The 115,343-nt window shown below is 69.0% G+C and carries 77 protein-coding genes and 8 pseudogenes; 45 read left to right on the top strand and 40 right to left on the bottom strand.

The genetic code is table 11. From position 1 onward, the window contains the following. Positions 1-306 precede the first annotated feature (306 nt). From NQU54_RS22345 to NQU54_RS22330, 4 genes are all read right to left on the bottom strand, one after another. Positions 307-3,381 carry a pPIWI_RE module domain-containing protein gene (locus NQU54_RS22345; RefSeq protein ID WP_257632613.1) on the bottom strand — a complete coding sequence of 1,025 codons (3,075 nt, stop codon included), beginning with the start codon at positions 3,379-3,381 and terminating at the stop codon, positions 307-309. 111 nt (positions 3,382-3,492) lie between these two features. Continuing rightward, positions 3,493-7,314, bottom strand: coding sequence for a pPIWI_RE_Z domain-containing protein (locus NQU54_RS22340; protein ID WP_257632612.1), 3,822 nt, complete (start codon positions 7,312-7,314; stop codon positions 3,493-3,495). Beyond that, positions 7,307-8,494 carry a pPIWI_RE_Y domain-containing protein gene (locus NQU54_RS22335; protein WP_257632611.1) on the bottom strand — a complete coding sequence of 396 codons (1,188 nt, stop codon included), beginning with the start codon at positions 8,492-8,494 and terminating at the stop codon, positions 7,307-7,309. The genes NQU54_RS22340 and NQU54_RS22335 overlap by 8 nt, the downstream gene beginning before the upstream one ends. Next, positions 8,487-10,247: a PD-(D/E)XK nuclease family protein gene (locus NQU54_RS22330; protein ID WP_257632610.1), complete on the bottom strand. Its 1,761-nt coding sequence runs from the start codon at positions 10,245-10,247 to the stop codon at positions 8,487-8,489. Before NQU54_RS22330 ends, NQU54_RS22335 begins: the two co-directional genes overlap by 8 nt. A gap of 205 nt (positions 10,248-10,452) precedes the next feature. Here NQU54_RS22330 and NQU54_RS22325 point away from each other — a divergent pair, with 205 nt between their 5' ends. Continuing rightward, positions 10,453-11,916: a serine/threonine-protein kinase gene (locus NQU54_RS22325; RefSeq protein WP_257632609.1), complete on the top strand. Its 1,464-nt coding sequence runs from the start codon at positions 10,453-10,455 to the stop codon at positions 11,914-11,916. 94 nt (positions 11,917-12,010) lie between these two features. Here NQU54_RS22325 and NQU54_RS22320 read toward each other — a convergent pair whose 3' ends face one another. Continuing rightward, positions 12,011-14,104, bottom strand: a complete 2,094-nt coding sequence (locus NQU54_RS22320) for an N-6 DNA methylase (protein WP_257632608.1) — start codon at positions 14,102-14,104, stop codon at positions 12,011-12,013. Positions 14,105-14,304: 200 nt separating this feature from the next. On the opposite strand from NQU54_RS22320, the gene NQU54_RS22315 reads away from it, so the two are divergent. The 4 genes from NQU54_RS22315 to NQU54_RS22300 all read left to right on the top strand — a co-directional run bounded on the left by NQU54_RS22315 (position 14,305) and on the right by NQU54_RS22300 (position 24,527). After that, positions 14,305-15,249 (top strand): serine/threonine-protein kinase, encoded by a 945-nt coding sequence (locus NQU54_RS22315; RefSeq protein WP_257632607.1) that lies wholly within the window; start codon positions 14,305-14,307, stop codon positions 15,247-15,249. 86 nt (positions 15,250-15,335) lie between these two features. Next, positions 15,336-16,820 (top strand): serine/threonine-protein kinase, encoded by a 1,485-nt coding sequence (locus NQU54_RS22310; RefSeq protein ID WP_257632606.1) that lies wholly within the window; start codon positions 15,336-15,338, stop codon positions 16,818-16,820. A gap of 151 nt (positions 16,821-16,971) precedes the next feature. Next, positions 16,972-20,199 (top strand): DISARM system SNF2-like helicase DrmD, encoded by a 3,228-nt coding sequence (gene drmD, locus NQU54_RS22305; RefSeq protein WP_257632605.1) that lies wholly within the window; start codon positions 16,972-16,974, stop codon positions 20,197-20,199. After that, positions 20,196-24,527 (top strand): Eco57I restriction-modification methylase domain-containing protein, encoded by a 4,332-nt coding sequence (locus tag NQU54_RS22300; RefSeq protein ID WP_257632604.1) that lies wholly within the window; start codon positions 20,196-20,198, stop codon positions 24,525-24,527. The genes drmD and NQU54_RS22300 overlap by 4 nt, the downstream gene beginning before the upstream one ends. Before the next feature lie 446 nt (positions 24,528-24,973). Here the strand turns inward: NQU54_RS22300 and NQU54_RS22295 are convergent, their stop codons facing one another. Beyond that, a complete protein-coding gene (locus NQU54_RS22295; RefSeq protein WP_257632603.1) occupies positions 24,974-25,342 on the bottom strand; it encodes a hypothetical protein in 369 nt (122 codons plus the stop codon). Positions 25,343-25,873: 531 nt separating this feature from the next. Here NQU54_RS22295 and NQU54_RS22290 point away from each other — a divergent pair. From NQU54_RS22290 to drmC, 8 genes are all read left to right on the top strand, one after another. Beyond that, the gene (locus tag NQU54_RS22290; RefSeq protein WP_257632602.1) at positions 25,874-26,707 is read left to right on the top strand and encodes a helix-turn-helix domain-containing protein; all 834 of its coding nucleotides are present in this window, start codon (positions 25,874-25,876) and stop codon (positions 26,705-26,707) included. Continuing rightward, entirely contained in the window at positions 26,704-26,916 is a 213-nt protein-coding gene (locus tag NQU54_RS22285; RefSeq protein ID WP_257632601.1) for a DUF397 domain-containing protein, read from the top strand. Before NQU54_RS22290 ends, NQU54_RS22285 begins: the two co-directional genes overlap by 4 nt. 348 nt (positions 26,917-27,264) lie before the next feature. Next, on the top strand, positions 27,265-28,869 hold the full coding sequence (locus NQU54_RS22280) for a hypothetical protein (protein WP_257632600.1): 1,605 nt from the start codon (positions 27,265-27,267) through the stop codon (positions 28,867-28,869). A gap of 234 nt (positions 28,870-29,103) precedes the next feature. Next, positions 29,104-30,435: an AAA family ATPase gene (locus NQU54_RS22275; RefSeq protein WP_257632599.1), complete on the top strand. Its 1,332-nt coding sequence runs from the start codon at positions 29,104-29,106 to the stop codon at positions 30,433-30,435. 49 nt (positions 30,436-30,484) lie between these two features. Further along, positions 30,485-31,015, top strand: coding sequence for an RloB family protein (locus tag NQU54_RS22270; protein WP_257632620.1), 531 nt, complete (start codon positions 30,485-30,487; stop codon positions 31,013-31,015). 244 nt (positions 31,016-31,259) lie between these two features. Then, the gene (gene drmA / locus NQU54_RS22265; RefSeq protein ID WP_257632598.1) at positions 31,260-35,090 is read left to right on the top strand and encodes a DISARM system helicase DrmA; all 3,831 of its coding nucleotides are present in this window, start codon (positions 31,260-31,262) and stop codon (positions 35,088-35,090) included. Continuing rightward, on the top strand, positions 35,087-36,982 hold the full coding sequence (gene drmB / locus NQU54_RS22260; RefSeq protein WP_257632597.1) for an MrfA Zn-binding domain-containing protein: 1,896 nt from the start codon (positions 35,087-35,089) through the stop codon (positions 36,980-36,982). The genes drmA and drmB overlap by 4 nt, the downstream gene beginning before the upstream one ends. Further along, a complete protein-coding gene (gene drmC, locus NQU54_RS22255) occupies positions 36,979-37,740 on the top strand; it encodes a DISARM system phospholipase D-like protein DrmC (protein WP_257632596.1) in 762 nt (253 codons plus the stop codon). The genes drmB and drmC overlap by 4 nt, the downstream gene beginning before the upstream one ends. 53 nt (positions 37,741-37,793) lie before the next feature. Here the strand turns inward: drmC and NQU54_RS22250 are convergent, their stop codons facing one another. Next, positions 37,794-40,427: a GmrSD restriction endonuclease domain-containing protein gene (locus NQU54_RS22250; RefSeq protein WP_257632595.1), complete on the bottom strand. Its 2,634-nt coding sequence runs from the start codon at positions 40,425-40,427 to the stop codon at positions 37,794-37,796. Between the two features lie 49 nt (positions 40,428-40,476). On the opposite strand from NQU54_RS22250, the gene NQU54_RS22245 reads away from it, so the two are divergent. Continuing rightward, entirely contained in the window at positions 40,477-42,669 is a 2,193-nt protein-coding gene (locus NQU54_RS22245) for a UvrD-helicase domain-containing protein (RefSeq protein ID WP_257632594.1), read from the top strand. A gap of 111 nt (positions 42,670-42,780) precedes the next feature. On the opposite strand, the gene NQU54_RS22240 is transcribed toward NQU54_RS22245, so the two are convergent. The 3 genes from NQU54_RS22240 to NQU54_RS22230 all read right to left on the bottom strand — a co-directional run bounded on the left by NQU54_RS22240 (position 42,781) and on the right by NQU54_RS22230 (position 46,103). Next, positions 42,781-45,108, bottom strand: coding sequence for an ATP-binding protein (locus tag NQU54_RS22240; protein ID WP_257632593.1), 2,328 nt, complete (start codon positions 45,106-45,108; stop codon positions 42,781-42,783). A 94-nt stretch (positions 45,109-45,202) separates the two neighbouring features. Further along, positions 45,203-45,841: a DUF6879 family protein gene (locus tag NQU54_RS22235; RefSeq protein ID WP_257632592.1), complete on the bottom strand. Its 639-nt coding sequence runs from the start codon at positions 45,839-45,841 to the stop codon at positions 45,203-45,205. Then, on the bottom strand, positions 45,834-46,103 hold the full coding sequence (locus NQU54_RS22230; protein WP_257632591.1) for a hypothetical protein: 270 nt from the start codon (positions 46,101-46,103) through the stop codon (positions 45,834-45,836). Before NQU54_RS22230 ends, NQU54_RS22235 begins: the two co-directional genes overlap by 8 nt. A 274-nt stretch (positions 46,104-46,377) precedes the next feature. On the opposite strand from NQU54_RS22230, the pseudogene NQU54_RS22225 reads away from it, so the two are divergent. After that, positions 46,378-46,766 (top strand): annotated as a pseudogene (locus tag NQU54_RS22225) (hypothetical protein); the annotation flags it as partial. Between the two features lie 49 nt (positions 46,767-46,815). On the opposite strand, the gene NQU54_RS22220 reads toward NQU54_RS22225, so the two are convergent. The 7 genes and pseudogenes from NQU54_RS22220 to NQU54_RS22190 form a co-directional block, all read right to left on the bottom strand. Further along, complete coding sequence (locus tag NQU54_RS22220) at positions 46,816-47,064, bottom strand: hypothetical protein (protein WP_257632590.1); 249 nt, start codon at positions 47,062-47,064, stop codon at positions 46,816-46,818. Between the two features lie 103 nt (positions 47,065-47,167). Then, entirely contained in the window at positions 47,168-47,641 is a 474-nt protein-coding gene (locus NQU54_RS22215; RefSeq protein WP_257632589.1) for a hypothetical protein, read from the bottom strand. Between the two features lie 350 nt (positions 47,642-47,991). Beyond that, positions 47,992-50,658, bottom strand: a pseudogene (locus tag NQU54_RS22210) (RHS repeat-associated core domain-containing protein); the annotation flags it as partial. Further along, positions 50,559-51,167, bottom strand: coding sequence for an HsdM family class I SAM-dependent methyltransferase (locus NQU54_RS22205; protein WP_306278960.1), 609 nt, complete (start codon positions 51,165-51,167; stop codon positions 50,559-50,561). The pseudogene NQU54_RS22210 and the gene NQU54_RS22205, both read right to left, overlap by 100 nt. 320 nt (positions 51,168-51,487) lie before the next feature. Further along, positions 51,488-51,679, bottom strand: a complete 192-nt coding sequence (locus tag NQU54_RS22200; RefSeq protein ID WP_257632587.1) for a hypothetical protein — start codon at positions 51,677-51,679, stop codon at positions 51,488-51,490. 246 nt (positions 51,680-51,925) lie between these two features. Further along, positions 51,926-53,248, bottom strand: coding sequence for a 7-cyano-7-deazaguanine synthase (locus tag NQU54_RS22195; RefSeq protein ID WP_257632586.1), 1,323 nt, complete (start codon positions 53,246-53,248; stop codon positions 51,926-51,928). Next, positions 53,245-53,856 (bottom strand): hypothetical protein, encoded by a 612-nt coding sequence (locus tag NQU54_RS22190; RefSeq protein WP_257632585.1) that lies wholly within the window; start codon positions 53,854-53,856, stop codon positions 53,245-53,247. The genes NQU54_RS22195 and NQU54_RS22190 overlap by 4 nt, the downstream gene beginning before the upstream one ends. A gap of 705 nt (positions 53,857-54,561) precedes the next feature. On the opposite strand from NQU54_RS22190, the gene NQU54_RS22185 reads away from it, so the two are divergent. From NQU54_RS22185 to NQU54_RS22155, 7 genes are all read left to right on the top strand, one after another. Next, positions 54,562-55,314 (top strand): hypothetical protein, encoded by a 753-nt coding sequence (locus NQU54_RS22185; RefSeq protein ID WP_257632584.1) that lies wholly within the window; start codon positions 54,562-54,564, stop codon positions 55,312-55,314. A 615-nt stretch (positions 55,315-55,929) separates the two neighbouring features. Beyond that, positions 55,930-57,555, top strand: a complete 1,626-nt coding sequence (locus NQU54_RS22180; protein WP_257632583.1) for a TIGR02677 family protein — start codon at positions 55,930-55,932, stop codon at positions 57,553-57,555. Continuing rightward, the gene (locus NQU54_RS22175) at positions 57,552-58,877 is read left to right on the top strand and encodes a TIGR02678 family protein (protein ID WP_257632582.1); all 1,326 of its coding nucleotides are present in this window, start codon (positions 57,552-57,554) and stop codon (positions 58,875-58,877) included. Before NQU54_RS22180 ends, NQU54_RS22175 begins: the two co-directional genes overlap by 4 nt. Then, positions 58,874-59,446 carry a hypothetical protein gene (locus tag NQU54_RS22170; protein WP_257632581.1) on the top strand — a complete coding sequence of 191 codons (573 nt, stop codon included), beginning with the start codon at positions 58,874-58,876 and terminating at the stop codon, positions 59,444-59,446. The genes NQU54_RS22175 and NQU54_RS22170 overlap by 4 nt, the downstream gene beginning before the upstream one ends. 164 nt (positions 59,447-59,610) lie before the next feature. Continuing rightward, positions 59,611-60,114 carry a hypothetical protein gene (locus NQU54_RS22165; RefSeq protein ID WP_257632580.1) on the top strand — a complete coding sequence of 168 codons (504 nt, stop codon included), beginning with the start codon at positions 59,611-59,613 and terminating at the stop codon, positions 60,112-60,114. Further along, on the top strand, positions 60,078-63,137 hold the full coding sequence (locus NQU54_RS22160; RefSeq protein ID WP_257632579.1) for a TIGR02680 family protein: 3,060 nt from the start codon (positions 60,078-60,080) through the stop codon (positions 63,135-63,137). The genes NQU54_RS22165 and NQU54_RS22160 overlap by 37 nt, the downstream gene beginning before the upstream one ends. Next, a complete protein-coding gene (locus tag NQU54_RS22155; protein WP_257632578.1) occupies positions 63,070-64,407 on the top strand; it encodes a TIGR02679 family protein in 1,338 nt (445 codons plus the stop codon). Before NQU54_RS22160 ends, NQU54_RS22155 begins: the two co-directional genes overlap by 68 nt. 985 nt (positions 64,408-65,392) lie before the next feature. On the opposite strand, the gene NQU54_RS22150 is transcribed toward NQU54_RS22155, so the two are convergent. Further along, entirely contained in the window at positions 65,393-65,773 is a 381-nt protein-coding gene (locus tag NQU54_RS22150; RefSeq protein ID WP_257632577.1) for a winged helix-turn-helix transcriptional regulator, read from the bottom strand. A 274-nt stretch (positions 65,774-66,047) separates the two neighbouring features. On the opposite strand from NQU54_RS22150, the gene NQU54_RS49330 reads away from it, so the two are divergent. Continuing rightward, positions 66,048-66,257: a YybH family protein gene (locus tag NQU54_RS49330; RefSeq protein WP_306278954.1), complete on the top strand. Its 210-nt coding sequence runs from the start codon at positions 66,048-66,050 to the stop codon at positions 66,255-66,257. Between the two features lie 66 nt (positions 66,258-66,323). Here the strand turns inward: NQU54_RS49330 and NQU54_RS22140 are convergent. Further along, positions 66,324-66,611 (bottom strand): annotated as a pseudogene (locus tag NQU54_RS22140) (tyrosine-type recombinase/integrase); the annotation flags it as partial. A gap of 108 nt (positions 66,612-66,719) precedes the next feature. Here NQU54_RS22140 and NQU54_RS22135 point away from each other — a divergent pair. Next, positions 66,720-67,322 (top strand): hypothetical protein, encoded by a 603-nt coding sequence (locus tag NQU54_RS22135; RefSeq protein WP_257632576.1) that lies wholly within the window; start codon positions 66,720-66,722, stop codon positions 67,320-67,322. A gap of 236 nt (positions 67,323-67,558) precedes the next feature. After that, positions 67,559-67,798 (top strand): hypothetical protein, encoded by a 240-nt coding sequence (locus NQU54_RS22130; RefSeq protein WP_059147699.1) that lies wholly within the window; start codon positions 67,559-67,561, stop codon positions 67,796-67,798. A 51-nt stretch (positions 67,799-67,849) separates the two neighbouring features. On the opposite strand, the gene NQU54_RS22125 is transcribed toward NQU54_RS22130, so the two are convergent. From NQU54_RS22125 to NQU54_RS22105, 5 genes and pseudogenes are all read right to left on the bottom strand, one after another. Then, a complete protein-coding gene (locus NQU54_RS22125; RefSeq protein ID WP_257632575.1) occupies positions 67,850-70,402 on the bottom strand; it encodes a GmrSD restriction endonuclease domain-containing protein in 2,553 nt (850 codons plus the stop codon). A 684-nt stretch (positions 70,403-71,086) separates the two neighbouring features. Further along, positions 71,087-71,413: pseudogene (locus tag NQU54_RS22120) on the bottom strand (tyrosine-type recombinase/integrase); the annotation flags it as partial. Positions 71,414-71,605: 192 nt separating this feature from the next. Next, positions 71,606-71,872, bottom strand: a pseudogene (locus tag NQU54_RS22115) (hypothetical protein); the annotation flags it as partial. A gap of 386 nt (positions 71,873-72,258) precedes the next feature. Next, on the bottom strand, positions 72,259-73,935 hold the full coding sequence (locus tag NQU54_RS22110) for an SWIM zinc finger family protein (RefSeq protein WP_257632574.1): 1,677 nt from the start codon (positions 73,933-73,935) through the stop codon (positions 72,259-72,261). Positions 73,936-74,301: 366 nt separating this feature from the next. After that, positions 74,302-75,117: a hypothetical protein gene (locus tag NQU54_RS22105; protein WP_257632573.1), complete on the bottom strand. Its 816-nt coding sequence runs from the start codon at positions 75,115-75,117 to the stop codon at positions 74,302-74,304. 723 nt (positions 75,118-75,840) lie between these two features. Between NQU54_RS22105 and NQU54_RS22100 the strand changes: the two genes are divergently transcribed. From NQU54_RS22100 to NQU54_RS22060, 9 genes and pseudogenes are all read left to right on the top strand, one after another. After that, the gene (locus NQU54_RS22100) at positions 75,841-77,430 is read left to right on the top strand and encodes a TIGR02677 family protein (protein ID WP_257632572.1); all 1,590 of its coding nucleotides are present in this window, start codon (positions 75,841-75,843) and stop codon (positions 77,428-77,430) included. Between the two features lie 9 nt (positions 77,431-77,439). Then, positions 77,440-78,705 carry a TIGR02678 family protein gene (locus tag NQU54_RS22095; RefSeq protein ID WP_257632571.1) on the top strand — a complete coding sequence of 422 codons (1,266 nt, stop codon included), beginning with the start codon at positions 77,440-77,442 and terminating at the stop codon, positions 78,703-78,705. Next, positions 78,702-82,847 (top strand): TIGR02680 family protein, encoded by a 4,146-nt coding sequence (locus NQU54_RS22090; protein WP_257632570.1) that lies wholly within the window; start codon positions 78,702-78,704, stop codon positions 82,845-82,847. Before NQU54_RS22095 ends, NQU54_RS22090 begins: the two co-directional genes overlap by 4 nt. A gap of 67 nt (positions 82,848-82,914) precedes the next feature. Next, on the top strand, positions 82,915-84,162 hold the full coding sequence (locus tag NQU54_RS22085) for a TIGR02679 family protein (RefSeq protein WP_257632569.1): 1,248 nt from the start codon (positions 82,915-82,917) through the stop codon (positions 84,160-84,162). Positions 84,163-84,238: 76 nt separating this feature from the next. After that, positions 84,239-84,469: a CopG family transcriptional regulator gene (locus NQU54_RS22080; protein ID WP_257632568.1), complete on the top strand. Its 231-nt coding sequence runs from the start codon at positions 84,239-84,241 to the stop codon at positions 84,467-84,469. Beyond that, a pseudogene (locus NQU54_RS22075) lies at positions 84,466-84,933 on the top strand (DNA-binding protein). The gene NQU54_RS22080 and the pseudogene NQU54_RS22075 overlap by 4 nt, the downstream one beginning before the upstream one ends. Before the next feature lie 341 nt (positions 84,934-85,274). After that, the gene (locus NQU54_RS22070; protein WP_257632567.1) at positions 85,275-86,618 is read left to right on the top strand and encodes an ATP-binding SpoIIE family protein phosphatase; all 1,344 of its coding nucleotides are present in this window, start codon (positions 85,275-85,277) and stop codon (positions 86,616-86,618) included. Next, a pseudogene (locus tag NQU54_RS22065) lies at positions 86,593-87,039 on the top strand (SPW repeat protein). The gene NQU54_RS22070 and the pseudogene NQU54_RS22065 overlap by 26 nt, the downstream one beginning before the upstream one ends. A gap of 223 nt (positions 87,040-87,262) precedes the next feature. Beyond that, a complete protein-coding gene (locus NQU54_RS22060; protein WP_257632566.1) occupies positions 87,263-87,817 on the top strand; it encodes a hypothetical protein in 555 nt (184 codons plus the stop codon). Positions 87,818-88,833: 1,016 nt separating this feature from the next. Here NQU54_RS22060 and NQU54_RS22055 read toward each other — a convergent pair. Beyond that, a complete protein-coding gene (locus tag NQU54_RS22055) occupies positions 88,834-89,169 on the bottom strand; it encodes a hypothetical protein (RefSeq protein ID WP_257632565.1) in 336 nt (111 codons plus the stop codon). Positions 89,170-89,460: 291 nt separating this feature from the next. Here NQU54_RS22055 and NQU54_RS22050 point away from each other — a divergent pair, with 291 nt between their 5' ends. Beyond that, a complete protein-coding gene (locus NQU54_RS22050) occupies positions 89,461-89,952 on the top strand; it encodes a hypothetical protein (protein ID WP_257632564.1) in 492 nt (163 codons plus the stop codon). 227 nt (positions 89,953-90,179) lie between these two features. Next, positions 90,180-91,838: a S8 family serine peptidase gene (locus tag NQU54_RS22045; protein WP_257632563.1), complete on the top strand. Its 1,659-nt coding sequence runs from the start codon at positions 90,180-90,182 to the stop codon at positions 91,836-91,838. 140 nt (positions 91,839-91,978) lie between these two features. Here the strand turns inward: NQU54_RS22045 and NQU54_RS22040 are convergent, their stop codons facing one another. After that, entirely contained in the window at positions 91,979-92,173 is a 195-nt protein-coding gene (locus NQU54_RS22040) for a DUF397 domain-containing protein (protein ID WP_257632562.1), read from the bottom strand. Positions 92,174-92,175: 2 nt separating this feature from the next. Continuing rightward, a pseudogene (locus tag NQU54_RS22035) lies at positions 92,176-92,322 on the bottom strand (transcriptional regulator); the annotation flags it as partial. Positions 92,323-92,342: 20 nt separating this feature from the next. Between NQU54_RS22035 and NQU54_RS50135 the strand changes: the two are divergent. Then, positions 92,343-92,642 carry an HNH endonuclease gene (locus tag NQU54_RS50135; RefSeq protein WP_372505984.1) on the top strand — a complete coding sequence of 100 codons (300 nt, stop codon included), beginning with the start codon at positions 92,343-92,345 and terminating at the stop codon, positions 92,640-92,642. Between the two features lie 12 nt (positions 92,643-92,654). Here NQU54_RS50135 and NQU54_RS22030 read toward each other — a convergent pair whose 3' ends face one another. Both NQU54_RS22030 and NQU54_RS22025 read right to left on the bottom strand, forming a co-directional pair. Then, positions 92,655-96,320, bottom strand: a complete 3,666-nt coding sequence (locus tag NQU54_RS22030; RefSeq protein WP_257632561.1) for an AAA domain-containing protein — start codon at positions 96,318-96,320, stop codon at positions 92,655-92,657. 194 nt (positions 96,321-96,514) lie between these two features. Continuing rightward, positions 96,515-96,643 (bottom strand): hypothetical protein, encoded by a 129-nt coding sequence (locus tag NQU54_RS22025; RefSeq protein WP_257632560.1) that lies wholly within the window; start codon positions 96,641-96,643, stop codon positions 96,515-96,517. Between the two features lie 123 nt (positions 96,644-96,766). Here NQU54_RS22025 and NQU54_RS22020 point away from each other — a divergent pair, with 123 nt between their 5' ends. Further along, positions 96,767-97,231: a hypothetical protein gene (locus tag NQU54_RS22020; protein WP_257632559.1), complete on the top strand. Its 465-nt coding sequence runs from the start codon at positions 96,767-96,769 to the stop codon at positions 97,229-97,231. 9 nt (positions 97,232-97,240) lie between these two features. On the opposite strand, the gene NQU54_RS22015 is transcribed toward NQU54_RS22020, so the two are convergent. The 3 genes from NQU54_RS22015 to NQU54_RS22005 form a co-directional block, all read right to left on the bottom strand. Further along, a protein-coding gene (locus NQU54_RS22015; RefSeq protein ID WP_257632558.1) for an IS5 family transposase occupies positions 97,241-98,115 on the bottom strand; the annotation gives its coding sequence in 2 pieces (ribosomal slippage) (positions 97,241-97,722 and positions 97,722-98,115; 876 coding nt in all). Between the two features lie 635 nt (positions 98,116-98,750). After that, on the bottom strand, positions 98,751-99,140 hold the full coding sequence (locus NQU54_RS22010; protein ID WP_257632557.1) for a hypothetical protein: 390 nt from the start codon (positions 99,138-99,140) through the stop codon (positions 98,751-98,753). 389 nt (positions 99,141-99,529) lie between these two features. Then, positions 99,530-99,652 carry a hypothetical protein gene (locus tag NQU54_RS22005; protein ID WP_257632556.1) on the bottom strand — a complete coding sequence of 41 codons (123 nt, stop codon included), beginning with the start codon at positions 99,650-99,652 and terminating at the stop codon, positions 99,530-99,532. Between the two features lie 567 nt (positions 99,653-100,219). Here NQU54_RS22005 and NQU54_RS22000 point away from each other — a divergent pair. From NQU54_RS22000 to NQU54_RS21990, 3 genes are all read left to right on the top strand, one after another. Continuing rightward, complete coding sequence (locus NQU54_RS22000; RefSeq protein ID WP_257632555.1) at positions 100,220-100,867, top strand: DUF4232 domain-containing protein; 648 nt, start codon at positions 100,220-100,222, stop codon at positions 100,865-100,867. Positions 100,868-101,272: 405 nt separating this feature from the next. Beyond that, on the top strand, positions 101,273-102,373 hold the full coding sequence (locus NQU54_RS21995; protein ID WP_257632554.1) for a sulfite oxidase: 1,101 nt from the start codon (positions 101,273-101,275) through the stop codon (positions 102,371-102,373). Positions 102,374-102,625: 252 nt separating this feature from the next. Next, entirely contained in the window at positions 102,626-103,294 is a 669-nt protein-coding gene (locus tag NQU54_RS21990) for a lytic polysaccharide monooxygenase auxiliary activity family 9 protein (protein ID WP_257632553.1), read from the top strand. 64 nt (positions 103,295-103,358) lie between these two features. Here the strand turns inward: NQU54_RS21990 and NQU54_RS21985 are convergent, their stop codons facing one another. The 4 genes from NQU54_RS21985 to NQU54_RS21970 form a co-directional block, all read right to left on the bottom strand. Continuing rightward, a complete protein-coding gene (locus tag NQU54_RS21985; RefSeq protein WP_257632552.1) occupies positions 103,359-104,450 on the bottom strand; it encodes a beta family protein in 1,092 nt (363 codons plus the stop codon). Positions 104,451-104,614: 164 nt separating this feature from the next. Continuing rightward, positions 104,615-105,076 (bottom strand): hypothetical protein, encoded by a 462-nt coding sequence (locus NQU54_RS21980; protein WP_257632551.1) that lies wholly within the window; start codon positions 105,074-105,076, stop codon positions 104,615-104,617. An 84-nt stretch (positions 105,077-105,160) separates the two neighbouring features. After that, on the bottom strand, positions 105,161-105,556 hold the full coding sequence (locus tag NQU54_RS21975) for a DUF427 domain-containing protein (protein ID WP_257632550.1): 396 nt from the start codon (positions 105,554-105,556) through the stop codon (positions 105,161-105,163). Between the two features lie 154 nt (positions 105,557-105,710). After that, the gene (locus NQU54_RS21970; protein ID WP_257632618.1) at positions 105,711-106,085 is read right to left on the bottom strand and encodes a MarR family winged helix-turn-helix transcriptional regulator; all 375 of its coding nucleotides are present in this window, start codon (positions 106,083-106,085) and stop codon (positions 105,711-105,713) included. Positions 106,086-106,546: 461 nt separating this feature from the next. Here NQU54_RS21970 and NQU54_RS21965 point away from each other — a divergent pair, with 461 nt between their 5' ends. Next, entirely contained in the window at positions 106,547-108,910 is a 2,364-nt protein-coding gene (locus tag NQU54_RS21965) for an MFS transporter (protein WP_257632549.1), read from the top strand. Positions 108,911-108,999: 89 nt separating this feature from the next. Here the strand turns inward: NQU54_RS21965 and NQU54_RS21960 are convergent, their stop codons facing one another. From NQU54_RS21960 to NQU54_RS21945, 4 genes are all read right to left on the bottom strand, one after another. After that, on the bottom strand, positions 109,000-109,236 hold the full coding sequence (locus NQU54_RS21960) for a hypothetical protein (protein WP_069873253.1): 237 nt from the start codon (positions 109,234-109,236) through the stop codon (positions 109,000-109,002). A gap of 40 nt (positions 109,237-109,276) precedes the next feature. Next, positions 109,277-110,590, bottom strand: coding sequence for an MFS transporter (locus tag NQU54_RS21955; RefSeq protein ID WP_257632548.1), 1,314 nt, complete (start codon positions 110,588-110,590; stop codon positions 109,277-109,279). Positions 110,591-110,753: 163 nt separating this feature from the next. Beyond that, positions 110,754-111,266, bottom strand: a complete 513-nt coding sequence (locus NQU54_RS21950; RefSeq protein ID WP_069873249.1) for a GNAT family N-acetyltransferase — start codon at positions 111,264-111,266, stop codon at positions 110,754-110,756. A gap of 294 nt (positions 111,267-111,560) precedes the next feature. Next, positions 111,561-112,679, bottom strand: coding sequence for a ferritin-like domain-containing protein (locus NQU54_RS21945; RefSeq protein WP_069873247.1), 1,119 nt, complete (start codon positions 112,677-112,679; stop codon positions 111,561-111,563). Between the two features lie 190 nt (positions 112,680-112,869). Here NQU54_RS21945 and NQU54_RS21940 point away from each other — a divergent pair, with 190 nt between their 5' ends. The 3 genes from NQU54_RS21940 to NQU54_RS21930 all read left to right on the top strand — a co-directional run bounded on the left by NQU54_RS21940 (position 112,870) and on the right by NQU54_RS21930 (position 115,134). Beyond that, positions 112,870-113,799 carry an AurF N-oxygenase family protein gene (locus NQU54_RS21940; RefSeq protein ID WP_173963213.1) on the top strand — a complete coding sequence of 310 codons (930 nt, stop codon included), beginning with the start codon at positions 112,870-112,872 and terminating at the stop codon, positions 113,797-113,799. Positions 113,800-113,922: 123 nt separating this feature from the next. Next, complete coding sequence (locus tag NQU54_RS21935) at positions 113,923-114,768, top strand: TetR/AcrR family transcriptional regulator (RefSeq protein ID WP_257632547.1); 846 nt, start codon at positions 113,923-113,925, stop codon at positions 114,766-114,768. Positions 114,769-114,867: 99 nt separating this feature from the next. Beyond that, complete coding sequence (locus NQU54_RS21930) at positions 114,868-115,134, top strand: DUF8847 domain-containing protein (RefSeq protein ID WP_167503329.1); 267 nt, start codon at positions 114,868-114,870, stop codon at positions 115,132-115,134. The last annotated feature ends 209 nt before the right edge of the window (positions 115,135-115,343 follow it).

The following is a 115,343-nucleotide window of genomic DNA, read 5'->3' as shown; positions in this document are numbered from 1 at the left end:
GGCCTGCGGTGATGCCCGGCACGGGGGCGTCGCATCCAAGGACGGCCCCGGACACGACGATGGAAACGACGGGGGAACCGCCAGCGGGCCACCTCCGGTCAACCCACTCGCCGACACCTAGCCCCACCACCAACAGGCAGGAGAAATACGATCCAGGTTGCCTTCAGAGATTACTTTTCCGAATGTCGGCGACAGTGGCCGGACCTGCCCGCTCAAGCCTCTATTTGCAAAACCCAAGCCTGATTGGTCTGTGGAAGATGTAACCGGCCACCGATGGGCGCTCGGTACGAAGACCGTCCTTGAATCTCAGAAGAGCTGTAGCTGATCATGTGAGTCGGGTTCCTCAGACAAGGCTGCAGCCGCCAGATCCGGATCCAGGTCCCGCTCCAAATCCTTACCCTGGGCATCCTGGTCCAGGATTCCACAGACATCCAGCTCGTCGGCCACCTCCTCTTCCGCGAACATAGGAAGAACATAAGCCTGCGCGAGGCCGGCGAGATGGAGGGGCAGTGGGAGGGAGAGTGCGGCAGCGTAATCGGGGGCTTGACGCAACTGGTGCATCGCGAGAGCGAGCGCCTCGGGCTCGTCAGGCTTGTGAATCTGCTGATCCTCAACGCCGTTCTCCGGGTGGCATCCGAGCACGGCGATTTCCACAAGTGTCGGGTTCCAAGCGCCAGTCCCGGCTTGAGACGTCAGATTCCCCGAGGCATTGACGCGCATGGCAATCCTGTCAAGCGCGGGTGAGATCGCAAACGATCCGGGCCGCTCCGTGGTGCTGTAGAAGATCCGGTCGTCCGGCGACCGCCGCTCCCTGTCGTTGACGGTCTGGGCCCAGAAACCAGCCGGCTGGCCATGAGGCTTGCCGGGCTCAGCCAGTCCCCACCATTGTGCTGACTCCCGCCCAGTACGTCCGCGCACCCGAACGAGCCGCAGCTCGTCGTCGAGCCGACCGGCTGGTGCGTGCCCCGTCTTCACCAGGTCCCGAACCACTTGGTTGTCCTGCAGCCAGGGCCAGTGAAGCCTGCTGTTCTGCGCATGCATGACGAGCACCGTGGGGTCACCGCGCAGCGAGTGCAGCATGCGCTGGAGGAAACTTGCCGTTTCCTGACGCTGCTGAGCCAGGTTGGTACGCCATTGCTTGGAGGTGACCCTGGGAATGTCAGTGTCCGTGCCGTCGCGCTGGCCGGGAATAGGCAAGGCAGGTTCCGAATAGGCACTGGGATCGATCTCTGCCTTCTTCACCAGGCCGAGAAGGAAGTCAGGGTAGGGAATCCAGGCGCAGGCATCGTCGTCCCAGCCGCGTACAACAGCGAGGTTCTCCATCTCCGGATGCGGGGAGACCAGCACGGCGACCGGCAAATGCTTCGGAAGGCGGGTCGGACCGTCCTTGCGTCGCTTGACCATCCACAGGGCAGCGTATTGGAGCCGGTCAGGGAGATCGCCGCCAAGTGTGTGCCGGGGCAGGACGCGCACTCCGAGCTGGCGCAGACCGTCGCTCCAGGCACTATGGGCGCGGTGATCCAGGTTGTCGGCGTTTTTGATGTGCCGGTCCGTGGACGGGGTGACGACGAACTGGGTCAGCTGCCCGGCGTCGGCGCAGCCGAGCCGGATGGCGAACTTCGGGTCCGTCTCGTTCGGCCGAAAGGTGCGGCGGTGCGCGATCTCCACCAGTGTCAGCCCGGGCTGAGAACTATTGGCTCCGTCCTCACGCAGCCAGTTACGCAGCGCACGGCGGCGCTCCGTGACGGCGTCGGCGATCCTGGCGCCCTTGCTCTTGGCCTGCGCTTTGAAGATCAGGCGGTCGCCGAGCCCTTCCACCAGAGGCAGGCAGCGCAGCCGTAGCACGAGTTCCGGTGTGTGCCATTGCAGAATTACCGGCGCGCCCGGCCTGGCCTCGTCGAAGGTCTGGTCCGTGGTGGGCATGGTGCTCATACCTCCGTCGCCATCGAGACCGAGAGCCTTCGCGAACGCCTCGATGGAATGACGCAGTACCTCTTGGGTCTGCCAGAGCAGTCTGGCCTCCACCACAGGCAGCTCGGCCCCCCGCTCGACGCCCGGTTCCGGGACGCGAGACACGGTTGCGAGGGCGGTGCGCCTGGCCACGGCGGCTCGCAGCTCCTCCGCCTTCTTCGCCGCGTCGCCCCGCGGCTTCGGCCTCCGGTTCGCGGGAGCGCCGGTTCCCCGGCCCCGGCCGCGCACCAGGTCAGGAACGCGTGCTATGCCGTCGGGCAACGCCTGCTCCGCCCATTCGGTCAACTGCGCCCTCTGATCGGGCATGAGGCCGGGCCCTACTTCGTGGCCGCCCATCCGCGTGCTGTGCACCACTGCGGCTCGCACTCCGGGCCCCTCCCCCATCCAGGCAGTCGGCTCCGACAGCAGCTGCCCGGGATCTGGAAAATGGCCGACAACACTGAGCCGGTGCAGTATCCCCGCCGGGTCGTTCTCGACCCAGGTGAACGTATCGGCTGCGTGGTCGCGCCTCAGGCGGGCCAGGGCATGACGCTCGGTGGCCGGCGCTCCCGGCAGCCAGGGAATCTTCGGCCGGAGGTAGACAGTAGTGGCGTCTCGATAGGAGAGGTGCAAGCGCTTGCTGTCCGCCCTCGGGTGCGTCGCCCAACGTCGAACTCCCCAGTGCAGATGGAGCCGAGGCCGGGGGTCGAACGGTGTGGTGTGCAGGGAGATGTTGAGGATGATGGAGAACCACCACTCTTTTCGCTTGATGGTCCGGCACAGCGGCTGGGACATCAGCTCCGCCCCTTGGTCGCGAGGGCCCCGGGGCAGTGCCCGAAAGCACAGTTCGCCACCTTCATAGGGATAAGGGTCCAATGCCAGGATGCGACGCGCCAGCGCATCCGTGGCCAGCTGGAACTGCCTGGATTCCGGAGCGGCCGTTCCGCCATCAGTGGGTGCGGTGCCCAACAGGTCAACCCCGGTCACGTTCTGCCACGTGGGCAGATCCCGCTTCAACTCGGCGCTGCAGCCGAGCAACAAAGATCGAAAGCCGGGATCGTGTTCGGCTTTCTTGGGCCCGAGGGTGCGCAGCCAGGCGTCCAGCATCTGTCCCAGGGTGCTGCCGGGGAGTGGATCGGGCGACTCCGCCGGCACGTACATCCAGAAGTCCTCTGCGGGCATGGGCCCGTCACCGACGGGCGGACGCGGACGCGGCCTGACGATCACGTCGGGCGCAAGTGTCTGCAGAACTCCGTCCAGACGCCGGGTGGGAACAGTCTTGTGCCGTTCCTCCCCTTCACGTCCATGGTTGTGCAACTCCAGAAGTCCCTCATTCCAGTGTTCGGGGAACCGGAGCGCGCGGAAGTTCTCAGTCCATGGCTCCGCGCCCTCGGCCAGGTGGTAGGCGGCTCGGCGGATCTCTTTGTACATCCTGGTTCCTCAAGGAAGGTGGGCGGCATTGCGTGGGCTATTCAGGAGTGAGCTCGCATCTGCGGCTGCGTGAAGTCCGCACTTGACTCGCTCGGTTCGAGGCTCGTTCGATCAGTTCGGCCTGGGCCGATGCGGTTCGATTCCGCACAGCGCCTCGTACAGCGGGCGGTAGAGCAGTCTGACCAATGAAGGGTCGGCCGGGTCCGGGAAGACGCCGGTATCGCTGTCGGGGGCGAAGTAGGTGGCGAGCACATCACGCAGCCGGATCAGCAACCCCGGGTCGTCGAGCCAGCGTGGGCGCCGGTTCGCTGGAAGGGAGCGAGCCTGGGCGGCGGCGAGCCGGGGAGCGAAGGCAGCGTCCACGAACACGACCCGTGCGGGTACGCCCCCACGGACCAGACGCCCGATCACCTGCCAGATGGTGACCAGTTGGTCCCAGGCGAAGGATTCCTTCTCGGCATCGGAGAGCGCCGAGTAGATGTACGGGCGTGACAGCAGGTGCCGCCACACGCCGCGAGCCTTCGTACGAAAGGCACCACCCGCGTCGTTCAGACCGTCGGCCTGACTCACCAGCTCGCTGAAGGTGCCCTGTGGCAAGCCAGGCTGGTCGCGCACAAAACGTGCGGCCCAGTCGTTGATGGCGAAGACGGCGAGCGAGAGGTCGTCGGGGCGAGGATGTGGACGAACCAGGAAGAACACCGTCCCGAAGGCAGCCACCCGCTCCTCGCCGGGGCGCTGTGGAACCGTCAGGATGTTGTGTCCGCGCTCGACGGCGAGGAGCGGCGCTACCAGGAGTTCGGCGTCCGGGTCATCCGCGAAGGAAGCAAGGTCACCCCGGCGCACCGCTCCGGTCCGGTGCGCCGACCTGCCGACAGGCAGCTCACCCTCGACAGCGTTCTCGAGCTCGGCGTCATCTGCCACAAGTACGCGTACCCGGCCCCGCCAGCGTGGAATCTCATCGAGAAGATCGGCCGCCACCGACGCATCGCGATAACTTCCCACGAGCAACAGCGCCCGCCGACGGCGCTCATCCCGGACCTGCGCCAGTTCGCCTTGGAGAGGGCTCGCACTGCCATCCCGGCCCGGCCGGGCGAGTTTGTGCACCAGCAGGCGGAGGACGTCCTCCCGCTTCTCGGGATCCTGTCCCGACAGGCGGATCGGGAGCCCTGAGTCGTCGAACAGGAACTCGGTGCGGAACACGGTGTCGCGGATCGAGCGCAGCTCTTTCGGCTGAGGCTTGAGCACGGCTTGTACCGGAGCGAGCACATGGGCGCGAGTGGATGTGCCCGCCCAACTGGTGCCGGACATCAAGAGCACGTGTGGGCCGGGCCCATGCCGTCCGGGGTCGGCACCGAGCCGAGGAAGGGACAGAAGGAGTTCACGGCCAACGCCGGCACACCGGAAGAAACGCAGCGTACCCGTGCGACGTCCATCGCGGTCCCATGGGTTGCGAAGTTCGTCGAGCAGGTACTGGAAGCCGAGCACATTGCCCATCGGCGCCTCAGGCAGCAACGGAGCGTAGTCGAGCGGCGGGCGCCGGGTCAGCTCGTGTCCGCCCGGGTCGAGTCGCAGAGCCGCTTCCACTTGCGGCCACAAAAAGGTGACACGATCCAGGCGCTGGTGAAGAGCGGCGAGAATAAGAGTGAACTCCAAGCGCAGTGCGTTGAGTTCGAGCCATTCCTCGCTGAAGCGGCGAGGTGTCTTCAACCCATTTTTCTCACTTTTCGAGGCCGCAGTCTGCTCGTGCTTCCCCTCGGATGGGGTGGATGTCACAGATTTCCGTGGTCTCGGCGCTCCAACGAGCAATGTGTCCAGCAGGGCACGGACCCGCCTGCGCGTGTGTTTTTCGTTGAGAGTGTGCAAGAGGTCGTGAGTGAGCCGAACCAGTGTGTCCGTGGCCGTTCCATACGGTCCGCGGTCGCCGAGAGGATCGTCGCGGAAGGCGTCGAACAGGTTGTTCACTTCCTGGCGGCGAGCCGCCCAGGGGATGTCGGCGGCAGCAGTCGCCTCGGCGGCACCTTCCCCCAGCCTCTCGTCATCCTCGTAGAGATCGGCTTCGTCCTCGATATCCGGATCGATTTCGCCGCGCTGGTCGGTGATGTTTTCCTGATCGGGTGCGATGTCCTGGTCAGAGGGAGTCGGACGCGTCGGGTACCAGGTGTGGAGCAACTTCTCCTGAAGGGTCCAGGCACTGAAGTAGTCGATCTGTACCCAGTCCCGAAGCTCCTTGTCTCCAATGAGCATCGCGTACAGCCGGTCGGCCGCGGAGCCGACCACGTCGAGAGCCGCGGACCAGCGCTCGACGTCCTGGTCGGAGAGTTGCAGTCGGCCCTGCCGGGCCAGCTCGGCGATCTCATGCGTTTGGAGCTGGTCGAGCCAGGATTCGGGGCCTGTGGTGACCAACGTCGCCGAGGGCGCGAACATCTGGTCGAGCTGCATCTGGACCCGGTCGGCCTCGTCCACGATCACGATGTCGCTACGCAGGCAGGCGAGTTCCAGATAGCGAAGACGTTCCGCATTGAGCTGGCGCGGCACCGCCGTCTGTACCAGGCTCGCGGGGTTGGCCACCCAGATGAGCGCGTCCACGAGATCACGCGCGGCCGAGTGCCGTGGGCAGGCACCCCAGATCGGGCAGGCGTGGGGGTCCCGCAGTTCCTCGGTGTCCGACGTCTCGGCACCCGCGTCGTCCGATCGTGCGCCGCGAGCCTGCTGTAGTTCGCGGGTGGCCCGCGCGACGGAGGATTCGTCCGGTGCGGACTGCCGGTGGGCAGGATGCAGGCCGCCGCAGGGTGAGTCGGCGTAGCGGAGGGGCTCGGCCGCGTCCAGAGCGCGTTGCGCATCCAGGGGACATGCCGTGCTGAGATGGGTGAAGGTCCGGCTGGTGTGGGCCAGCAGGGAGTGGGCTCCGCGCGCTGCGAGCCGCCGATGGAGCCGCTGGGTGTGCTGCTGCCGTGTAGTACCACCCTGGACGAGCGAGGCGCGCAGCCCCAGGCCACGGAACAGGTCAGTGAGGGTGAGCTGCTCGGCGACGTCACCGACGACCAGAGTGATGCGCAGCTCCTTATGGTGAGCCCAGACGGCCAACAGGGTCATCAGGGTCGACTTTCCCGCGCCGACCATGCCCACCAGGTGGGTGAGCTGGTGAAGCGTCAGTGCTCGCGACTCCTCAAAGGCCGCCCCGTCCGCCGTACGCGTGTCGAGACCGAGCCTGGTCAACCGCTCATTCCAGTTACCGGGTTTGAGGCCGCGTCGGCCCTCTTCCGCATCCATCCAGCGGGCAGTAGCCGCAAGCTCGTCAAGAGGAACGCTGAGGGGGACGCCGCGCAGCCCGTCCGGTCCACTCGAAGGGCCTGGCTTCGTGCGGTTCGGGCGACCAGCATTGAGGTCATGGCCCGGCGCCGGTTCGAGGATCAGCTCGGCCGGTACCGTGACGGACGCGTGCCGACGTCGTTCCATGAACCGGTACGTACCCGCCGTGGCCTGTGGAAGGGGGTTCGTCGAGAATTCCGGGAGCCTGCCGAGTGCCGCGTCGTATACAGCGAATCGGTGCGCCGCCACGGGCGGGCTGACACTCCGGGCAGGCCCGCCGCCGGGCGGAACGCGGTAGGCACGCAGCCGTTCGGGCAGCTCCAGATACGCCTCCAGGCTCTGCTCCCACATGCGCCGTCGGCGCAGTGGCCACAGCAGATGGCGTGCGGCGGTGAGCGCCAGATGGTCGGCGGGCCCGGTGACGAGGCCGAGCGCCTGGGCGAAGGGGTACCCGCCGAGGAGCACCCACACCCCGTCGGCGGTCTGGCCGGGAGCGAGTCGTTCGAGGAGCCGCAGCCCGAGTTCGACCTGGCACAGCAGCGCGGGCTTTGTGGCCGCGTGTTCCTGTGGCCAGGGCTTGAGGTCGGCGGCGAGGTGCCGGTACCAGCTGCTGCGATCACGCATGGTCCGCTCCGTTCTCGGGCGTGGCGGGTGGTGCGATACGGGCGCCGGGCCCGCGTTCACCGCACAGCCGCGCACGTGCGGCTTCGATCAACTGGTCGTCCGTCAGCAGCCGCAGGCCGGCCGCGTGTGCGGGCCGTTTCTGGGCGAATACGTCCAGGTAGTCGCGACGGATCAGCACCCGGAAGCGCGGCACCACCCAGCAGGCCTCGTCGTAGGGCGGATCGGGTCGTACCGCTTCGGCCGCCCTGCCGAGGAATCCGGGGTGTGCCCAGTCCTTGACGTCGACCGCCCACACGTGGCTGTCGGGAAAGGTGATCCTGAGGTCATAGGCGTCGTAGCCGGGCCACATCTCGACCGTGAGCCCCAGCTTCCGCAGCTCTCGTTCGAGATCGACCTCTGCCCGTCCGGGCCCGGTGACGAACTGGCGCAGCGGTCGGCGGAGCTGGCGGAGCTCGCCCACCTCGGCGGCTTCGAGCAGACGGCCGTGAGGTGCGGCGCCTCGGTAGCGGCACTGGTCTCGCTCACACCACCAGCCGCCTTCCACCAGTGGCGTGAGCAGCGTCAGGCAGCGCCCGCAGCAGAGGTAGGCGCCATCCTTGCGGCAGCCGGCGGGGGCAGGCGCGTAGATCTCCTCGATCAGGAACCAGACCGGATCGAGGAAGAGATCGTTGCTCAGTTCGCTCCACTCCGCCTCGGTCAGCACGGGACGGGTGACGAGAAGCCTGCGGAAGGCGGTGTATGACTCGGGGGACGACGCGTCGCGGCAAGCACGCATGGCCTCATGGATCACCAGCCGGTCGTACTGCCGTCCGGTGCTGTCCCCCACTCCGTTGACGGCGAGTTCGTGGCAGAGTTGCGTGGGCTCCCCGGACTCCGCGTCGATCAACCGGTCCTCGGCCGCGAACAGCCTCTCCGGAATCCGGTCGAGTGGCCAGCTGCCCAGGGGGCGCGTACGGCACCAGCGGATCAACTCGGGCAGGCCGGACGGCGGCCGCGCCGCGGTGCGTAGGCATGCGAGGACCATGGCGTCCAGGGCCCGCTGGGCCTCGGCGGGGTAGGGCAGGGTGAACGAGTCGAGGTTTTCCACCCCGTCGAGCCGAATGACCGCCGTGGCCACATCGCGCACCAGCACCACGTCGGGATTGGCCAGCCAGTCCGGAACCAGTGGTCGGTCAGGCACGGCAGCTCCTGTCCTCCGCGTCACGATCGGTGTCCGTTCCGCGTGCGGAGGGGCCAGGGGCGGCCTGCGGTTGATCAGCAACGTAGGCGGTGCCCGGCTTGCACCACGTGCGCGCCTGACAGCTGTGGCAGTGTCGCCCGGTCCTGGGTTCGTACGACGTGTCGTCCAGAAGGGGCTGTGCGAGACCTGCGATGACCTCGCGGGCTTCGGCGACGTTCTCGGGCCGGTTGGGGTCGATGCGTTCGAGGCGGCAGGAGGCCCGATCCTCGCACAGGAGCTCGAACTCGACCCAGGAGCGACCCGGATCGGCGTCCAGCGCGCCGGCGGAGAACAGCAGGACGCCGAGTGCGAGCTGGGGATAGGCCCGCATCAGGGAGTGGCCCTCGAAAAGCGGCCTGGACGATGTCTTGGTCTCCCGCCAGATCAACCGTCCCCGATGCGAGTACACCAGGTCGGGCACGGCCAGGACGACGACGTCGAGCTCGGGCACGTACGCGGTCACCGGGTGCTGCACCAGCACTTTCTCATTCGGTCCGATCCCGTTCAGCGGGCACAGCGCGCGGTGTCCCTCCATCATGCGCACCGCGGCCCGGCCGAGCGTCGCGTCCAGGGCGAAGCCCGGCGGTATCGAAGAGGCGTCGGGCACCGGAAGGTCGCGGCACCCGCGGGCCGGGCGCACTCCGTGCCGCTCGTTGAGCCAGGCGTCCACGGCGCGGCCCCGGCGCGCTCCGTCGTTCTCCGTGGTCAGGTCGTCCAGATGCAGCTGCCGTACGAGGTGGTACTGAGCCGGGCACTCGCCGTGCAGCCGAAGGTCCCAGGCGGAGACCGAACGGCGGCGGCGCAGCGGCGCTCCGGGGATCCCACCCCACAGATCCGGGGTTCGGCGGAGTGCTCCGCACTGGCTGATGGCCTTGCACTCGACGCAGCTGGGCCCCGGCCGGGTACCGACCGCGGTGGCGGCCTCGTGGAAGGCGGGCGCCGCGTGGTTGGTGAACTGCTGCCGCATCTCGGCCTGCCCCCAGTCGAGCAGCGGGGTGACGGTGCCGTCCGCGCAGCCGAAGTCGAAGACGCGGACCCGATCCGGCAGCCTGCTGCTGTCGGTGGCGTCCACCGGCGGTTCGGTGCCACGTCGTCGGCGTGGCACCGGCGCGCCCAACGCCACGACGTACGCGACGGCCGCCTTCTCCGCAGCGGCCCGGTCCGGTTTGGCCCGCCCCAGAGAGGGGATCCACAGGTCCCGCACGGAGCCGTCCGCGGAGGCGTACTGACGGCCCCAGGTCGTGTGCTCGTACTGCCGCGCCCCGCGCGCGTCGGGGGCCTCCCGCTTCGCGGTGCGCACCGTCCAGCTCAGTCGGGCAGGAAGGGTCGGCGGGAGCCCGGCCGCACGCGCCGCACGCTGCTCCGCACTGCGGGCCGCGACGTACAGCTCGAGCGCCTCGACGGTCCACGCCAACAGGGCGGGATGGGCGGGTGCGCCGCGGCCGCGGAAGGGACCGTGGGTGCCGCGGAGTTCGTCGAGTACGCGCTCCAGTGGTCGGCCGTCGTGCTCCCACAGGTCAAGTGCCGCGAAGAGCGGCCCCGGCCCGAACTCCTCGCGCGGTGCGGGACGGAACGGTACGGGCGGGTCCGCGGTGAGCAGCGGCCGTACGGCGGTCCGCAGGTGAGTGGGGCATGCCGTCGGGTCAGGGCGAGCGATTCGGGAGCTCACCTTGACCAGCCAGCCGTGGCCGGTGGTCCCCGGCGGATTCTGCATCGTTCCCCCTGGTGAGGCCGTCATTGGGTAGAGACGTACGCGTCCGGCGATGAGTCACCGAACGCGTCACCCAGCATGACACCTAGTGTGAACTAAGTCCACACACATTACTCCGCGAAGATCTTTCACGGTACTCTGATGGGCTCCAGGCAGTGAAGGCGCGAAAAGGGGCGCAACGGTGGACACGGGCTCACAGGGGATACGCGTGGGAGAAGTCGTCGGCGGGCGCTATGAGCTGGCCGAGTCGATCGGCAAGGGCGGCATGGCCCAGGTCTGGCGCGCCAGGGACCTGGTGACCAGCCGAGATGTCGCCGTCAAGTTCCTGCGCCCAGACTTCGGGAATCTCCAGCAGCTCGACACCCGCGAGCAGATGGCCGAACACGACGTGCTCCGCGCCCGGTTCCGCCGGGAGGCGACGCTCCTGCGGCGGCTCGACCACCACGGCATCCCCGAGCTGTACGACCAGGGCTCGCACCAGGGAGCGCCGTATCTCGTGATGCGTTTCGTGACGGGTGTGACGCTGCACAAGTTCCTCGCCCAGCACGCCCCGGTGCCCCTCACCGTGGCGGTCGCCGTAGCCGTACAAGTGGCGGACGCCATGGCCTGCGCACACACGCTTCCGGTGGTGCACCGGGATCTGAAACCGCAGAACATCATGATCTCCGACGACGGAGTGATTGCCCTCCTCGACTTCGGCATCGCAAAGCCGCTGGGCATCGGCGTCACGCAGTACACGAGACACGGCTCGACTCTCGGTAGCCGTGGCTACCAGGCACCTGAACAAATCCTGGAGAAGGAGCCGACCACATGTACGGACATCTACTCCTTCGGTTGCGTCTGCTACGAGCTTTTCGCCGGTCGGCCGCCGTTCGTCATGGATGAGACCCGAGGCCTGGTCGAGCAGCATCTGAAGGTCGATCCGCTGCCGCCGGGCCTGTACGCGGCCGGGGTCCCCGAGGTCCTGGACGACCTGATGCTCCGTATGCTCGCCAAGGATCCGGAGCAGCGGCCCACCGTCGGCGAAGTCCTCGACGTTCTGCGCCCGCTGGGCCCCCGCCCGGGCGACCCCGAGCCGCAACCACGGCTACGCCCCGATCCGACGGCGCCCCTCCGGCAGCCTCGGGACAGCCCGGTGGAGCGTCAATCCCAGGCGCCCGCCCCGACGGCCTCCGACTCACACACGGACCCAGACGGGGAATGGCTCAACGCGCATGTCGTGGAGAGGCTCTGCGCGGCGGCCGAGCGCGAGATCCACGAGGGAGACCCGGATGACGCGGTTCGGCACCTGGCGGGTCTCGCCGACCGGGCGCGCGCGGAGTGGGGTTCGCGACGCCCCCTGGTCCGCCGCATCTGGGAGCTGGCGGCCGAGGGGCTCCGGCTGGCCGGTGACTGTGGCGGTGCGGCGCGCTTCTACCAGGGCATCGCCGACGATCTCGTGCGGGGCGACGGTCCGCAGGAGCGGGCGGATCGGGCGGTACTGCGGCTTCGTGTCGCCGAGTGCCGCCTCGCTTTCGGTGAGATCGAGGCGGCGATCGGCGTGGTGGAAGTGGCCGGGCACGTGGCTGCCGGGCTGCCCATGCCGCTGGCCTCGCACGTGGAGAAGGTACGCCGCGAGGTCGACACGGATATCACCGAACGGCTCGCCGATCCAGGTGCTGCTCAGGGGTGACGAACCGCGCGGCTGGTGCTCGGTGGAGTCCGCAAGCCCCCGACCGCGCCGGTACCGAGGGCCCGGGCGGCAGAGGCAGCAGGGGCCGAGGGCCTCATACAGTGCCTGCCAGCCGACCCGCGGCCAGCTCGTCGCTGAGGTCATGCACGAGCCCGCCGCCGAGGGCGTTCAGCCGGGTGATGAGTCTTTCGAATGCGGCCACCTGCTGGAAGGCCTCGCTGTACTGCCGCTGCTGAGCCAGCGGAACCTGGCGCACCTGAAGTTTCCGTACGTCCACCCGCGAGGAGCTGGATGCGTGCGTGCCGGCCTGCCGTGCGTTGGCGGGTGCTCTCAGGGAACCGGCGAGGAACCAGGCGTCGAGTTTGTCGGGGTGAACGCGCAGCGCGTACAACTGGGGCCCCAGTGCGAGAGGGCTGCCCTGGTGCACCCAGGCCGAAAACGCCCGAGCCACGCCCGCGACCACGACGTCGCCCGGTTCCGCGACGGCTGCGCCGGCCGCCTCGGCGTCCGCCATGGAGAGCCAGCTGTGGGGTTCACCGCCCAGGAGCAGGTCGGGGACCGTGAGCAGGGACACTCCGCCGTCGGCGGGCTGTCCCTCGCAGACGGTCCCGTTCGCGGGCTGCTGCCCTCCGCGAAGCGTCAGCGCGCCGGCTCGGGCGAGTTCACCCACGGTCGCCGTCGGCTGGGTGCCGGTCTCGGCATCCGAGAGGGCCAGCGCGGCAAGGCGTTCGCCGGTGTCCCCGATGTCTGCGACGAGCTTGCCGAACTCGCTCCAGGAATCGGACAGTCGAGGGCCGTCGCCGGAGGCTCTGGGGGTGATATGGCGTCCTGGTGTGAGATCCACCTCGTCATCGAGGAGATCGATGACGGGCACGGCGGCGACGCACTCCGACAGAGCGTGCTCCGACGAGACCGACTCCCTGTCTTCCGCCGGGCTTTCTTGGCCGACCGCGTCGACGGCTGATCGGACGAAGGCGCCGAGCGCTTCCCAGTCCGGTACGGAGTCCCGGGCCGAGACCCGTGGGAAGCGGGCGACGCCGTCGGCGAGCAGCAGCTCGCCCGCGCCCTGCGCCGTTTCCCCGGTCGCGGGCATCCGCAGGATCCACAGGTGCAGGGACACGCTGTGCGGCGCCGCGCACCCGGGAGGCAGCGCCACGACGGCCCGCAGCTGTCCGGTGCGCAGCAGTGACCCCCGGATACGCCGCCCGGCCCTGCGGGTCGCCACGGCGGGCGGGAGCAGGACGACGGCGGTCCCCCCGGGGCTCAGCCGGGCGAGGCAGTGCTGGACCCAGGCGAGTTCGGGCTCGGTGCGCGGCGGCATTCCATGGGCCCACCGCGCGTCCGTGGCGAGCTCTTCGTACCCCCAGTCGCGTTCGTTGAAGGGCGGGTTGCACAGCACCAGATCCGCGCGCGTGTCGGCGAATGGATCGGCGCGCAGGGAGTCGGCCGTTTCGACGTGAGAAGCCGGCTCGACATCGGTGGGTCTTGGCAGCAGCGCGAGGCGGGCGCCCGCGAGTTCGGCGAGTACCGGATCACGGTCGCATCCGATCAGCCTGGCCGGAGAGTTTCCCGAGGCCGCGGCCAGCAGATGCCCGGTGCCGCAGGCAGGGTCGAGGACCGTCAGGGAACCGCCGCTGGCGTCACTCACGGCCCGGCCCCGGGCCCGGAGACGGATCGCGAGTTCGGCCATCAGCTCGGCCAGCGGCGCAGGCGTGGTGCTGATCTGCCGCACATGGACGTCGAGCCAGCGCCGCAGCAGGAACTCGAAGGTTTCCGCCGGGCCTTCGCGCCGCCCGAGTTCCAGCGCCTTGCCGACCAGCTCCCGCGCGGGGTCCGACAGCTCGGCCAGGTCCGCCGGGCCAAGTGAGCCTGCTGCCTTCCGTTTTCCCCCGGGGCCGCACATCAGCCGCCCCGCGGCTGCGACCGCCAAACCTGTCTCGTCGCGGCTGCCGAGTGCCTCGAACCGGGGCCAGAGCCATTCGCGGCCCGCGGCGTTCTTGAGTTTGTTGTTGTCGCGCAGCCATGCCTCGATCTCGGCCAGCGAGAACTGCGGACTGAGGTCCGTGCCACCGATCCGGTCCGGAAAGGACTCGTGCCGGCGGCGCCAGTTGCTCACCGCGGCACGCCCGACACCCGCGAGCCGGGCGATTTCGGCCAAGGTCACCGGCACGGCGCGTGACGACGTCATGTGGACTCCCAGGCGATACGGATCAGAGTGGCCTGTCAGGCCCTGTAGGTGTACGCAAAACAAGCCATCGCATCCCCGCCCCTGGCCAGGCTACTACGACCATTGACTTTGTTCACAGCCCGATGGGCAGAAATGGCCGGTGGTTCGGCCGTACGATCGCTCCCCCACGCACGGACTGACCGCACTCGGGAAGGAAGGTCATGCGCGCCGACCGTGAAGGAGCGGTACTCGGAGACCGCTACCGGCTGGAACGTCCCCTGGGCCGGGGCAACATGGGGCGAGTCTGGAAGGGCACCGATCTGCGCCTGGGGCGGGCGGTCGCCGTCAAGACGGTCATCATGGACGCGTATACGCTCGCCGACGAGAGGGACCGCGAGCGCCTCCAGCTCCGATTCGAGCGCGAGGCCCGGGCGGCGGCGAGGCTCGACAGCGCGAACGTCGCGACCGTCTACGACGCGGACGTCTCCGGCGACCTGCGCTGGCTCGCGATGCAGCTGGTCGACGGAGCGACCCTCGGCGAGCTTCTGGACGAGTGGGAGCGCCTCGATACGACGGCGGCCGTCGCGGTGGCGGCTCAGATCTGCTCAGGCCTGGCGGCGGCGCACGCCGCGGGACTGGTGCACCGGGACATCAAGCCGGAGAACGTGATGGTCCGCCGCGACGGCGTGGTGAAGATCCTCGATTTCGGGCTGGTGAAGGTGGTAGCGGGGGACGGCTCCCGGCTGACCACGACCGGGCAGCTCATCGGCAATCTCCGGTACGCCTCTCCGGAGCTTCTCAGCGGGTTCCCGGCCCTGGATGCCCGCAGCGATCTCTACAGCGTCGGCTGTCTGCTGCATCATCTCCTCGCCGGCACCCCGCCCTTCCCTTCCAAGGTGGCAACGGCCGTGGCGAGCGGGCATCTGCACGAATCCCCGCCCACTCTCGCCGAACTCGGCGTGGACACGCCCGTACAGCTCCAGGCACTGGTGTCCGCGCTACTGGCCAAGGAGCGCGAGAACCGCCCGGCCTCCGCGACCGAGGTCTACGGCGCCCTGGGCCCCTGGCTCCCCGCCCCTTCCGTCGGCCCCGCCGCCTTGCGAAGCTTCGGCCCCGAGGATCCGCGACGCCCCTTCGTACTGCCGCAGGGCCCGTACCCGGTGTGATCGCCCCGTCACGGCACGGGGGAGAATGAAAGGACAGGCGAGTGTCCGCCCGTGCGGAAAAGGCCACCGAAACCCGGGAGTTGGGTGTGAGAGGCACGTTCGAGGAGCGCTACCGGCTGCGAAACCGCCTTGGCAAGGGTGGGATGGGCGAGGTGTGGGCCGCGGAGGACCTGCAGCTCAACCGACTGGTGGCCGTCAAGTTCCTCAGTTCTCACGGCGAGCCCGGAAATCTCCCGCGCCTGGAGCGGCGATTCGAGCGGGAGGCTCGGCTCACCGCCCGGATAGGCCATCCGAGCGTGCCGACGGTCCACGGGACCGGCCGCCGCGAGGACAACAGCCTGTACATCGCGATGGAGCTGGTGGACGGCAGCACTCTGTCCGAGCTGCTCAAGAAGAAGGGGCCCTTCCCCATTCAGCTCGCCGCGGCCGTCGCCTTCCAGACCGCGGACGTGCTGACGCACGCGCATCGCATCCGTGTGATCCACCGCGACCTGAAGCCCTCGAATCTCATGCTCACCCCGAACAACACGGTCAAGGTGCTCGACTTCGGTATCGCCACGGCGCTGGAACCCGACCCGGGCGAGACGCCGCTCACCAGGTCGGGCGAGACGCCCGGCACACCCGGCTTCATATCACCCGAGCAGGCCCGCGGCCAGAAGGTCACCGCGCGCAGCGACCTGTACGCGTTCGGCTGCGTCCTTTACGAGATCGTGGCCGGGAAGCCGCCCTTCGAACTCCCCAAGGGCGCTGCTCCCATCGTTCTGACCTTGAAACACATGAACGAGAAGCCTGTCCCGCTGACCGAGCGCCGCCCCGACACGCCCCCGGCGTTCGCGGACCTGATCATGCGGCTGCTCGCCAAGGAGCCCGAGGAGCGCCCCTCGCCACAGGAAGTCCAGGACGTGGCCCGGACATGCATGGACCAGCAGCCGACCGCCCTCCTCCGCCGGCTGTTCGCCCCCACCGGGCCTCGACCGGAACCCGTAGCCAAGGGCGAAGTCCCACAGGCCCCGCAGCCGTCGGCCACCGTCACCGAGCGCGTCCGGGCACTGGCGGACCGGGGCGAGCACGCGACAGGGGCTGCCCTCCTCGGCGAGCACCTGCGCGGACTGCGCCGCCCCCTCGACGACCCGGAGCTCGTACCCCTGCGGCTCACCCTCTGCGAACTGCTGCTCGCCTCCCAGGACTTCACGCGCGCATACGACGCCTACTTCACCCTGGGCGGCGCGCTGCGCAAGCGGCGCCCGAAGACTGACCGGGACATCCTCACCTGTCGCGCGGGGACCGCCCGGTGCCTGGGCGAGCTCGGCCGCACGCCGGAGGCGCTGCACGAGTTCGAAGCGCTGCTCCCGGTCCAGCAGCACGTCTTCGGGGCGGTGGACCCCACCGTCTTCGACACCCGGTACGAGATCGCCGCGCTCACCGCGCGCGGGGGCCTCATCCAGGCGGCCCGCGACCAGCTCGGCGGCCTGGTCGCGGATCAGCACCGGGTCCTTCCCGCCTCGGACGAGCGGCACGCCCGCGCCGACGCGCTCCTCGTGCGCCTCGACCGCCTGATCACATCCGCATAGCCAGATCACAGCAAGCGACTGTGAACTATGTTCACATCATCCTTTCTCGGTTACCCTTCCTGCACGGTCTGGCTCCACCGCGTGTCGTGAATTGCGTAGGGTCAATGCCGTACATGAGGGCGTATACCGGCCATGGAGGAGAGGCGGCACCATGACACAGGCGGCTCAGCGGAGGCGCACCACGGCCGCGGACGCATCGGACCGGCTCCCCGAGGAGGGCGACCTGGTCGAGGTGCGCGGGCAGAGCTGGGTGGTCGCCCGAGTCGAGCCGGCTCCGCCCGCGAGCGGACGTGCCGCGACCCTGGCCCATCTCCAGTCAGTCGCCGACGGCCGCTTCGGGGACACGCTCTCCGTCATATGGGAGATCGAGCCGGGGCGCAGAGTCCTGGACCGGGGATCGTTGCCCGACGCCTCCACCGGCCGCTTCGACCCGCCCTCGCGGCTGGCCGCCTTCCTCGACGCCGTCCGGTGGTCGGCGGTGGCCTCCGCCGACGTGCGCACCCTCCAGGCTCCTTTCCGTTCCGGCGTCGCCGTCGAGCCCTACCAGCTCGAACCCGTTTCCCGCGCCGTCGGCGCCCCCCGCGTCAACCTGCTCCTCGCCGACGACGTCGGCCTCGGCAAGACCATCGAGGCCGGTCTGGTCGTCCAGGAGTTGCTGCTGCGCAGCCGGGCACACCGCGTCATGATCGTCTGTCCCGCGGGCCTGACCTTGAAGTGGCGCGACGAGCTCCACGACAAGTTCGGCCTCGACTTCACCATCGTCGACTCCGAGCACTGCGCACGGCTGCGCCGCACGCACGGCACCGCCGCCAATCCGTTCCGCGTGCACCCCCTGACCATCGTCTCGCTGCCCTGGCTGCGCGGCAGCAAGGCCCAGCGCCTCCTGGACGAGGTGATCCCCACCCGTGACGAGGCCACGGACGACTCGGCCCGCCCGCGGCGCTTCTTCGATCTTCTCGTCCTCGACGAGGCCCACCATGTCGCGCCCGCCGCCCCCAAGCAGGTGTACGCGGTCGACTCCCAGCAGACCAAGCTGATCCGGCGCCTGGTGCCGCACTTCGAGCACCGCCTCTTCCTCTCCGCCACCCCGCACAACGGCTACCCCGAGTCGTACACCGCGCTGCTGGAGCTCATCGACAACCAGAAATTCGCCCGCGGTGTCGATCCCGACAAGGAAGCACGTGACGAGACGGTCGTCCGCCGCCTGAAGTCCAATGTCACCAACCCGGACGGCACGCCCCGCTTCCGCACCCGCCGGACCCGTGAGATCCCCGTCGAGTACACCGGCCTGGAGCGCGAGGTGCACGGCCTGCTGAGCAGCTTCGCCGATCTGCGCAGGAACCGCATGACCCCGAAGGCCCGGGGCGGGCGGCGCGCCGCTGACCTCGTCACCCTGCTGCTGAAGAAGCGGCTGTTCTCCTCCCCCGCCGCTTTCCTGCACACCGTCCAGATCTACCTCTCCCACCTCGACGACACCCAGGGCCGCCCGCGGTCGGCCGCCGCCGAAGTCCCCGACTGGCTGGAGGACTTCGCCGACCTCGCCGCCGAACTCGATGACCTGGGCCTCGCCGATGCCGAGGACGACGCCCTGACCCGCTCCACCAGCCTCACCCCGCACGAGGACGGCGAGGAACTCAACCTGCTGCGGCAGATGGAGCGCTGGGCGCTCACCCACCAGGCCGCCGCCGACTCCAAGGCCGACGCGCTGATCAGCGACCTCAAGGCCATCTGCCGCCCCGATCAGCACTGGACCAACGAACGGGTCGTGGTCTTCACCGAGTACCGCGACACCCAGAAGTGGCTGTTCGGCCTGCTCCAGCAGCACGAACTCACCGACGGCGGCCGGGTCTCGGTCCTGCACGGCGGGCTGAACGCCGAACAGCGCGAGCAGATCCGGCTCGGCTTCCAGGCGCACCCCGCCACCGAGGAGGGGAAGGTCCGTATCCTGCTGGCCACGGACGCGGCCAGCGAGGGCATCGACCTGCAGAACCACTGCCACCGGCTGTTCAACTACGACATCCCCTTCAACCCCAACAAGCTGGAGCAGCGGATCGGCCGCGTCGACCGGTGGGGCCAGAAACGCGACCCGGAGATCAGCCACTTCATCGGCGCCGGCTGGGAGCAGGCCAAGGCCGGCTCCTACGAGGCCGACCTGGAGTTCCTCTCCCGTGTCGCCCGCAAGGTCGCGCGCATGGAGGAGGACCTCGGCTCCGTCAACGCCGTCATCTCCGACGCCGTACAGCGCCGCATGACCGGTGACCAGACCCCGGTCGACATCGAGAACGCCAAACCGAAGCAGATCGCGGGGCGGAAGAACACCGGCGGCACCATCGCCGCCGAGCAGAACGTCACCGCCCAGGCCAAGCGGCTGGCCGACCAGTACCAGGAGACGGTCGACACCCTCGGCCTGACCCCGGCCAACATCAAGCGCGTCGTCGACACCGCCCTCGCACTCGACAACCAGCAACCCCTCACCCCGCACCACAGCGAGGACTTCGACGGCGGCCTGTACGAGGTCCCGCCCCTGTCGGGCACCTGGGAGCGCGCCACCCGGGGCCTGGCCCACAAGCTGCGCCCGGCCGAGCAGCGCCCCGTCACCTTCGACCCGCGGATCGCCGCCCAGGGCCGCGACGACCTCGTCCTCGCCCACCTCAAGCACCCGCTCGTCGCGCTCTCCACCCGGCTGCTCACCGCCGCCGTGTGGAACGCGGACAGCGTCGGTCTGCGCCGCGTCACGGCCGTCGTCAGCGACCATCCCGAGATCAGCACCACGCTGGTCTCCGCCTACGCGCGCTATGTCCTGGTCGGCGTCGACGGAACCCGCCTGCACGAGGAGATCCTGTACGCGGGCGGCTGGTTCGGCGACACCGGCCGCTTCCGCCGCTGGGACTCCGTACGCACCCAGGGCTCGGCCCTGGCCCACGCCCTCACCGAGGGCACCGAGGCAGCTCCCGCACTGCGCCAGGAACTGACCGACGCCTGGCCCCGGCTCAACGGCCCGCTGTACGAGTCACTCGCCGCCCGTGCCCGCGAACGCCGGGCCTCCCTGGAAGGCGCCCTCAGCACCCGGCGCAAGCAGGAAGAGGACCGGATCACCACCACCCTCGACCGCTTCGAGGCCACCCTGCGCGCCAAGCTCAAGGAGGAGGGCGACGACGACAACGAGCAGATCGCCCTCTTCGGCACCCGCGAGGTGACGACCGCGGAACAGCGCCAGTACCGCGAGGACCGCGAGCGCTGGCAGGCCCGTGTGGAGTCCCTCGCGGCCGAGCGGAAACGCGAGCTCGCCACCATCGCGGCCCGCTACCGCGAGCCGCGCTCGCACCTCTTCCCCGTAGCCGTCGTCTTCGTCGTCCCCACAAAGGAAGCCCGCCGATGAGCCCCCGTCCCGCAGCCTCCAAGGGCCTCGCCGCAGCCAAGGCCAAGGCACTCGACGGCCGCTCCCAGCACCAGGAGTGGCTGGACCTCACCGAGGTCTCCGGCCCCTTCCTCACCATGCCCGTCCTGCTCCGGGCCTGGCCCCAGCTCGACGCCGTCGACAAGGACCAGCGCGCCCGGCTGCGCGCCCACCACGCCGACTGGCAGACCGACACCACGGCCGGCCGTGACGCATGGGTGGCACATGTGCTGCGCTCGCTCCTCGAATGGGGCGACGCGCTGGTGCTGCGCCAGAGCGAGGCCGAGGACGTACCGGACCTGGCCCTGGACCGCTTCACCCTCGACGTGCCCGAACACGGCGTCCACCTGCGCGCCGACTTCGCCCTGGCCGAACCGGGCACCGACCTCGCCGCCGAACCGGACGTGAAGTCGGCCGCCAAACGCGTACGCGTCCTGGGCATGACCCTGCCCAGCGGCACCGTGCCCACGGCCCGCCCGAAATGGGGCGACGACTGGTCGGCGAGCCCCGCCGACCGCCTGGCCCGCTTGCTGCGCCACCACGACATCCCGCTCGGCCTGCTCACCGACGGCCGCTGGTGGTGCCTGGTGTGGGCACCGGCCGGCGGCGTCACGACGACTGCCGTCTTCGACGCCATCAACTGGAACGAGGCCGCCGAACGCAACGTCGTCCGGGCTTTTGTCTCCTTGCTGCGCCGCCGCCGCTTCTTCGAGTACGCCGAGCCCGAAACCCTCGTCGGCCTCATGAAGGAGAGCCTGGCCGCCGGCGACGAGGTCACCGACGCCCTCGGCGTCCAGGTCCGCCAGGCCGTGGAACTGCTGGTGGACGCGATCGGCCGCGCGGACGCGCGGTTGATGGAACACGGCGCGCCCGGCCTGCGCGCAAGCGGGGTCGGGGCGGGCGAGGTGTACCGCGGCGCGGTCGCGGTGATGATGCGCGTCGTCTTCCTGCTGTTCGCCGAGGAGCGCGGACTGCTCCCCGCGGACAACGAGGTGTACGCACAGTCGTACTCGGCCCGCTTCCTGCGCGCCGAACTCAAGGCGCGGGCGGACGCCGAGGGCGAGGCCTCCCTGGAACACACCACGGCGGCCTGGCACCGCCTGATCGCCCTGTTCCACGCGGTGCACGACGGCGTGCGGCACCCACAGCTCAAACTGCCCGCATACGACGGCTCAATCTTCGACCCCGACACCTACCCGTGGCTGGAGAAGGGCTTCCCCCTCCTCCCGATCGACGACCGCACCGTCCTGCACATGCTCCAGTCCGTCCAGGAGGTCCGCGTCGGCACGGGCAGGCAGCGCGAGACCCGCACCCTCAGCTTCCGCGCGCTCGACGTCGAGCAGATCGGCTACGTGTACGAGGGCCTGCTCTCGTACGACGGTGAGCGCGCCGTGGAGACGATGGTGGGCCTGATCGGCCCCGCGGGCATGGAACACGAGGTGCCGCTGCGGGAGCTGGAGTCGCTGGCGGCCTCGGTGAAGGACACCAAGGCCCTGGCGAAGAAGATCCACGACACATGGAAGGACCCCAAGCCGCCGGCGAGCGTGGCCAGGCTGGAGAAGCTGCTCGCCCCGGCGAAAGGCGAGGCCGCGGCGGAGGCGAAGCGGCTGCTCCAGGCCGCGAGCCGGGACGCGGCCCTGACGGAGCGCCTGCTGCCGTTCTTCGGCCTGCTGCGGCGGGACCTGCGGGGCCTGCCGGTGGTGATCGCGGCGGGCTCCCTGTTCGTGACGGAGTCGTCGCTGCGGAAGAACACGGGGACGCACTACACCCCGAGGACGCTGGCCGAGGAAGTCGTCAAGCACGCGCTGGAGCCCCTGGTGTATGAGCCGGGGCCGCTCCAGACGGCGGACGAGAAGAAGTGGGTGCCGAAGTCGGCTAAGCAGATCCTCGAGCTGAAGGTCGCGGACATCGCGATGGGGTCGGCGGCGTTCCTGGTCGCCGCGTGCCGGTATCTCGGTGACCGGCTGATCGAAGCGTGGGTGCGGGACGGCCGCGAGGACGCGGTCGCGTACCGCGCCGGGCGGCCCGTCGACGAGGTGACGGCCGCGGACTCGGAGTCCGACCCGGTGGTCATCGAGGCCCGGCGCCAGATCATCGAGCACTGCCTGTACGGGGTGGACATCAACCCCATGGCAGTGGAGATGGCCAAGCTGTCGCTGTGGCTGGTCTCGATGGACCCCAAGCGCCCGTTCACCTTCCTGGACGACCGGCTGGTGGCGGGGGACTCGCTGCTGGGGGTCACCTCGCCGGACCAGTTGAAGGCGGTGCACCTGGATCCGGGGAAGGGCGACCTGCTGGGGGCGGCGGCGAATGTTGAGGATCTGGTGGGCGAGGTGGTGGAAAAGCGGCACGACATCACCAAGATAAAGGGCAACGGGCCGGAGGCTTTGGCGAAGAAGCGGAAGCTGCTGCGGGAGGTGCGGCAGATGTCGGCGAAGCTCCGGTTGGTGGGGGACCTGGTCGTGGGGGCGGCACTGGCCACGTGTGCCTCGGGGCGAGTGCCCTGGTATGAGGCGGACGGTGGCGAGCGGCTGCGGGATCTGTTCCCGATGGCGGCTCGGGTGGCTCGGGGGGTGGTGGCCGTACCTGAGGCCGAGGTTGAGGACTCGGAGGTGGTGGCTGAGGCGCGGAGGCGGGCCCGGGAGTGGCTGGCCAGTGAGCTGCCGGAGGGGGGTATGCGGCGCGTGCCGGTGCATTGGCCGTTGGAGTTCGCGGAGGTGTTTGCCGAGCGGGGTGGATTTGATGCGGTGGTGGGGAATCCGCCGTTTTTGGGTGGGCATAAGCTGACAGGAGCACTGGGGGAGGCGTATCGCGAATACGCGATCGATTATCTCGCACAGGGTAAGCGCGGCAAGGCCGATCTAGTGGCATACTTCACATTGCGAATCCACGCATTGCTCAACTCCGCTGGACAAGCGGGATTGATTGCCACGAATACTCTCGCCCAAGGAGATACACGCGAGACCGGGTTGGACCAACTAGTGGCAGAAGGAGTGGAGATTCGACGGGCAGTCAAAAGTGCTCGATGGCCATCCCGATCTGCGATGCTGGAATACTGCGCAGTTTGGATAAGCAACAAGCGAGTGGCTGATGGCGTCGTACGCATTCTTGGCGACCTGGCACTCCCATCGAAAATCACCACTTCATTGAACCCAGCAAGCCGAGAGCACTCATGGGTCGAGCACCTAGCAGCCAGTAGCGGCATTTCATTCGGCGGCTACAAACCGGACAGCATCGGCTTTACAATGCCTGAAGCGATGGCACGCCGCTGGCTAGCCGAGGATGAGAGTTACAGGGACGTACTATTTCCATACGTCAACGGCCATGATGTGAACAACCACCCAACCCACGGCTCAGATCGCTGGATCGTTAACTTTCACGAATGGGAAGAGGAAAGCGCAAAAAAATACCCCCGCGCATTCGAGAAACTACTCGCCGACGTAAAGCCCGAGTGCGAGCAGCGAAACCAGAAGTCCTACGCTGGCTGGGTAGATCGCTGGTGGCAGTATTGGCGCCCTCGTGGCGAGATGACGCGCGGGTTGGCGGAGCTCGAACAGTGCATCGTCATCACCGCTGTCAGCAAAGTTGTGATGCCGGTTCTGGTCTCGACGAATCAAGTCTTCTCACATGCTTTGAATGTGTTTACTTCTGATGCTCCAGCACTCCTAGCTCTACTCAGCTCCGCTCCCCACTATTGGTGGGCCATCGATCGCGCCTCCACCATGAAGGGGGACCTTCGCTACACTCCTACAGACGTTTTCGAAACCCTCGTTCGCCCGAATCTTACTGATCTCCTCCATACCACTGGAATCCACCTCAACGAGTTCCGCCGCGAACTCATGATTCGCCGCAACATCGGCCTGACCGCCACCTACAATCTCGTCCACGACGAGTCCTGCCAAGACACTGACATCGTCGAACTCCGCCGTATCCACGAGGAGATTGACAAGGCCACCGTTGATGCCTACGGATGGCACGACCTCCTGGACAAGAGCGGAGCGACACCGCCCGCCGACCCCACCCACCAAACCGTTCCGCTCGACCACGGCTTCCACGAGACCGACCAGGGCACCCGATACACCATCGGCCTCCTCGCCCGCACCGAAATCATCGACCGGCTCCGCCAACTCAATCACCAGGCGTACGCCGACGAGGTGCTCCTCGGACTTCACAAGGAGCCAAAGGAGCACCCCGACATGCCGCGACCGTCAGCCGAAGCCTGGCGGAAGAAAGCGGAACAGGCCAGGAAGTCCGCTGTGGTCGACTTCGAAGATGGAACACTCTTCCGGCCCGAGGGCACCATCTTCTGAGCTGCCCCGGGATTTACGGAGTCCGCGATCGTATGATCAAGCGGTCTGTGGGGGTTCCTCGTGTTGCGCCCGGTACGCCTGCTCGTACTCGTCCGGCGGAACGGCCCCGGAAGGCAGACACGCATCACGCTTCCGGGGCCGCTGGGGGCCGCCCGCCCCCCGCTTGTCCCAGGGGGCGGTAACGCAGGGCGGGCGGCCGTCTTCAGTACCGCTGTCGACCTCCCGGGTAGTGGACCGGTTGACGGCATTCGGGCGTATCGGCGGGCGACTGTTGCCCGCCGGGCGCGTAGCACAAGGCCGCATGCAACTGTTCGGCCTCGACTGCGGTCAGCTCCAGTTCGGCAATGGCACGGTGCTGCCCGCCGCTGCTGATCTGGAGCGGCAGCGCGACCTCTCCACCACGTGTGCGGCACGGGCCCCGCCCGGGTACGGGACCGATCTGCCAGTCAGCCACGACGCCCCCCAGCCCTCCCAGAGGCCGGACCCCCGTCCGGGAAGTCTTCCGGCTCATCCTGGCCGTCGCCCTCCCCGTGCGCGGGTAGACGACCGCCCCGACTCTCGGCGACCCGCAGCACGTCACGCAACGACTCACACAGCCGCTCCGCCAGGAACCGTAGTTCCCTCACATCGGCCTTACGGTCCTCAAGCAGCACACGGGCATGACGGAGAAGTTCCCGCCCCATCGCCACCTGTAGCGCCTCGATTTCGTCCGCACGTCGGCTCAGAAGGCTGTTTCCGTCGTCCGACGCCAGATAACACGGCTTGCCGTCCGGGTTCGACCACGGCAGCAAGCGCAGACCGGTCATCGCACTCATCCGGACACGCCGCCCTCACCCTCACCCTCACACCACGGATCACCCGAAGCCCGACATCGACGCCATGGACCGCGAGCCACAACGCACGCCTCCGCCGCGCCCGCAACCGCTGTTCCTCCCTCTCGTGAACTACGAAGTACGGACGCACCGGGGCAGGCACCCCGCTATCGCGCGATGGGACGGCCGGATGGGTCACAGAGCCTGAGTCCCTCGCGGCGGGAGGCGAAACGACCGTACGCGGCTCGGGAGGTACCGCCCCGGGGGGAGGTACCTCCCCGGCCCGGTGACGGCCGGACGGCCGTAAGGCGAGAAGTGCACTCACCCATGCGAAGAACCACCCGATAGGGTTGGTCATCGTTCATCAGCTCCCTCATAGCTGTTGGGCCACGCCCCCGGGCCCGTTGCAGTCGGGTTGCGGGGGTCTCGTATGTGGCGTCTGGCTGCCCGGGGTAAGTACCGGACGTACGTCAACCATGGCCGAACGGCAGTAAGTTGACCCCTCATCCGCTGTTGCCACGGCGCCAGACAACAATGGGAATCGATGTGCTCGAACGCCCGAACGAAGGCCAACAGAACGCCCGAGACGCACTCAGCCACGCACTGAAAACATTTAGGGAAACATCGGGTAAATCCCTGAGTCAAGTGGCAGAAGATACTGGATATGATCGAACCTACCTAAATAGACTCGAAAACGGCGAACGTCTATCAAAGCAGATGCTGATGGAGGATCTTGATACTTACTACGGAACTGGAAATTTACTCGTAAGGCTTTGGAAGATGGCCCGTGACGAGGTGATCGCGGGCACGTACAAGCTATTCGTTCAGTACGAAGCAAACGCCGTGATCATGCACAAGTACATGGCGGCCATCCCGGGACTGCTTCAGACAGAGGATTACGCGCGCGTAGTGCTCTCATCTGCCGCGAACCAGTGGAGCGAGGTAGAACTGGAAGCGCAGGTGGATGCTCGTATCAGTCGTCAGGAGATCCTGCAACGTGTCCCGGCACCGAGCATGCGTGTCATCCTTGACGAGTCCGCGTTGAGGCGTCCTACGGCTGACCCCAAGATATGGGCGGGGCAGCTTTCCCACCTTGTGGAATCGGCTGCGCAACCGGCGATAGTGCTCCAGGTCCTTCCCTTCACTGCCGGGGTACATGACCTGATGGGAGGCTCTCTGTCGCTCCTATGGCAGGCAGACGGCACCGGCGTTGCCTACTTCGAGGGCAGCAAGTCGGGAGAACTGATCGAAGATCCGGAAGAAGTATCGCAGCACCGGCTGTCCTACGATCATCTCCGGGACTCGGCCCTATCGCCGTCAGCCTCGGTGGAATTCATCAGAGACCTCATGGAGGGCAGCACATCATGAATACTCCCGACCTTAGCGCCGCCGTGTGGCGCAAGAGCAGTTATAGCAACGGGGGAGACGCAAACTGCATAGAGGTGGCCGATGGCTACCCCGACATCATCCCCGTGCGGGACAGTAAGGACCCGAACGGTCCGGCACTGGTTTTCTCGGCGGACAAGTGGTCATCGTTCATCTCCGCCGTCCAGCGCGGGGAGTTCCCCGCCACCTGACCCATCCAGCAACCAGCCACCGAAGCGAGCGGCCCCCAGACCGGGGGCCGTCGCCGTATCGGGTCGCTGCCGCGCCTCATGTTCGGCACCGTCACCGAGCGCCTGCCGACCGTTCCTCGGCAGGAACGCCTCGGATGTGCCCCTTCGTAGTCGAGCGGACTGCACAGCACCAAGCGCCATAGCGAATCGCGTTTCAGCGCGCAGTGCCGGTTGACAGATCCGGTCGCGAGGAGTGCAGCGAGTTGAGCGTGCCGCACCACTACTCGGCCGGCCCGGCGGACAGGGTTCGACATCGGTGGAGCCTCGCCGACTTGTGTGAACTAAGTCAACGCACGTACAGTGACCGTCATGGCCGCCGCACACACCTCCGGCAGATTCCCGCACCTGCGTCGCAAGTGGTTCGAGAACACGACAGAATCCTTGGCGATCCTGCTCGAGCAGCTCTCGCCGGATATCGCCTCCGTCATCCCCGACGACCTCGGCCCGTACGACCTCGTCGCCGCCACCGCCCTCGCGCGGACCGCGCAGGCGGACATGGAGCGGCAGGAGATCGGCTTCGTCGCCGGTGATCTGGTTCGCCTGGCCGGGCATCGCGGCATACGCGCGCCCGAACGGATCGGCGAGGTCGAGGGGTTGTGGCTCGCCCTGCGCAGGCCGACCGTGCGGCTCCTCCACGCGTGGTGGCGTGAACCCCTCGGCGAAGGACTTCTCGCCTACTGGGCCGAGATCCGGGCCAGGGCCGTGGGCTGGCCGCGAGTCCACCAGGAGCTGCGCGAGCGCTGGTCCATCGACAGCGACGGCATCTGGCGGCGCGGGCTCGTCTCCTCGGACGGTCCGGGCGAGGACGACTGGCACGGGTACTTCGCCTACATGGAGGCGCACACCCACGGCCAGGAAGCCGAGTTCGCGCGCGTCCTCGTCACGCGGTGGGACGGGATCGCCGAGGAGATCGACGCGTACGCCTCCGAGTGTGCCGCCGAACTGGCGGCCGTACCCCACCTCATGCTTGTCCACCGGGAGCGGGCGCTGGCCGATGCGCTCACCACCGTGGTCGAAGGAAACCTGGCGTCCGGCGATGATTCCCTGCCTCCCGACCTGCGGACCAACCTCGAATCGCTCCGGGACACAGGGCTGGCGTATCTGCGCTGGCTCAAGGACGAGTTCATCCCGGGACTCACCCCTCTGGAGCGCGCACACCTCGCGCTCGACTCGCCGGAGGCGGCCCGCTGCGAGGCGTACCTGCGGAAGTACACGGAGATCTGGTGCGCCCCGGGTGACCCCGCCCTGCCGACCCCCGTCTTCACCGAAGAGGACTACACGCCGCTCAAGCGGGCCGAGCGCCCGCGTGAGGCCGTCCCGAAGTGGATGAGCATGGTGGCCAAGGTCTTCTCGGAGGAGACGCAGATCGGCTGGACCGGCACTGTCGGTTCCCAGCCGTGGTGGCTGTATACCGTGGAGGGTGGCCTCGAATCGGCGGCGGCCCGGCGGTTCAAACATGACGGGCAGGTGCGGATCGGTCACCGGACGTCGGATGACCCGCACGACGTGGTCGTCGGTTTCCCTCCGACGGACCCGGACGCGCACAACCTCATCATGCGCTTCCGCTACGACGAGGACGACCCGCACGAGATGTGCGAGCTGCTGATCCTCTCCCGCGCGGGCCGCGCTCAGCTCGGGTTCCTGGTGCGAGGCGCGGGCGGCGAGTACCGGATGCTCAGGATGGTCAGCGTGGCGCTGCCGCCGGCCCTGCGGGATTCCATGCGGATGAAGGCGTTGCGGCAGCTGGATGCCATGACCGGTGGCGACGCGTCCGGGCTCGCGGCCCTCATCGCTCCCGAGCCGGACGACCCCGCGCCGTCGGCAGCCGGTGCGTCGGAGCAGAGGCCGGAGGAAGCAGAAGATCTCGCCCCGTTCAGTGACGGACTCTTCCCGCGTGAGGGCACTCTCTTCTGACCGGCCAGACATCCTCGCCCCCACCGCCCGCTGGACCAGCACGTCCACAACAGCGGGACCGGCCGGTCTGGATCACCCCCACCGGGCCCAGTCGTGCGGTTTTTCCGCACAGAAGAGCCCCATAAGGGTCGCCTCCCGTTGCCAGAGGCCCCTTCACGCGTTTTACTAGCAGCACGGGGATGCATCACGGCCTTGGTGCAGCGGTGGGAGTGGGACGGCAGGAGGTGCGGTCTGATGCTGTTGAGTTTCCGGGTTGCGAACCATCGCTCGATCCGACACGAGCAGCAGCTCAATCTGCAGCCCGTCTACGACACGGATCGGCCCGAGGGCACGCAGTGGAGAGCCGTCCCGGTCGTCGGCATCTTCGGAGCCAACGCCTCCGGCAAGTCGAATCTGGCCGGTGCCTTGCAGTACATGGCTCGCATGGTGGTGTCGTCCCACCGTGACGCCGAGCCGGACGGAGGCGTCGATCGCAGCCCGTTCCTGCTGGACGACGAAGCCAAGGGCGAGCCGTCCTGGTACATCGTCGACCTCTTGCTGGACGGAGTGCGCTACACCTACGGATTCGGCGTCGATGACGACCGCGTGGTCGAGGAGTGGCTCGACAGCTACCCGAAGGGGAAGAAAAAGGAACTGTTCTCGCGCGATGGCGATGAGGTGAAGCCCGGGGCATCCCAGCAGTCGGGGCAACTCGCACTCGTGGAGAGCATCACCGAGCCCAACGTCCTCTTCCTCTCGCTGGCCGCACGCTCGAAGCAACAGGACTTCCGCCCCGTCTACGACTGGTTCGCACACCGCCTCCAGTTCCGGGGTACGCAACCCGGCCGCAACTTCGGGATCTCCGCTGTGCGGGCGCTTGAGGACGCCGATCGCCACCCGGAGATCATGGAACTACTCAAAGCCGCGGACCTGGGGATCGAGGGGTGCGGTATGGAGCGCCTCCTCATGGACGAGGCAGGTCTGCGACGTCAGTTCGGCCCCCGCATACCGCCTCGCCTCCTGCGGGAGCTGGAGGACGAAGGCCCGCGGGAGATCATGCGGCCATGGGTGGGACATCGCGGACGCAGCGGCGTCGTGCAGATGAACCTGCACGACGAGTCGGCGGGGACGCAATCCCTGCTGGAGCAGGCCCCTCGTTTCCTCGCGGTGCTGCGCAGAGGCGGCACCTTCGTGGTGGATGAGATCGACGCAAGCCTTCACCCGCTCCTCACAGCCCGGCTGATCGGTCTGTTCCAGGATTCGCGAACCAACCCCGAAGGCGCTCAGCTGATCTTCACCTCGCACGATGCCAGCCTGCTCGGACGGCGCGATGGGGAAGACATTCTCAAGCGCGACCAGGCATGGTTCGTGGAGAAGGATCAGTACGGCGAAACCACGCTCTACTCGCTGGCGGAATTCAAACCCCGGAAAGAAGAGAACCGGGAGCGCCGCTATCTGGGCGGGAGTTACGGTGGGGTCCCGTTCATCGACGAGAGCTTCGCCGAGGCGGTACTCAAGAGGGGTGGGGGTTCTGGCCAGGACACCGAAGCCGAGCGGCAGGCCCAAGTCGAGGCGGCCCAGCCGTGATACCGATCTGAACCGCGCAACGGATGTCAGGGACAGCGCCGACCAGATCATGGTCGTGTGCGGGGCCATGACTACGGAGCACGACTACCTCGTCGGTTTCAAAAAGCACTTCAAACGCTCGACGTTGTCGGTACGGGTCACCAAGAAACCGGGATCTCCTCTCCAGGTCGTCCAGTACGCCGTCGCCCGGTGGGGCGGCGCCAGCAGCGACTTCGACCAGGTCTGGTGCGTCGTGGACGTGGACGAATACCAGGACCTGGAGTCCGCCATGCGGTGTGCTTCCGAGAACAACGTCGAACTCGTCGTGTCCAACCCGTGCTTCGAGATCTGGTTATTGCTGCACCACACCCACCATCACACCTGGGTCGCTGACTACAAGGCCCTCAAGATCTTGTTGAAGAAGTATGTCGACGTCCCCGCGAACAAGGCCGTGGACTTCGAACGCCATTACCGCCATCTCTGGCGGGACGCGGTGAAGCATGCGCGCACGCTCGCGGAAGAGGGCACGGAACACAAAAGGAATCCGTCAACCCGCATGTGGCGTCTCGCTCTCGCCATCAACGGCGAGAACGGCGCATAGCGTTCATCACGCAACGCCCTACCCGCCGTGTGCGGTCACTTCCAGCCATGTCACTCCACCTGTCGGGCAGAGCGAGAGCCTGGAAGGACACCCCGCCCCCTCCGGCTCACTCCTGCTTTGGGGCATACATCAACCGGCTTGTGAACTGAGTCAACGAGTGACATCCTCTTCTGGGGCGCCACGCTCTGCCGTACCCGGTAGTCTCACCCCATTGGCTCATCTCGCAAGAAAGGGCCCGATCGCCATGCCGTCCCAGCCCGCCGCCGCTCCTGGCGTGCCCCACCCCCTCGACGAGGTGCCGCAGACGTTCCTTCCCGGCGACTCGTACGACGTGCGCGACGGGCTGGTGACATACATCCACCGGGATCTGCTCGGCCCCTGGGACGGTGACACCGAGGAGCTCCCGCCGCGGTCGGCCGGACCGCGCGACCGTTACCTCGTGGGCATGCTCGGCCCTCGCCCGGAGGCCGGTGAGACCGCGACCCAGATCGCCCGCAACGCCGCCCAGACCGCCAATGTCGAGCCCGGCAGCGACGACGGCACCGAGGAGGGCGGACCTGCGGAGCGGCTCACTCCGCAGGCCTCCGGGCGGATCTGGGCCTCCTCGATGGGGCTGTCGTTCGTGGTTCCCGCGTCGATCGGCACGCTCAGCGTCCAGTCATCCTGGGGGCGTTACTCCCCCACCAGCGCTCGCACCGATGACGGGCGTACGGCCCGGGTCTGGGGGCGCGAGCCCGTGAAGCGCCCCTGCGACATCGACGTGACCCGCGCCGGTGACCAGAGTCGCGTCCTGGAGGGTGACAAGTCTTCCGGGATCCACCTCGACGTCCAGGTGCGTGAGCGCGCCACGGGCGAGGGCGGCGAGGATCTCCGCGTCGTGGAGGTCGCACTGGTCAACCGGTTGCGGGAGAGCGAAGCCGACCGGCGCGACGTCCAGTGGCTGTTCCAGACCGAGCTGACCGTGACCGCGTTCCCCGACGACCGGGCGGCCGTCTTCCTGCCGATCGACGATCCGCTGGACCCCCGCTCCGCGGGCGGCTCCGAGGATGTGGAGGAGCGGCGGCTGCGGCTGCTGTACCGGAACAGTCTGCGGCACGCCGTCGGCCGCAATGTGGCGGTGCGGGTGGATGTGCGCAAGGGCGAGCGGCGGGCCCATCGGCTGGCGACCACGTGGCTCCCGGAGTACGACGTGCCGGCCACCTCGGCGCCCACCGCCGCCGAGCAGCCGCTCCTCGACGGTCTTGAGCTGGGCATGGACGAATTGGCCACCCTTGCCGTGCCCGCGCGCCGCAAGGAACTGGCCGACGCCCTGGCCCCGCTCGCGGACGGCTACAGCGCCTGGCTGGACGAACAGCGCCAGAAGGCCCAGTCCCTGCCCGAGGATCTGCGGATCGCCGCCGAGACCGCCATCGACCAGGCCGAGGAGGTCTGCCACCGCATCGCGTTCGGCATCGACGCGCTCTGCGCGGACAAGGACGCGCTCGAAGCCTTCCGTTTCGCCAACCGGGCGATGGCGCTCCAGCGGCGCAACACCGCGGTCGCCGGGCTGCGGGCCGGTCAGGAGGGTGTCTCCTACGAGCAAGCGCGCGACGCCGTAGCCGCGGAGGGCAAGAAGGCGGCCAGCTGGCGGCCCTTCCAGCTCGCCTTCGTGCTGCTGAACCTGGCCTCGCTGTCCCGGCCCGGCCACCCGCATCGCGGCACCGGCCGCGAAGCCCTCGTCGACCTGCTGTTCTTCCCGACCGGCGGCGGCAAGACCGAGGCGTATCTGGGGCTTGCCGCGTTCACCTTCGCCCTGCGGCGGCTGCACGGCACGGTGGGCAGCGGAACGGAGGCGCGTGATGGCGGCGCCGGGGTCGGTGTGCTCATGCGGTACACGCTGCGGCTGCTGACCGCCCAGCAGTTCCAGCGCGCGGCAGCGCTCGTCAGCGCGTGCGAGGTGCTGCGGCGCGAGGAGTTCGCGCGGGACGCCCGTTGGGGAGAGACGCCGTTCCGCATCGGCCTGTGGGTCGGGAACTCCGTGTCGCCGAACTGGTTCTCCGAGGCACAGGAGCAGATCGCGGGTGCCAAGGAGAGTTCGAGCGACAAGCACGCGCGCGTCATCCAGGTGCTGAGCTGCCCATGGTGCGGTGAGGGCCTGACCGCCCACTCGAACATGGACTACGACGCCGACCGGCGCCGGGTCCTGCTCTACTGCCCCCGGGGCGAGGGCGAGGGACGCTGCCCCTTCTCCCGGCTCGCCGCGCCCGGTGAGGGCATTCCGGTGATCACGGTGGACGAGGAGATCTACCGCCTCGCCCCCGCGATGGTGATCGCCACCGTGGACAAGCTCGCGCAGCTGCCCTGGAACGGGTACGCGGGGCTGCTGTTCGGACGGGTCACGGAGTGGTGCCCGCGGCATGGCTACCGCCACGACGACCTGGACGAGCGCACCGGCTGCGGCAGCCGGCACAACAAGAAGGGCCTGCTGCCCGCGGTGGCCTCACGGCCGGTCGCCCGGCTTCGGCCACCGGACCTGATCATTCAGGACGAGCTGCATCTGATCTCCGGTGCTCTCGGCACCACGGTGGGTCTCTTCGAGGCCGCCGTCGACCAGTTGTGCAGCTGGGAGTACACGGACGCGGAGGGACACCGCCACGAGGTCGGGCCGAAGATCGTCGCCTCCACGGCGACCACCAAGCGTGCCGCGGATCAGGTGCGGGGGGTCTTCGGCCGGCAGGTCGCGGTGTTCCCGCCGCAGGTTCTGGACGTCGGCGACACGTTCTTCTCACGGCAGACGGAGGTGAGCCGCGCCGAACCCGGCCGCCGCTACCTCGGCGTGTGCGCCCACGGCACCCGGCTGAAGGCCGCCGAGATCCGGGTCGCCGAGATCCTGCTGCTCGGTGCGCAGCAGCTCTTCGACAAGTACGGGCTGCCGGCCGATCCCTACATGACGCTGGTCGGCTATTTCAACGCCACGCGCGAACTCGCCGGTATGCGCCGCTACATGGACGACGACATCGCCACCCGGGTCCGGGTCAACGGCAGTCGCAAGGGGCACGAGACGATCGCCGACCGCATCGTCACGAAGTCGGGGATGCTGACCATCCAGGAATTGACGTCGCGTATCTCCTCCGCCGACATCGGCGCCACGCTCAAGCGCCTGGAGGCCCCCTTCGATCCGGAACGGGACACCTCACCGCGGCGCCGGGCGCTGTTCGCGGAGTACGCGGCGGCGCTGCGCGACAAACGCGAGCCGCGCGTCCAGCTGACCCCTCTCCAGAAGCAGGCCGTGGACGTCGTCCTCGCCACCTCGATGCTCCAGGTCGGCGTGGACGTCTCACGGTTCGGGCTGATGCTCGTCGTCGGCCAGCCGAAGAACACCGCCGAGTACATCCAGGCGTCCTCACGTGTGGGCCGTGACGCGCGCCGCCCCGGTCTGGTCGTCACTCTCTACAACTGGTCCCGCCCACGGGACCTGGCGCACTTCGAGGACTTCGCCCACTACCACGCCACCTTCTACCGCCAGGTCGAAGCACTGTCCGTGACACCGTTCACCCGGCGTGCGCTCGACCGGGGTACCGCGCCGGCCTACATCGCGGCGTTGCGGCAGGCGGCGTACGAGTACTCACGCAACACCGACGCCCAGGTCGTCGACCTCGACGGCCCGATCGCGACTCGTGTGGAGCGGCGGCTTCTGGAACGAGCGGACCGGGTCGGCGGCGAGCGTGCTCAGCGGTACCTGTCCGAGCGCATCACCGCGTTGAAGGACTCCTGGGCCGAGCAGCGCGAGAGGGGCGGCGTGCTCGGCTACCGCAAGGATAAGAAGAAGGACATCCTGGTCACGGCCCTGCTGCACCGGGCCGACGGCTCGCGGTGGGACGAACGCACCGTGCCCATGTCGATGCGGGAGACCGAGAACGAACTCAACCTGCTGCTGTCCGGCGGCGGAAACTTCGTGGATCAGGCCACCTACAGCGGTCCCGAGTGGCGGTTCACTCCCGTCGACGACGAAAGCGACGCCGCCGCGGCCGCTCCGGTCGACGCCGACGAGTACGGGGATGCCGCGCCCGGCGCGGCCGGAAGGGGACGACGATGAGCACCAACTACTACCGACGCGTCGGCGCGGCACGCCCCAGCCATCTGATGTACACAGCCGGAGTCGGTTCCCTGATCGACCTGCCCAACTTCTCCGTACTGGTCAAGGGCCTCGAATCCTGGAGCCACGCGAGCCTGACCGACTACGTCATCGACGAGCCCCGGCTGCGTACGGCCGTCAACCGCTCCCTCCAGTTCTACGGCGCGGCCCAGATCAACGAACTGCGGTCCGCGCCCTGGATGGAGGGCGCCGACAACTCGCCCAAGGAATGGGCCGCGCAGGGGGTGGGCGTGCCGGTGACGCCCTTCCCGCAGTGGCTGCGGTGCACGGCCTGCAATCTCCTCGCCCCCATCGACTCGCAGGCGTTCGCCTTCGTCAACAACAATCCGCGCACCCCGCACGAGGCCAAGTTCGTCCACGACTGCAGGCGCGGCAAGCCGCTCGCCGTCGCGGCCCGCTTCACCCTCGTGTGCACCGCGGGCCACCTCGACGAGTTCCCGTACGCGCCCTTCGTCCACCACGGGGCCGCATGCGCGAAGATGCCCCGCCCGCTGCTGCGCATGAAGGACCACGGCGGCAACCAGGCGGCCAACGTGACGCTGGAATGCGTGGCCTGTGGCGAGCAACGCAACATCCGCGACGCCATGGGCGACCGGGGGCGGCGCAACCTCCCTAGGTGCCGAGGCCGCCACCCGCACCTCGGCACATACCAGCCGGACTGCGACAAAGAGGCGACCTTGATGGTCGCGGGCGCGTCCAACCAGTGGTTCCCCATCACACTCAGCGCCCTCGCACTGCCGCCGAGCAGGAACGGAAACCTCGCCGAACTCGTCGAGGAGCGCTGGGTCGAGCTGCAGAACATCACCTCACGCGTCGTTTTCGACGCCTTCGCCGGCACCCCCGCGTACGCCTACCTCAAGGACTACGACGCCGAGGCGCTCATCGCCGCCGTACAGGCCCACCAGCAGCGGTTGGAAGGCGCGTCGGCGCCGACAGCGGAGTCGGCCCCGGTCGATCTGCTCAGCCCCGAGTGGGAGGTGCTCTCCTCCTCGCCCATGCCGGATGCCACCGACGACTTCGCGCTGGAGGGCGTCACGGTGCCCGACGCCCTCACCGGGCTCTTCTCGGACGTACGGCAGGTGCAGCGGCTGCGTGAGGCCCGCGCCCTGGTCGGCTTCACCCGGCTCGACGCGCCGGACAAGGAGACACCCGGCATCGCCACGCCTGTGCATCTGTCCCGTACGTCCCAGAACTGGGTGCCGGCGAGTGAGGTGCGCGGCGAGGGGATCTTCCTGCGGGTACGGGAGGACCTGATGGCCGAGTGGGAGGAGCGGATGCAGAAGTCGCCCGCGATGCAGGCACATCGTGATGCCTTCGCGCGCTTCCGCACCAACCGCAAGTCGGACCGGCTGCGCGGCGAGTTCGACCCGATGCGGGGCTGGCCCGGGGAGCGCTACATCGCCCTGCACTCGCTCTCTCATCTGCTGATCCGCACCATCTCCCTGGAGTGCGGGTACAGCTCGGCAAGCCTGGGCGAACGAATCTACGCCGGAGACGCCGAGCATCCGCGCACGGGGATCCTCATCTACACCGCCGTGCCGGACTCGGAGGGCACCCTGGGAGGTCTCGTCTCCCTCGCCGAGGATCCGCACTTCGAACGCATCGTGCGCCGGGCCCTGCACGACGCGGCCCGCTGCTCCTCCGATCCGCTCTGCGCCGAGCGGCTGCCGCGGGATCCGGCGGACTATCTGCACGGGGCCGCCTGCCATGTCTGCCTGTTTGTTTCGGAGACGACCTGCGAGCGCGGCAACCGCTTCCTCGACCGCCGCTTCCTGGTCCCGCTCGGGGACGAGAGCGACCAGGTGCTGACGCCTACGAGTCTGCGGCCGTGAGCCGCGCGGAGTTCGAGGCCGCGGCGGAGGCGGTCGCCTCGGTCCTCGGCTCCGCGCGCACCAAGGACCTGGCGGGTGTGCTGGCACGCGGGCGGGGCCTGGAGCACGCGCTTGTGACTGTGCAGGATCCGCGCGCCAGTGACGCGATACGGGAGGTGTACGCGTCGCTGCGGCGCCACGGCATCCCGTACGCCGAGGCCGCCGCCTACCTGCGCGGGTTCGTCGCGGGCCGGGACCGACAGCGGGTCGAGGTCGACGTCAGCACGGTCTGGACCGGGCCTGCCACTCCAGGGGTGCCGGCACGCCCCACCGCTCGGGTGCTCGCGGAGGTCGTCGCCGGGGCGCGGCGGGAGCTGCTGGCCATGACGTATGCGGCCCGCCCCTATGAACCGCTCTCCGCGGCTCTGCGGGCGGCCGTCGCGCGGGGTGTCGAGGTGCATGTCGTGGTGGAGACCAGGGCGGGAGCCGCCGGGCTGCTCGGCTCCGAACCGGCCGACGCCTTCGCGGCCGTGCCCGGCGTACGGCTGTGGCACTGGGCACCCGAGCGGCGCGACCACCCGCGTGCGCGGCAGCACGCCAAGCTGGCCGTCGCCGACCGGCGGGTGCTGTTGCTCGGCAGCGCGAACCTCACGGAGTCGGCGGTCCGCAGGAACCTGGAGGCCGGGGTGCTGGTTACCGGTGGCACCGCCCCGCTCAGGGCCGCCGAGCACATCCGGGAGCTGCAGCGGAGGGGTGTGCTGCGGCCGCTTCCTGGCTGACACACCGTAGGGCGTGGTCCTGGCGATCGGCGGCCGGGCAGTGCCCGACGGATTCAGGACGCGGCCGGACCGTCCTCCAGTGGCCGACGGGCTTCAGCGAGGGCGACCACGTGCACGAACCATTCCAGCACGGCGCAGAGTTCCTCGCCGTGCGCGGCGAAGACCTCCAAAGGGAAGGAAGGACGCAGGTCCAGCTTCGCTTCGGCCAGTTCGATTCCCTCGATCTCGTTGAACCGGCCCATCAGCTCCCGCCGCATCGGCTCGTCATCGAACGGCGGCCGCCGCTTCAGATGCTGAAGGACGACTTCCACCGTGCCGGTCACCGGGTAGACGGCGATCGGCCACAGGGTGCGCGCGTTACGGGCGGCGCTCGCCTCCAGGGTCGGAAAGCAGCTGGTCTCCTCGGCTTTGCCGTACGCGCGATAGCCGCCCTGCTGTTCCCAGAAACGCAGCGCGCTCAGCACGCCGTCGACGGTCTCCTGCGTCTGGTTGGCCCGGAGTTGCGTCGTGAAACGGTCGGCGGCCGTCTCCTGTCCGTCGTCCGGTTCCTGTGCCGGCGCCCATTCGTCGGAGTCGCTCTTGCCCAGGAGAGTCGCCAGGTCTCCTGCGGTCAGCCGATGCGAGCGGTGGGCCCGGCCCACCGCGTCGAAGCGAACTCCCTCGGCTTCCAGGAGGACTTTGGGGTCGCCGAGTTGCTCGTCGTCGGTCCAGCGGAAGCCCTCCGCGACACGGCCGTCGGCGGTCAGGACACGGTAGGCGCCATGCAGCCCGGGGGCGGATCGCATGTGACTGCCGACGCTGATGGCATGCGTGCCGATGAGCGCGGCGATGTCGCCGTACGTCGTCCAGGTTCCCGACGGCATCGCGCGGAGGGCCTTGCGCAGCTCCTTCCAGCCCGCCCACCCGTCGTCGGCATGGCGCGCGTTCTCGATCGGACCGGGCCACAGCCGGACCGCCCGCTCGGCCAGTTCATCGGCGCGGGCCAGGATCTGCGCTCTGCCCCAGCGTTCCTCGGCCGCGATGCGCTGGTTCATCCGCAGGGCACTGGAGTCGAGGATCTCCTGCTTGCGGCGGAAGGGGTGGTTCGACAGCCGCGCATTGTCCCCGGAGAGCGTCAGGTTGCCCAGCGTATGAACGAGAAGCGCATGGAGCTCTTCGGGGCTCTCCCCGTCTTCGGCCTCCTCGGCGAGCATGTCGAGCCACTGCTGCGCGGGGGTCTGCGGCAGGACGTGTTCCACGGTGAGCCGGGCTTTGGTGTAGTCGACGGGTTCGCTCGCGCTGTAGCTCTCCTCCAGTCGGCGCAGTACCTGGAAGCGCTGGTTGACACGGCCTGCTTTATAGAAGGGACGGGTTCGGACCGCCTCGCGCAGTGCGTCGTTGCCGGGCCACACCCGAGCTCCCGTCTTGGGCCGCGACAGGAAGTGGCGTACGGCCTGAGCGGGTGAGCCGTCCTTGTCCAGCTCCTTGGGGAGCTCCATGAAGACGCGGTTGCTGCCCGTCGTGGAGAGACCGGCCAGCAGACGGCGCACCATGTAGCTCTCGGCGTAACCCAGCGCCTCGGCGGCCTCCTGGGCGGTGCACCGACCGCAGTCCACCAGGTCGAGCAAGTAGAGGGCCAGTGGATAGTGGGTCTGGCCGCCCCATCGGGACAGTCGCTCCAGCACGTCCCGCAGCTCCGGTTCGGGCTCCCGCTCGGGTTCCAGGATGCGCATGAGCCGCTCGGCTCGCTCGGCGAGGGAGGCGATCTCCGCCTGAAGTGCCGCTTCGTCCTGGGACAGCGGCTCGAGCCGCTTCTGCTGATCCCGGTAGATCTCGCTTTGTTTGGCACGGCTGTTGCCGGCCACCACCAGATCGAGCCAGACCAGCAGTTCCAGATTGTCCGGCCCGAGCAGCTCCTGCATGGGCAGCCACAGGGTGCGGTAAACCTGCTCCCCACGGTTGGGAAGACACATGAAGAGGTAGTTGCGCAGCAGGTCGCTCTGGCTCAGACCGACGCCCGTGTTGTTGATGGACTCGAAGATCCGGTAGACGTTATCGCCCTCGGCCGCGGTGATGGCGACGATCGACAGCAGGTTGCCAAGGACCGTCTCCACGGCGTCGGTCCAGACCTCACCGCTGTTCTCCTCCCCCTCTGCGAGGGCATCGAGAAAGAACCGGTAGGCGGCGCCGACGTTTCCCGGGCCACCCGCTTTCGGGGAGGACTCCACGCATGCGATGAAGGCGTCCCGGTCGGCCTGGGTCGGCAGCAGCCGGTAGTGGTCGTCCCCCTCCTGGTACCCGTTGACCAGAAGGAGGTCGTGGATTCGGGCGGCCTTCTTGTCGGCCTTGCGCTCGCGGTGGCGGTCCCGCAGCGCGATGAAGGCGAGCATGAGGGTGGTGAGCCGCTGCTGGCCGTCCACGACGAGCCAACGCTGCATTCCGCCCGCGGCGACACGCTCCGGAGCCAGCACGACGGACCCCAGGAAGTGGGCCGCTGTCGGCCTGTCTTCCAGCCGGTCGTCGACCAACTCCATCACGTCGTCCCACAACTGCTGGAGCTGCTGCCGTTCCCAGCTGTATGTGCGCTGATAGAGAGGAACCTGGAACTGCATCTCGCCCTGGACCAGCTTGCTGAACGTGATCTCCCGAGCCTGCACGCGCGTCCTCTTCGTCGAGTTGTCCGGGGCCAGCCCTTCATTGTCCACCATCCCGGTACGGTGATCCGGAGAATCAGCCAACGCGGGACCGGGAGTTGTGATGGCGACGCTGGGGATCCACAAGGACTTCCTGATGGAGTTCGCCAGGCTGGAGAAGTCGGTTCAAAAGCGCGTCCACGAAGTCTTCGACAAGTTTCAGGAGCACCGGCACGCGGGGCTCCATTTCGAAAAACTCGAAAAGGCCCGGGATCCCCGCATCCGCACCATCCGCATCAACCAGTCCATGCGCGGAGTCGTCCTGGCTCCCGAGTCAGGAGACAGCTTCCTGCTCCTGAAGGTCATGCGCCACGACGACGCGATCGACTGGGCCATCAAACACCGGGCGACCGTCAACTCCGCAACGCAAGGCATCGAGCTGCGCAACGACGTCGCCCTTGAGCGGGCCACCGCCGGCATGCATGCCCTCGCCTCTGCCTCATCCGCGGACACCGCGCCGCTGTTTGCGCACGTCTCGGACAAGGACCTGACCAGGCTGGGGATCGATGCCGAACTACTCCCGCTGATACGTCACCTCAGCCACGAGGCCCATCTCGACGCCCTGCACAAGATCCTGCCGGAGCAGCAGTACGACGTGCTCGCCGGGCTCGCCGCCGGCATGGAGCCGGAAGACGTGTGGCGCGAGGTGGTGCTCATCCAGCTGGAGCAGATTTCTCCCGCTACGTACCCGCAGCTCACCATGGCGTCGAACAGCGGCGCGCCGACGCCCTCCGCCGGGCAGGACGGTCTCTCGGCCGCCATGGCCCGCTCGCAGGGCAGGATCGCCCTGGTCTCGGGGGCCGACGAGCTGACGGAAATTCTGTCGCGCCCCTTCGATGCCTGGAGGGTGTTTCTGCACCCGAGTCAGCGCAAGGTCGCCTACCGGCCGTCGTACAAGGGCCCGGCCCGCGTGATCGGCGGTCCGGGAACGGGCAAAACCGTGGTGGCCCTGCACCGCGCCTTTCATCTGGCACGGCAGCTGCCGGCCGACGCTCCCGACGAGTCGATCCTTCTCACCACATTCACCCGGGATCTCGCCACCGACCTCCGCGGCAATCTCGAGCTGCTGATCCCCGACTCTCAGGTGCGGGCGAAGATCCGCGTCGTCAACGTCGACGCACTCGCCAATCAGATCGTCCGAGAGCACCGCGGCGCCCCCCTGGCCATCGTCACCCGGCAGAAGGAGATCACAGCGCGCTGGGAGCGCATCGCCCGGCAACTCGGAATCGACTTCACCGATGTCTTCCTCGACCAGGAGTGGAGGCACGTCGTCCTCGCCCAGGACCTGCGCTCCCCCGAGGCGTATCTCAAGGCGTCCCGCAGCGGGCGCGGCACCGCTCTCGGCCCATTGAAGCGTGCCCAGGTGTGGCGTGCGATCGAGGCATTCACGAAGGAGCTGCGCCAGGCGGGCGAGTGGACCTTCCTGCAGGTATGCGCGGAGGCAGCTCGGATCCTGGATGAACAGGGTGGCGAACGGCCTTACCGCCATGTGGTGATCGATGAGGCACAGGATCTGCATCCGGCCCAGTGGCGGCTGCTGAGGGCTCTGGTCGCCCCTGGTCCGGACGGCCTGTTTCTCGCGGGCGACACCTACCAGCGTATCTACGGCAACAAGGTGTCCCTGCGCAGCCTCGGCATCTCGGTGGCCGGTCGGTCCACCCGTCTGCGCATCAACTACCGGACCACGCAGGAGATCCTTACCTGGTCCACCGCCCTGCTGACAGGCGAGCGCATCGACGACATGGACGGCGGTGACGAGTCGCTGACCGGCTATCGGTCGGCCTTCCACGGCGCGCCTCCACAGACGCAAGGCTCAAGCAGCAAAACCGAGGAACTCGCGGGCCTGGTGGCCCAGATCGAGGACTGGACCAGAGCCGAAGTCTCGCCGCACGAGATCGGAGTGGCGGTGCGGTACATCCAGCTGGGCAAGGACATCGCACACGCCCTGGAACGAGCCGGTGTGCCCGCTACCGTGCTGGGCGTCACATCGGGGACCGGCGACGGTGTCCGCGTCGGAACCATGCATCGTATGAAGGGGCTCGAATTCCGCTGCGTGGCCGTCGCCGGCGTGAGCGATGGTGTCGTACCGATGCGCGGCGCTATCACTGCGAAGGAAGTGGATCCCCAACAGCATCGGGAGGATCTTCTGGGCGAGTTGAGCCTGCTCTTCGTCGCCTGTACCCGTGCGCGAGATGCCCTCCGGGTCTCCTGGCACGGAGATCCCAGTCCGTTCCTCGGCATGGTTGCGGCATCCTAAAGGAGCCTCTGTCAGTTCTCACTATGTCTGTAATCGGCACAGCAGGGCGGCGGTAGCGCAAATCGGCCTGCCACCCTGCGGCCCTCATGCACACGTCATCATTCCACTGCCTCAGCTGACTCCTGCCAGCCGGCATTCGGCTGCCTCGCGCAGCGCCGCTGCGTGAGGATCGTCGAAGTCGGCGATTAGCCTCAGCACCTGTGCCCAGTGGCGACGGGCTTCCTCCGGGTTTTCGCCGAGTACGGCCGAGGCCAGGCCGTCCAGGGCCAGGGCCTGGTGCCACTCATCGCCGAGATCGCGGTGCGTCGAGGCAGCCTGGCGGTGAAAGTCGGCCGCCTCGGCATGACGTCCGAGGCGGCGGTACACCTCACCAACCCCCTGCCAGGCCAGTGCCTCTCGGCTGCGGTCGGCGAGGCGTCGGTGGAGTGTGGCGGAGCGCTGGTAGGAGGTCAGGGCCTCGGCGTACTGGCCCTTCGCCTGCTGGGCATCGCCGAGGGTCAGCAGCCAGAAGCCCTCCAGACGCAGGTTACGGAGGCTGAGGGCGATATCGAGGGCGGCCTGGGCCGAGACCAGGGATGCTTCGACATCGCCCTGCTCACGCTGGACGTCGCTCAGCACGCGCAGGATGTTGCCCTCGCTACGCTGATCGTTGAGGGTCCGGTGCGCTGCAAGGGCTTGGTCAGTGACGGTTGCCGCCTCCGGAAGCCGCCCGGCGCGGTAGTGGGTGGTGGCGAGGTTGGACAGCGCAGTGGCGGCCCAGTGGGCGGCGTCCTGCTCCTGGAAGGCGGAGATGGCCTGCTCGAAGTAGCGGGCAGCGGTGTCGAGCCGTCTGCCGCGGAGGTGGTTCAGCCCGATCAGATTGAGTGAGCGTGCTTCGCCCAGGCGGTCTCCCAGGTCACGCCGGATCGTCAGCGCGTTCTCGTGGGATTCGAGGCTCTCGGCCAGGCGGTTGAGGCGGGTGTAGGCCATGCCGAGGTAGGTGTGGAGTGCCCCTTGTGCGGCGCGTTCTCCCAGCCGTTCGGCCGCCTCTAGTCCGATGCGGCCCACGGCTGGCCAGCTTGTGCCCGAGGCGGAGGGGAACTGTGCGTTCCACAAGACTGTGGCCAGCTGCCACGCCAGTCGGTCCTGCCCGGCGTCGGCCGCCGTACGGACAGCCTGGAAGAGGTTGGCGTGCTCCCGCTCGGCCCAGTCCACAGCAGCGTCGTAGTCGGAGAACGTCAGCGGGCTGATGTCATCCGAGGCGGGCGTGAGGGGCACGCGATCCTCAGCGGGGTTGATCCAGCCCTGCGCGGCATCGGCGGTGTGCAGGTACCACTCCAGCACGCGGCGCAGAGCTGCCTCCCGCTCGACCGGCGGCTCCTCGTGCTGGGCCTGGTCGATGGCGTAGGCACGCAGAAGGTCATGGAACTGGTAGCGGTCCGGGGCGGTCTGTTCCAGGAGGTGTGCGCCGACCAGAGAGTCCAGCAGTTGCCGGGACCGACTGATGCTGGTCGACCCTGCCAGGGCCGCGGCGGCTTGCAGCCCGAACTCGGGTCCGGGGTGTAGGCCCAGCAGGCGGAACAGGCGGGCGGCTTGCTCGGACAGGGCGCGATAGGACCACGCGAAGACGGTGCGGACGGCTTCGGCCTCCTCGTCGTCGCCCGTGCTCAGAGCGTCCCAGAGGGCCGATTCGTCGCGTAGTTCGGCGATCAGGTCGTCCAGCCGCAGGTGGGGGTGGCTGGCGGCGCGTTCCGCGGCTATCCGCAGAGCGAGCGGAAGTCGTGCGCACAGCCGGGCCAATTCGGCGAGCTTCCGTTCGTCATCGACCGGCCGGTATCCCGCGGTGACGACGCGCAGCAGGGCAACCGCCTCCGGCTCCGGCAGCACACCGAGCGTGAGTCGGCGAGCTCCATCACGGACGGCGAGACCGGATAGGCGGCTGCGGCTGGTGACCAGCACCAGGCTGTGTGCGCTCCCGGGCAGCAACGGCCTGACCTGGCCGACTGTGGCCGCGTTGTCCAGGACGACCAGTACCCGACGGTCGGCCAGCAACGAGCGGTATAGCGCGGCGGCCGCGTCGAGATCCTGCGGTACGGCTTCGGGCTGGACACCGAGCGAGGTCAGCAAGCGGTGCAGGGCCTCGCGGGCCGCGACCGGCTCTCCGGGGTCGTAGCCGCGCAGATTGGCGTACAGTTGACCATCCGGGAAACGCTCCCGGACCTGGTGTGCCCAGCGCAGTGCCAGCGATGTCTTTCCGGCGCCGGCGGTGCCCGCGATCACGTATACCGAGACGACGAGCGGACCGCCGTCCTCGGTGGTGAGGACGGCATTCAACTGACCCAGCTCATCGGTCCGGTTGACGAATCCACCCACGTCGGCCGGTAACTGGCGTGGGACAGGGCTGGAGGAACTCCCCGCGTCCGGTGTGGCCTGCGCGTGGAAGTGGATGCCTCCGTGCACACTTCTCGCCTGGACGACGTCATGTGAGGATCCCGACAGCTCGGAGTGGGTGCTGCCGAAGTGCTCGTCCTGTCCGCCTGGCGATGTGATCGGCCTACTCCCTTCCCGCGTCGCTCAGCGTCGGCGGATCAAGGTGCGCCACCTCACGGTCGAAGTAGGACATCACCTCTTCACCCACCGCGTAGAGCACCTTGATGTAGTTCTCCCAGCGCGTCACAAGGTCACGGTCGGTGTAGCGGATCGCACCGTTCGCAACTCCTGCTTCGGTGTATACGACTTGGAAGACGGTACGGCCGCCCAACACAACCACTTCCGGAAGCGGGCCGGTGTCCTCCGAGGCGGCCACCTGCGCGGCGGGGACGACCCTGATCCGCTGCCCGTACTCCGCACGCTGCCGCTGGGAGCGGAGTTCCCACTGCACATACGGCGTCAGTGGCCTCTCGACCACCCGCACACGGTGAAAGGCATATCCCCTGCGCTCGTCCTCCTGAGCGGCCTTGGCCAAGGTGTCGCGCCGGTCGGCGAGGAGCCGAAGTGCCTCCTCCCAGTCACCCCGACGCAGGGCGTCCCGGCTCGGACTGCCCTGCTCCTCGAAGTGCTGCCGGCGCTCCAGCTTCCAGGAACTCCCGTCACGGACCGCGTCCTCCCGTTGCCGGAAGTCCTGCTTGTAGGCGGTGCGGGTGAGCCGATCGCCCTGCTCGGGAACGAGAACGGGGGCGAGGAGATCAAGCATCGGCGATGTCCTTCTTGGCCGCGCTGAGCATGTTCCCTGGGATGACGACCAGCCGCTCATCCGGAGCGAGGTGCACGCCCTGCGGCAGGCGGGCGCCGTAGACGCCTGTCAGATCCCGGCCGATCACAGCCACATCACCGTTGTCGAGCTGCCAGATGTCCGGACACTCGTCATTGCCGTCGGAGTTACCGAGCTCTTCGGCCGACTTCCCCAGCCGACGCTCGAATAACGGGGACGGGTCAGCCTCCCAGCCACGGGCCATGTCTGCCTCCGGTCGAGGTGGCCGAGCAAGGCTGTGACTACCCACTGTATCCAGGGACACACCCATAGGTGAGAGGGTCGCCCCACGGCCGAGCCGCCGGGTTGGTGGGACGGAAGCCGCCAGGGGCGGCGCCCCGTGCGAGCGGAGCGCCGGTCGGCTACGTACGCGCTCGGGTCACCGGCACCGGCACGGCCGTCTGAATCACCAGCTCACCGCCCAACAACGGCTCGGCTCGTCCTCATTTGCCGCGTCCCCCGCCCCTCCCTCCGTCACGGGGTTCGTCGCCGGTCACCCCAAGTGGTGGTCGCAGTCGTACTTCAGCGCGGTCGCCCGCCGGGTCGACCAGATCGCGGTGATGTCCTACGACACGGCAATGCCCATGGAGAGCCCGTACGGGGGCTATATGGCCCAGCAGACGCGGCTGGCCCTCGAGGCGACCCCACCCGGCACCGACCTGCTGATGGGCCTCCCGCCTTCCACACCGACGACATCGGGCACCACGAGTCGGCCGAGACGGTGACGGCGGCCATCGGGGGCGCTCGCCTCGGGCTGAACGGCGAGGACGCGCGCCGCGAGCGGTTCGGTGTCGCGCTGTACGTGGACTTCGCGGCGACGCCGGGTGACTTGGCCGCGTACCGGAGGGACTGGGGCGCGCCGAACTGACGATGCCGGGATGCGTTCACAAAGGTCGAGCACATTGGCAAAGCGCTGGTCACTCGGTAAGCCCAAGTCCTTCAGGGAGATCCTGGAGGGCTTGCCGACGATCCTTATCCCCGGCTTCTTCACCCATCTGGGTAATGATCGAGATCAGTTCCGCTCGTTCGGTATCTGATAGAGCCCCTAGCGACGTGGCGGCATCCTCAGCCAGAACTGCCGACGCCTCCACAGAGACAGACTCTTCGTCGGACAACTCAAGGGATACAAGCAGCTCGATCAGCGTGCGAGCAATGATGGCATTCATGGTCCTGCTGCCGTGCTCGCCGCGTCAGATTGTGTGAGTCAGGCAGCGCCACCGGAACCTCGTCGGTGCACCAGGAGTGCTCCAGAGCCGACAGACACCACCATCACTGAAACCCCTGACAACCACGAAGCCTGAGCAGCCTTTCCCGCTCAGAGTTGTAATAGTCTGCGACCTCAGGAAGGATTCCGGCCATACAGGCGAAGAACAGATCTCCGGACTCCAATAGCACACGGAAGAACTCACTCTCCTCGACTGCCGAGCTCCGCGACCGTTTACCTCTATCCACCCGAACAAGAACGTAACTCTTTCCTTGCCTTGACAGAGTCAGCTTGGTCGGCTGATCAGGGAGTCTGGTTGATGCGACGCCCGATTCCGAATACTCCTCCATGGCGTTGATGAGATATGACCAGAGTTGATCAATGTAGTCCCAATCATTCAGGGAGAGAATGGGGACGCCATTCACCTCCAACTCCAGGGCACCCTCGATATAGTCCGGGTCCGGAATCCGAAATTGCGCCTGCCCTACAGGCACGAAAGAACCGCCTGGCTCCTTCAGAAAAGAATGTACGGACAGCATGGCCCTCATTATTCGTTGAGCGGGTAGAACTGGCCAACTCGTCCCCGATTGATACCCAGGACGTAGGTTGTCCCGTCAACCTCGCCGGTCACTTGGTACATTTTATCAACGCCACGCCGGTCTATCGTGTCACGGTTCTGCTTGAGTACATCTTCGACAGCCGACCTGACGTCCGTAACGCTCATTTTCGGATCGAAGAAGGATTGTTGACCCTTCGTTGAGCCATCCCAGTACTCCGGGTGATGTCGCTCAAGGAAGTGCTTCATACCCTTCTTGTCCAGCTTTATCTGCTGGCTTCCGAGCTGGTAATCCTTGTTTCGCCAACCTCGGAGTGCTACATGGGCATCCTTACAACCTGCCAGCCCCAGGGGATCGACCCCAGTCCGAGGATCAGGAAGATACCCGTGGTGGTTGGGGGCAGGCTCGAGGCCCAGCGGGTCTGGGGTGACGTAGCGGGCCGTTTCCGGGTCGTAGTGGCGGAAGTAGTTGTAGTGCAGGCCCGTTTCGGGGTCGGCGTATTGGCCGGGGAAGCGGAGGGGGCAGTCGACCGTTGAAGGGCTTGCCCCGGTGGGGAAATCTGTGCCCCAGAGGGTGGTGCGGTGTTGCCAGGACAGGTCACCGGCCGCGGTGACCAACTCCGTTGGGGTGCCGACCAGGTCCGTGATGATGGCGTGGAGGCGCGGTGTGGTGTCGTCGTCGGCGCCGGTGAATTTCTCTATGAGGGATTCGCCGGGCTCGCGCACCAGTGACGTGTGGTCGGTTTGGGTCAGGGGGCGGTGGGTGTCCGGGGTGTAGTCCCAGGTGGTGTGGTTGCCCTCTGGTGTGGATTGTTCGGCCAGGCGGGTGTCTTCCCATGCGAAGGTCAGCGATTCCGCCACCGTGCCGTCCTCGGCCAGGCGTTGTTTGGATATGCGGCGGCCGAGGGGGTCGTATGTGTAGTGCCAGTGATCGCCGTCCGGGGTTGTCGCGTCCGTCAGGCGGTCTTCCGCGTTCCAGGTGTAGGTCCAGGTGCGGGTCCGGCCGTTCAGGAGTTTGCGGGTGCGGCGGGTGAGACGGCCCTGGGCGTCGTGCTCATAAGACGTGCGGGCCGCGCGGTGGATCACCGTGCCGGTGAACTCCCGGTCGCCGGACGCCTCATGGCCCGGGGACGTGGCGTGCGTCAGGTTGCCCGCCGTGTCGTAGGCGTAGGTCTCGGTCCAGCCGTGCGCGTGGACGGCGGTGACACGGCCGGCCGGGTCGAGGTCGAAGCGGCGCGTGCCCGACGTCAGTTCGCGGATCTCGGTGAGGTAGCCGTCCGGGCGGTAGGCGTAGGAGCGGTGTTGGAGGATCCGGTTCGCCTCGTCGCCACGGCCCTCGGCGATGGTCTGGGTCGTCAGGCGGCCTGCCCTGTCCCAGGTCTGGGTCAGTCGCACCGCCTCGCCGACGCGGCGTTCCGTCTCCCGGCCCGCCGCGTCGTACGTGAAGGTCAGGGTGTCTGCCGTCCCGGTGCGCAATGCGACAGGGCGGCCCGACTCGTCGTAGGTCCAGACACTCCTCAGGCCCGAGGGCATCGTGCGTTCGGTGCGGCGGCCCACGGCGTCATACGCGTACGTCGTCGTCCGGCCGTTGACCGTCTCCGACAGGACCCGTCCCAGCGCGTCCCGTTCCAGGGTCAGCTCGACGTCCGGATTCGCCGCTCGCGTCAGGGCGCCCTTCGCGTCGTAGGCATACGTCGTCCCGGTGCCCGTCTCGTCGCGCTGTTCCGTCGTGCGGCCCAGCGCGTCCCGGGTGAAGTGCAGCGTCTCGCCCGCCCCGTTCGTGCGGGTCAGCAGGTCACCCGCCGAGTCGTGGGTGTAGGCCACGGTACGGCCGTTGAAGTCCGTCTCGGAGGTGAGCCGACCCGCCGGGTCGTAGGCGTAGGTCCAGGTCAGGCCCTGCGGGTTGGTGACCTCGGTCAGGCGCAGTTCGGTGTCGTAGGCGAAGGCGTACGTCGCGCCGTCCGGCTCGGTGCGAGTGGCGGGTACGTCGAAGTGGGTGGACGTCTGGTGGGTGGTGTGGCCTGCCGGGTCCGTGTGGGTGAGGAGGTTGCCCTCGCCGTCCCAGGTCCAGCTCTCCCGGGCGCCGTCCGGCTCCTGGCGCCACGCCGGTCTGCCCTCGGTCGTCCAGCCCATACGGGTCGTACGGCCCAGCGGATCCGTCGCCTCCACCACCCGGCCGAAGGGGTCCCGGCGGACGCTCGTGGTGTGGCCCAGCGGGTCCGTCACGGCGATGGGGAGCCCGGCTGGGTCCGGGGTCAGGCGCGTGGTGTTGCCCAGCGCGTCCGTCACCTCGGCCAGGTGGCCCCGCTCGGTGTATGCGTAGGCCGTGGTCGCCCCCAGGGGGTCGGTCGTCGAGAGGAGGTTCCCCGTGTCGTCATACGTGTGGCACCACGTCCCGCCGCCCGGCTCGGTGACCTCCACCGGCAGGCACATCGCGTTGTACGTGGCCTCCGCCCGCGCCCCGTCCGGCAGGGTCACGCCGGTCAGATTGCCGTCCTCGTCATACCCGTAACGCGTCGTGCGCCCCAGAGGATCCGTCACCGCGACCTTACGGTCGCCGCGCGCGTCCCACTCCGTCAGCGTGGTGTGGCCCAGCGGATCGGTCTCCTCGACCAACTGACCGTCCGCGCTGTAGCGATACCGCGTCGCGTGACCGAGCGAGTCCGTGTAGACCGTCGTCCGCGCCTCGTCGTCGTACTCCAGGCAGCCATTGAAGACGCCGTCGCTGCCCTCGGTGCGCACCACCCTCCCTTCCGGCCCGTAGACGTACCGGAACGACGTGCCGTTACGGTCCGTCCAGGACGTCACCCGCCCCTGGCCGTCGTAGGTGAACCGCAGGGGCGTGCCGCTGGAGTTGATGACCTCGGTGAGGTTGCCCGCCTCGTCGTAGCCGTAGCGCATCACCACCGTGCCGCCCGCACGGCCCCGTTCGGGCTCGTAGACCGACGGCGGTTCGTCCAGCAGCCGGAGCGCGGTGACCCGCGGGCCCTCGGTGTCGATGGGGGGGGACCCGACCGGCGGGCGCCCTGCTCCATCTTGTCCTCCGGCGCCCAGTCGCGCTGGTTGAAGGGAAGGTTGGCCAGGATAATGTCGTGGGGCTCGCGCTCGGGCTCCGCGAGGCTGTCCCCGGGCGGGAAGACGTGAGCCGTGATCCCCCGCACCGCGAAGTTCATGCGGGCCACCTGCGAGGTGTGGGCGTGCTGTTCCTTTCCGTGCAAGGACATGGTCGGGTTCAGCTCGACGCGTTCGCGGATATAGCGGTGACTCTCGACGAGCAGTCCCCCTGAACCGCAAACCGGGTCCAGCACTCTGTGCCGGTCGCGGGGGACGACCGCACCGACCATGAGACGCGCCATGTCACCCGGCGTGAAGTAGTGGCTGCCGTCTGCCTGGTCCGCCGAGAGATCGCGGAGGCACTGGTCGAGCAGCGGCCCGACCCGCTGGGTGGAGCCGATGGCCTGGACGAGAGCGTGCAGCGGTCCTTCGGAACCAGGGGGCGGAACGGGCATCAGGCTCCTCGTGTCCACGTCTGCGCTCTGTTCGTCGGCTACGGGAAGCCAGTGGCTCAGACACTTGCTCACGGCAGCGCGGATTCCCGAACCGCGCCCTGCTGGCTGACCCTGCAACCATGACCATGTCGGTACGCCGGTGCCGGGAGCGGCGTGCGCGGTCCGGCTCAGGTACAGCAGCCCGAGGACGAGGCGAGTCGCGTCATGGGCGTTCATCAGCCGCGAGAGGTGCGTGCGGTGTCGGCGCACCTTCGCGAACACCTCGTCGAGCGAGGAGGCACCCTCGGCCTGCACGTGCCCTCCAAGGGCACCCATGTCGCTCACGAGCCCACCACACCCAGGGCGCCCATGACCACGATAAGGAGCGTCAGAGAGCCGGCGAAGGTCAATGCTCCGGTCTTGAAGGCCGCCGTGGGACGCCCTTCCTCGACGACGGTCACGACGCTGCCGACCAGAGCGGCGACAAGTGCCGCGAGGACCGCGATGATCACGTACATCAGCCTCAGCTGCACGGGTTTCCTTCCTGAGGTCGGGGGATCTCCCAGTGGACGAGTGAGCCGGTGATCCCTGGCTTCAAGAAGGACAGTAGAAGACGTAGGCCACGCGCTGCGGGGTGCACGCCGTTTGGGATTTCCTTAGGAATACGCCAGGAGTTCAAGCACTTTCGTCGAGTGCACGTCGTTTGGGATTCAAGACAGCGAGTCGGTGAGGCGGTGTGTCCGGGCCGCCTGGTGCGAGCCGGATCTCACCTGCGCCGCCTACGCCGCGTCAGCTGCTCCCGTCGCATCCGCGATCTGAAGCAGCCGGGCCAGCTCTTCCCGCCCGCGCCTGATCAAATCGAACGCCACCGCCGGGTCCGTGTCCGGCGGCAGCGGGGTATCGGTGAAGACATCCGTAAGGGTGTACGGGCCGAGCAGCCACCGCTGCAGGGCGCGCCAGTCGGCACCCCGGTCAAGCGTTAGGCCGTCCGCCCACGGCAATGCCTCGTACCGGGTGCCGTCGCTGCCATTGGCGTGGAGTAGCCCGGAGCGGCGCACGAGACACGGGAAGCAAACGCCGCAGTTGGCGATGGGAGGCCCGCTCCTTCGGCGGGTTGGCGGCTTACCGCAGCTCAGGGTGGATTCCAGGTCGGACGGAGTGAGGCCCGCATCACGTCCGACCTTGCACACCTCGCCTTTCGTCAGCTGTGCCAAGGGGTTGACCACCTGCACCGTGCTCTCCGTGTCGCTCACGGAAGTTACCAAGGCGTTCAGACTGCCCAGTGTCCGCGGGTGCACGGAACGCGTAGAGCAGGCGGCCGAACGCGCTGGTGTCAGAGGCGGATTGAGGGCGAGCTGGCCGTTCTCGGGGATGTGGACGGTGCCCACCCCGTGCGCGGTGGCGGCGCGGATCGCGCCCGCCGCGTACAGCAGACCACGTGTGCGGGAGGAGGTCTCCAGCCGTGCCCCCGAGCCGTCGCCCGCCGGGGTCTGGCTCATCGGCAACAGCAGCACCGGCCGTGCTCCGACCAGTCGTTCGACGGCCTTGTACACCCGCTGCTGGAGACGCAGCAGGCCGATCTCGCGGAACATCACGAGCAGCAGCGGGCGGGAGTCGTCGGCGCGCGAACGGGTGGCGGCCCAGCTGAGGGAATCCAGTCCGCCGGAGAACAACGCGACTTCCGAGGCACGCGGCTCGTCCGGGGAGACGAGCGCGTCCTCGACGTAGTGACCGGTGAGGGGCCGGAAGTCCACATTCCATAGGTCCCCGGTGAGGACTTGGAGGAGTGCGGTGAGGTGGGTACGGACAGCTGCGCTTCCCCACCGCTCGTGTTCCGTGACGGGTACGGCGAGGCTGATGCGGCGGGTCCACCGGTCCCCTTCTCCGGTCCGGCGTACGTACTTGTCGGCGATGAACGCGGCCCTGGCGACGCGGAACAGGTCCTCGGCCCAGTCGGGGACCGGACCGGGCAGGTGGTGTCGGCCGGTGATGCGGCGCTCCTTTTCTTGGAAGGCTTCCTTGCCGATCTCCGTCCAGCGGTCATCGCGAGGCCGATCCCCGCGATGACCGCGCCACCACAGGAAATGGTCGGAACCGGTCATGCCGCCGCTCCCTCTTCTCCAGTGGTCTCCTCAGTGATCAGGCCGAGTATCTTGCCGACCGCCTGCGGTACCAGCGACTCGGCGATCTTGCGCAGCGCGGTCGAGGGATCCTGCGCAGCGCCCACCACCGATTGCGCGGTGTCCACGGCTTGTGCGAGGTCCGTCGCTTCGGCGGACTCCTCGCAGGGGTTCGGCGCCAGGTCCACCACCTTCTCCGCGACCCAGTCGGCGATCCTGCCTTCCGGATCGGTAGCGATGAGCACCGGCACTGCCAGGTTGACGTGCTCGGCGACAACGGCCTTGAGGAACTCCCCCACCATGTCGGCGAAGAACACCTGGTAGAGATCGCACAGGATGTCCCAGGCAAATCCGCCGCCCGCGCCACCCCCGTTCATGGCGTCGTCCATCTCGGGATGCATGGCCCGGACATCGCGGACCGCCACCGCCATCCCCCTGCGCACTGCGGCGTCGGCGAGTGTGCCGCCGTCCCCACCGACCTCCGAGACGAGACGTGCGACGAGCGCGTCCTCCGACTCCGCGCCCTCGGCGGCCAGCGACCCCAGGGCCCCGGCGAGCCGTTCACCGGCCGCACAGGCCGTGTCGTACAACCCGAAAGCCGATCGATCGGCACGGAGCGTCTCATGCAGGGCGCTCAGGTGGTCCGCAGCGATCTCCTCCAGCCGCTGATCCGCGTTCCGTGAGTCCTCCCGCCAGCGCGCCAGCCGCCTCCTGGCAGAACTCCACCGATCGCCGTTCGGTCCCTTCCATCGCGTGGATGTCCCCACACCGCCCCCAACGATGGTGTCCCAACCTGCGCTTCCTCCATGGCATCAGACCGGGCGATCCCCAGGTAGGGCAGGACTCGGCCAGGGCCCCGCGGACCAGTCAGGTGCTGAAACAACCAAGGGTATCACTCCCCGTGACGCCTACACCTAGTTGCGCGACCAGTCGTAGCGCTGAGTCACAGACGCCCCGCAAGTCCCGGTTCGGGGCAGGTCACGGGCTGGCAGGATTGGCCCTTGCGTCGTGTGTCCTGTTGCCCATGCGCTCTGCGGAGCACCGGGCCGACTCGGCGAGGCCCAGCGGAGGGGCAGTCTTGCCGACGGCCCGATAGGGACTCACTGACGGCGCCTCAAAGCAGGAACATCTGACCGCCTGCACCAGACGGCATCAGTCGCCTGAAGGCCGCTTGCGATCCAACTCCGGTCAAAAGTCATCATCCGGCACACGGGCCGCCGACACGCGGGTCGGCCACGCCAGCATGGATTCTGCGGTCGTACACGAGAAACCCGGTGCAGCGGAGGGTGAAGCCCATGGCCAAGCTCACGGAGGAGCAGAAGCGCCAACGAGCGGCCAAGCGTGCTCTGCGCTCAGCCCTCGATGCCGAAGCGGATGACCGGCGGCATCGTGAGCAGGATGAGCGGTGGAAGCGAGAAGGTACACGTCTCAGCTGGGCGGACTACGTGGCCGGTGAGCCCTGTCGGGGCTGCGGAGAGCCCATGCAAGACGGGCTGGGGGACTGGTATCCCCTCATGAAGTTGTCCGAGTCGGAGAAGCGTGAGTACGAGGAAGCCGACCGGAGGTTCCGCGAGCGGCACGCCGACTGCCGGGGTGGTCGGTGGGGCATCAGCGGTTCTCGGGTGACGCATTGCGGCTTCTGTTGCCCACCACCGCCGATGGGTCCGAAGCGGCTGGAGAAGCTCGCCAGGCTGTTCGCTTCCTGGCCCACACGGGAGGAACGCAAGAAGGACCTCGATACTTGGGACCTCACTCTCCGTTGCGACCATGTGGTGCCCCACATTCAGCATCGCGAGCACAGCCACGTTTCCGCCCGCGTCGTCGACTGCCCGGAATGCGGAGAGCGTCGTGGGGTAGTGAGCAGTGAGCGGGTAGGGCCCGCGTATCGCGATGACGGGACCATCCGTGAGCGGGCGGCAGCTGATCGAGACTGGCTCACCCGGGAACTGGCAGCCGCCGAAGCGAAGCTGACCCGTCAGCGGAAGAGCGCGGAGGCGACCCAACGGCGTATCGCCGAGCTCCAGGAAGAGCTCGGCAGTGAGGCCTGATGAGACGAAGCGCAGTCAGCGGCACCGGGCCGTGTCGCGGCCTCGCTTGCCATGGGTTGCCGGCCGGGAGCCCTCGTGTATCGAGGTGTCAGGGCCTGGCGGCCGAATCACGCCCCGGCCAGTGCTTCGGCGGGGCGGCGTCCGGGTCCGTGATCTGAAGGCGCTTCTGCCGCGTCGGGTCGATCGATGTCAGGGAGACGAGGCGTTGGCCGTCGGCTGCTTCGAGTTCGGACAGGGCGTGGGGAAGAGCCGCGCAGACGGTGGCAATCGCCGTGCCCAGGCCCACCAGGCAGACGTGCTGACGCGCACGATCTCAGCCATGGGGCGGGGCACGTTCTCATCGAGCAGCAGTTTCAAGCGGCGCCCTGCCGGGGCTCGCTGCTGCCATAGCTGTCCACGGCTTCGCAGCGCGGTCGGGCTCGGCCAGATAGATGGTGTCCGGGCCCGCGACGAGTTTGTACGAGGAGAGGTGCTCCCACTTCGCCGAGGTCTTCCCGGCGGGTGTTCAACGCGCTCGCAGGAGTCACTACGGGAATCGCTACGGGCCGGCACACGTCCGTGGCATTTTCGGCCACCCACCGGCGGCGCCCGTATGCGCCGCGTAACCTCACGGGCATGGGAGCATCAGCATCCGGTGCAGGTCAGGACGCCGACGAGGAGTCGCGGCGGCTGGACGCGTATACGTACCTCAGCGCGCCCGAGCGGCTGGAGCATGTCGCGATCATGCGGGTCTTCTGCGGAACGCTGCTGGCGGATCTGGCCGTCCCGGACATCATGGCGAAGCTACGCCAGAGCGGTGGTTCCGCCGCGGGGCTCGACGCCGACACTCTCACGGTCCGGCTGGAACAGCTGGTGACCTGGGGAAACCTGCTGCGCAGCAGCCACACCGTGAAGGCGTCCAGCATCAGCGAGTACCAGCGTTCCCGCTCGCGCTACCAGCTGTCGAAACTAGGCGAACGCATCCAGCGGGACGCCGACGGGGTCCTGGCCGAGGCCGACGCCGCCCGCGAGGTGAGCAGCGAACTGCTGGCCCTGGTCGAACGCGGCCTGCGGGAGCTGGCCGACCTCGTGACCGCGCCGGGCGGCATCGAGCCGCAGGACGGGCTGGAGCGGATCAGCACGCTGTTCGTGCAGTTCAGCGAGTTCGCGGACTCCATACGCGACTTCTACGCCTACCTCGGCCAGGTGCTGTCCCGCTACGACCTGGACAGCGCCGAGTACCAGGGCTTCAAGGAACTGCTCCTGGACTACGTTGAGGCGATCACCGAGGACGTGGCGTTCCGCGCGCCCCGGATCTCGGCGGCGCTGGACACCTTGTGGCCGCACATCCCGGCTCTGCTGGACCGGCTGGACGCCCACGCCCAGGGGCTCACCGGGCTGTCGGCGCAGGGCGAAGGCCGCCTGGAGGTCCGGGTGCAGCGCAGCCGGGGACGCGAGCTCGCGGACTGGGAGGGCCTGCGCGGCTGGTTCAGAGACACCGACGGTCAGGGCAGTCAGGTCGAGCAGTTGCGGGACGCCACCCTGCGAGCGTTGCAGTCGCTGCTCGCCAACGCCAAGCGGATGCTGCGGTCGGCCACCGGGGAAATGTCCCGGCGCAAGGATCTGCTGCGGCTGGCCCGCTGGTTCGACGAAGCGGCACCGCAGGACGCACACGACATCGCCGTCGCTGCCTTCGGACTGTACGGCGCCCGCCATCTGGGCATACCCCCGGCCACCGACGAGGTGGTACCCGCCTACACGAGCTGGTGGACCGGTCCGGTGGTCGAGGTGCCGGTGGCCCTGCGGGAGAGGGGCAGCCGTGCCCAGCGGGGCCGGGCCTCCGCGGTGGAGGACCACTCCGCGCAGAAGGAGCGGCTGCGGGAGGCCGCCCGGCAGCGGGCGACGTCCAGGGCAGCGGCGGCGGACGAACTGCGGAGCGCATCGGGTCGTTTCGCCGACGTACGACTCACCTCGGCTGCGCTCGGGCTGCTCCTGGAGCTGCTGGCGACGGCACTAGGAAACGCATCGCTCAGGAGGCGCGCCGGCGCGGACGGGGAGGGGACAGCGGGGTTCGACCTGGACTCGGCGAGCAGCGAGGACGCTGAACTGGGTATCCGGCTCACCGTGCGCCGGACGGAGGGCACTCGGACGGTGCTGGACTCGGCAGACGGCGACCTGCTGCTGGACGACTTGGAGTTGAAAATCGGTCGTATCTCGGCGGCGGCCGATGGTAAAGCGGAGGCGGAGGTGAGCGTGTCATGACCCTTCCCTCCACTCACGACGTAGCCCTGGCAGCCGAGCGTCGAACCGCCGCCCGGCTGCTGCTCGCCCATCCCCTAGTCGCGGCCGACGGCCCGCATGCCGACCTCTTCCCTCTGGTCCGCAGGCACGCCGACTGGCTGGGCAAACGGTTCCAGCAGGTGCTCGGCTACCGCCTGCTGGTCGACAGCTCCTTCGCCCGGCTGTTCAAGGCGGGGCTGGGGGCGGGATCGGGACACCGGCTGGAGCGCTCCACCGGCACGCCCTTCACCCCGCACACGTACGCCTGCCTCGCGCTGGCCCTCTCCGTGCTGGTGACCGCGCCCGAGCAGATGCTGCTGTCGCACCTGGTCACCGACATCAGGGCGGCTGCCGCCGACGCGGGGATCGAGCTGGAGGAGACGGGCCGGGCGGCCGGGAAGCGAACCCTGGTAGCGGCTCTGCGCCAGCTCGTCGAGTGGGGCGTCCTCATCGAGACCGAGGGCCAGGTGGCCGCGATCGCGCAGGAGGCGGGCGGGGAGGCCCTGATCACGGTGGACCGGGAGCTGGCGCGCGTGATCGTCGCCGGCCCGCTCGCACAGGCCCGGGACGGCGCCGACCTGTTCCGACGGGCAGCGGACCCGGGGTTCAGCGGGCCGCGTACCTATGTGCGCCGAATGCTTGTCGAGACACCTGTCGTCCACCTCGACGAGCTGACCGACGCCGAGCGCGACTGGCTGCGCACCCGGCAGCGCCGGGAAGGCCAGGCTTTCTCCGAACTCCTGGGCCTGGAGATGGAGATCCGCGCCGAAGGCGTAGCGCTGGTGGACCCCGAGGAGGAGCTGACGGATCTGCACCTGCCGGGCACCGGGACCGTCGCACAGGCCGCGCTGCTGCTGGTGGAACGGCTCGTGGAGCGGCTTCGGCCCCAGGAGCCGGGGCATCCGGCGACCGGCGGAACGCTCGTCATCGGGGTGGCTGTCCCGGACGGTCTGGTGGACGAGGTGCTCGCCGGGCTCATCGCCGAGTACGGGCAGCGCAGCAACTGGCAGCGCGGCTACCTGGAGGACCTCCCCGCCCTGCGGGAGGCCGTGCTGGACATGCTGGTCCGCATGCGGCTGATGGCCCGCGCCGGGCGGCTGCGCGCCGAGTGCGAAGGGTTGCCGGAGGGGTACGTCGAAGATGTGTCGGAAGGACGCACGGTGACCGATGTCCATGGCGCACGGCCCGGCGGCGACGGCTGGGTGCTGCTGGCCGCGGCGGCGCGCTACGCCACCCTCGTGACCGTGCGCCCCGCTGCGAGAGCGCGCCAAGGAACCGACGTGCAAGAGGAGTTGCCGCTATGACCACCGACGCGCGTGGCCTCGTTCCGCTGCCGCGTTCCGGCCCCGCGACAACCGCCGCCCCCGCGACGACCACCGGCACCCGTTTCCGGCTGCACCGGGCGGGCATCCAGAACGTCTGGCAGTACGACACTCAGGAGTTCTCCTTCGGCGACGGACGGCTGCTTCTGCGCGGCAAGAACGGCGCGGGCAAGTCCAAGGCCCTGGAGATGCTGCTCCCGTATCTTCTGGACGGCGACTCCCGGGCACTGGACGCGACCGGCACCGGCCGCACCACTCTCGCCTGGCTGATGCTGGACGGGTTCGAGCAGACCAACCGTCTCGGGTACCTGTGGGTGGAGTTCCGGGGCACGACCGACGATGGCAGCCACCGTTTTCTGACCCTCGGTGTCGCCATCCGTGCCTCGAAGTCGACGCAGAAGGCGCTGCCGACGTTCTTCGTCACCTCCCTGCGGGTCGGTGAGGACCTGCACCTGGTCGAGGGCGGAAGCCGCTGCCGGTCGACCGGCTCAAGGAGATTGTCGGCTCCGACAACACGACCGAGCGGGCGGTCAGGCACCGCTCCCGAGTAGCGCGGGACCTGTTCGGCATCACCGACGCGACGCGCTACCGCAACCTCACCCAGCTCCTCCACCGGCTGCGGCGCCCCACGGTCGGGGACCGCATCGAGCACGGGGGCCTGGCCTCCCTGCTCAGCGAGACCCTGCCGGGGCTCGACGAGGACGTGGTCGAACAGGTGGCACGCAACCTCCACGACCTCGACGCCGTACGAGACGAACTCGGCCGCCTGGAACGCACCGATACAGCACTGCGCACGTTCCTCACCAGTTACCGCGGCTACCTGGCCGGCGTCCTGCGCGCCTCCGCGCAGCGAGTGAGCCACGAGCTGGGCGTCCTCGCACAGCGGCGCCGGGCGGCCGGAGACGCCGCACAGCGGACGAGCGACCTGCGGACACAGGAGCACGAGTCAAAGGGCCGGTTGGAGACCCTGCGCGACGAGGAACAGGCTGCCCGGACCGACCTGGCCGCCCTGCACGCCAGTCACGCCTACCGCAGCCTGCGCGAACTGTCGGAGCGCCGCGGCACGGTGGAGGCGCTGCACACCGCGGCCGTGGCCGCGTTCACCACCCTGCGCAACGCCCACGACACGGAGGAGAGCACGGCGGAACGGCTGGCCGAAGGGTCGACCACCTCGGGAGTCGGTTGGCCGAACTTGGCACAGAACACAGGGAGATGCTGACGCACGCGGAGAAGGCTGGGCTTCCCACCGGCCATCTCGGCGAGACGGTGGCCCTGTCACGCACGGTCCTCGCCCCGGCCACCGAGACGGAGCTGACGACTCCGGACGGGGAGACGCGCACCGTACGGCACCGGTCGGCGGCCCGGGCGGACACGGCCACCACACAGGAAGGACTGCGGTCCTGGCAGAACCAGCTGGAGGATGCCGAGACGGTCGCGAAAAACCGGGCCCGGATGGTCCAGGAAGTGACCCGCCTCATCTCACGGGCCGACGCGGCCCGCGCCGGAGCGGCTCAGGCCGATGCCGAGCGGGAACGGCTGGAGGGCGAGGCGGAAGAGGCCGCCGGCCGTCTCGACGTCAGCCGCCAGAAGGTCGCCGAGGAGAGCGGCACCTATGCCCGCCGCGTCGCTGAGTGGGCGGCGCACACGCGGGCCGCGTTGGGGCCCGACTGCCCGCCGCTGGACGCCGTCCATTCCACGGTCGGCCAGGAGACCTCCGCCGACGCGCCGTTCGCGGACCGCACGCTGCCACCCGACATCGACGGCCAGGCGTGGCGAACCGCTCAGGCCGCACTCGAACCGTACGGCGAGGAACTCACCGGACGCCGGGACGCACTGGCGCTCAGCGTCGGCCGACTCGATGAGGAACTCGACCGCCTGACGGAGCAGAAGCGGGACTGGGCGCAACGTACCGACCCTGAGCCGTCGGCCCCGCACCATCGCGTCGCCGAGAGGACGCCGGGCAGCGGAGCCCCCTTCTACCGCCTCGTGGACTTCGCGGACGACCTGGCACCGGCCGACCGGGCCGGTCTCGAAGGGGCGCTGGAAGCGAGCGGAATCCTGGACGCGTGGGTAAGCGCTGACGGCGTCCTTCTCGACCCCCGCACCCGGGACACTCTCCTCCAACCCGGTCCCGCCCTGTCGGACGGACCGACTCTCGCCTCGGCCCTGCGCCCAGCCCCTGAACCGGGGTGCGGCGTGACGTCCGCGTGCGTGGAGCGTCTGCTGGCCTCGATCGCGCTCACACCGGCAGCGCAGAACCCCGCACACAACGCGGTGTACCGCGACGGCAGTTGGCGCCTGGGCGTGCTCAGCGGCCGTCACGACAAGGGCGACACCGAGTACGTGGGGGCCGCCGTACGCGCCGAGACCCGGCGGCGCATCCTCGCCGAGCTGGAGGAGCGGATCACGCAGACGGAACAGCGGCTGGCCGACGTCCGCGAGGAACTCGCCGTAACCGATGCCATGCGCCGGGCTCTCACACTCGCGGAACGGGACTTCCCCTGGGCGCAAAATCTCGCGAACGCATGGAGCAGGACCGAATCAGCCGAGAGGACCCTACGTGACCTGACCACAAAGGCGACCCGGGCGGCACGGCGGGCCGAGGAAGCCCGTGCTCTCGCGGTATCGGCGCGTGCCGAGGCGGACGCCACCGCGACCGCTTACGACCTGCCCAGCGACCCCGATGCCTTGGACCGCGTTCGCACCGCACTGGCTGCCCTGCTCAGCGGTGTCGGGCATCTACGCAGGGCGGTCGGCGGCACGGGCGAGCGGCTCGGCGCGAATCAGACGGACGCCGAACGGTACGAACGTGCCCGAGAGGAGCGCCTGGCCGCGGAGGAGAGCTACCGGGTCCACCTCACCGGACTGCGCACCGCTGAGCAGGACCTGCGGACCCGCGAGGAGGCCATCGGGTCGTCCGAGGAGGAAATCCTGACCCGCGAGCAGGAAACCAAGCAGCGCATCGCGAACGCCGTCCGCGCCCTGCCTGGGGCGCAACGAGCCCTCGATGACCTCCACGACCTGCGCGTGCGCGCGGAAGAGGACGAGAAGCGTCTGCGCGGGACGCTGGCGGACCAGGAGACGGCGGTCATCGACACCGGCAGCGCTCTTCGCGGTGCTCTCGGCCGACCGGAGGTGGTGCTCGGCGCCGGCCTTGACCGGTCCTCGCTGTCCGAGTACGTGTCGGACGATCCCAGCGTGGACGTCCGCAGCCGTCTGCGCGCGCTGCGGGCCCTCGCCGGGGCCGTGGAGCAGGCACTCGGCCGCCCGAAGGGCGAGGTATCGGACAGCACCCTGCTCAACCGGCACACCGATCTGCGCGACCAACTGGCCGGCGGGTTCGACGCGCAGCTGGAGGAACGCGACGGGATCAAGGTCTGCCGACTGGTCGACGACCACGGGTCCCATGACGTCGCGGCCGTCGGCGAGCGGATCGCGGTCCAGGCCGCGGAGGCCCGGGGACGGCTCACCGAACGCGAGCGTGAGGTATTCCAGCGGTTCCTGACCGGCGAACTCGGCGACCACCTCTCGGCACAGGTCATCACCGCGGCGAACCTGGTCGCGGCTCTCAACGACACCCTGCGGACCGTGCGCACCTCCCACGGTCTCGGTGTCGAGCTGCTGTGGAAGCTCAACGAGTCCGCCGTGGAAGCGGACGCGGACGTTCGGGCAGCCGTGGACCTGCTGCGCAGTCCGTCGAGCCTCCGCACGCGCGAGGAGACCGAGCAGCTCCGCGAAGTACTGCAACGCCGGATCGAGGACGCCCGACGCGCCGACCCGTCAGCCGGTTACGCCGCCCATCTGCGGACCGCCCTGGACTACCGCGACTGGTTCCGTTTCCACACCTTCGTGGTTGAGGACGCGGCCCCTGGCCGCCGTAGGAAGCTGACCGGCAGGACCGGGCTCAGCCAGGGCGAACAGCGTGTCCTCTCCTACCTCGTGCTCTTCGCCGCGGCCGCCGCCCATTTCACGAGCCTCGCCGAGTCGGCACCGCACGCGCCACGCCTGATCCTCCTGGACGACGCCTTCGCCAAGGTCGACGAGCCGACCCATGGCCGACTGGGCCGTATCCTCGTCGACCTCGATCTCGACTTCGTCCTCACCAGCGAACGGCTCATGGGCAACTGGCCCGAGGTGCCGTCCCTGCACATCTACGAGTGCCTCCGCGACCCCCATGTGCGCGGGGTGGCCACCCTGCACTACACCTGGAACGGTCGGCACCGGCGTCTGGTGTCCGTATGAGCGGGCTGCCCCCGCGACGCGCGACTGGCTGACGGGACCGGGACTCACCCGGCTCTGGGAGGGCATACGCAAACGCCTGGAGAGCAACGGTGTACAGGCCACCGGTTCGCTCCGGCTGGCCGCGCTGAACACCCAGGAACGCAACGACCTGTCCCTTCTCCTGGGCAAGCCTCTCACCGGTGCCGCCGCGACCGTACGGCTCGACGTGCTCGACGCACGGCTGCGCGCCTCGGCCGCCAGACTCGGCCTCAGGGACACCCTGGAGGAACTCGGCCCGCCCCTCACCGACCGCCGTGCCGCTCGCGCGGACGCGACGGCACGGCGGGAGCAGGTGTGGTCATCCCTCGCGTCGTCCCTGGACGCCTCCGCGCTCGCCGGCCAGGAATGGCCCAGGCGGTGGTACGACCTGTTGCGCCGGGCCGGGATTCCGAGGGGAGTGACGCCCGATGCGGCGATCCGGACACTCCAGCAGGCGGTCCAAGTCCTCACTGTTCTCCTCGGTCCTGAACGTAGCGGCAACGCCCTCGGCCGAGGAGAACTCGCCGCCATGACGACCGGCTCCGCGCACGGCCTGGACGACGGCACTTGGCTCGCACGCCTCGTCCAACGCGGTGTCGCCCTCGCCCATGGCACCGAGTTCCCCGACGACGCGGCCGGCCGACGCGCTCTGTGGCGGCTGGTGTCCGTAACGCCGGACGAGGTCTCCAGCACAGTGCTGACCTACGGGCTGCGCCCCGCCGGCGAGGGATGGCGGGAGTGTGCCCTGCGGGAGCGGGCCAAGCATCACGCCGAAACGCACCTGACGCCGCGCGACCTGCACGCCCTGCGGCTGCGTCTCCCCGCCGGAACGCTCATCCACATCTGTGAGAATCCGCGCGTGGTGGAAGCCGCGGCAGACGCGGCCTGCGTCCGCCCCCTCGTGTGCACGTCCGGCAGCGCCGCCACAGTGGTCGTCACGCTTCTCGACGCCCTCGCCACCACAGGCTGTCGCTTCGCCTACCACGGCGACTTCGACTGGCCAGGGATCGTTCTGGCCAACCGGGTCATCCGCCGCTACGACGCCGTGCCGTGGCGCATGGGCACCGCGGATTACGAGCACCTGGCCGCTCGCAGTCAGGCTGAGGGCATCCCTCAACTGGCGCTCGACGGCCAGTCGGTCAGCGCGGACTGGGACCCGGATCTCGCCCCTGCCATGACGGCCCTCGGCGTCGCACTCCACGAGGAGGCCACTCTCGACCTTCTGGTGGACGACCTGTCACGTCAGACGTAGGGGCGTCGGCACCATGCTGGGCACTGGGAGCCATCTGGGAGCCGACCCCCTCCCCAAGCCCCTTCGACACCAGCCGAAACCACCCCACACCAACGCCCTGACCAGGCAAAGCAGCAAACCATCCGGTGTCGATCCCGCCCGAACCTCATTCGAGACGAAGGGTCGTGAGTTCACATCCCGCCCCAGCTGAAGGAACAAGTCAGATCGGGGAAATACGTCCGATGCGCCGCCACCGGGTCAGCAGTGAACAGCCGTAGTTGTTGGTGCCTGCGACGCGGTCAAGCTCAGCAGCGTTCGGGATGCGACCGGATGCCTGCTCTCGTTGGAAGTGGGCCCACATGATCTGTTCCGCCGGGGGCCTGTTCGGCGGACTGGAGCCCGCCTTGTCCGCGACGAGAGTGACCGCTGGGTCGGGCTCTCGTTCGGTCTCGGTGTCCTGGGCCGTCTCGGACTTCGCACTTCGGAGAGTCGCCCCACGGCTGCCACGCGGATGGTCGCTACCGGTAGCGGCGGCCCTGTCGATGGCAGATCGCCGGTACTGGTGCCACACCTGGCCGTTAGGAGGTCCCAGCGAACCACGTAAGTGGCAAAGCCGCCTGGTTCTTTCACCGCTCGGCGGCTCCGCCGGGGCGCGGCGGGGAGCCTCGAAAGGCGGCTCCGTGCGCAGCGGCCGAAGCGCCGGTCGGCTACGTGCGGGCTCGAGTCACCGGCACCGGGAAGCTGGTCTGGATGACTAGCTCACCGCTCACCAATAGCTCGGTATGTCCCCATTTGCCGAGTCCCCCGCCGGGGCGCCCCTTATGAGGTGCCTGAGACCCCGTGAACAGCGGAAACGCTGAGTGCGGGGTCTCTTTGTCCGTGCAGCCATGTGCCGTCCGGAGCAGTCGCATGTCGGGGTCTGTGGACGAGGCGTGGGCAGGATCTTGGAGCATCACCGCAGGTGGGATGACTGGGTCCGGCGAGAGGGCTTGGCGCACGGCTGCTCTCAGCCCGCTGTCTTGTGCTCAGGCTTCCGCCCCCAGTCCCACAGAGCCTGGAGGACAGGGCCGAGGCGGTGTCCACTCGGGGTGAGCGCGTAGCGCACTCGCGGCGGCCAGCCCGGTCGGCGGTCGCGCTCGACGACGCCGGCCTCGCCGAGCTGTGTCAACCGGTCGGACAGCACCTTGTCCGACAACATGGGCAGGGCCGTGCGCAGCTCGCTGTAGGAGCGGTCGCCGCGCAGCAGCTCTCGAACCACCAGGGTCGTCCAGCGGCCGTGCAGGGCGGACAGCGTGATCTCCACGGGGCACTCGGGGGTGGGCTCAGTGACATTCGCGAGCGGGTCGTCGGGGAGCCCTGCCGGGTAGCCAACCGTTCGGTGAGTCACGCGATCGTCTCCTAACGTGTCGGGCACTTGGATTCTCCCAGCCCGGAAGGACGTCTGTCGATCATGCGAGAACTGGCCGATCGGCCCGAAGAGGTGCCCGCGGTGTTCGCCGAGCGGTTCAACAGCGGCGACGCCACCGCGCTGGCGCAGGTCTACGAGGACGCGGCGGTGCTGGTCCCGCAGCCGGGAACACCGGCAACCGTCCCGGACCTGCACGCCGCCAACGGCCGCCTGGCAGAAGCTCGGAGTTCCCATCTCGGTCCGTCCGCGGCACGTGTACCGCAACGGAGACCTGGCGCTGCTGATCGTGGACTGGGGCATCGACGGGACCGACCGGGAAGGACAGGCTGTGCACGTCGAGGGCACTGCCACCGACGTCGCCCGGCAGGGTCCGGACGGCCGTTGGCGGTATGTCATCGACAACCCCTTCGGCACCCGCGCACAGCAACTCCTCACCGAGGACACTGTGGAACCAGCGTTCTGAGCAAGGCACCTGGAAAACACTGAGGCCCCTGGTGGACGCCAGGGGCCTCGGACACGGCAGGCGGGGTCACTCGTACTCGCAGAGCAGGTCCTCGATGCGACGGTTGGCGACGTCCTGCCGCCCATCAAGGCACTTCGCGTACCGGGTCAGCAGGACCTCAACCCTGTTGCCGGCGCGCCCGGCAACCTCCGTGAGACCCACTCCCGCATTGAGCCATGTCGACAGCGCCGAGTACCGAAGGCCGTATGGCCTACGCGCAAGCCGCGAGGACGCAACGGCCGACGGAAGTGCCAGCACCCGCGCCTCCTGCCACACCCGGTAATACGTCGAGGACGGGACAACCGAGCCCTTCTCGCCTGCACAACAGTTCACCAGCGCACATATCAGATATACGGTTTGTGATCCACAGCATGGGTCCGCCGCGGCACTGCGGACCGACCGGAAGAAGAAGGCGACCTCCTCATGGGCACCAACTGGGCCCGGACGCGGCGCATAGTTCTGCGCAAGCGGTTCTGCGAAGAGGAAGTCGAGCGCTTCGCGCAGGAGCTGGGCTGGCCGAGGCGCGAAACGGACCAGGCAGACCCCGAGGAAGGCATCGCCTACCACGTCTTCTGGGCACCGCCCGGAGCCGCGCTTGCGCTCCACTACACGGAGGACGACCTTGCCAGGGACAGCTACGTGACAGTGATCGGTAAGAATGCAGAAGCGGTCCACGGAGCCCAGGAGCTGGTCGAACCACGCTTGAACACCTGGCCGTTGGCGGAACTGCTCGCGGAAGTGGACGGCGCCTCCACGCCAGTCTCACTGGCTCGGGCCGTGCTCCGCGCCGGACTCGGCGCTCCCCACGAGTTCGATGAGACGTTCTTCGCAAGGATCAACGCCGCATTGCACCACTCTGATCGGCGGGTACGGGAGACCGCGGTGTGGGCGGTCACCTTCTCGCCGTACGGCGAATACCGCCCCGCGCTCACCACGATCCGGGAGAGCGATGAAGATCCCGGGCTGCGCGACCACGCCGAGATCCTCCTCGAAGGCTTCGACGAGATCGGGAGCCAGGAACAGTGACCCGCGGCGCGGACTCCCCGAACCCATCCGCTCCGGCATAGTCGTCGCTGCTGGCTGCACCGTGCAGCCAGGGCTGTACGCAAAGGTGAGAGCCTTGTGCGGGGCCACAGCCCACAGGGGCTGGCAGACTGCATACCCGGTCGAAGGACGCATGCCGAATTGCCCCGGAATCCACGCTCTCCACGGACGGATGGGGATTTGATGAGCCGAGGACGCGGTTCAAGGGGACATACGCCATGACTGCCCGTCCCGCAGACGACCTGTTCCTGGTCGGCGACACCCACCAGCGCATCTACACGAACCAGGTGATGCTGGGCAGTCTGGGCATAAACATCCGTGGCCGGTCCTCGAAGCAGCGGGCGCGGTCCCTGCTGTTTGTGGCGGCCGCCCGGGCACGCGACACGGTGGATCTCTTTGGGCAGGGGACCCCCAGCCCATTTCTGAGTTCCTCGCTGACAGACGCAGGGGAACGCTGACGTTCTCAAGGTGGCGATCCGGCCACCGACGTCCCGAGTGCTCGCCGTGCGTCACAGGCTCTGTTGACGGAACCATTCCAGCGTCTCGGCAAACCGAACCAGCCCACCGCCGCGCAGGACACCCAGTGGAAAGCTCGGCCGTCGCCTGGGCAATTCCTCATCGGGGACGGTCAGCGTCACTCCAGGAATCGCCCGGATCCGGTCACGGAGTTCCGCGAGTAGCCCTGGCCTGGTGAAAGGCTCCCGCCTCGCCAAGTGTGCGAAGACCACTTCGACGACCCCCGATCGCGGATAGATGCTCACGGGCCATATCGAACCCTGCGAGCCGTTTCCTTCGCGGAGCATCGGCGCACAGCTCGTCTCCTCGGCGAGGCCGTATCCGAGCCACCCGCCATCCGCCTCCCACTTACGCAGCAGGGTCAGCAGCCCATCGGCGAGGTCGGGGTGGTGAGTCCTGAGCAGCTTGCCGAAGTTCTCCGCACGGTCGGTGATAATGCCCTCGGCCTCGGATGCTGCCGCGGCCTCCTCTTCCACCTCACGGGGCCTGTCGAGACCGGCTAGATCGGCCAGCTCTTCCGTGGTCAGCTTCTGTTCAGGGTCGGCCACCGCGCCGTTGAAGCGGACACCCTCACGCTCGAGCGCCTCCCGCTGGGTCTCCTTACGGCCGTCGAGCCAGGCGAAGTCGGGCGAAGACGTGCCGTTGGCCCGCAGCACCCGATGGGCGTTGGGGATACCGGTGCGGGTGGCCAGATAATTTCCGACAGTCTGGGGAGAGCCGGCTCCGGTCACCGCGGCGAGGTCCTTGTATGTGGTCCACTTGCCGGAGGGCAGGGCCGCCAGCACCTTCCTCAGCCTCAGCCACTCCGAGCGCTCACCGGACTGATCGTCGTCGCCCGTGACGGGCCCGGGCCACATGCGCACCGCGCGATCGGCGAGCCGATCGGCGCGGCTGAGAATCTCCTTCCTCCCCCAGCGTTCGGTGGCGGCGATCTCCCGGTTCATCCGCAGGGCGCTCTGATCGAAGATCTGCTGCTTGCGCTCGTAGGGGTGGTTGGATAGGCGCGTGTTCTCACCAGTGAGGGTCAGATTGCCCAGAGTGTGAACCAGCGTCTCGTGCAGTTCCTCTGCCCGCTCCCCCTCCTCGGTGTCTTCGGCGAGCATGGCGAGCCATTCCTGTCCGGGCCGCTGCGGAAGTACGTGCTCGATGGTCGCCCAGGCCCGCGAGAAGTCGACCGGCTCCGGAGCCATGTAGTCCTCCTCGAACCGCCTGAGCACATAGGCGCGATGGCGGCTGCTGCCCTGCCAGTAGAAGGGCTGGGTACGGATCGCCTCGCGCAGATCCTCGTCCCGTGGCCACCCTCGCCGCAGGCCGGACAGGTAGCGGTGTACCGCCTCCGGCAGCGAACGGTCCCGCTCGATACCCGAAGGCAGCGTGGCCAGAATCTGCCGAACGCTTTGCGACGGTTCCCGACAGATCATGCGCCGGACCAGGAAGCTCTCCACAAAGCTGAGCGCTTCGACGGCCTCCCTGGGCTCGACCGTCCCACGATCCACTCGGTCCAGAACATGGAGTGCCGGAGGGTAATGGGCTTCCCCGCCCCACTGGACAAGACGTTGCAGCACCGCGCGCAACTCGACGTCGGGCTCGCGCTCGGGCTCGAAGACCCGCATGAGCAGGTGGCCAAGGCGCCGGAGACGGGCCAGATCGTCCCGTAGTCCTTCCTCATCGGAAGCAGCGACAATCCGGCCCATCCGCCGTTGTTGCCCCTGGTAGACCTCGCTGATGGTGACCCGCGACTGTCCCTGCAGAACGAGGTCCAGCCACGCCAGAGTAGTCAGTCGCTCCGGCCCGAGTTCCGTCTGCAGGGGAAGCCATATCTTGTCGTACACGTGCTCGCCCAGACGCGGGAGCTGCATGAACACATAGTTGCGCAGGAGGTCGGCCTGGCTCAGCGGCTTGCCTGTGTTGTTCAGGGACTCGAAGATTCGAAAAGCATTGTCCTGTGGCCCGGCGGTGATCGTCACCAGCGTAAGCCGGTGCCGCAACGCCTGGTCGATGTGACGAACGGTGTCCCACTCACCGGCAGGGTCATACTCGGCGAGCGCCGCCAGGAAGAACCGGTAGGCGACGCCGATACTGTCGTCCCCACCCGCCTGGGGATCGTTGTCCACACACGCGAGATACGAAGGCCGGTCGGCCTGTGTCGGGAGCAGACGGTAGGCGTCGAGGCCACCGTAGTCCTCTTCGTTGATCAGGTACCGACGGTGAATGAGATCGGCCTTGACCTTGTCGAACGTCCGCACGTGATCACGAAGGGCGCAGGCAAGCAGCATCAGCGTTGTCAACCGCTGCTGACCATCGATGACGACCCAGCGTTGCACGGTGTCGGGCATCGGCGGGCGGGGATCAAGCACCAACGAGCCAAGGAAATGGCCGCTGGGCGCCTGTGATGCGTCCGAGCCGACCGTCGCCTGCTCCACCAGGTCGTCCCACAGCCGTCGATGGTCGTCGACATCCCAGCTGTAGGTGCGCTGATACAGCGGAACCTGAAACTGATTGTCCCCCTGGATCAGCCGCTCGAAGGTTGTCTCCCGCGCTTCCAATGATCCTCCGCCTCCCCCTGCGCCAGGACCTTCCGCCCGGCGTCCCCAAGGCTGACAACCTAACGAGAATGCGTCGCGGGAGCAGAGCTGCCTGTGCATTTTCGGGGTCCCTCCGCCATCTTGGCCGAAAACGTGATACGCCCGGCAGGTGGGCGCCTACGGTCCGCGGTTGATTCCAGTAGGGGCGGCCCCCTATCTCTGCCCCGACTCTCACGCCATCTGATGGGGATGGGAGGGCGGGCTGGCGGCCCCGTCATGTGCCGCAGGTTCCGCAGAGCCGCCAGCCGGACGGAAGCGTATCGGCCAAGACCGTGGCCTCACTTGCGTCGGTCGGATCGCCAACCACGCCGGACATTCAGCCACGCCGGTGGAACTACCAGGCCAGCCGGAAAACAGTCTGGATCACCAGTTCACCGCCCACCAACGGCTCGGTTCGTCCCCATGTACTGGGTCCCCCGCCGGGGGCACCTTGGATGAGGTGCCCAAAGACCCCGCCACCAGCGGTTTCGTTAGGTGCGGGGTCTTCTTGTATGCGCAGCCGGATGCAGCGCTGAGCCGCTGTTTGTCGGTGGTCGTGGCGTATTCGTGGCGGAGATCTTGGGTCGTTTCCGCAGGTCAGCACCCGGAAATGGCGAAGGCCCCCGGACTGGTCCAGGGGCCTTGCGATGGTGCGTGGTGCGCCGATCACTCGTACTCGCGCAGCAGATCTCCGATGCGACCGTTGGCGATCTCCTGCCTGCCGTACAGGCACTTCGCGTACCGGGAGAACAGCACTTCCACGCTGTTCCCGGCCCGCTCGGCAACCTCGGTGGGGTCCACTCCAGCGTTGAGCCACGTGGACAACGCCGAGGGCCGCAGGTCGTACGGGCGACCGACCAGCGGCGAAGCGACCTGATCGGGCGGAAGCGCCAGGCCCCGCGCCTCGTGCCAGACCCGGTAGTAGGTGCACGAAGCGACGAGCCCACCCCGCTCGTTGAAGAACAGCCGACCGTCGTCCGCCGTCCCGTACGTCTCGATCCGCCCACGTCGGCCGGTAACTGGCGTGGGACAGGGTTGGAGGAGCTCCCCGCGTCCGGTGTGGCCTGCGCGTGGAAGTGGATGCCTCCGTGCACACTTCTCGCCTGGACGACGTCACGTGAGGATCCCGACAGCTCGGAGTGGGTGCTGCCGAAGTGCTCGTCCTGTCCGCCTGGCGATGTGATCGGCATCGGGGATGTCCTTCTTCGCCGCGCGGAGCATGTTCCCCGGGATGACGACCAGCCGCTCATCAGGAGCGAGGTTCACGCCCTGCGGCAGGCGGGGGCCGTAGACGGCTGTCAGATCCCTGCCGATCACAGCCACATCACCGTTGTCGAGCTGCCAGATGTCCGGACACTCGTCGTTGCCGTCGGAGTTCCCTAGCTCTTCGGCCGACTTCCCCAGCCGACGCTCGAATAACGCGGACGGGTCAGCCTCCCAGGCACGGGCCATGTCTGCCTCCGGTCGAGGTGGCCGAGCAACGCTGTGACTACCCACTGTATCCAGGACCACACCCATAGGTGAGGGGGTTGCCCCACGGCCGAGCCGCCGGGTGGCGGCACGGAAGCCGTCAGGGGCGGCTCCCGTGCGGTCGGAGCACCGGTCGGTTACGTGCGAGCTCGGGGCACCGTCACCGGGAAGGTGGTCTGGATGACCAGCTCACCGGGCACCGATGATCCCGTTCGTCCCCATTTTCCGTGTCCCCCGCCGGGCACTCGAGCCTGCGAGAAGCGCTTCACTACAGCAGTCGGCCCATGCCATACGACGATTCCCAACCGGCCGTCGGACGCCCCAGGCTCCGGTCGTACAGGCTCGGCTTTCAGGGGCCGGTCGTGGGTTCACAGGCCGTGCTGATCGAGGAGCCGCATCAGGTTTCGTTTGCGCTTCTGGTCGGCGCGCAGGGCGGTGAGGTACGTGGTGAACTCGTCCTGGGTACCCAGGCGGCGGTGGCAGTCGCGGATGCTCAGCAGCAGGCTGGTGAGCTGCTCGTAGATCGCGTTGCCCGTCTGCTTCGTGAGGGGTTCGGCCAGGCGCCGGTAGACGCCGAGCGCGTCGGCGGGGCGGGCGGCACGGGACTGGTCGGCGAGCGTGAGCCACTGTTGGTCGTGGGCGCCGGTCTCGGTGGCGGCTTGCCAGGCCGCGTCGGTGTCCTTGTCGTCGAGCAGGGCGTCGATCAGGACCGGGCCGCCGTACCGGGAGTGCTGTTGCTGCTCTGCGTCGGCACGCAGCAGAGCCAGCGCTCCCTCACGCTCGGCCGGCCAGCAGTCCGCGGCCCCGGCGGCGGCTCGCAGTTGCTGGTACGCGAGCAGGGTGCGGCGGGCGCCGAAGTGGTCGCGGCGCAGGGCGACGGCATCGGGGAGCCGATCCGCCTGCGCGTAGCGGTCACAGAGGTAGTCGACGAGGGCGGTGTCGACGTCGGCGAGGTCGCGGGCGTCCTGGATGCCGCGTTCCGCCCAGCGCAGGGCCTCGTCGGGGCGCTGGGCGGTGTCCAGCTCGTGGGCGATGACCAGGTGCGTGTGGCCGTTCGGTGAGAGGTCGGCCGCATGCACGGCGATCACCGCGTCGACATCCCCTCCCGCTTTGGCCAGACGCTCCATCAGGTACTTCTCCGCCCAGCCGCGGCGGTTCCCCCGCCACGCCTCGACCGCCGACTTCCGCAGGACGGCCATCCCCTCTTCGCCGAGGATTTCCTCGTAGTCGAGCGGGTCGATGTCCGTGAGGCCGTCGTCCACGTCGCCGAGCGCATGGCCAACCAGCCAGCGCGCGAGCTCCACGGGATCGGGGCGTGCCGCACCGCACGCTTCGAGGTGGGCGGCGGCGAGGTCCGCACCGACCTGCCCGAGCCATCCGTCCGAGTCGTCGACGCTCTCCACCGCGTCGACGAGCAGCTTCATCGCCTCCCGCGCCAGGGTGATCGCGTCGTCGGCCCGGCCCGAACCGGTGAGCGCGCCGATCGCGGACACCGCCTGCCCGGCCTGGTCGGCGTAGGCGCGGGCATCGGCGTACTCGACGTACCCGTACTGCGCGAACGGTGAGATATCCAGCAGATCACGGATACGGGCCCGGACCGCGGCGAGGTCGCCGCGAGCGCTCGCGGCCCGAAGCTCCAGGCGGCGGCGCAACTGCCGGTCCTCGGCGATCTGTTCCCGGACGAGGGCGAGTAATGCGTCCTTGGACAGGGCGGACAGCCACCCGTCAAGGTCCTGCGCACGGCCCCGGGCCGCCTTCCGCTGCCGCGGCAGGCTCTCCCGCTGGGCGAGCACCGTCAGGCCGAGGGCGACCAGATGCTTGCAGAAGTTGCCCTCCATGCCGTACGGGCAGTCACACTCGCCGGAAAGCCCGCCGGGCCCGTCCAGCACCAACTCCACCTCGTACCGCTCCGTGCCGTGGACACTCGCGGTGACCCAGCCGTCACCGACCTCGACCCCGGACACCGCGTCCAAGTAGCCGAGCCCGCGCTCGTAGGAACGGGTGCCGGCCAGCATTTTGAGGTTCGCCTCGGTGAGGCCGCGCATGGTTCTTCCGCTCTGCCGTGGTTGTGCTCTGATGCTCCGCCAGCCTAGGGGAGGCCAGGGGCGCGAGCTGACGACTTCGGCAGGCTTGGCCTCCAACCCCGGCGCCTCATTCGCCGGATGCGTTCGGCGGCCCTGTGCGGAGCGGGGCCGCCGGTGGCGAGCACCCCGGCTTCCGGGTTCCTTCTTGCCCCGGATTCAGCGAGATTCGCGCTGCCCACCAGCAGGACCCGTGAGCGCGCTCCCAGGGCGTGGTGCCGCCGGGTTCCCTCAGCGCGGCTACCGCGACAATCTGATATCCCCCTCCTGAAGCTCAGCCTCGGGTCGCAGGTGTTCCCCGGCCTGCCTCGCATCGGCACGGTGGCGGGCCTACTCCATGGCCCGGCCCGCGGTGCGCAGCAGTTCACGGATTTTGTACCCGTAGATCTCGGCGAGGTTCTCCCCCGCGTAGCACAGCACCTCGTCGCCGTCGTAGTCGCCTTCGCAGGCGTCCAGACCGTCGAGTACGCCGAGGGCCACGGCCTCGGCCGCGTCGGGCATGCCCAGCGCCAGCCGGCGGCGGACATCGGCCTCGTGCTGTTCGATGACCGGCTCGATCAGGTGGCTCGCCGCCTCGTATACGTCGGTGTACCCGAAGCCGGGGCGGTAGCCGGTGGTCAGGCTCTCGGTGTCCAGGGCGCGCAGGGCCTGCTCGACATCGGCCGCCGTCCCCTCCTGAAGGGCGTTCAGTTCGGTGCGTTCACGCGGAGCGAGCAGTCCTACGGCCATCTTGTCGGCCTCCGTGCGCAGTTCGGGCCGAGCGTCCAGCAGCCGGTCCAGAACGGTGGCCTTCTCCACGGCGGTGAGCGCGTGCAGGGCTTCGCCGGGCGTGCGGCGGGTGGTGGGCGGGGTGTGCCAGGGCAAGCGCCGTTCGACGGCATGCAGGGCGAGTGCGACGGCATGTCGACACAAGCGTCCTGAGGCCAGGGCGCACGGACCGTCGCATTCCGCCGTCAGTTCCCGCCCTACGACCTGCACCCATACGTCGCAGGCGGCGCCCGAGCCGTCCCGCACCAAGCCGCTGACGCCGCGCTGCTCACTCTCCGCCTCGATCACCGCGCCGTCGGCGAGCAGCGTCCGCCCCTCGGTGACCTCGGTGTCGTCGGCGAACGCGTGCACTGTCTCCTCGTCCATGACCACAGCCATGCAGTCATTCAAGCGCACCCCCGGGTGGGCGTACGGGCGGCTCCGTGCGCAGCGGCCGAAGCGCCGATCGTCTACGTGCCCACTCGATTCACCGGGACGGCCGTCTGGATCACCAGCTCACCGCCCATCAATGGCCCGGTCCGTCCCTATTTGCCGCGTCCCCCGCCGGGCACTCGAACGTGCGGCAGCGCCTCACCGGAGCAAGCGGTCCACGCTGTTGCGGCGGCTGCCCACGACGCGGCGAGGGCCATGGCGAACGTCGACGACAACCCGATGATCCGCCGGCAGCCCGCGTGTGCCGCCAGACGGCTACCGCGCCCCCGGCCACCAGCCCGTCACACAGATGCCCGGGAACCGTGGAGTGGCGGTGCTGGTGATCACCTCGTCGGGCTGCGCGGCAGCCGGGTCGCCGTTATCAGGATCTGACCGCACGCGAGCCGCGCCCTCACCGCCCGCACGCGGCGGCGGTTGTGCCGCGCCCACCGAGTTTGTCAGTGGTGCGCCGTACGGTTTTCTTCGTGGTCGGCGATGTTCCTGGCGGCGGAGCCGGCCGCCGAAGAGGTACGTCGTGTCACCGTGCTCTCGGTGGGAGGTCAGTGTGGTCTGCGAGCGACCGGTCGCTCTGCGCATGCGGGGTGTGACGCGTAAGCGGCAGGGCATCCTGTCAACCCCCGCGGGGGGGATTTCCGCCCTGGCTCGGGCGTCGGGAAGAATGCCGGGACGATGACGTCACCAGCTTCCGGTCCGCGCGGCAGCGAGCACGCGCCCTTCATCCATCTGACCGTGCCGAACGCGGCTTTGTACCGTCAGGTGATGTGTGCGTTCCTCGCGGCGAAGGAGCGGTTCGCGGTGCATCTGCGGCCCGAGGACGTGCAGGCCGCGCTGGAGCCGGAGCACCGGCCGCCCGATCTGGACGCGGTGGTGAAGGCGCTGGACAGCCTCGTGGAGTGGGGCAATCTGCGGGCGGATCCGGACACCTCCCGGGTCACCGCGGTCGAGGACTTCTACCGCAAGCGGTTCATCTACCAGCTCACGCAGGCCGGGGAGGCCGCCGAGCAGGCGTTGTCGGTGTACGACGAGGTGCTGGGGCGGCGCGGTGCGTTGCAGGCGGTGGCGCTGCACGACATCGTCACGCAGCTGCGGGCCCTTCTGGTGATCGCGGCTGAGCGGGAGGAGGGCGGGCCGGACGCGGCGAAGGCGCATCTGGCGCTGTCGGCGCTGACGGGCCGGTTCGAGGCGCTGGCGGAGAACGCGCGGGCGTTCATGGGGTCGCTCCAGCGCACCATGGATCTGCACGGTGTGGAGGTCGAGGTGTTCCTCGCCTACAAGGACCGGCTGATCCAGTACCTGGAGCGGTTCATCCAGGACCTGATCACGCTGGGCGGGCGGATCGCGGTGCTCATCGGCGAGCTGGAGCAGGACGGGCGGGCCGGTGTGCTGCTGCGGCTGGCGGCGGCCCGTGAGGCGGCCGACGCCGCGCCCGAGGACGCCGAAAGCGCCGAGGAGCAGGCGTATGAGCGGTGGGCGGCGAAGTGGTCGGGGCTCACCGCCTGGTTCGTCTCCGCGGACGGCCGTGAGTCGCAGGCCCGGCTGCTGCGCGGGCGGGCCCTCGGGGCGATCCCGCAACTCCTCGCGGTTGTCAGGCAGTTGAACGAGCGGCGGGCCGGGCGTTCGGACCGGTCCGCGGACTTCCGTACCCTGGCCCGCTGGTTCGCCGAGGCCCCGGACGACGAGGCGCGGCACCGGCTGTGGCGCGCCGCCTTCGGTCTGTACTCCGCGCGTCATCTGACCGTGGACGCCGATACCCTGGCCGAGCGCACGGCCCGCCCGGTGCCCGCGTCCACGTCGTGGGCCGAGGCCGAGCCGCTGCGGATCAGCCCGCAACTGCGCCGTACCGGCAGCTACGAACGCCGCGGGCGGGCCCGCCGGGTGCAGGACCGCTCCGAGCAGCGACACCGGCTCGCCGAGATCGCCGCCAGGCAGGCGGAGGAGATCGCCGCCGCCCGCGCCCGGCTCGCGACGGACGACACCATACGGTTGTCCGCGCTGGGAGAACTCGACCCGGTGGCCTTCGGACTGTTCTTGCAGCTGCTCGGCGATGCCCTGGCCACGTGGCGACCCGGTATGACGAACACGGTGGCGACCAGCAACGACGGCTCGATGGAGATCCGGCTGACGGCCCTCGCCGACGGGACGACGGCCGAAATCCGTACGCCGGGCGGGACCTTCCGCGGGCCCGACCACCTGATCGAGATCACCGACCTCGCCAGGCCCGGCCGCGCGGGACAGCCACACACCGGCCGAGACGATTGAGGGGGAGCGATGACCACGCCCCTGGGCGAGGTGCTGGACGGCCGGCGAACGGCCGAGGTGCACAAGGCGGCCCGTACGCTGTTGAAGGAGCCGCTGTTGCTGGCGCAGGGCCCGCACGCGGACGAGTTCCGGCTGGTGCGGCAGCACGCCTCGGAGCTGCGCGACTGGTTCGACCGCAACACCGGCTGGTCGCTGCGGGTGGACGCAGAGGCCGCCCGGCTGGCCCGGACGCCCGGCACCCTGGCCGATCCCACCCACCCGGCGCGCGAGGCGTCCCGTGGCCGCGCCGCGTTCACGCGCCGCCGGTATGTGCTGCTGTGTCTGGCGCTGGCCGCGCTGGAGCGGGGTGAGGCGCAGATCGCCCTGGGCCGCCTGGCCGAGCAGGTGGTGCTGGACGCCGCCGATCCCCACCTGGCCGCCGCCGGGGTGGAGTTCACCATGGAGCGCCGCGACGAACGCCTGGATCTGGCGGCGGTGGTGCGGCTGCTGCTGCGCCATGGGGTGCTGCGGCGGGTGGCCGGCGAGGAGGAGGCATACGTCAGCGGTAGCGGCGACGTGCTCTACGACGTGCAGCGGCGCGTCCTGGCCGGGCTGCTGGCCGCCCGCCGGGGCCCGTCGACGATCACCACCGAGGACTTCGAGGACCGGCTGGCCGAGCTGACCGCCGAGAGCGCGCTGGACAGCGAAGAGCTCCGCTTCCGCGCGATCCGCCAGCGGCTGACCCGCAGGCTGCTGGACGACCCGGTGCTGTACTACGAGGAGCTGACCGACGAGGAACTCGGCTACCTGACCCGCCAGCGCGCCTTCCTCACCGCCCGCATCACGGAACTGACCGGCCTGGTTCCCGAGGTGCGGGCCGAGGGCATCGCCATGGTCGACCCGCACGACGATCTGACCGACGTACGGATGCCGGAGCAGGGCACGCACGGGCACGTCACCCTGCTGCTCGCCGAACACCTGACGGCCATGGACGGCGGGGTGAGCCGCGCCGACCTCGAACGCAAGGTTCAGGAGCTGGCCGCCGAACACGGTGCGTTCTGGTCGAAGAGCGCCAAGCAGCCCGGCGCGGAGGCGGAGCTGGTCGGCCAGGCGCTGGAGAGGCTCACCGCGCTCGGCCTGGTCGCCACCACCCCGAAGGGCATCGTCCCCCTGCCCGCGCTCGCGCGGTACGCGGTCGGCGAGACCGTCGTGACGGAACCGGGACAGGCTTCCTCCCGCACACCCCGTGCTCCTCGCACGCCCCGCACACCCAAGCGAAAGGCACCGCAGTCGTGACCGCCCTGCCCGACCCGACACCCGGCCGGTGGCAGCCGCTGCGCATCGGCCTGGTCGACCTCTTCCACTACGACACGGAGGAGTTCTGGTTCCGTGACGGCCGCCTGCTGCTGCGCGGCAACAACGGCACCGGCAAGTCCAAGGTGCTCGCCCTGACCCTGCCCTTCCTCCTGGACGGCGACCTGTCCGCCCGCCGGGTGGAACCCGACGCCGACCCGGGCAAGCGCATGGAGTGGAACCTGCTGCTCGGCGGCCGGCACCCGCACCCGGAGCGGCTCGGCTACACCTGGATCGAATTCGGCCGCCGCGACCAGGACTCGGGCCGGGCGCACTTCCGCACGCTGCTGTGCGGGCTGAAAGCGGTAACGGGCCGCGGCATCGCCCGCCACTGGTACGCGGTCACCGACCAGCGCGTCGGCGAGGAGCTGACCCTGCTCGACGCCACCGGCACCGCGCTGTCGCGGGATCGCCTGGCCGAGGCCGTCGCCGGCCGCGGCATGGTCCACGACCAGGCGAAGGCGTACCGCAGGGCGGTCGACGAGGCGCTGTTCGGGCTCGGCGAGCGGCGCTACGCCGCCCTGGTCGACCTGCTCATCCAGCTGCGCCAGCCCCAGTTGTCCAAGCGCCCGAATGAGACGGCGCTGTCCCGCGCGCTGACCGAGGCGCTGCCGCCCATGGACCAGGCGGTGATCGCCGATGTGGCCGAGGCGTTCCGCTCCCTGGACGAGGAAAAGGAGGAACTGCGAGCGGCCGGTGAGGCCGAACGGGCCGCCTCCGCCTTCCTCGACCACTACCGCCGCTACGCCCGCGTGGCCACCCGCCGACGGGCCCGGCTGCCGCGCAGCGAACACGCCCGCTACGAACAGCTGCACCGTGACCTGTCCCAGGCGCGGACCGAGCGGGAGGAGGCCGAGCGGCAACGGTCGGAGGCCGCGGAGCGGATCGCCCGGCTGGAGGAGACGGCCGTGCGGCTGACGGCCCAGGACGCCGCGCTGCGCGCGGGTCCGGAGATGCGCAGCGCCCGGGAGCTGGAGCAGGCGGCGGCCGATGCGCGGCGCACCGCCGCCGAGCGGGCCCGAGCGGAGGCGGACCGGGATCAGGCCGCCCAGGCGAACTCCCGCGCCCTCGGCCGCCTGACGAGCGCCGAAGGGCGGCTGTCAGCGGCCGAGCAGCGGGTCGAGAGCACGCTGCGCCAAGCGCGGGAGACGGCCCGAGCGGCCCGGCTCGACGACGTGCTGGGGCCCCACGACACGGTCCCGGAGGCGGAACTGCGCCACGCGGCCGAGGAGTCGGTGGCACGCCGGAGGCGCACCCTCGACCACGTGGAGGAGCTGGCCGCGGGGGCCGAGCGGGCCGCCGGCGAACGGCGGGCCGCCGCCCGCCGCCTGGACGAGGCCCAGACCGAGGCCGCCCACACCGCCGAACGCCAGGCTCAGGCGGAGGCGTCCGCCACACAGGCAGGCCAAGACCTGGTGGGTGCCGTACGCGAACACCTCGACCGGTGCACGGAACTGGACCTTCCCGACCGGACGGGGCTCCTGGACGCTCTGCACGACTGGGGCACGCATCTGCACGGCCCCAGCCCCGCCCGGGAGCAGACCGCGGCAGCCCACCGCGGGCAGGCCGCGGACCTGGCCGACCGGGCCGCCGCACTCGGCCAGCGGCTGGCCGAGCTGGCCGAGCGGCGCACCGCGGCGAGAAGGGAGCTGGCGGAGCTGGAGGCCGGTGGCCAGCACGGACCGGAGGCACCCCGCACCCGTACCCCGGGCCTGCGCGACCGGACTCCCGGAGCGCCTCTGTGGCGGCTGGTCGACTTTCACGACCACGTCACGCCGGACGAACGGGCGGGGCTGGAGGCCGCGTTGGAGGCGTCCGGGCTCCTGGACGCGTGGGTGTGCCCGGACGGCACCATGCTGGAGGCGGGCGGGCACGACGTGCTGCTGTCCCCGCTGCCTTCGCATGCGTCGCGGGCCGGCTCCGTGCTCGCCGACGCGCTGCGGCCCGCCGTCGACCACGGCGATCCCCGGGCCACGCAGGTCGGTGAACCGGCCGTGTCCGCTCTCCTGGCGGCCATCGGTCTCGGGGATACCGGTGCACCCGGCACGTGGGTGGCGGCGGACGGTCACTTCCGCATCGGCGCGCTGACCGGCAGCTGGTCGAAGGAAGCGGCCGTGTACGTGGGTGAAGGCGCTCGCGAGGAAGCACGCCGCGCCCGGATCGCCACCCTGCGCGGCGAACTGGACGCCCTGGCCGACAGCACGGCACGCCATGAAGCCGAACGCGCCACGGTGGCCGCGCGCCGCCGCACCCTGGACGCCGAACTGGCCGCCGTCCCCGACGACGCCCCCCTGCGCCACGCCCACGCGGTGGCCGCCGCGGCGGCGGACGCCGCCCACCGGGCCCGCACCCGCCAGGAAGAACGCGCGGCCGAACTCACCGAGGCGGCCCGCCGCGAGGCCGAAGCGGCCACCGCACTGACCGAGACGGCCGACGCCGTGAACCTGCCCGCCGACCGACCGGCCCTCACCGCCGTCCGCCAGGCCCTGGCCGACCACACGGCCGCCCTCGCCGCCCTGTGGCCGACCCTGCGCGACCGGGCCGAGGCGCGCCGCACTGTCGCCGACGAGCAGGCGGAAACCGGCCGGACCGGGGAACGGGTGGCCGAACTGGACCAGCGTATGGCCGAGGCGGCCCGGCTCGCCGCCGCCGCGGACGAACACCACACCACTCTCCGCTCGACCGTCGGCGCGGCCGTCGCCGAGCTGGAGCGCCGTCTGGCCGAAACCGCGGGTGCCCTCGCCACGTGCGAGCGGGACCAGAAGCAGGCCCGTCACGAGTACTCCGCCGCGGACCGCCGCGCCGGCCGCGCCGAGGGCCGTATCGAGCAGCTGGACAAGGACGTCCATGAAGCGGCGGCCACACGCGCCGAGGCCATCGCCGCGCTCCAGCGGTTCGCGGCCACCGGCCTGCTGACCGTCGCCCTGCCCGAGACTCCCGTACCGCCGCTGGACGGCGGCGCCTGGGCCGCCACCCCGGCGATCGCGCTCGCCCGTGCGATCGAGGCGGCGCTATCCGGTACGGACGACTCCGAGGGCGCCTGGGAACGCGTACAGAAGCGGCTCAGCGAGGAGTACAAGAAGCTCCAGGACGTCCTCTCCCGGGGCGGCCACAGCGCCACGGCGCGCATGACCGAGGACGGGATGATCGTCGACCTCGTCTACCAGGGCCACGGGCGGGCCGTGCCCGAACTGGCCGGGGCCCTGGCCACCGAGGTCCACGAGCTGACCCGCATCCTGTCGGCACACGAACGCGAAATCCTGGAAACCCACCTGCTGACCGAGGTCGCCGGCACCCTTCAGGAGCTGATCGACACCGCCGAGCGCCAGGTACACGCCATGAACACCGAACTCGAGCAGCGGCCCACCTCCACCGGCATGAAGCTGCGCCTGATCTGGCGGCCCTCCCGCAAGGCACCGGCCGGACTGGCACAGGCGCGAGCGCGGCTGCGCCAGTCCGCCGACGCCTGGGCGGCCGAGGACCGGGCGGCGGTCGGCGAGTTCCTGCAAGCCCAGATCGCCCGCGCGCAGGCCGAAAACGCCACCGGCAGCTGGCTGGAAGTGCTCACCACCGCGCTCGACTACCGCGCCTGGCACGAATTCGGCATCGAACGCCACCAGCACGGCGCCTGGGTGCCCGCCACCGGGCCCGCCTCCGGCGGCGAACGCGTCCTGGCCGTCTCCGTACCCCTGTTCGCCGCCGCCTCCGCCCACTACGCCACCGCCGCTCCACACGCCCCGCGCCTGGTCACCCTGGACGAAGCCTTCGCCGGCGTCGACGACGACTCCCGCGCCAAGTGCCTGGGCCTGCTCCACGCCTTCGACCTGGACGTGGTGATGACCAGCGAGCGTGAATGGGCCTGCTACCCGCAAGTGCCCGGCATCGCCATCGCGCAGCTCTCCCGGGTCGACGACATCGACGCGGTCCTGGTGACCCGCTGGCAGTGGGACGGCGCCGAGCGGGCACGGGCCCCCGAACCCGACCGCCGCATGGCGACGGTCCCCGCACCGGGCCGCTCCCCCGGGGATCCCGAACCCACCCCCACCGAGAACCCCGCACCCGGCCAGGACGCCCTGTGGGCCTGAGAAGTGACGCGGGGCCGCCCGTGACGAGGAAGGACCGCCCGTGGCGAGAAAGGGGGAAGACCCTCACATGAGCGCATCCGACACCCCCGCCGGGCGCGTCGACCACGGCCGCCTCACCCGCCTCCTCGGCGACCCGGGCTGTGCCTGGCTGCTGGACCGGATACGCCGCCGCATGGCACGCGCCGAGCCGCTCACCGGCCCGGTCACCCTGGCCGCGCCCACCGACGGCCAGCGGGCCGCCGCCGAGCGCCTGCTGGGCCGAGCCCCCGGCGGCGGGCGCTCGCTGAGCGTCCGGCTCGACGCCGTCGACGCCGTCCTGCGCCGCTCCGGCGTCAGCCCCGACGGCCTCGCCGCCGCCGTCATCGCCCTCACCGGACCCGTCACCCTCCTCAGCGACGTACGACGGCGGGAGGCGGACGCCTGGCACGACGCGTACACCCCGCTCACCGGTCTGTGCTCCGAGCGGCCCGAACTGACCGACTGGGGCGAGCACATACGCGTGAGCGGTCTCGTCCGCCGCCTCGCACGCGGCCCGGAGACCGCCCGGACCCTGCTCGCCTCCACCGCGACGGCGCTGCGGAGCCTGCCCACGGATCCGGCCGTCTCCCTCCCGGCCTTCGCCGCCCGCGCCCTCGGCGACGCCCACGCCCTCGACGACGGCACCCCGCTCGCCACCCTCGTCCACTCCGGCATCCGCGCCCTGACCGGCTTCCCCGACGGCACCGGAGCCGAGTGGCGCCGCGAAGCATGGGCCTGCGCGGGACTCCTCAAGGACGCCCTGTCCTCCACCGTCCTGACCCTGGGCCTACGCGGCACCCCCGCGCTCGACTGGGCCACCGACACCGGGGAACCCGCCGTGCTCACCCTGCGCCAGCTCACCCGCACCCCTCCCCGCACAACGCCCCCGGTGGTACGCATCTGCGAGAACCCGACCGTGCTCGCCACCGCGGCCGACACCTACGGCCCTGCCTGCCCGCCCCTGATCTGTCTCCAGGGCCAGCCCTCGGCCGCCGCCCTCACCCTCCTGCGCCACCTGCACTCCCACCGGGCACAGCTGCTCTACCACGGCGACTTCGACTGGGGCGGCATACGCATCGCCGCCGCCTTGCTCCGGCGCGTCCCCTGGCACCCCTGGCGCTACACCACCGCCGACTACCGCGCCGCCGCCGGCAGAAGCCCCATGGCACCATCCCTGACGGGCACACCCGCCACCGCTCCCTGGGACCCGGACCTGCGGACCGCCCTCAGCGAACTCGGCGTACGTGTCGAGGAGGAAACCGTCCTCGACGATCTCCTGACCGACCTCGCACCCTGACAACTCACGGGATCGCGTGGAGTATGCGTAGCAGCATAAGGAGCATGTCCGACCCACCCAGAAGTACTCGATCACGATGCCACGGGACATCGCCGAAGCCGCTCGCGCTCGCAGCGGGCCGTCCGGCCTGTCCGCATACGTCGCCGCGTCCGTGGCCCGCCAGATCGAGCGCGACAACCTCAACGATCTCATCACGGTCGCCGAGGCCGAACACGGACCGATCACCGACGAGGAGGTCCAAGCGCTCCGGGACCAACTCCAGCAGGCCCGCGCGCAGCAGACACCCGACGGAGCGAACACGGCATGACGCGATCACCCGCCGCCGTACCCGGCGGCACCCTGGTCCTCGACAGCGAGGGACTCGCCAAGGCCGCGCTGCGGGACCGCATGGTCACCGGCTGGCTCGCTCTGGCCCGCGCCCCGGATGGCTCGCTCTGGCCCGCGCCCCGGATGGCTCGCTCTGGCCCGCGCCGACGACCTCCGGTGATCACCAGCGCCGCCACTCTCGTGGAGGTGGTCCACCCCCGGATCAACCGTCCGGCACTGGAGTAGACCCCTCTCCCGTATCGTCGCCGAGCCGGTCACCGACGCCGTCGCCCGCCATGCCGCCGCCTTCTGGCCGACACCGGCCTGCACGCCCACAAGTACGCCACCGACGCCATGCTCAGCGCCACCGCCCTCGCCGCCCCTGGGCCCACAACAGTGCTCACCTCCGACCCCGAAGACCTCACGGCGCTGTGCGGCGGACGCGTCACCGTCATCAAGATCTGACGGCCCGCTCCCCGCACCTGCCGGACGTGCACCGCACGCATGGGGCCCGTGAGGCGCCCCCCGTAGGCCGAAGCGCCGATCGTCTACTTGCCCGCCCGATGCACCGGGACGACCGTCTGGATCACTAGCTCACCCGCACCGGCCCATGATTCCGCTCGTCCCCATGTACTGGGCCCTTCGCCGGGGGCACAGAAGCCGCAGTGACCTGCGGAAACGTGCCTCAAGAAGCCCTTTGGCAGACCTAGCCGAAGAGCTGGACAAACTGTCAAGCGGCTTTCTTCTTGCCTAGAGACTGCCGATAGATCGCAGATTGCCTAGCCCAGACTCCACCTGGAGCCAGGATGCCGAGCACTGCCACGACAACCCGCAAGAGCCCGCTTCGAGCCGTCGCCACTCCCCCTGTCGCTGCCCCCGCGCTGCTCACCCAGCTCGACGACCTCATCCTCGAAGAGATCGAAGAGGGCATCGAGTCGGTCGGCGAGGTCGGCGCCACCTGCCTCTACGCCGTCTACGACCCCATCTCCGGCCACTGCACCATGGCGAGCGCCGGCCACCTCGCCCCGGTCCTCGTCACACCCGACGGCAGAGCGTGCTTCCTCAGCGTGGTGCGCGGGCCACCGCTGGGCGTGGGCGGCCTGCCGTTCGAGGCCACCGACATCCGGCTCCCGGAAAACAGCCTGCTCGTCCTCTACACCGATGGACTGGTGCAAAACCGCTACCGCGACATCGACTCCGGACAGCGCACCCTGCTGGAGACCCTGACCCGAGCCGCTCCCTCGCCGGGGGCGACGTGCGACCGTATCGTCGAGGTGCTCCTGCCCACCCGGCCGGACGACGACGCGGCCTTGCTCGTCGCGCGCACCCACATCATGGCCGCCTCCCACGTGGCCTCCTGGAACCTGCCCGCCGATCCGGCCGTCGTCGCCACCGTACGCCGACGGGCCGCACGCCAGCTCTCGATCTGGGGCCTCCGGGACGCCACGGCCACCGCCGAACTGATCGTCAGCGAACTGGTCACCAACGCCATCCGCCACGCCCGCCCCCCGATCCGGCTGCGGCTCATCCACGACTCCGCCCTGATCTGCGACGTCTCCGACGCCAGCGATACCAGCCCGCACCTGCGCCGGGCCCGCGCCCTGGACGAGGGCGGTCGCGGCCTCTTCCTGGTGGGCCAGCTCGCCGAACGCTGGGGCACCCGGCACACGCCCACCGGCAAGACCGTCTGGGCCGAGCAGCCCCCGCCCCCGCACCCCCGGTTCCAACCGCGGCGCCCTCTCGCACCGCGAACCCTTCTCACCGGCAACCGCACTTGCGGCAGTCCAAGCCAACCGGCGCGCAGACCACAGCACGTCGGCCGCCAGGCGCGCGGATCCCGGGGTCCCTGCCTGAGGTGCCGCCAACGCCCGTTGTCAGGACCGCGGGCAACCCACCGGCAGGGCGGTCACGTGCACGCGAGTGAAAAAGCGATACGCAGAGAGCGCCGACATCCCGCCAGCTCAATTCGCATAGCGACCGCGCGATCACACTCCGATACTCCAAGCCACGCTTTCAACGTGACGCAAGTCATGCTTGCACCTGACTCGACATTGCTTCTGTTACCCAATTCAGGTAATCCAGATAAAGAGCGCATAAATCGAAGATGGAGAGGAGACGGCGACAATGTCGTATCCGCAGCACTCCAGTGACATGACCGGGCATCCCGAGATAGCGGAGATGCGGGAACGGCTCGAACGTACCGCCTCCACCGGCAGGGCGATCGCACTCGAAGGACTGATCCTGCTGGCGGGCGTCTACGGCGCGACCTCACCGTGGGTCGTCCACTTCTCGGGTCAGCCGAATATCGCCGTCAACAACCTGATCGTCGGCATCACTGTCGGCCTGATCGGTTTCGGTCTCACCCTTGTCCCGGAGCGGATGTTCCGCCTGGCGTGGACGCTTGCGCCGCTCGGCGTCTGACTTCCGATCTCCCCATGGGTGGTCACCGCCACGCACGGCGCACGGGCCGGCATCGTCTGGAACAACTGTTGGCTCGGTGCCGTCACCATGGTGCTGGGTCTGGCAGCAATGGGTCTCACCATCGGCGTCACCCGCCCGGCTCAGCGGTGAAGCGTCACCCGCCCGGTTCAGCGGCCGCGCGAACCGCGCGCTTCGATCACGGCCGCACGAGTACGCCACCCGGTTCAGCCGTTGGCACTCCAGGCCCAAGAGTGCTCATTCCTCACATAACACACTGGAAGCCCCACGACAAGGGGTATCTCCTGGGTCCCGTCGGGATCAGCGGATCCCGACGGGAGTGAGGACGGAGGAGAGGCAGTTGACGATGGCAGGGATGCTCACCCAGGACGATCAAGTGGTCATGCGCCTGGCGTGGTGGGAAAAGGCGGCCACCCGTCATCGTGACGTGCGGGTGCCGCTGGAGGCCGTGCGCCGGGTGACGGTCGAACCCGAATGGTGGCGGGCTCTGCGCGGTGTTCACGAGAGGGGCCTCTGCATCCCTGGCGCCCTGTCCCTCGGCATCCGCTGCCATCAGGCAGGGAAAGACTTCGCAGCCGTGCGGCGAGACAGGCAGGTGGTATGCGTCGAACTCCGGCCCTCCGCCCCGTTCCGCCTTCTCGCCGTCTCCGCACGGGACGGAAACGAAGCCGAGGAAACGGCCGAGCACATCGCACGGGCCGCGCCGAAGACCGACACGTCAGTGTCGTGGCGGCAGCCCGTGCCCGTGCCCGATGAATCGGAATATGCGGCGGCACTGGAATATGACCACAGACGGTCCCATGCGTGGCATCGGATGCGGAGCACGCTTGATCGTTTGAGAGTGCGAGCTTGGTCGGGCCTGCGTCAGGCTGCGCAACGCCCCCACCTGGCAAAAAACAGTCCCCGGTAGTACTGCGCGTGTCCTGAAGCTCCAGTCGTCACTGTCGCCTCGGTATCGCGCCGGCTTGCCGGGGGCCTGAACCACATCCTGTCCAAGCCACTCCGCCGACTAGACGTCCTCACCGGCTTTGTGACTCTTTCGGTGTTGTGGTCTATTAACCAGCCTCCATGAGAATCCCCTCAAGTCAAGGCATTTTGAGTAAATTTTTCGACGTCCGAACGCATGGAGGCGCGGGCCTCGCATGGCGAAGGTTCAGAGCCGAAGGCCATCCACAATCGGTGGAAAGCCGGTTGAACAGGTCGTCGAACTCGGCCAGCGGGTCCCTCAGCCACCTGGGGAACGGCGGCTCGGCGAGCCTGCCAGGCGTACGTCGTACAGGCAGAGTCATGGCAGTCCGCCTCCTGTCCATGTCTCCCGAGCGGCGCCGAACGAGTACCCGCGCGGATGCTGCTCACGCCGCTCCAGGGGTAAAGGCGGTGCAGGGGGTAAAGGCGGTGCAGGGGGTAAAGGCGGTGCGGCGGGCGGGCGGGGCACGTGTCGGCTTGCCGCCTCCCGGTGGAGCGCGGAGCCTGGGCATTGTGACGCTTGCGCACGGCACGCCGGCCCACCGGGTCATCGCCGGTCATCTCGTCGACGGCGTGATGGAGCCGGGCGGGAGATCGGTCTGCGGATCGACCAGACGCTCACCCAGGACGCCACCGCCACCCTGGTGATGCAGGAGCTGGAGGCCCTGGGCCTGGACCGGGTCCGCAGCGCGCCGCCGACCTGGCCACCGACGGCCATCCCGACACCGGCGACCGGCTACGGCTGGGGACCTCCACACCGCCCTGGCCCCGGAAACCGAGCCCCGCCTGCGGCTGCACAACACCACCAAGGACGAGACCCACCAGGTCCGGCGCCGACATCACGGCCACGCCAGAGGACCCGGGCGATCTCAGTCACGACGGCGGCTGCCCGGGCTACCGCCCGCAAGCACGCTTCGCAGCAGGCTCGGTACGCGACGGGTGCATCCGCGGTGCATCCGCTCACTCCTCGGGGGCTCCCTCGTCCACCCGGTACGTCCTGCTCCATGTGGCACCGCAGTGACAGTGCGACAGCTCGATCACATCGCCGCCGTCGCTCACCGCCAGGCCATCCCAAATGCGGACGTGCACGTGCTCACCCATCGCAACTCCTCTAATAGGCGGGATGCTATTAAACGAGATGTCGAAATAGGTAGAAGATGTCCACATAGCGAGATTTGCGGGCAGGGTAATCTCACCCTGCATATCGGTAACCCCGCCCATCAGAAGGGCGACCCCGTCCGGGTCGCCACCGGCCCGAACATCGCGCAGTGGCCGGCGGCCGGTTTCCTGCTCCATCGCCTCCTCCGAATGGGCGTCAGCGGGCCATACGGCCCGGCGGGCCTCGTCCACTTCGCTACGGGTCCGATCAGGTGAGCGATCGCCCTCCGGCTCCATCAGCGGCGGCCGATCCGGCCGCTCCACCAACGGTTTCACCACTCGCCGGGTCCGATCGGGGGCCTTACCTGAAGTGGCCCGTCCGATTGCGGTCGCGACCTCGTCAACTTAGCTTCAACGCGTCGGGTTTATTCCGATAAGGCCAGCATCATTCCTTATGTTGACCTTCCCATGGCATCGAAAGGAGCATTCATGTCGGTGATGACCGGTATCCAGCCCCAGCAGCAGTTCGGCCAGCAGATCGGCGCCCCGCAGGGCCAGCTCGCGCAGGTGGTCCAGCAGGCGATCCAGCAGGCATGCCAGCAGGCGAGCCAGCAGATCGCGCAGCGCATGCAGCAGACGCTGCAGCAGATCCAGCAGGTCCAGCAGCAGCTGCAGCAGCAGGGCCTGGCCCATCAGGCGCACCCCTACCTCGCGGTCGCGCTGCACCACACGCTGCAGCAGGGCGTCCGCGGCGCGGTGGAGCAGTCCGTGCAGCAGGCGCTGCCGACGGCGATCGTGACGCTGCTCCAGCAAAGCCAGCAGGGGATGCAAAGCCAGCAGGGCCAGCAGGGGATGCAGGGCCAGGGAATGCAGGGCCAGCAGCCGTGGGGCGGCGGGTACGGCCCGCAGTCGTTCGGCCAGCAGTCCCAGCAGCCCGGCTTCGGCTTCGGCCCGATGGGTCAGCCCTTCGGCATCGGCTGACGTACGGCAGCGCGCGATGCGGTGTGCCCGGAACTGGTTCCCGGGCACACGGCATCACTGTGGAAGCGCGAGCCGCCCCACACCGGATCAGAAGCGCAGGACGACATAGGCATGCGGACGTGGTGAAGGTGGACGTAATGGTCAAGGACAGACCCGGGAGCAAACCCCGAAACAACGGCGAGACCGGATCAGAAGGCTCGGGGGCCGGCGGGCCGGGACCCAAAGGCATGGGCGCACGACCACGCAAGGCGGGCGCGCCATCACCCATCACGGTGCAGCCGCGCCGGGCGCGGTACATGGTCACGCCGCTACCGCAGCATCTTCTGCCACCGGGAGTTGCCGAACCGGGCATGGACGCGGTGTGCGACCAGTTGGAGCAGATGCCCGAGGTCACGGTGGTCCGCAGACTCCGGCCGTCGGAGAAGCTGAAAGCGTCCGGCGCGCCCCTCGCCTGCCCGGACATCGCGGTCGTCGAGGCAGCCGAGGCCCAGCTCCCGGCGATGCAGACGCTGCACGTCCACATCGAGCCGGACCTGCCGCTGTCCGCGTCCGGACCCGCCGCCGCGCCGTCCGCAGGGGGCCTGCCGCTGCGCGATCCGGGGCTGGTCCTGCCGCTGGAAGAACCCCTGGAGATCTCCCTACGCGTGTGCGGCCCGGACGGCGAACCGCTGGCCGGCGCGGGCGTGTTCCTGATCGGTTGGTCCTGGCCCGGCCAAGGCATCACCGGGGCCGACGGGACGGTCACCGTCACCATGTCCACGGAGACCGTGGAGTCCGTCCAGTCCCTGTACGTACGTCCCGTGGGCGGGTACGCCGACCGCTGGATCAGCCGTCCAGACCTGTCGGTGACCGCGGAGAACCTGGTCACTCTCACGCCGCTGGCCAAGGTGTACCCGGGACTCGAGGAGAGACAGCAGTACGCCTGGGGCCAGCAGGCCATGCGGCTGGACAGGTTGCCTCCCACGTTCCGCGCCTTCGGCATCAAGATCGCGGTCATCGGTTCGGGTGTCGCCGCCGAGCATCCCGACCTGAAGCGGCGCGTGCACAACGGTGTCGATCTCGTCCGCGGCACGAAGGAGGGCTGGGCCCGCGACACGGTGGGCACCGGGACGCACACGGTCGGCGTCATCGCCGGGGCGGACACCGGCAAGGGCATCATCGGCACCGCGGTCGACGCGGAGATCGAGGTCTGCCAGGTGCTGCCCGGGGGCTTCTTCAGCGACCTGATCGCCGCCCTTGACCACTGCATCGAACGGGAGGTCGACGTCGCGCACATCGCCGTGGCGGCGCCGTACCCGTCGGCGCTGGTCTCCCGGAAACTGGCCGACGCAGGCGCGGCGGGCATCGCCTGCGTCGCCCCTGCGGGCGACTCGGGCGGACCGGTCTGCTTCCCCGGCTCGCTGCCCACCGTGTTCACCGTGGGTGCGCTCGGCGTCTTCGGGTCCTTCCCGCCGGACACCTCCCAAGCCACCCATGTGGGCCCGCAGCTGACACCTGAGGGGTTGTTCGCCGCGCCGTTCAGCGCTTACGGCCCCGGCGTCGACGCGGCCGCTCCCGGCATCGCGGTGTTGTCGTGCTCGCCGCAGGGCGGATACGCGGCGCTCGACGGCACCGGCACGGCCTCGGCCCACGTCGCCGGTCTCGCGGCCCTGGTTCTCGCGCACCACGAGGACTTCCATGGCCAGCTGCTGCCCCGCGGACCGGGTCGGGTTCAGCACCTGTTCGAGATCATCGCAGCCAGCTGCCGCCCTCTGGCCGCCCCGGGCACTATGGACGCGGCCCGCGTCGGCCGCGGTCTGCCCGACGCCCTCGTCGCCCTCGGCCTGGCACCCGGAGTGCAACTCGCTCCGGCTCTGTCCCCTTACGCCCCCACGATGGCCGGTTAGGCCACCCAACACGAAGCGGCACCCCATACCCGCGCGGCTGTGCACGCCGACAACGAGCGATCGCCATCGCGACGGTACTGGGCTGACCGCTGGGTGTACGCGGGGATACAGACCACTTGGCCGTATCCCCGCCTCGTCTGTCAGTGCCGCGTCGCGAAGTCCACGAACGCCGCCCAGCTCTGCGCCGCGAAAACGAGTTGAGCCCCCATCGGCTCCTTGGAGTCCCGCACGTGAACGGCGCCGGGAGTCATGGCGACCTCCACGCATTCGCCCCCCTCATTGCCGCTGTAGCTGCTCTTGAACCAAGCGAGTCGCGCGGAATCCTCAGTGCTCATCGTTATGTCTGCGTCCTCTCGATCAGTTCCAGGGACTCACGTGGCGTGAGCGCCTGGGCCCTGATGGTGCCGTAACGTGCGGCCAGGATACGGACCTCCTCGACATCCGTCGCCAGTCGCGCATGATTCTGGACCTCGGTGTACCCGACCACGCAAGGGCAGGAAACCGCTGATCGCACGGTTCGGTGGTATTCCCCTGATCCGGCAGCGGAAGGCCGTAATCGACGACCTTCCGCCCACCCAGTTCACCCCCCGCATCCGCCCGCGCGGAAGCCAGCTCATCGACCGGCGCCGCAAGGCACGGTGCGAACTCTGCGACAAACGAACCGACGTGCAAGTTCACCAAGTTCGCCACCTCGCAGAGCTCCAAGCGTGGAGGGAACAGCCCACATGGGTGCAGTTGATGCTCAAGAAGCGGCGCAGAACCCTCGTGGTCTGCCCGCCCTGTCATGAAGACATCCACGCATAGCCGGAACCAGGATCACGCCGTAGTCACTGGAGAGCCCGCTGCACCGAAAGGGTGCACGGCGGGTTCGGGCCGGCGGCCACTGGAAAAGGATCCGCGCAGCGGAAACCTCGCCAGTGGCCTACCGGTACTGAAGCACGGGCACGTACCCGGGCGGGACTTCTTGCTGGCTCTCCTTCTGACGAGGCCGGAAGCCGGGCCCGCCACCTTGCGCATCGAGGTCGCCGACTGCCAGGGCGAGCGGCTTCCCCATCCGGCCTCCGCCACGCCGCCGGAAGCCTGGAAGAGCACGGACGAGGTTTGGTCATCGTCGAGTCCCTCGCGGAGCGATGGGGCTTCCAGCCCAGGCGCCTGGTCGGCAAGACCGTGTGGGCCGAGATCCAGCTCAGCCCCGGCTCCCCGTCCTGAACCGCACGGCCGTCTCCACGCCCGGTTGCCCCGTCGCCCCGGGCACGTCCGGTTGAAGCACCGCCAGTACCAGGATCCGTTCACCCGGCGGCGCAGATCCACCTCGTCACCCTTGCACGCACCGCATCGCGGTGGCCTCGCGAAGTCCTCGGCGTGCTCGTGGGCGAGGATCTTGCGGGCGAAATGGTGCCCCTTGATCGTCAGCATGACTTCGCGCGAGTGGCTCTGGGAAAGGGAGTTGAGGCTTCCCAGCAGGGTTGTGTATTCGTCGATGACGACGATCTTCTGGTGCATCACATTGACGCGGACGACGGTCTGCACCACGTCTCGAAGGCGCTGGACCAGCGCGGTCTGTTTCTTCTGACCTGTGTCGTAGGGGTCCCGTACGAAAATGGTGACACGGACTCCGCGGCGTACGGCTTCCTCAAGTACCGGAAGTAGGCCGATCAGCCGTTTCGCCGTCCACGGAGACCAGATCCATAGGGAGGTATTGGCTTCGGCGAGGCGGGCGGCGAAGGTCTCGTAGAAGGAGATCTCGTCGTCGACCTCCGAGACCTCGACATGACGCGAAAGGACATCGGCGAGGCGGGAGCCGAATTCGCCGAGGCCGGTGACAGGCCGCGCGGCAGGGGCGATGAGCCGGGTTGCGGGGATAGAGCGGGTGCGGCCGGCGCGGATGAGCGCACCCAGTTTGCCGAGGGCCGTCTCCTCTCCCGAGGCGAGGATTCGGCTGCGGCTGCCGATGACGTAGAGCCTGGTCTGGACGCGGGTGACGGCGACGTTGCACAGGCGTACGCCATCGCGGGCCCAGGCGGTTGCCTCGGAGGCCCGGGAAGCATGGGCCATCCAGAGACCGTCACCGTAGTCGTCCTCGACCGTGTCGAAGATAACGACCGGAAACTCGCGGCCCTGGAAACGGTGGGCGGTACCCACCTCGGCAAGCTGCCCACCCATCGACTCGGTATCGCGGAGAGCCTCCAGGGTGGCCTCGGCCTGCACTGAATACGGCGTGACCACACCAGCCGATTCGCTGTCCTCGCGGTGCAGGTCGATGAGTGCGCGTGCGAGCAAGGATCCCGCCGGCCACCATCCTTTGCGGCGACCGGTGCGGTGAGCCTGGGCCAGGCTCTGGAGGCCGTCGGTATCGATGATCACGATTTCGGGATCGCCCGGCTCGCGCCTTTCGGCACGCCGCACGACGTCGGGGCCGGGCTTCAGTACGCCGTCGTACGCAAGAGTGTTCGCCAGGTCCATGACGTCAAGCCCGAAGCGGTGCTGGACATCCAGCACGACACACCCGTGGTGGTTCACCGCTGCCGTCGGCGACTCGATGCCGAAATGTTCGAAAACCTCACGCAGAATCCACTTCGCGACATCAGGCCGCTTGCTGCTATCCAGTTTCGGCAGGACGGGGCCAAGCTGCATGAAGTCGCCGAGCAGTACAGCTGTCGTCTTGGCCTTGCCGACCGCGAGGAGCACTTCGGGCAGGGTTGCCGCACCGGCCTCATCGACCAGGACGACGTCGTAATCGCCATCGAACACCGCCTTGACGGTGCGGAAACGCGCGAGGGTAGTGGCAACGACCTTCGCACCACGAATGATCTCGCCTTGTGCGTCGCGTGCGAGCTTGTCGTACTCCTCCTGCAACTCTCGATGTCGGCGTTCCAGCGCCGGGCGATTCTCCTTGTCCGCAGTGACCTGAGGCTTCAGTGTTGCTGCCGCAGCATGGCGTCGGGGGTGTCCGAGGCGATCGGCCTCCATGACACGTGCTTCGGCCGCCTTTGACAGGCCGAGTTGCTCGGCGAGTGGAGAAAGCCGGGCAGCCGCCGCCCGCTCTACTCGCCACGCGTCCTCCAGATCGGTTTCCACAGTGCGCAGGGTCGTCTGCCGGAGCGTGATCTCCGCCTTGCTGAAGGAGATCTTGGCGCGGTGAGCCTCAAGCCGTGCCGTGTATTCCTGCTCGGTTCGGGTGAGTACGGACCGGGCCTCCGCTGCTTTCGTCTGGGCCTTCTCGGTTTCGGTGCGGGCCGTCTCCAGCCGAAGTCGCGCCTTCTCCCTGTCCCGCTTGGCCCGGCGCTTCGCCATGCCGGTCAACCGCTCAAGGTCCATCAGGGCACTGTCGGCCGCATCGCGCTCGTTCTCGGCGAGCAGTGCCTTCGCCTCCACCGCTGTCACGGCGACTCGGAGCTCGGCGAGGTCTGCCTGCACCTCGTCGTATGTCTTCCACTCGGCCTGGGCCTGCTCCGTGGCGCGTACAGCCGCGGCAGCCGCCTTGTACTCCTCCTCCAGTCCCTCGACCCGCTTCCCGGCTTCCTCTGCTTCGCGATCCGCCTGATGACACGCGCGTGTCAGAGCTGAAGAGGTGCGGGTGGGATCGTCCAAGCGGGTGCGGTCCGCGGCGTACCCGATGGCGTCGAAGTTCGCGAGGCTCCGCTCCAGCTCCTCCAGCTCGCGCGCCCGCGCCCGCGCTTCAACCAGCTGCGCGGCAACGGCCCGGCGTCGTTCGTCGACATCGGCGAGCCGCTCGCGCACCATCAGTGTCAGACAGACGCTCGCGTCCTCAGCCACTTCACGCAGATGGGGCGGTCCGACACGGACGATGTGACCGTCCGCGTGCCGCCGCTCCTTCATCACACCCCACAGGGCGTTGTCCACGGCGACATTGGTCGCGGACACTAGGAGAATGCGTTTGCCGCGCGCCATCAGATCCACGATGGCCCGCTTGAGGACGGTGGTCTTGCCGGTGCCGGGAGGTCCCCACACCAGCCACAGCCCCTCGCCCGTGCACGCGCGATACGCGAGGTCCTGAGCGGGCAGCAGCACTCCCGGCGGCAGCCCGGTCGCCGCGAGCCGTCCCGCCCCGGCTTCGCCTCGCGCCATGAGGTGAGCGAGAGGAGCATCGGTGAGCGCGGCCAAGCCTTCACGCAATGCCTTCACGAGGAAGCCGGCGGGCTGCGGCTTCATCCATAGATGAGGGTCGGCGGGGTCGGCGAACTCGGCGACACGCACCCGCAGTGCGGTGCCGTCCTTGAACACGTCGAGCACGGAGTGGCCTGCGTCGACACCGCTTTCGTCCGGCCCGGCCAGCCTCAGGCTGTCGCCTTGAAGTTGGTCTGTCGTGGTGTCGGTGCCACGTACGTCGACGACGTACTCCCCCGGCTTACCGCTCTTCGCCGCTCGCCCCAGCGGACGCCACCGCGGCTCACGCGCCGGCACGCCTTCGTGCGCGACCCAGGCGTCCAACGCCGAGACGACCTCTTCCTGCCAGCCCACATTCCCCCGCTACAACGGCGCTGCCGAGTTCTTGTCCCCCGTGGTACCAGCGAAGTCGAGCGATAACCACAGGGGATCTCGCCAAGGTCGGCGTGCCCATGCCCAAAAATGCTCCTCAGAGCGTGAGCGGTGGCATCGAGGCCATGAGCAAGCCAACCCAGATGCACTCGATCACGATGGCTCGGCAGCACTCCTCAATCCCACGGGGCGGTCAAGCCATGCTCTCCAACGGCCCAGGCCAGTGTGTTCTCCACGGCAGTGACATAGTCGTGCCCCTGCTCTTCGGCGACTGCCAGGAGGCTGGGTTCGCCGAGCACGCTCATCGCCTCGTAGGCTCCTAGGGCGTGTATCGAAAATGGATCTTGGAACGGTTCGGCATCTGGGCATACAAGCCCGTCTCGCAAGATCGGCAGCGGTCGGTGGGCAGGTGCTGGTAGAAGTCGGCCGTGGCAGGAGACCTGTGGACCCCAGTGATTTCGATGGTCGGTGTGGCTGTAGGTGGTGCGTTGACGTATCTGACCCAGCGCACGACCCAGCGGGCGGCTGACCGGGCTGAAGAACAAAGGCGGGCTACGGCGCGGGCGGAGGAGCGACGTGCCGAGCAGATCAGGACCGTGCTGGAGTTCATCCGATGCGCGCTGGAGGCTGAGGGCGTGGCGCATGCGCGGCCGCCGCAATGGGAAGTCGGTGATGACTGGTATGTGACTGCCAGGCCGGCGATGGATGGTCTTCGAATAGCCGAGAAGAGCATCGAGTTGCTGTGTGCCCCTGGCCTTCACTCACCGGCGACCGCCTACGCCCGCGCCCTTAATCAAGCGGTCTGGCAGGAGCGTGACGAGGGGAGCCTGGCCGAGCACCTGGAGCCGTTCAAGGCGGAGTTTCTCGCTGTAGCACGCCGCAGCCTGACCTGACGTCACAGGTCATAGCCACTCATTGATCGCAGCGACCAGTACGGTCGCCTCGTAGCGCACAGCCAGCTTGTCGTACCTCGTGGCCACGGCCCGGTGCCTCTTGAGGCGGTTGATGCCGCATTCGACCGCGTGGCGCTCACGGTAGTCGACCGGGTCGAACTTCGGTGGCCGACCGCCGCGCGAGCCGCGCTTCTTGCGGTTGCGGGCCTGATCGGCCTTGTCTGGGATGGTGCATCGGATCCCGCGACGTCGCAGGTAGGCGCGGTTCTTCCGGGAGGCGTATGCCTTGTCGGCGCGCACTCGATTGGGTCGGGTGCGCGGTCGGCCGGGCCCGGTGCGGGGCACGCGGACCTTGTCCAGGACGGGCTCGAACTGCGGGGAGTCGCCGCGCTGCCCTGCCGTGATGACGATCGACATCGGCTTTTGCCGCTGCTCGACAGCCAGATGCAGCTTGGTAGTCAGGCCGCCGCGCGAGCGTCCGAGTCCGTGGTCGGCCGGTTCGACGGTGGTGCCGCCGGGCGGCTCCTTCTGGAGGCCCCCCCTTTCGGCGCACCGGCGGCGTGCTGGTGGGCGCGGACGATGGTGGAATCGACGTTGATGTCCCAGGTGATCAGGCCCTTGGCGTCGGCCCGGGCCTGCAGCTCGGTGAAGATCCGCTGCCAGGTGCCGTTGCGCTGCCACCGGCGGAAGAGGTCGTACACCCGGCCCCATGGCCCGTACTCGACAGGTATGTCCCGCCAGGGGATGCCGGTGCGGACCCGAAACCGTATGCCGTCGATCAGCTGCCGCCTGGTCCATATCGGCGGTCGGCCGATCTTCTTGCCTCTCGGCAGCAGCGGCTCCAGCACCGCCCACTCCCCGTCCGTCAGATCTCCACGCGCCACAAATCAAGATCATCCCACGGTGAAGATCCACTTTCGATACACGCCCTAGCTCTTCGGCCGACTTCCCCAGCCGACGCTCGAATAACGCGGACGGGTCAGCCTCCCAGGCACGGGCCATGTCTGCCTCCGGTCGAGGTGGCCGAGCAACGCTGTGACTACCCACTGTATCCAGGACCACACCCATAGGTGAGAGGGTCGCCCCCCAGGGCCGAGCCGCCTGTTGGTGGCACGGAAGCCGTCAGGGGCGGCTCCCGTGCGGTCGGAGCACCGGTCGGCTACGTGCGAGCTCGATTCACCGTCGCCCGGAAGGTGGTCTGGATGACCAGCTCACCGGGCATCGATGGTTCGGTTCGCCCCCATGTGCCGCGTCCCCCGCCGGGGGCACCTTGGTTGAGGTGCCAGCAGACCCCGCCATCAGCCACACCCGCGCAGCGGGGGAACCTCAGAGTGCGGGGTCTCCGCGCGTGTGCGGCCAGACGCACCCGAACGCAGTCCGATGACAGTGATCACGTAATGACCACGCAATGATCTTGAAGGCCAAATGCACAGGTCACATGCGCTTTGGGCGTCCTCTCTGCCAGGTGAGTCTGGGTCGAGGATCGGAGGCTCTTCGTGGATGGGCAGAGGCTCGCCATCTATGACGAACCCGAGAGACACCTGTACGCGCGCAGGTAGTTACGCACGTCGTCTCGGATTAGCCGTTCGGGATACTGGCCTCCGGCCCCGCGCCGCCCCGCGTCGTAGACGAGGCGCACCAACGCTCGATACCGCCCACGCAACTCGGTGTCGTTGATCGAGAAGAGTTCGGTGAACATCCCATGGCGGACGATCTCCATGGCCTCAGCGCAGCGCGCCAGCGCGTGTTCACTCAGCCTGGGATTTTCAAGAGCTGCGTCCGGAAGTGAGGGCATCCAGGCATAGCGATCGGCCGAACGCTCAAGAAGCTGCGCCGAGCGCTCAAGAAGCTGCTTGGCTGCTGCCGCCGAGGTCTCCCGCTCCGGTATCGCGCGCAGGACGACGGCCATTCGATGTCCTGCGCGTCGTTCTCGAACTCCGGAGTCCCGGGGTCAGGTCCAGGCCCATGGGGGACCTCTCGGAGTGCATCACGTTGATGGCCTTCGCCAGGAGCCCGGCGTGATGGACGGCGTTGTCGAGCGCAGCGCGCAGCAGGTTCCTGCCCCCCGGCGTCCGGATTGTCACCACCGTCGATGGCCACGCGGCCGTGCTCTTGGGCGTGCATCACGGAGAGGGGATGGCCTGTTCGATGGCCTGCGGCAGCATGCGCGCTGGGTGAGCGAGGTTGCCGCGGGCATCGCAGGAGTGGCTGGGGTTCTCTCCTACCGACGTGAGCGGGTCCCTTCCGGACGAAGTGGGGTGTGGGATGGCCCGGGAAGCCGTCTGAACGGGCCGATCGTCAGAGGTTGGCCGGGGCTTTGGTGAGGCTGACGGTGCGGATGGCGGTCAATACCTCGGCGGCCAACTGCTCGGCCGTAGGGGGTACCTGACGCAACTCCCGCACCACGTCCTGCACGGGCACGGGTGGTGCTGCGCGGCTGGCAGATGCCTAGCCGCAGCTCGAAGAAGACAGCCACTTCGGGGCGCTGGTGGTAGCGGGCGCGGCTGCCCATCCCTGGGGACCAACGTGCCAATCGTGCTCGTAGCGCGGGGCGTCCTCGGCGGTGGCATGCCCGCGGGCGAAGCACACCGCCCACGAGGCGGGTTGTGGTCAAGATCCGCCAGGTTACGGGTCTGTCCCAGCGGGCGGCGGCCGCGAACAGGTGTGGAACGGTGGTGGGATTCGCCGTCCCGGGTCCGTCGGCGGCGTGCCCGGGAGCGGTGTGGCGCACTGTGTTCGGGCCCCGTTTCCCGCGCCGGGCGGTGGCAGAAGAGACGGCACGGCAGGGGTGCGGGAGGGGCAGTGCGGGCGGGGTGTGCCCGGTGGTGGTGGGCGTTGTGCCTGGCTGTGCGCGTAACAGGGGTGTATCAGGGGGGTGCTTGGGCGGAACGTGCCCCGGGTCGGGCGGCTCCTGCTGATCAGAAACGCTCGCTCGTACCGACGTGTACCGAGCGGTCGGCACCCCCAACCGATACTGAGGAAGAAACGATGCGCGTTCACAAGCTCACCTTCGCCGCCCTGGTCGTTGCTGCGGGTCTCTCGCTCACGGCGTGCCAGAACGACGATGACAGCACGGGACAGAGCGACCCCTCGTCCGCGTCCAGTGCGTCTTCCTCGAGCGGCGGTTCGGGCTCGGGCGGTTCGGATCAGGGCGGCGGGAAGGACTCCGGCGAGCAGGGCACGGCCGCCGGGACCGGCTCCAACGAGAACAGCAAGATCGGCAAGTGCCGCACCGACGAGCTGGAGATCACGGCGGCGGACGGCACCATCGACGGCGACGGCGAGGGCACCGTCGCGGTGACGCTGAAGAACGGCGGCGGCCGGGACTGCACGATCTCCGGGTTCGCGGGCGTCGACCTGAAGACCAGCGAGGGGGCGCTGTCCGCGAAGCGCAGTGGCCAGCCGGCCGAACCGCACGTCCTCAAGGACGGGGAGTCGACGTACTTCGGCGTCAACTACCCGTTCAACGAGTCGGGCGGCTCCGGCGTCCGCGTCACGGGGCTGGTGGTGACCCCGCCGAACGAGACGAAGTCGGTCACCCTCGACTGGCCTGGCGACGGCACGCTGCCCGTCACGGACGGTTCCGGCTCCCCGGTGAAAGTCGGCCCGATCGGGGGCATCGGTCAGGGCGGCTGACTCGTACGTCCCGGGGTGCTCAGGCCGCACCGCACCACCGCTGCCCGAGCACCCGCCGGTACGGAACGCAATCGAATCCACGGACGGGATGCCCCCCTGGCTCTCGCCTTGGCCGGGCCGACAGACAGCGCATGCGCCAGGCCGCGCATCGAAGCCGCTGACCGTCACTGCGGGAGCTCCCACCGCCGACCGGCAATGCTGGCACTAATGCGAGGGGCGGCACGGCTCCATGCCGGGAACACGTGCGTTCGCCGACGACGGCGAAACGTGGATCGGGCTCCGCGCCCTCGTCAGCGTGCACAGGTGGCCCTCCCGAGCGGTGCGCGCTGAAGCGACCTCGGCTTCCGATCAGCTGGAAGCTCATTGACCGCACCCTTGGCGGGCGGGTTCGCGTACTCGCCGAACATGGCCGATATTGACCTTATGGGCATATGGAATAAATGCGACGAGATGCTCGTCCACCAAGGCGAGCCCTACAACGCCGAAACGCCCGTCGACGCCCTCGCAGCCGAGATCACGCCCCTGGACGCCTTCTACGGCCGCAACCACGCACCCATCCCCCACCTCGACTCCGCGGACTGGCGGCTGCGAGTGGAAGGTCTGGTCGATCGGCCGCTGGAGCTGTCGATGGACGATCTACGCCGCCTCCCCGAGCGGACGGTGGTAGCGACGTTGCAGTGTGCGGGCAACCGCCGCGCCGATCTCATCGAGGTCCGCGACATACCCGGCCAGGTCCCCTGGGGCCCCGGAGCCATCTCCACCGCGAGATGGAGCGGGGTGAGCCTGGCAGATGTGCTGGCCAAAGCCGGGGTACGGCCGGAAGCCGCCCACATCGCCTTCACCGGCCCCGACGTGTCCGAGCTGGCCGATCCGCCCCAGCCCTTCGGCGGCTCCATACCCGTGGCCAAGGCCACCTCCAGCGAGGTACTCCTGGCCTGGGCCATGAACGATCAGGCGCTGCCCACCGCGCACGGCGCTCCCCTGCGCGTGGTCGTCCCGGGTTGGATCGGCGCCCGCAGCGTCAAATGGCTCCAGCGCATCAGCGCACAGGCCGAACCGACCGACAACTACTTCCAGACGGAATACAGCATCCTGCCTCCCGAAGCCGACCCCGAGACGGCAGGACCGGGCGCCGGCATCACCCTCGGGCCGGTCGCCATCCACTGCGCCATCCTGCGGCCCGGCAAGGACGCCCACCTGGCCTCCGGTCCGACCGAGGTCAGCGGGTTCGCCTTCGCCGGAGACGACCGCACCGTGGCACGCGTGGATGTCTCCGCCGACCACGGCGGCACCTGGACCCACGCGGACCTCGACCCGCCGGAGAATCCCTGGACGTGGCAGCACTGGCACACCACGCTCAACCTGCCCATCGGCGAGACCGAACTCATCGCACGCGCCTGGGACTCCACCGCGGCCGTGCAGACCGAATCCCCGGCGACCGTGTGGAACCCCAGGGGGTACGCCAACAACGCCGCGGCCCACCTGCACATCACCTGCCACCCCTGACCGGACGCCGCGGCAGACGGCAGGGCCCGCTGCCGCCCGACCTCGCAGTCTCGTCGAGCAGGTTCTCGCGTGGACCAGGCAGAGATCGGCCGAGTTTCATGACGTCGATGTGGACCAGTTCGCCGACCGACCGCGTCGCCGATCCCGCTCAGGGTTTCGGGAGCTGATCCTCGGGGAAGCAGCCACTTTGGGAGCGCTCCCATGCACTTCCACTGTCCCACTCCCCCCAAGGACGATGGAGGAAGATCGCGAATGATTTGTCATGAACGCGGCAATTCCTTACGTTGGGCATCTCGCGCCGTCGGTCTGCTGGCCGCGGCGCTGCTGTGTCTGATCCCGTGGTCCACCACCGCGAGCGCCCATGGATCGGTCGTCGACCCCGCGTCCCGCAATTACGGTTGCTGGCTGCGCTGGGGTGACGACTTCCAGAACCCCGAGATGGCGCAGAAGGACCCCATGTGCTGGCAGGCGTGGCAGGACAACCCCAACGCCATGTGGAACTGGAACGGGCTGTACCGCAACGGCTCCGCCGGTGACTTCCCGGCGGTGATCCCGGACGGGCAGCTGTGCAGCGGTGGCCACACCGAGGGTGGCCGCTACAACTCGCTGGACACGCCGGGCGCCTGGCAGACGACGAACATCGGCAGCAAGTTCACCGTCGAGCTGTACGACCAGGCCAGCCACGGCGCGGACTACTTCAAGGTGTATGTGAGCCGCCAGGGGTACGACCCCACCACCCAGCCGCTGAAGTGGAGTGACCTGCAACTGGTCACCACGACCGGCAAGTACGGCCCCAGCCAGAACTACTCGATCGACGTCAGCACCTCCGGCTACACCGGCCGCCACGTCGTCTACACGATCTGGCAGGCATCGCACATGGACCAGACGTACTTCCTGTGCAGTGACGTGAACTTCGGCTGAGCCACCTCGCGAAAATTCACGCACCCGCGCCACGGCCCCGCCGGATGCTGCTCCTCCGGCGGGGTCACTTCGGCTGGATCAACTGCCTTGGTACGTAGTTCATATGCTGGAGATGGCCTACCCGGATCCACGTCTCGGCGTTGCCCGAGCCGGTCGACCCGTCGCCGTTGGCGCAGGCGTGCAGCCAGGTTTCGCCGTCGCTGGAGGTGGTGTCCTCGATGCCGCGGAAGGCGCCGGACATCACGACGCGACGGGCCATCGCACGGACCCGGTCGGCGTGGTCGGGGCCTCTGAGAGGTGCCCGGGCGATGAGGAAGTCGTGTGGTGCGGTGTAACGGAGCAGGCCGTAGGCGGGGCCGTAGCGGCGGGCGGCGATGTTGGCGCTCTGTGTGTGTTCCACGGAGTAGTCGCCGTAGATCAGTGGGCCCGGGAATTCCGGGCGGGCAGCGCGGACCGTTTGGCGGATCTGCCAGTCGTGGCGTTCCGCGATACGCGTCGGCTGTTCCCACCGGTCCCAGTCACGAGGGAAGGCTCCCGCGGTGAGGACGACCGTGCGCCAGGAGACGAGTGCGCCGAGGGCATCCAGGGCGACAAGGGCCTGTTTGGTCGCCTTGGTGGCGTCCGCGACCATGCCGATGTCCAGGATGAGATCGAGCTGGGACGGGGGAAGGCAGAGTTGGGCGATCAGGGTCAGCAGGTCCGTGGGGCTCGGTTCGCCTCGCCCGGCGTCGAGCAATACGCGTATGCCGATGCCTCGTCCGCTGAGGAAGGCCAGATCAGCGGCATAGCGCTGGAGGGTCGGGGCTCGTTCCGGGCCGGTGACCAGGCGTAGCTCGCTTCTGGTCGCCACATGCCATAAGCCGATGGCCGACGCTTCGACATGGCGCTCGATATGGACGGGGTCCACCCAGCCGGTGAGCCCGTCCATCGCCTCGATGAGGTCGTCCATGCGCTTGGTGAACCAATGGCCCAGTTCCGGCGAGTCGGTGTCCGGGTCGGTCGCGAGGGGCGCCCCTCTGATGCGCTCCGGCCCGACGCGGGGAACGACCGTCCACAGTGGCGCGACACGTCGTCCTACTTCTGTGTCCAGGCCCGCGTAGGCGTCCCACGCGCTCCGGCGCGTCGGCAGTACGGGTACGTAGATCGGCTCGACCATCGCGGATCCCCCCTCGACCCCGCTGAATCGCTCCTGGTTGAAGGGTGAATCGGGACGCCCCGGCGCCGAAAGGGCGCAATCACGGCAGAGCGCAATTCCGGCCAGTGATCGGCTTCGGCGCGAGGGCGTAGGCGTTGGAGGTTCCGGGACCTCCCGAGCGCCGGTCAGGTCAGGGGACAGCGAAGGTCCGGCATCCAGTGGTTGGGGGTGCAGGTCACCAGGGCCAGGGAGAGGAAAGAGGTGCGGCCCAGGTAGAAGCCGATGGAGATGTCCGTGCCGTGGGTGAGGCGGTCGGCGGCTGTGGTGACCAGGCGGGCCAAGCGGGCGGTGTCGGCTTCCTGGTGGGAGAGGAAGCCGGGGGCGTGTTCGGTCAGTTCGCGGCCCAGCCAGGCCGCCGCGTCCTTGGGTTCTTCGAAGGTGGCGCGGATGAGGGTGGAGGACTTCAGGAGCCAGAGGGACGTTTCCAGCGGGGGGAGCTCCGAGCGGCGGAACGTTTCCAGGAGCGTGCGGTAGTGCTCCTCGTCCTCCGCCGTGACGGGCGGGCGGGGGCGGTCGGGCAGGCGACGTCGGGCCTCCCGGTCGAACAGCTCCTTCTCGCCCAGCCACGAGTACGCGTGGATGTGCACGCGTCAGGGGTTCCCCCCGAGGGTCTCCCGGAAGGCCACTGATGGGGTGATGGGTGGGTGATCCCTTGGTGGTCGGCTGTCGCGTTACTCCGATATCTCGATCTTCGCCACCGAGTCGTAGAACGACAGATGGTCCTTGATCTCCGCCACCTTCTCGATCGGCCGCGGGTACGCCCACACCACGTCCGGACGGGGTTCCGCCTCGTCGCCCGCCGCTCCGCGGTAGGTCCAGTACGCGGCCTCGCCCTTGAAGGGGCAGGTGGTGTGGGAATCAGTCGGTTCGAAGAGGGTCAGGTCCACGTCCTCCGGGGGGAGGTAGTAGCGGACCGGGAGACCGGTCTCGTGGACCAGCAGGGGGTGGGTCGACTCGGCGACGACACGGCCGTCGATCGTGACCGTGACGTGCTGGGAGCCGCGCTCCACATCGACGCGGTGTCCGCCGGTGCCGGTGGTCGGCGGGTGGGAAGCGGGGGTGGGCATCTCTTCCTTGCCTCCTCGGTGTGCGGGTGTCTGCGGGTGCATGTCGGCTGCCCCGGTCTGCGGTTCCGGGTGGGGGCTCCCTCGGGTTTCCCTCGGTTTCCCGGTGTGACAGACGTCATGTCTCCTGTCTGTCGCAACGCTCCCGGTGGCGGCGTCATTCCGCGTCGTGCGTCTCCCGGGGCCAGGCCCGGCCCTCCTGGCGTTCCACCTCGCGGTTGAAGCGGGTGAGGACGTCCTCGAAGCGGATCACGTCCTCCGGGGTCCACGACTCCAGCAGCCGGGACAGGCCGGTCTGCCTGCACGTCCGCTCCGCCGCCATGCGGTCCGCGCCCTGCGAGGTGATGCGGAGCTTGCGGGCCAGGCCGCCGTCGGGGTCCGGGATGCGTTCGACGAGGCCGGCCCGGAGCAGGGCGCCGGTCTGGCGGTTGACCGTCGATACGTCCAGCTGGAACGCGTCCGCCAGCTGGCCGATCGACATCGCGCCCTCCGCGTCCAGGCGGGAGAGGAGCAGATAGCCGGAGCGGTCCAGACGGGCGGGGGCGGTGGCGCAGGGCTCGGGGCGGGGTTCGCCGCGAGACTCGGTACGGGGTTCGGTACGGGGTTCACCGCGAGGCTCGGTACGGGGCTCGCCGCGAGACTCGGCGCGGGTCTCCTTGCGGGGGTCCGGGCCGGTGTCCCGCTTCGCGGTGGGCTGCTCGGACTCGGCGGTCTGGGGGTCCGTCGCCTGGCAGCCCTTCCGTTCGCGGGGTGTCAGGACTGAGCACCTGGCCACCAGCATCAGCTCGCGTTCCAGTCGCTCCAGCCGTCGATCGAGCACGATTCCTCCTCGCCTCCCCCGCGCCCATCAATGGAAGTGTGAACGATACACACCATGTGTAGGATGCACACCTCTCATCGTTTCTTATCGTTCCACTCATCGCTCGACTCTCGAAATCCCTTGGAGGCGGCATTCGCATGCCCCAGTCAGCCCCACCTCGCGCCGCGGAACATATGAGCGTCGCGCCGTCCGGCACGCCGCTCCCGCGGGAGGTCGGCGGTGGCTTCGTGGCGGTGCTCGCGTTCTGCGGTATCGCCGTATCCGTGATGCAGACGCTGGTCGTTCCGCTGGTCACGGAGCTGCCCCAGCTGCTGCACACCACCAGTTCCAATGCGTCCTGGGTGGTCACCGCCACCCTGCTCGCCGGTGCGGTCTCCACCCCCGTCATGGGGCGGCTCGGGGATATGTTCGGCAAGCGCCGGATGCTGATGGTCGCGCTGGCGCTGATGGTCATCGGCTCGCTGACCTGTGCCGTCACCTCGGATCTGGTGGTGATGGTGGTCGGCCGGGCCATCCAGGGCGGGGCCATGGGGGTCATTCCGCTCGGCATCAGCATCATGCGGGACGAGCTTCCGCCGCATAAGCTCGGCTCGGCCATGGCTCTGATGAGCTCGTCGCTGGGCATCGGCGGCGCGCTGGGGCTGCCCGCCGCCGCGTTCGTGGCGCAGCACACCAACTGGCACGCGCTCTTCTACGGGGCCGCGGGGCTGGGCGCGATATCGATGGCCCTGGTGCTCAGCGTCGTCCCGGAGTCCTCCGTCCGTACCCCCAGCCGCTTCGACGCCATCGGCGCGCTCGGACTGACGGCCGGTCTCGTCTGTCTGCTGCTGCCCATCACCAAGGGCGGTGACTGGGGCTGGACGAGCGGCACCACGCTCGGGCTGTTCGGCGCGGCCGTGGTGATCCTGCTGCTGTGGGGCGTCTTCGAACTGCGCACCGCCGAGCCGCTGGTCGACCTGCGGACCACGGCCCGGCGGCAGGTGCTGCTGACCAACCTCGCCTCAATCATGGTCGGCTTCTCGTTCTACGCGATGTCGCTGATCCTTCCGCAGCTGCTCCAGCTCCCGGAGGCCACGGGTTACGGCCTGGGCCAGTCGATGGTCATGGCGGGGCTCTACTTCGCCCCGATGGGCGTGGCCATGATGCTCGTCTCACCGCTGTCCGCGCGCATCAACGCCGCCCGCGGGCCGAAGGTCTCGCTGGTCATCGGGCTGATCGTGATCGGCGCGACGTACGGTGCGGGCCTGGTGATGATCGACCACATCTGGCAGATCGTGGTGCTCTCCACCGCGCTCGGCATCGGTATCGGCATCGCGTACTCCGCCATGCCCACGCTCATCGTCAGCTCCGTCCCGGCCGCCGAGACGGGCGCGGCGAACGGGCTCAACACCCTGATGCGGTCCATCGGCATGTCCACCTCCAGCGCGGTGGTCGGGGCGATCCTGGCGCACCAGACCATCGACTTCGGCGGGGTGGCGCTGCCGAGCAAGGACGGGTTCAAGATCTCCTTCCTGGTGGCGTGCGTGGCCTCGGTCGTCGGTCTTCTGATCGCCCTGTTCCTGCCCGCGCGGCGGCGCGCCGCGCTGGCCCCCGTCGCCGCCTCGGCTCCTGCGGCCAAGCCCGCTCCGGTGGCTGATTCCGCTCCTGCGGTCGACCCCGTTCCGGTTGGTGTCCCGGCCGCCGTTGCCGCCTCGCCTTCGGCGGCGGTCGCGGGGGTCGCGGGGGTCGCGGAGTACGCCGAGGTCGCGGACGATGTGCCCGTTCTCACCGGCAGCGCCATCCACGGCCGTGTCCTCGGCCCCGGCGACACCCCGCTCGCCGACGCCGCCATCACCCTCATCGACACCGGCGGCCGTCAGCTCGGCCGTACGGTCACCGGCCACGACGGCCGGTACCACCTGCCCGCCCCCGACACCGCGAGCGTCGTCCTCATCGGCTCGGCCGCCGGATATCAGCCGCAGGCCGCCACGCTGCTGGTGTCGGACCTGCCGGTGGTCTGCGATCTGCGGCTGTCCGGCGGGGGCGGGCTGACCGGGTCCGTACGGGCCGTCGGCGGCGAGCCGCTGGCCGGTGCGATCGCCACGGCCACCGGGCCCGACGGCGATGTGGCCGGGTCCGCGACCGCCGACGAGAAGGGCGAGTTCGCGCTGCCCGAGCTGGCTCCGGGGACGTACACGCTGACCGTGGCCGCCGCCGGGCACCGGCCGTACGCCACCCAGGTGGAACTCACCGCGGGTGAGCCGGTGCGCGTGGACGCCGAGCTACGGCCCGCGGCCCGGGTCGGGGGCACCGTACGGGACCGGGGCGGCCGGCCGCTCGGGGACACCCGGGTCTCGCTGCTGGACGCGTCCGGTGATGTGGTCGGGCAGGTCGTCACCGGTCAGGACGGGTCCTTCGGCTTCGAGGCCCTCACCGGCGATCACTACACGGTGGTGGCCAGCGGCTACGCCCCCGCGACCCGGCAGATCACGGTCGGCGGCGCGGCGGGGCCCGAGCGGCGGGATGTGGACTTCCTGCTGGGTCACGGCGAGGAGTGAGACGGAGTCCTCAGCGGTAGGGCCGCGGCGGTAACACGCTCGTCAGAGGTTCGGAGCCATGGAGCAGCGCCCCCGGGCGCTGCTCCTTCTCATTCGTCCTCCTCGGGGAGGCTCTCCCACGCTTCGCCCTTGCGGTACAGCTCGAAGCCCTCCTCGTCCGCGATGGACTCCGCCTGGGAACGGCTGCGGAGGGAGATCTCATATGTGTGGCTGTCAACGGTCGCGTGGACGCCCGAGCCGTCGGTGACCGTCTCGATGGAATGCGTCTCGTAGATGACGCGTCCCGGCTCGCACTTGCTCCAGACCACGTGCATGCTCACTGCCATCGGACCCACTCCCGCAGACGAGTCCCCTGGTTTCAGGGTCTCACCTGATCGCCTGGTCCACATGGCCTGAAGTGGCCCCCGTGGCGCCCGTGGCCCCTCTGCCGCGCGTGGCGCCCGGCTCCCCCGTCCGGCCGGGAGCGGCGGCGGTCCCCCGTCTGCCGAAGAGCGCCACGTTCGCCAGGGCAAGCACCACCAGCGCGCCTCCGAACCACATCACGCCGGCGACCGCCATCCCGTCCGCCGCCCGTCCGCCGAGCAGCGCGCCCAGCGATATCGCCACGTTGAAGGCCCCGACGTACAGCGCCGACGCCGCCTCCCGTGCGTCCGGTGCCGCGTGCAGCACCCAGGTCTGGCAGGTCACCGACACCCCGCCGTACGCCAGGCCCCACACCAACAGCAGCACGGCCGCCCCGGCCGTCGTGGCACCGGCGACCGGGATCAGCAGCTCGGCCGCCGCCAGCAGGGTGAAGATGACCATGAGGGTGCGGCGGGGGTCACGGTGGGCGGTGGTACCGGCCAGGAAGTTCCCGGCGATGCCCGCCACGCCGTACGCCAGCAGCAGGGTGCTGATCAGGCCCGTCCCGACCTCGGCCACGTCCTCGAGCACCGGGCGGACGTATGTGTACGCGCCGAAGTGGCCGGTGACCAGCAGCAAGGTGGTGATGAGGCCGATCCGCAGCCGGACGTTGCGGAACAGCGCCGGCACCTCGCGCAGCCGGATGGTCCCGGTCGCGGGCAACGGTGGCAGGGTGACGGCCATGGCGGCGGCCACGGTCAGCGACAGGGCGGCCATGGCGGCGAACGCGACCCGCCAGTGGAGCAGATCGCCGATGAGAGTCCCGATCGGCACCCCGAGCACCGAGGCCACCGCGATACCGCTGAAGATCAGCGTGGTGGCGTGGCCAGCGGACCGCTCGGGGACCAGCCGCACCGCGAGCCCGCCCGCGATGGACCACACCCCGCCGATGCTCACCCCGACCAGCACCCGGGCGGCCAGCAGCACGGCGAAGCCGGGTGCGAGCGCGGACAGCAGATCGGCGACGGCCAGCAGCCCCATCAGACCGCACAGCACCGGCCGCCGGTCGAAGCGGCCGACGGTGACGGTGAGCAGCGGGGCGGCGAGCGCGGCGACCAGACCGGGCACGGTCATGGTCAGCCCCGCCGTACCATCCGAGACCCGGAGCGCGGAGCCCATCGAGGTGAGCAGGCCGACCGGCAGCATTTCGGTGGTGACCACGGAGAAGGTGCCGACCGCGACGGCGACGACGGCGAGCCAGGCCCTGAGCGGCGAGCGCACCGCGGGAGGTGACCCGGATGCGCCTGCCGGAGCGGTGGATTCCGTGCTATTGGACATGTCCTAAGCGAACAGCTGTACCCCTGCGGGAACAACGCCCACGTTTTCAGCCATACATGAGCGAGGCTCATCAATACGGAGAGGGCGGCCACCCCGCTTCGCGGTTCCGCCCCGGTGCCGTGCCCCGAAGCGCGTGGCCGCCCCTCCCGCCTCGGCGTATCGGCTACGGCACATCCCTGCGCATGCACACCCGTGGCCAACGGGCCAGCCCATGACCGGCCTCGCAGCGCCGGATCTCGCGCAGGCCGGGGGTGAGCTCGGCCTCGGTCAGGGTCCGGAAGCCGCACCGTGCGGCGTAGTACGGGGCGTTCCAGGCCACGTCCACGAAGGTGGTCAGGGTGAGCGCGGGGACGCCGTCGTCGGCGGCCCGTGCCGCGATGTGGTCGATCAGGGCCCGTCCCACGCCTCGGCGGGCGCTGTCGGGGTGGACCGAGATCTGCTCGATATGGATGTTTCCGTCGACGGGGTCGGTGATCAGGTACGCCATCGCCCGGTCGGCCTCGTCCACCGCGACCCAGGCCCGTCCGGCCCGCTGGTAGCGGCTCAGCTCCTCCAGGCTCAGTGGCTCGTCATCGGCGACCTCGTCCATCCCGATGTCCCGGAAGCAGAGTCCGGCGGCGCGCTCTATGTCCTGGAGGACGGGGAGTTCTTCACTGGTGCTCGTTCGAATCCGCACCCCACCATCATCCTCCGGACCGGAGGAACAAAGGTGTGCCCCCCACCGCCGTGGAGAGCACCCTTCGGCCGTTCCTTCATATGAACGCATATGAACACCACCGGACCGAGGTCACCCCAATGACCTCGGCTTCTCCGCTGGTGATGATCAAGAACCTACCAAGGACCGCCCATGGGGGCGAGGTTGAGGGGGTGTCATATCCGTCCGCACACCCGGCCCCTCTGTCCTTACGCCTCGGCCGCCATGCCTTCACGCCTCGGCCGCCATGCCCTCACGCCTCGACCGCCCGGGTCCTTACACCTCCGCCTCGGCCGCCGCGCCCTCCGCGATCGCCTCCTCGACCTCGCCCGTGCGCTCCGCCTCCTCCGTCGCGAAGCGCCGTCGGTCCAGCTGCTCGGCCAGCTCCTCGTCCTGGTTCATCAGCTGGTCGAGGTTGCTGTCGCCCAGTTCCAGCACGCCCATGTCGACATACGCCCGCTGGAGCCGCTCGCCCCACAGCCCGATGTCCTTCACACAGGGCACGATCCGGCTGAACAGCAGCTTGCGGAACATATGCAGGAACGGCGACTGCTCGCAGTACTCCTCGGCCTCGGCCTTCGGGATGCCGAAGTTCTCCAGGACCTCCACCCCGCGCAGCCGGTCGCGCATCAAGTAGCAGCCCTCGATGACGAATTCCTCGCGTTCGCGCAGCTCCGCGTCGCTCAGCTGCCGGTAGTAGTCGCGCAGCGCCATCCGGCCGAAGGCGACATGGCGGGCCTCGTCCTGCATGACGTAGGCGAGGATCTGCTGGGGCAGCGGCTTGTCGGTGGTGTCGCGGATGAGGCCGAACGCGGCGAGCGCGAGGCCCTCGATGAGCACCTGCATGCCCAGATAGGCCATGTCCCAGCGGGAGTCGCGGAGGGTGTCGCCGAGGAGGGTCCGCAGATCGGTGTTGATGGGGTAGAACGTGCCCAGCTTGTCGTGCAGGAAGCGGCCGTAGAGCTCGGCGTGGCGGGCCTCGTCCATGGTCTGGGTCGCGGAGTAGAACTTCGCGTCGAGGTCGGGCGCGGACTCCACGATCCGGGCCGCGCACACCATCGCGCCCTGTTCGCCGTGGAGGAACTGGCTGAACTGCCAGGCGGCGACGTGATGCCGCAGCTCGCCCTTGTCCCGGTCGGTCATCCGGTCCCAGTGGCGGGTGCCGTGGAGGGCGAGGGACTCATCGGGGGTGCCCAGCGGATCGTACGGGTCCACGTCCAGGCCCCAGTCGATCCGCTTGACCGCGTCCCACTGCTTGTCCTTGCCCTTCTGGTAGAGGGCGAGCAACCGGGCCCGGTGGTCGTCGTACTCCCAGCTGAATCGGGCGGCGCCGCCGGCGGGCACCTGCCACAGGGGGTCCCCGGGATCCATCGCGTAGAGCTCTTGCGTCGACACCGACGCCTCCTTCGCCTCGCTCCCCCGTGAACGGATGCGTACTCGGCAGGCTCACACGTCCTTTACCAGCGGTCAATAAGACCTCCCCAAGGGATTGACGCCCTTGCTGACACGGAGTCTCATAAACTGTATCCGCCGGTAACCCTTCCCACCGGCGTCTGTCCGAGCCATCAGTGAGGTGCCCTCAGCGATGACCACCACGACCGAACCGCCCGCGCTCCGGGACGCGCTCGGGCTGATCAAGGACCGCGAACGGGTCGCCGAGCGGCTGCTCCAGTCCTCCGCCAAGCACTCCTTCGACCCCGACACCGAACTGGACTGGGACGCGCCGTTCGAGCCCGGCAAGTGGTTCTGGCCACCGGAGCTGGTCTCGCTCTACGACACCCCCATGTGGCGCCGGATGTCCGAGGAGCAGCGGCTGTTGCTGTCCCAGCACGAGGCGGCGGCCCTCGCCTCGCTGGGCATATGGTTCGAGATCATCCTGATCCAGCTGCTCACCCGGCATATCTACGACAAGCCCGCGACCAGCGCCCATGTGCGGTACGCGCTCACCGAGATCGCCGATGAGTGCCGCCACTCCAAGATGTTCGCGCGGCTGATCGCCAAGGGCGGCACCCCGGCGTATCCGGTCGCCCGGCTCCACCACAACCTGGGCCGGTTCTTCAAGACGGTCTCCACCACACCCGGTTCCTTCACCGCGACCCTCCTCGGCGAGGAGATCCTGGACTGGATGCAGCGGCTCACCTTCCCCGACGAGCGCGTTCAGCCGCTGGTGCGCGGGGTGACCCGGATCCATGTGGTCGAGGAGGCCCGCCATGTGCGGTACGCGCGCGAGGAACTGCGCCGCCAGATGCTGCGGGCGCCGCGCTGGGAGGCGGAGCTGACCCGGATCGGATCGGGCGAGTTCTCCCGTATCTTCTCGCAGGCGTTCATCAACCCCAAGGTCTACACGGACGTGGGGCTCGACCGGCGCGCGGCCGTCGCTCAAGTGCGGGCCAGCGCCCACCGGCGCGAGGTGATGCGCAGCGGCGCCCGCAAGCTGACCGAATTCCTCGACGACGTCGGGGTGATGCGGGGCGTGGGCCGCCGACTGTGGAAGAGCTCGGGGCTGCTGGCCTGAGCGCCCCGCCGGAGCCCCGCCGTCGATCATCAGGGAGGGCATCGGGCCGGGGCCCGAGGGGGTATTCGGTCCGAATCGAAGGGGGCATCCGCTTCGTCACCATGGCCGGTTACGCTGCCAGACATGACGACAGGCAGCGGCACCGCTTCGGCGCCCCCGGAGGCGACACCCCCGGCGGAGGCGAGCGCCGCCGCCCGCCCGGCGGCGGAACCCCCGCCCGCCGCACGCCCTCCGGGCACCGCGGGCCCACCGGCCGCGCGGCGGGGGAGCTACCGCAGGCTGAGCGTCGAGGCGCGGCGCGCCGAACTCCTCACCGCCGCCCTCGGCCTCTTCGCCCATCGCGTGCCCGAGGATGTGTCGCTGGACGATGTGGCCGCGGCCGCCGGCGCCTCCCGGCCGCTGGTCTACCGCTACTTCCCGGGCGGTAAGCAGCAGTTGTACGAGGCGGCGCTGCGCAGCGCCGCCGATGAGCTGGAACGGTGCTTCGAGGAGCCCAGGAGCGGTCCGCTCAGCGGCCGGCTGAGCCGGGTGCTGGACCGCTATCTGGCCTTCGTGGACGAGCACGACGCGGGGTTCAGTGCGCTGTTGCAGAGCGGCAGCGTGGTCGAGACCTCGCGGACGAACGCGATCGTCGACGAGGTGCGGCGGACGGCGGCCGAGGAGATCCTGCTCCATCTGGCGGTCAAGGAGCCCGGTGTACGACTGCGGATGATGGTCCGCACCTGGATCACGGCCGTCGAGGCGGCCTCGTTGATCTGGCTGGACGAGGAGAAGCAGCCGCCGGTGGAGGAGCTGCGCGACTGGCTCGTGGACCACTTCGTCGCGCTGCTGACCGCCACCGCGACCACGGATCCGCAGGCGGCGCGGGTGATCCGGGCAGCGCTCGTGATCGAGCCCGCCGAGGGCCCGGTCGGGCGACTGGCCCGCCGCGTGGTGCCCGCGCTGGGCGAGGCGTCGCATCTGCTGTGACGGGTGCGGCCGGTGAGATGTGCGGGCGTGAGGTGTGGCGGCTGTGCGGCGTACGGCCGGTGACCGCCGTGGCGCGGGCGATGCTGTGAGACTGGTGCGGTGAGAAGCGAGGAGACGCCCTTCGTGGGCGGGCCGATGGACGGCCGGGTGCTGCGGGTGCTGGTCGGCCCCACGGGCCAGCCGCCGAAGACCTACGAGGTGCCGGTGGAGGACGAGGCGGGCGGACCGCCGACGGTGTACGTCTACCGCCGCGTTCCCGCCGCGACGTCCAAGCGGCTGGGCCTGATCCGGGGCTGGGCCTACGCATACGACCCGGAGGGAAAGCCGGGCGGCGGGCTGAAGTGGCCGTGGTCCAAGCCGAGCTGATGGTCCGGGCCGGGCCCACGGCCCGCCGGACGAGTGACCGCATTCGTCCGACTCGCCCACAATTCTCCTGAAGATACGAACGTCATGCCACGATCCCTGCTGAGCTGGACGCCGAACAGAGGCGTCACGGAACCGGAGGTGATCACGTGTCAGGACGGATCGTGGGCTCGGTCTGCGCGGCGGCGATCACCGCGGCCGCCGCGCTCGTA

The organism is Streptomyces malaysiensis subsp. samsunensis, assembly GCF_024519315.1.
GTDB lineage: Bacteria > Actinomycetota > Actinomycetes > Streptomycetales > Streptomycetaceae > Streptomyces > Streptomyces malaysiensis.
This window is presented reverse-complemented; position numbering and strand designations above follow the sequence as displayed.

Coding starts and splice junctions, on each gene's coding strand:
- NQU54_RS22235 (WP_257632592.1), bottom strand. CDS start 45,841: ATGCTTGATCTCCTCGCCCCCGTTCTCGTTCCCGAGCAGGGCGATCGG.
- drmB (WP_257632597.1), top strand. CDS start 35,087: ATGAGCACCAACTACTACCGACGCGTCGGCGCGGCACGCCCCAGCCAT.
- NQU54_RS21960 (WP_069873253.1), bottom strand. CDS start 109,236: ATGGCAGTGAGCATGCACGTGGTCTGGAGCAAGTGCGAGCCGGGACGC.
- NQU54_RS21990 (WP_257632553.1), top strand. CDS start 102,626: ATGATTTGTCATGAACGCGGCAATTCCTTACGTTGGGCATCTCGCGCC.
- NQU54_RS22300 (WP_257632604.1), top strand. CDS start 20,196: ATGAGCCCCCGTCCCGCAGCCTCCAAGGGCCTCGCCGCAGCCAAGGCC.
- NQU54_RS22290 (WP_257632602.1), top strand. CDS start 25,874: ATGGGAATCGATGTGCTCGAACGCCCGAACGAAGGCCAACAGAACGCC.
- NQU54_RS22250 (WP_257632595.1), bottom strand. CDS start 40,427: ATGGTGGACAATGAAGGGCTGGCCCCGGACAACTCGACGAAGAGGACG.
- NQU54_RS22000 (WP_257632555.1), top strand. CDS start 100,220: ATGCGCGTTCACAAGCTCACCTTCGCCGCCCTGGTCGTTGCTGCGGGT.
- NQU54_RS22045 (WP_257632563.1), top strand. CDS start 90,180: ATGGGCGCACGACCACGCAAGGCGGGCGCGCCATCACCCATCACGGTG.
- NQU54_RS22205 (WP_306278960.1), bottom strand. CDS start 51,167: ATGCCCGTTCCGCCCCCTGGTTCCGAAGGACCGCTGCACGCTCTCGTC.
- NQU54_RS22050 (WP_257632564.1), top strand. CDS start 89,461: ATGTCGGTGATGACCGGTATCCAGCCCCAGCAGCAGTTCGGCCAGCAG.
- NQU54_RS22295 (WP_257632603.1), bottom strand. CDS start 25,342: ATGAGTGCGATGACCGGTCTGCGCTTGCTGCCGTGGTCGAACCCGGAC.
- NQU54_RS21975 (WP_257632550.1), bottom strand. CDS start 105,556: ATGCCCACCCCCGCTTCCCACCCGCCGACCACCGGCACCGGCGGACAC.
- NQU54_RS21995 (WP_257632554.1), top strand. CDS start 101,273: ATGGCCGATATTGACCTTATGGGCATATGGAATAAATGCGACGAGATG.
- NQU54_RS22155 (WP_257632578.1), top strand. CDS start 63,070: ATGTGCGCGGGGTGGCCACCCTGCACTACACCTGGAACGGTCGGCACC.
- NQU54_RS22280 (WP_257632600.1), top strand. CDS start 27,265: ATGGCCGCCGCACACACCTCCGGCAGATTCCCGCACCTGCGTCGCAAG.
- NQU54_RS22170 (WP_257632581.1), top strand. CDS start 58,874: ATGACCACCGACGCGCGTGGCCTCGTTCCGCTGCCGCGTTCCGGCCCC.
- NQU54_RS22345 (WP_257632613.1), bottom strand. CDS start 3,381: ATGTACAAAGAGATCCGCCGAGCCGCCTACCACCTGGCCGAGGGCGCG.
- NQU54_RS22130 (WP_059147699.1), top strand. CDS start 67,559: ATGACTGCCCGTCCCGCAGACGACCTGTTCCTGGTCGGCGACACCCAC.
- NQU54_RS22175 (WP_257632582.1), top strand. CDS start 57,552: ATGACCCTTCCCTCCACTCACGACGTAGCCCTGGCAGCCGAGCGTCGA.
- NQU54_RS22215 (WP_257632589.1), bottom strand. CDS start 47,641: ATGCTGTCCGTACATTCTTTTCTGAAGGAGCCAGGCGGTTCTTTCGTG.
- NQU54_RS22275 (WP_257632599.1), top strand. CDS start 29,104: ATGCTGTTGAGTTTCCGGGTTGCGAACCATCGCTCGATCCGACACGAG.
- NQU54_RS22060 (WP_257632566.1), top strand. CDS start 87,263: ATGCTCACCCAGGACGATCAAGTGGTCATGCGCCTGGCGTGGTGGGAA.
- NQU54_RS22100 (WP_257632572.1), top strand. CDS start 75,841: ATGACGTCACCAGCTTCCGGTCCGCGCGGCAGCGAGCACGCGCCCTTC.
- NQU54_RS22080 (WP_257632568.1), top strand. CDS start 84,239: ATGCCACGGGACATCGCCGAAGCCGCTCGCGCTCGCAGCGGGCCGTCC.
- NQU54_RS21965 (WP_257632549.1), top strand. CDS start 106,547: ATGAGCGTCGCGCCGTCCGGCACGCCGCTCCCGCGGGAGGTCGGCGGT.
- NQU54_RS22135 (WP_257632576.1), top strand. CDS start 66,720: ATGGGCACCAACTGGGCCCGGACGCGGCGCATAGTTCTGCGCAAGCGG.
- NQU54_RS22070 (WP_257632567.1), top strand. CDS start 85,275: ATGCCGAGCACTGCCACGACAACCCGCAAGAGCCCGCTTCGAGCCGTC.
- NQU54_RS21935 (WP_257632547.1), top strand. CDS start 113,923: ATGACGACAGGCAGCGGCACCGCTTCGGCGCCCCCGGAGGCGACACCC.
- NQU54_RS22180 (WP_257632583.1), top strand. CDS start 55,930: ATGGGAGCATCAGCATCCGGTGCAGGTCAGGACGCCGACGAGGAGTCG.
- NQU54_RS22185 (WP_257632584.1), top strand. CDS start 54,562: ATGGCCAAGCTCACGGAGGAGCAGAAGCGCCAACGAGCGGCCAAGCGT.
- NQU54_RS22230 (WP_257632591.1), bottom strand. CDS start 46,103: ATGGCCCGTGGCTGGGAGGCTGACCCGTCCCCGTTATTCGAGCGTCGG.
- NQU54_RS22195 (WP_257632586.1), bottom strand. CDS start 53,248: ATGACCGGTTCCGACCATTTCCTGTGGTGGCGCGGTCATCGCGGGGAT.
- NQU54_RS22245 (WP_257632594.1), top strand. CDS start 40,477: ATGGCGACGCTGGGGATCCACAAGGACTTCCTGATGGAGTTCGCCAGG.
- NQU54_RS22220 (WP_257632590.1), bottom strand. CDS start 47,064: ATGAATGCCATCATTGCTCGCACGCTGATCGAGCTGCTTGTATCCCTT.
- NQU54_RS22330 (WP_257632610.1), bottom strand. CDS start 10,247: ATGCAGAATCCGCCGGGGACCACCGGCCACGGCTGGCTGGTCAAGGTG.
- NQU54_RS22320 (WP_257632608.1), bottom strand. CDS start 14,104: ATGACGTCGTCACGCGCCGTGCCGGTGACCTTGGCCGAAATCGCCCGG.
- NQU54_RS22340 (WP_257632612.1), bottom strand. CDS start 7,314: ATGCGTGATCGCAGCAGCTGGTACCGGCACCTCGCCGCCGACCTCAAG.
- NQU54_RS22315 (WP_257632607.1), top strand. CDS start 14,305: ATGCGCGCCGACCGTGAAGGAGCGGTACTCGGAGACCGCTACCGGCTG.
- NQU54_RS22105 (WP_257632573.1), bottom strand. CDS start 75,117: ATGGCTGTGGTCATGGACGAGGAGACAGTGCACGCGTTCGCCGACGAC.
- NQU54_RS22095 (WP_257632571.1), top strand. CDS start 77,440: ATGACCACGCCCCTGGGCGAGGTGCTGGACGGCCGGCGAACGGCCGAG.
- drmA (WP_257632598.1), top strand. CDS start 31,260: ATGCCGTCCCAGCCCGCCGCCGCTCCTGGCGTGCCCCACCCCCTCGAC.
- NQU54_RS22025 (WP_257632560.1), bottom strand. CDS start 96,643: ATGAGCGTGCTCGGCGAACCCAGCCTCCTGGCAGTCGCCGAAGAGCAG.
- NQU54_RS22110 (WP_257632574.1), bottom strand. CDS start 73,935: ATGCGCGGCCTCACCGAGGCGAACCTCAAAATGCTGGCCGGCACCCGT.
- NQU54_RS21955 (WP_257632548.1), bottom strand. CDS start 110,590: ATGTCCAATAGCACGGAATCCACCGCTCCGGCAGGCGCATCCGGGTCA.
- NQU54_RS22085 (WP_257632569.1), top strand. CDS start 82,915: ATGAGCGCATCCGACACCCCCGCCGGGCGCGTCGACCACGGCCGCCTC.
- NQU54_RS21985 (WP_257632552.1), bottom strand. CDS start 104,450: ATGGTCGAGCCGATCTACGTACCCGTACTGCCGACGCGCCGGAGCGCG.
- NQU54_RS22285 (WP_257632601.1), top strand. CDS start 26,704: ATGAATACTCCCGACCTTAGCGCCGCCGTGTGGCGCAAGAGCAGTTAT.
- NQU54_RS22055 (WP_257632565.1), bottom strand. CDS start 89,169: ATGGAGCAGGAAACCGGCCGCCGGCCACTGCGCGATGTTCGGGCCGGT.
- NQU54_RS22010 (WP_257632557.1), bottom strand. CDS start 99,140: ATGGCCGTCGTCCTGCGCGCGATACCGGAGCGGGAGACCTCGGCGGCA.
- NQU54_RS22040 (WP_257632562.1), bottom strand. CDS start 92,173: ATGAGCACTGAGGATTCCGCGCGACTCGCTTGGTTCAAGAGCAGCTAC.
- NQU54_RS22270 (WP_257632620.1), top strand. CDS start 30,485: ATGGTCGTGTGCGGGGCCATGACTACGGAGCACGACTACCTCGTCGGT.
- drmD (WP_257632605.1), top strand. CDS start 16,972: ATGACACAGGCGGCTCAGCGGAGGCGCACCACGGCCGCGGACGCATCG.
- NQU54_RS21940 (WP_173963213.1), top strand. CDS start 112,870: ATGACCACCACGACCGAACCGCCCGCGCTCCGGGACGCGCTCGGGCTG.